Origin of the sequence: Nocardia sp. NPDC049149 (genome assembly GCF_043197455.1) — a bacterium.
Classification (GTDB): domain Bacteria; phylum Actinomycetota; class Actinomycetes; order Mycobacteriales; family Mycobacteriaceae; genus Nocardia.
In genome coordinates this window covers 167,174-278,513 of sequence record NZ_JBICTD010000001.1, presented here as the reverse complement: position 1 = coordinate 278,513, position 111,340 = coordinate 167,174, and the positions used below count along the sequence as shown (strand labels likewise).

General features: G+C 67.7%; 115 protein-coding genes (2 of these 115 cut by a window edge). 75 read left to right on the top strand and 40 right to left on the bottom strand.

The genetic code is table 11. The features are described from left to right. Positions 1-32, bottom strand: partial view of an ROK family protein gene (locus ACGFNJ_RS01410; RefSeq protein WP_393442149.1) — the beginning only. The gene continues 1,000 nt to the left of window position 1, outside the view; the window shows 32 of its 1,032 coding nt (coding positions 1-32); the start codon lies at positions 30-32; its stop codon lies beyond the left edge, outside the window. A gap of 111 nt (positions 33-143) precedes the next feature. Continuing rightward, positions 144-1,088, bottom strand: coding sequence for an SIS domain-containing protein (locus tag ACGFNJ_RS01405; protein ID WP_393442147.1), 945 nt, complete (start codon positions 1,086-1,088; stop codon positions 144-146). Between the two features lie 129 nt (positions 1,089-1,217). On the opposite strand from ACGFNJ_RS01405, the gene ACGFNJ_RS01400 reads away from it, so the two are divergent. From ACGFNJ_RS01400 to ACGFNJ_RS01355, 10 genes are all read left to right on the top strand, one after another. Further along, on the top strand, positions 1,218-2,468 hold the full coding sequence (locus tag ACGFNJ_RS01400; protein WP_393442145.1) for an extracellular solute-binding protein: 1,251 nt from the start codon (positions 1,218-1,220) through the stop codon (positions 2,466-2,468). 1 nt (position 2,469) lies between these two features. Then, positions 2,470-3,351 (top strand): carbohydrate ABC transporter permease, encoded by an 882-nt coding sequence (locus ACGFNJ_RS01395; RefSeq protein WP_393442143.1) that lies wholly within the window; start codon positions 2,470-2,472, stop codon positions 3,349-3,351. Next, the gene (locus tag ACGFNJ_RS01390; RefSeq protein ID WP_393442141.1) at positions 3,348-4,253 is read left to right on the top strand and encodes a carbohydrate ABC transporter permease; all 906 of its coding nucleotides are present in this window, start codon (positions 3,348-3,350) and stop codon (positions 4,251-4,253) included. Before ACGFNJ_RS01395 ends, ACGFNJ_RS01390 begins: the two co-directional genes overlap by 4 nt. A 145-nt stretch (positions 4,254-4,398) precedes the next feature. Then, positions 4,399-5,796 carry a lipase family protein gene (locus ACGFNJ_RS01385; protein ID WP_393442139.1) on the top strand — a complete coding sequence of 466 codons (1,398 nt, stop codon included), beginning with the start codon at positions 4,399-4,401 and terminating at the stop codon, positions 5,794-5,796. 68 nt (positions 5,797-5,864) lie between these two features. Further along, on the top strand, positions 5,865-6,518 hold the full coding sequence (locus ACGFNJ_RS01380) for a TetR/AcrR family transcriptional regulator (protein WP_393442137.1): 654 nt from the start codon (positions 5,865-5,867) through the stop codon (positions 6,516-6,518). A gap of 141 nt (positions 6,519-6,659) precedes the next feature. Beyond that, positions 6,660-8,276: an AMP-binding protein gene (locus tag ACGFNJ_RS01375; protein WP_393442135.1), complete on the top strand. Its 1,617-nt coding sequence runs from the start codon at positions 6,660-6,662 to the stop codon at positions 8,274-8,276. Positions 8,277-8,472: 196 nt separating this feature from the next. Next, on the top strand, positions 8,473-10,545 hold the full coding sequence (locus ACGFNJ_RS01370) for a CocE/NonD family hydrolase (RefSeq protein WP_393442133.1): 2,073 nt from the start codon (positions 8,473-8,475) through the stop codon (positions 10,543-10,545). 237 nt (positions 10,546-10,782) lie between these two features. Continuing rightward, positions 10,783-11,574: a DeoR/GlpR family DNA-binding transcription regulator gene (locus tag ACGFNJ_RS01365; protein ID WP_069160694.1), complete on the top strand. Its 792-nt coding sequence runs from the start codon at positions 10,783-10,785 to the stop codon at positions 11,572-11,574. Positions 11,575-11,748: 174 nt separating this feature from the next. Beyond that, positions 11,749-13,293 carry a cytochrome P450 gene (locus tag ACGFNJ_RS01360; RefSeq protein ID WP_393442130.1) on the top strand — a complete coding sequence of 515 codons (1,545 nt, stop codon included), beginning with the start codon at positions 11,749-11,751 and terminating at the stop codon, positions 13,291-13,293. A 9-nt stretch (positions 13,294-13,302) separates the two neighbouring features. Beyond that, positions 13,303-14,049, top strand: coding sequence for a TetR/AcrR family transcriptional regulator (locus ACGFNJ_RS01355; protein ID WP_393442128.1), 747 nt, complete (start codon positions 13,303-13,305; stop codon positions 14,047-14,049). Positions 14,050-14,108: 59 nt separating this feature from the next. On the opposite strand, the gene ACGFNJ_RS01350 is transcribed toward ACGFNJ_RS01355, so the two are convergent. Both ACGFNJ_RS01350 and pnuC read right to left on the bottom strand, forming a co-directional pair. Further along, the gene (locus tag ACGFNJ_RS01350) at positions 14,109-14,570 is read right to left on the bottom strand and encodes a hypothetical protein (RefSeq protein WP_393442126.1); all 462 of its coding nucleotides are present in this window, start codon (positions 14,568-14,570) and stop codon (positions 14,109-14,111) included. A gap of 92 nt (positions 14,571-14,662) precedes the next feature. After that, positions 14,663-15,364 (bottom strand): nicotinamide riboside transporter PnuC, encoded by a 702-nt coding sequence (gene pnuC, locus ACGFNJ_RS01345; protein WP_393443697.1) that lies wholly within the window; start codon positions 15,362-15,364, stop codon positions 14,663-14,665. 221 nt (positions 15,365-15,585) lie between these two features. On the opposite strand from pnuC, the gene ACGFNJ_RS01340 reads away from it, so the two are divergent. The 4 genes from ACGFNJ_RS01340 to ACGFNJ_RS01325 all read left to right on the top strand — a co-directional run bounded on the left by ACGFNJ_RS01340 (position 15,586) and on the right by ACGFNJ_RS01325 (position 19,323). After that, positions 15,586-16,419, top strand: a complete 834-nt coding sequence (locus tag ACGFNJ_RS01340; RefSeq protein ID WP_393442124.1) for an ABC transporter ATP-binding protein — start codon at positions 15,586-15,588, stop codon at positions 16,417-16,419. A gap of 127 nt (positions 16,420-16,546) precedes the next feature. After that, entirely contained in the window at positions 16,547-17,293 is a 747-nt protein-coding gene (locus ACGFNJ_RS01335; protein WP_393442122.1) for an ABC transporter permease, read from the top strand. Between the two features lie 46 nt (positions 17,294-17,339). Next, positions 17,340-18,137, top strand: coding sequence for an ABC transporter permease (locus ACGFNJ_RS01330; protein ID WP_393442120.1), 798 nt, complete (start codon positions 17,340-17,342; stop codon positions 18,135-18,137). A 91-nt stretch (positions 18,138-18,228) separates the two neighbouring features. Then, complete coding sequence (locus ACGFNJ_RS01325) at positions 18,229-19,323, top strand: ABC transporter substrate-binding protein (RefSeq protein ID WP_393442118.1); 1,095 nt, start codon at positions 18,229-18,231, stop codon at positions 19,321-19,323. Here the strand turns inward: ACGFNJ_RS01325 and ACGFNJ_RS01320 are convergent. Beyond that, on the bottom strand, positions 19,320-20,351 hold the full coding sequence (locus ACGFNJ_RS01320) for an XdhC family protein (RefSeq protein ID WP_393442116.1): 1,032 nt from the start codon (positions 20,349-20,351) through the stop codon (positions 19,320-19,322). The genes ACGFNJ_RS01325 and ACGFNJ_RS01320 overlap by 4 nt on opposite strands. A gap of 13 nt (positions 20,352-20,364) precedes the next feature. Continuing rightward, the gene (locus ACGFNJ_RS01315; RefSeq protein WP_393442114.1) at positions 20,365-20,964 is read right to left on the bottom strand and encodes an NTP transferase domain-containing protein; all 600 of its coding nucleotides are present in this window, start codon (positions 20,962-20,964) and stop codon (positions 20,365-20,367) included. A 150-nt stretch (positions 20,965-21,114) separates the two neighbouring features. Between ACGFNJ_RS01315 and uraD the strand changes: the two genes are divergently transcribed. The 4 genes from uraD to ACGFNJ_RS01295 are packed head-to-tail and all read left to right on the top strand — an operon-like array spanning position 21,115 to position 24,185. Continuing rightward, on the top strand, positions 21,115-21,609 hold the full coding sequence (uraD, locus tag ACGFNJ_RS01310) for a 2-oxo-4-hydroxy-4-carboxy-5-ureidoimidazoline decarboxylase (RefSeq protein WP_393442112.1): 495 nt from the start codon (positions 21,115-21,117) through the stop codon (positions 21,607-21,609). Continuing rightward, entirely contained in the window at positions 21,606-21,923 is a 318-nt protein-coding gene (gene uraH, locus ACGFNJ_RS01305) for a hydroxyisourate hydrolase (RefSeq protein ID WP_393442110.1), read from the top strand. Before uraD ends, uraH begins: the two co-directional genes overlap by 4 nt. Before the next feature lie 7 nt (positions 21,924-21,930). After that, positions 21,931-22,836: a factor-independent urate hydroxylase gene (gene pucL / locus ACGFNJ_RS01300; protein WP_393442108.1), complete on the top strand. Its 906-nt coding sequence runs from the start codon at positions 21,931-21,933 to the stop codon at positions 22,834-22,836. Further along, complete coding sequence (locus ACGFNJ_RS01295; protein ID WP_393442106.1) at positions 22,824-24,185, top strand: 8-oxoguanine deaminase; 1,362 nt, start codon at positions 22,824-22,826, stop codon at positions 24,183-24,185. The genes pucL and ACGFNJ_RS01295 overlap by 13 nt, the downstream gene beginning before the upstream one ends. A 3-nt stretch (positions 24,186-24,188) precedes the next feature. On the opposite strand, the gene ACGFNJ_RS01290 is transcribed toward ACGFNJ_RS01295, so the two are convergent. Next, complete coding sequence (locus tag ACGFNJ_RS01290) at positions 24,189-24,821, bottom strand: M20/M25/M40 family metallo-hydrolase (RefSeq protein ID WP_393442104.1); 633 nt, start codon at positions 24,819-24,821, stop codon at positions 24,189-24,191. Positions 24,822-25,506: 685 nt separating this feature from the next. Here ACGFNJ_RS01290 and ACGFNJ_RS01285 point away from each other — a divergent pair. The 6 genes from ACGFNJ_RS01285 to ACGFNJ_RS01260 all read left to right on the top strand — a co-directional run bounded on the left by ACGFNJ_RS01285 (position 25,507) and on the right by ACGFNJ_RS01260 (position 32,700). Beyond that, the gene (locus ACGFNJ_RS01285; RefSeq protein ID WP_393442102.1) at positions 25,507-26,364 is read left to right on the top strand and encodes an FAD binding domain-containing protein; all 858 of its coding nucleotides are present in this window, start codon (positions 25,507-25,509) and stop codon (positions 26,362-26,364) included. Beyond that, on the top strand, positions 26,361-29,306 hold the full coding sequence (locus tag ACGFNJ_RS01280) for a molybdopterin-dependent oxidoreductase (RefSeq protein WP_393442100.1): 2,946 nt from the start codon (positions 26,361-26,363) through the stop codon (positions 29,304-29,306). Before ACGFNJ_RS01285 ends, ACGFNJ_RS01280 begins: the two co-directional genes overlap by 4 nt. A 38-nt stretch (positions 29,307-29,344) precedes the next feature. Further along, the gene (locus tag ACGFNJ_RS01275; RefSeq protein ID WP_393443695.1) at positions 29,345-30,532 is read left to right on the top strand and encodes a DUF6986 family protein; all 1,188 of its coding nucleotides are present in this window, start codon (positions 29,345-29,347) and stop codon (positions 30,530-30,532) included. Next, positions 30,529-31,497, top strand: a complete 969-nt coding sequence (gene alc / locus ACGFNJ_RS01270) for an allantoicase (protein WP_393442098.1) — start codon at positions 30,529-30,531, stop codon at positions 31,495-31,497. The genes ACGFNJ_RS01275 and alc overlap by 4 nt, the downstream gene beginning before the upstream one ends. Continuing rightward, complete coding sequence (gene puuE, locus ACGFNJ_RS01265; RefSeq protein WP_393442096.1) at positions 31,494-32,399, top strand: allantoinase PuuE; 906 nt, start codon at positions 31,494-31,496, stop codon at positions 32,397-32,399. Before alc ends, puuE begins: the two co-directional genes overlap by 4 nt. A gap of 106 nt (positions 32,400-32,505) precedes the next feature. Next, positions 32,506-32,700, top strand: coding sequence for a hypothetical protein (locus ACGFNJ_RS01260; RefSeq protein WP_393442094.1), 195 nt, complete (start codon positions 32,506-32,508; stop codon positions 32,698-32,700). Positions 32,701-32,772: 72 nt separating this feature from the next. On the opposite strand, the gene ACGFNJ_RS01255 is transcribed toward ACGFNJ_RS01260, so the two are convergent. Next, on the bottom strand, positions 32,773-33,906 hold the full coding sequence (locus tag ACGFNJ_RS01255) for an alpha/beta hydrolase family protein (RefSeq protein WP_393442091.1): 1,134 nt from the start codon (positions 33,904-33,906) through the stop codon (positions 32,773-32,775). 500 nt (positions 33,907-34,406) lie between these two features. Between ACGFNJ_RS01255 and aceA the strand changes: the two genes are divergently transcribed. From aceA to ACGFNJ_RS01235, 4 genes are all read left to right on the top strand, one after another. Next, positions 34,407-35,696: an isocitrate lyase gene (gene aceA / locus ACGFNJ_RS01250; protein WP_393442088.1), complete on the top strand. Its 1,290-nt coding sequence runs from the start codon at positions 34,407-34,409 to the stop codon at positions 35,694-35,696. A gap of 209 nt (positions 35,697-35,905) precedes the next feature. Next, on the top strand, positions 35,906-36,778 hold the full coding sequence (locus tag ACGFNJ_RS01245; RefSeq protein ID WP_069160673.1) for a 3-hydroxybutyryl-CoA dehydrogenase: 873 nt from the start codon (positions 35,906-35,908) through the stop codon (positions 36,776-36,778). A 153-nt stretch (positions 36,779-36,931) separates the two neighbouring features. After that, positions 36,932-39,235, top strand: a complete 2,304-nt coding sequence (metE, locus tag ACGFNJ_RS01240) for a 5-methyltetrahydropteroyltriglutamate--homocysteine S-methyltransferase (protein ID WP_393442086.1) — start codon at positions 36,932-36,934, stop codon at positions 39,233-39,235. Between the two features lie 127 nt (positions 39,236-39,362). Beyond that, entirely contained in the window at positions 39,363-39,788 is a 426-nt protein-coding gene (locus ACGFNJ_RS01235; RefSeq protein ID WP_393442084.1) for a VOC family protein, read from the top strand. An 18-nt stretch (positions 39,789-39,806) separates the two neighbouring features. Here ACGFNJ_RS01235 and ACGFNJ_RS01230 read toward each other — a convergent pair whose 3' ends face one another. After that, the gene (locus tag ACGFNJ_RS01230; protein ID WP_393442082.1) at positions 39,807-40,538 is read right to left on the bottom strand and encodes a ZIP family metal transporter; all 732 of its coding nucleotides are present in this window, start codon (positions 40,536-40,538) and stop codon (positions 39,807-39,809) included. 57 nt (positions 40,539-40,595) lie between these two features. Further along, positions 40,596-41,153 carry a TetR/AcrR family transcriptional regulator gene (locus ACGFNJ_RS01225; RefSeq protein ID WP_393442080.1) on the bottom strand — a complete coding sequence of 186 codons (558 nt, stop codon included), beginning with the start codon at positions 41,151-41,153 and terminating at the stop codon, positions 40,596-40,598. A gap of 96 nt (positions 41,154-41,249) precedes the next feature. On the opposite strand from ACGFNJ_RS01225, the gene ACGFNJ_RS01220 reads away from it, so the two are divergent. Continuing rightward, positions 41,250-42,575 carry a condensation domain-containing protein gene (locus tag ACGFNJ_RS01220; RefSeq protein WP_393442078.1) on the top strand — a complete coding sequence of 442 codons (1,326 nt, stop codon included), beginning with the start codon at positions 41,250-41,252 and terminating at the stop codon, positions 42,573-42,575. Here ACGFNJ_RS01220 and ACGFNJ_RS01215 read toward each other — a convergent pair. Then, positions 42,520-43,761 (bottom strand): AI-2E family transporter, encoded by a 1,242-nt coding sequence (locus ACGFNJ_RS01215; RefSeq protein WP_393442076.1) that lies wholly within the window; start codon positions 43,759-43,761, stop codon positions 42,520-42,522. The genes ACGFNJ_RS01220 and ACGFNJ_RS01215 overlap by 56 nt on opposite strands. Positions 43,762-43,854: 93 nt before the next feature. Continuing rightward, positions 43,855-44,907, bottom strand: coding sequence for an NAD(P)-dependent alcohol dehydrogenase (locus ACGFNJ_RS01210; RefSeq protein WP_393442073.1), 1,053 nt, complete (start codon positions 44,905-44,907; stop codon positions 43,855-43,857). A gap of 165 nt (positions 44,908-45,072) precedes the next feature. Here ACGFNJ_RS01210 and ACGFNJ_RS01205 point away from each other — a divergent pair, with 165 nt between their 5' ends. Then, entirely contained in the window at positions 45,073-46,161 is a 1,089-nt protein-coding gene (locus tag ACGFNJ_RS01205) for a S1C family serine protease (RefSeq protein ID WP_393442071.1), read from the top strand. On the opposite strand, the gene ACGFNJ_RS01200 is transcribed toward ACGFNJ_RS01205, so the two are convergent. Both ACGFNJ_RS01200 and ACGFNJ_RS01195 read right to left on the bottom strand, forming a co-directional pair. Then, entirely contained in the window at positions 46,158-46,724 is a 567-nt protein-coding gene (locus ACGFNJ_RS01200) for a vitamin K epoxide reductase family protein (protein WP_393442069.1), read from the bottom strand. The two genes, ACGFNJ_RS01205 and ACGFNJ_RS01200, sit on opposite strands and share 4 nt — an antisense overlap. Beyond that, a complete protein-coding gene (locus ACGFNJ_RS01195; protein ID WP_393442067.1) occupies positions 46,721-47,494 on the bottom strand; it encodes a thioredoxin domain-containing protein in 774 nt (257 codons plus the stop codon). Before ACGFNJ_RS01195 ends, ACGFNJ_RS01200 begins: the two co-directional genes overlap by 4 nt. Before the next feature lie 180 nt (positions 47,495-47,674). Here ACGFNJ_RS01195 and ACGFNJ_RS01190 point away from each other — a divergent pair, with 180 nt between their 5' ends. Then, positions 47,675-48,538, top strand: a complete 864-nt coding sequence (locus ACGFNJ_RS01190; RefSeq protein ID WP_393442065.1) for an LLM class flavin-dependent oxidoreductase — start codon at positions 47,675-47,677, stop codon at positions 48,536-48,538. Between the two features lie 9 nt (positions 48,539-48,547). On the opposite strand, the gene ACGFNJ_RS01185 is transcribed toward ACGFNJ_RS01190, so the two are convergent. The 4 genes from ACGFNJ_RS01185 to ACGFNJ_RS01170 are packed head-to-tail and all read right to left on the bottom strand — an operon-like array spanning position 48,548 to position 51,253. Continuing rightward, positions 48,548-49,396, bottom strand: coding sequence for a polyphosphate kinase 2 family protein (locus tag ACGFNJ_RS01185; protein ID WP_393442063.1), 849 nt, complete (start codon positions 49,394-49,396; stop codon positions 48,548-48,550). Between the two features lie 54 nt (positions 49,397-49,450). Continuing rightward, the gene (locus tag ACGFNJ_RS01180) at positions 49,451-50,170 is read right to left on the bottom strand and encodes an ESX secretion-associated protein EspG (protein WP_393442061.1); all 720 of its coding nucleotides are present in this window, start codon (positions 50,168-50,170) and stop codon (positions 49,451-49,453) included. Positions 50,171-50,175: 5 nt separating this feature from the next. Continuing rightward, entirely contained in the window at positions 50,176-50,823 is a 648-nt protein-coding gene (locus ACGFNJ_RS01175) for a hypothetical protein (RefSeq protein ID WP_393442058.1), read from the bottom strand. A gap of 10 nt (positions 50,824-50,833) precedes the next feature. Continuing rightward, complete coding sequence (locus ACGFNJ_RS01170; protein WP_069160660.1) at positions 50,834-51,253, bottom strand: hypothetical protein; 420 nt, start codon at positions 51,251-51,253, stop codon at positions 50,834-50,836. Positions 51,254-51,443: 190 nt separating this feature from the next. On the opposite strand from ACGFNJ_RS01170, the gene ACGFNJ_RS01165 reads away from it, so the two are divergent. From ACGFNJ_RS01165 to ACGFNJ_RS01155, 3 genes are all read left to right on the top strand, one after another. Beyond that, a complete protein-coding gene (locus ACGFNJ_RS01165) occupies positions 51,444-51,833 on the top strand; it encodes a hypothetical protein (protein WP_393442055.1) in 390 nt (129 codons plus the stop codon). Positions 51,834-51,879: 46 nt separating this feature from the next. After that, positions 51,880-53,115: a serine hydrolase gene (locus ACGFNJ_RS01160; protein WP_393442053.1), complete on the top strand. Its 1,236-nt coding sequence runs from the start codon at positions 51,880-51,882 to the stop codon at positions 53,113-53,115. 121 nt (positions 53,116-53,236) lie between these two features. Further along, positions 53,237-53,845 (top strand): hypothetical protein, encoded by a 609-nt coding sequence (locus ACGFNJ_RS01155; protein ID WP_393442051.1) that lies wholly within the window; start codon positions 53,237-53,239, stop codon positions 53,843-53,845. On the opposite strand, the gene ACGFNJ_RS01150 is transcribed toward ACGFNJ_RS01155, so the two are convergent. From ACGFNJ_RS01150 to ACGFNJ_RS01130, 5 genes are all read right to left on the bottom strand, one after another. Continuing rightward, a complete protein-coding gene (locus ACGFNJ_RS01150; RefSeq protein WP_393442049.1) occupies positions 53,842-54,966 on the bottom strand; it encodes a serine hydrolase domain-containing protein in 1,125 nt (374 codons plus the stop codon). The genes ACGFNJ_RS01155 and ACGFNJ_RS01150 overlap by 4 nt on opposite strands. A gap of 209 nt (positions 54,967-55,175) precedes the next feature. Continuing rightward, a complete protein-coding gene (locus tag ACGFNJ_RS01145; RefSeq protein WP_393442047.1) occupies positions 55,176-55,808 on the bottom strand; it encodes a class I SAM-dependent methyltransferase in 633 nt (210 codons plus the stop codon). Between the two features lie 2 nt (positions 55,809-55,810). After that, entirely contained in the window at positions 55,811-57,061 is a 1,251-nt protein-coding gene (locus ACGFNJ_RS01140) for a saccharopine dehydrogenase family protein (protein WP_393442045.1), read from the bottom strand. Positions 57,062-57,119: 58 nt separating this feature from the next. Next, positions 57,120-58,559, bottom strand: coding sequence for an ABC1 kinase family protein (locus tag ACGFNJ_RS01135; RefSeq protein ID WP_393442043.1), 1,440 nt, complete (start codon positions 58,557-58,559; stop codon positions 57,120-57,122). A 156-nt stretch (positions 58,560-58,715) separates the two neighbouring features. Next, the gene (locus ACGFNJ_RS01130) at positions 58,716-59,399 is read right to left on the bottom strand and encodes a TetR/AcrR family transcriptional regulator (protein ID WP_069160655.1); all 684 of its coding nucleotides are present in this window, start codon (positions 59,397-59,399) and stop codon (positions 58,716-58,718) included. 205 nt (positions 59,400-59,604) lie between these two features. On the opposite strand from ACGFNJ_RS01130, the gene ACGFNJ_RS01125 reads away from it, so the two are divergent. The 5 genes from ACGFNJ_RS01125 to ACGFNJ_RS01105 all read left to right on the top strand — a co-directional run bounded on the left by ACGFNJ_RS01125 (position 59,605) and on the right by ACGFNJ_RS01105 (position 63,807). After that, the gene (locus ACGFNJ_RS01125; RefSeq protein ID WP_393442041.1) at positions 59,605-60,942 is read left to right on the top strand and encodes a DUF445 domain-containing protein; all 1,338 of its coding nucleotides are present in this window, start codon (positions 59,605-59,607) and stop codon (positions 60,940-60,942) included. A gap of 104 nt (positions 60,943-61,046) precedes the next feature. Further along, positions 61,047-61,550 (top strand): helix-turn-helix domain-containing protein, encoded by a 504-nt coding sequence (locus ACGFNJ_RS01120; RefSeq protein WP_069160654.1) that lies wholly within the window; start codon positions 61,047-61,049, stop codon positions 61,548-61,550. Then, complete coding sequence (locus ACGFNJ_RS01115) at positions 61,547-62,248, top strand: heparin-binding hemagglutinin (RefSeq protein ID WP_393442039.1); 702 nt, start codon at positions 61,547-61,549, stop codon at positions 62,246-62,248. Before ACGFNJ_RS01120 ends, ACGFNJ_RS01115 begins: the two co-directional genes overlap by 4 nt. A 115-nt stretch (positions 62,249-62,363) precedes the next feature. Next, the gene (locus ACGFNJ_RS01110) at positions 62,364-62,654 is read left to right on the top strand and encodes a DUF2516 family protein (RefSeq protein ID WP_393443692.1); all 291 of its coding nucleotides are present in this window, start codon (positions 62,364-62,366) and stop codon (positions 62,652-62,654) included. A gap of 112 nt (positions 62,655-62,766) precedes the next feature. After that, positions 62,767-63,807, top strand: coding sequence for an alpha/beta fold hydrolase (locus ACGFNJ_RS01105; RefSeq protein ID WP_393442037.1), 1,041 nt, complete (start codon positions 62,767-62,769; stop codon positions 63,805-63,807). A gap of 19 nt (positions 63,808-63,826) precedes the next feature. On the opposite strand, the gene purU is transcribed toward ACGFNJ_RS01105, so the two are convergent. Both purU and ACGFNJ_RS01095 read right to left on the bottom strand, forming a co-directional pair. Further along, on the bottom strand, positions 63,827-64,711 hold the full coding sequence (purU, locus tag ACGFNJ_RS01100; RefSeq protein WP_393442035.1) for a formyltetrahydrofolate deformylase: 885 nt from the start codon (positions 64,709-64,711) through the stop codon (positions 63,827-63,829). A gap of 91 nt (positions 64,712-64,802) precedes the next feature. Continuing rightward, on the bottom strand, positions 64,803-65,363 hold the full coding sequence (locus tag ACGFNJ_RS01095; protein ID WP_393442032.1) for a GNAT family N-acetyltransferase: 561 nt from the start codon (positions 65,361-65,363) through the stop codon (positions 64,803-64,805). A gap of 230 nt (positions 65,364-65,593) precedes the next feature. Between ACGFNJ_RS01095 and deoC the strand changes: the two genes are divergently transcribed. Further along, a complete protein-coding gene (gene deoC, locus ACGFNJ_RS01090; protein ID WP_069160650.1) occupies positions 65,594-66,262 on the top strand; it encodes a deoxyribose-phosphate aldolase in 669 nt (222 codons plus the stop codon). A gap of 106 nt (positions 66,263-66,368) precedes the next feature. Here deoC and ACGFNJ_RS01085 read toward each other — a convergent pair whose 3' ends face one another. Continuing rightward, entirely contained in the window at positions 66,369-67,100 is a 732-nt protein-coding gene (locus ACGFNJ_RS01085) for a DUF2993 domain-containing protein (protein WP_393442030.1), read from the bottom strand. Positions 67,101-67,230: 130 nt separating this feature from the next. On the opposite strand from ACGFNJ_RS01085, the gene ACGFNJ_RS01080 reads away from it, so the two are divergent. Beyond that, positions 67,231-67,839, top strand: a complete 609-nt coding sequence (locus ACGFNJ_RS01080; protein ID WP_393442028.1) for a hypothetical protein — start codon at positions 67,231-67,233, stop codon at positions 67,837-67,839. 75 nt (positions 67,840-67,914) lie between these two features. Here ACGFNJ_RS01080 and ACGFNJ_RS01075 read toward each other — a convergent pair whose 3' ends face one another. The 3 genes from ACGFNJ_RS01075 to ACGFNJ_RS01065 form a co-directional block, all read right to left on the bottom strand. After that, positions 67,915-68,712 (bottom strand): class I SAM-dependent methyltransferase, encoded by a 798-nt coding sequence (locus tag ACGFNJ_RS01075; RefSeq protein WP_393442026.1) that lies wholly within the window; start codon positions 68,710-68,712, stop codon positions 67,915-67,917. Continuing rightward, a complete protein-coding gene (locus ACGFNJ_RS01070; protein WP_393442024.1) occupies positions 68,682-69,203 on the bottom strand; it encodes a DUF2505 domain-containing protein in 522 nt (173 codons plus the stop codon). Before ACGFNJ_RS01070 ends, ACGFNJ_RS01075 begins: the two co-directional genes overlap by 31 nt. Before the next feature lie 109 nt (positions 69,204-69,312). After that, entirely contained in the window at positions 69,313-69,798 is a 486-nt protein-coding gene (locus tag ACGFNJ_RS01065; RefSeq protein ID WP_393442022.1) for a DUF2505 domain-containing protein, read from the bottom strand. Positions 69,799-69,837: 39 nt separating this feature from the next. Here ACGFNJ_RS01065 and ACGFNJ_RS01060 point away from each other — a divergent pair, with 39 nt between their 5' ends. Continuing rightward, positions 69,838-70,947 (top strand): UDP-N-acetylmuramate dehydrogenase, encoded by a 1,110-nt coding sequence (locus ACGFNJ_RS01060; protein ID WP_393443690.1) that lies wholly within the window; start codon positions 69,838-69,840, stop codon positions 70,945-70,947. A 52-nt stretch (positions 70,948-70,999) separates the two neighbouring features. Continuing rightward, positions 71,000-72,232 carry an Ig-like domain-containing protein gene (locus ACGFNJ_RS01055; RefSeq protein ID WP_393443688.1) on the top strand — a complete coding sequence of 411 codons (1,233 nt, stop codon included), beginning with the start codon at positions 71,000-71,002 and terminating at the stop codon, positions 72,230-72,232. Between the two features lie 70 nt (positions 72,233-72,302). Here the strand turns inward: ACGFNJ_RS01055 and mscL are convergent, their stop codons facing one another. Then, the gene (gene mscL / locus ACGFNJ_RS01050; protein ID WP_393443686.1) at positions 72,303-72,755 is read right to left on the bottom strand and encodes a large conductance mechanosensitive channel protein MscL; all 453 of its coding nucleotides are present in this window, start codon (positions 72,753-72,755) and stop codon (positions 72,303-72,305) included. 134 nt (positions 72,756-72,889) lie between these two features. Further along, positions 72,890-73,624, bottom strand: coding sequence for an SDR family NAD(P)-dependent oxidoreductase (locus ACGFNJ_RS01045; protein WP_393442020.1), 735 nt, complete (start codon positions 73,622-73,624; stop codon positions 72,890-72,892). A 64-nt stretch (positions 73,625-73,688) separates the two neighbouring features. Between ACGFNJ_RS01045 and ACGFNJ_RS01040 the strand changes: the two genes are divergently transcribed. From ACGFNJ_RS01040 to ACGFNJ_RS01010, 7 genes are all read left to right on the top strand, one after another. Then, complete coding sequence (locus tag ACGFNJ_RS01040; RefSeq protein WP_393442018.1) at positions 73,689-74,510, top strand: alpha/beta fold hydrolase; 822 nt, start codon at positions 73,689-73,691, stop codon at positions 74,508-74,510. A 145-nt stretch (positions 74,511-74,655) separates the two neighbouring features. Further along, on the top strand, positions 74,656-76,086 hold the full coding sequence (gene mshA / locus ACGFNJ_RS01035) for a D-inositol-3-phosphate glycosyltransferase (RefSeq protein ID WP_393442015.1): 1,431 nt from the start codon (positions 74,656-74,658) through the stop codon (positions 76,084-76,086). Next, a complete protein-coding gene (locus ACGFNJ_RS01030; protein WP_393442013.1) occupies positions 76,083-76,586 on the top strand; it encodes a YbjN domain-containing protein in 504 nt (167 codons plus the stop codon). Before mshA ends, ACGFNJ_RS01030 begins: the two co-directional genes overlap by 4 nt. Positions 76,587-76,736: 150 nt before the next feature. Beyond that, on the top strand, positions 76,737-77,642 hold the full coding sequence (locus tag ACGFNJ_RS01025; protein ID WP_069160780.1) for an ROK family protein: 906 nt from the start codon (positions 76,737-76,739) through the stop codon (positions 77,640-77,642). Positions 77,643-77,700: 58 nt separating this feature from the next. After that, positions 77,701-78,438, top strand: coding sequence for a phosphoglyceromutase (locus ACGFNJ_RS01020; protein ID WP_069160779.1), 738 nt, complete (start codon positions 77,701-77,703; stop codon positions 78,436-78,438). Between the two features lie 466 nt (positions 78,439-78,904). After that, positions 78,905-80,965: a CocE/NonD family hydrolase gene (locus tag ACGFNJ_RS01015; RefSeq protein WP_393442010.1), complete on the top strand. Its 2,061-nt coding sequence runs from the start codon at positions 78,905-78,907 to the stop codon at positions 80,963-80,965. Between the two features lie 203 nt (positions 80,966-81,168). Then, the gene (locus ACGFNJ_RS01010) at positions 81,169-83,193 is read left to right on the top strand and encodes a CocE/NonD family hydrolase (RefSeq protein WP_393442007.1); all 2,025 of its coding nucleotides are present in this window, start codon (positions 81,169-81,171) and stop codon (positions 83,191-83,193) included. A gap of 94 nt (positions 83,194-83,287) precedes the next feature. Here the strand turns inward: ACGFNJ_RS01010 and ACGFNJ_RS01005 are convergent, their stop codons facing one another. Continuing rightward, positions 83,288-83,947, bottom strand: coding sequence for an NADPH-dependent F420 reductase (locus ACGFNJ_RS01005; RefSeq protein WP_393442005.1), 660 nt, complete (start codon positions 83,945-83,947; stop codon positions 83,288-83,290). A 223-nt stretch (positions 83,948-84,170) separates the two neighbouring features. On the opposite strand from ACGFNJ_RS01005, the gene ACGFNJ_RS01000 reads away from it, so the two are divergent. The 3 genes from ACGFNJ_RS01000 (at position 84,171) to ACGFNJ_RS00990 (ending at position 86,653) form a co-directional block, all read left to right on the top strand. Next, on the top strand, positions 84,171-84,590 hold the full coding sequence (locus ACGFNJ_RS01000; protein ID WP_393442003.1) for a winged helix-turn-helix transcriptional regulator: 420 nt from the start codon (positions 84,171-84,173) through the stop codon (positions 84,588-84,590). A 141-nt stretch (positions 84,591-84,731) separates the two neighbouring features. Next, the gene (locus ACGFNJ_RS00995; protein WP_069160636.1) at positions 84,732-85,967 is read left to right on the top strand and encodes a cell wall metabolism sensor histidine kinase WalK; all 1,236 of its coding nucleotides are present in this window, start codon (positions 84,732-84,734) and stop codon (positions 85,965-85,967) included. Then, the gene (locus ACGFNJ_RS00990) at positions 85,964-86,653 is read left to right on the top strand and encodes a response regulator transcription factor (RefSeq protein WP_069160635.1); all 690 of its coding nucleotides are present in this window, start codon (positions 85,964-85,966) and stop codon (positions 86,651-86,653) included. Before ACGFNJ_RS00995 ends, ACGFNJ_RS00990 begins: the two co-directional genes overlap by 4 nt. A 74-nt stretch (positions 86,654-86,727) precedes the next feature. Here the strand turns inward: ACGFNJ_RS00990 and ACGFNJ_RS00985 are convergent, their stop codons facing one another. Together ACGFNJ_RS00985 and ACGFNJ_RS00980 are read right to left on the bottom strand one after the other, a co-directional pair. Next, positions 86,728-87,060 (bottom strand): hypothetical protein, encoded by a 333-nt coding sequence (locus ACGFNJ_RS00985; RefSeq protein WP_393441999.1) that lies wholly within the window; start codon positions 87,058-87,060, stop codon positions 86,728-86,730. A 78-nt stretch (positions 87,061-87,138) separates the two neighbouring features. Next, complete coding sequence (locus ACGFNJ_RS00980; RefSeq protein ID WP_393441997.1) at positions 87,139-87,927, bottom strand: hypothetical protein; 789 nt, start codon at positions 87,925-87,927, stop codon at positions 87,139-87,141. 143 nt (positions 87,928-88,070) lie between these two features. On the opposite strand from ACGFNJ_RS00980, the gene ACGFNJ_RS00975 reads away from it, so the two are divergent. The 9 genes from ACGFNJ_RS00975 to ACGFNJ_RS00935 all read left to right on the top strand — a co-directional run bounded on the left by ACGFNJ_RS00975 (position 88,071) and on the right by ACGFNJ_RS00935 (position 96,761). Next, on the top strand, positions 88,071-89,102 hold the full coding sequence (locus ACGFNJ_RS00975) for a hypothetical protein (protein ID WP_393441995.1): 1,032 nt from the start codon (positions 88,071-88,073) through the stop codon (positions 89,100-89,102). Then, positions 89,099-90,646: a hypothetical protein gene (locus ACGFNJ_RS00970; RefSeq protein WP_393441993.1), complete on the top strand. Its 1,548-nt coding sequence runs from the start codon at positions 89,099-89,101 to the stop codon at positions 90,644-90,646. The genes ACGFNJ_RS00975 and ACGFNJ_RS00970 overlap by 4 nt, the downstream gene beginning before the upstream one ends. A 128-nt stretch (positions 90,647-90,774) precedes the next feature. After that, the gene (locus ACGFNJ_RS00965; protein ID WP_393443684.1) at positions 90,775-91,641 is read left to right on the top strand and encodes a sugar phosphate isomerase/epimerase family protein; all 867 of its coding nucleotides are present in this window, start codon (positions 90,775-90,777) and stop codon (positions 91,639-91,641) included. Positions 91,642-91,794: 153 nt separating this feature from the next. Next, positions 91,795-92,676, top strand: coding sequence for a thioesterase family protein (locus ACGFNJ_RS00960; protein ID WP_393441991.1), 882 nt, complete (start codon positions 91,795-91,797; stop codon positions 92,674-92,676). 22 nt (positions 92,677-92,698) lie between these two features. Then, entirely contained in the window at positions 92,699-93,556 is an 858-nt protein-coding gene (gene proC, locus ACGFNJ_RS00955) for a pyrroline-5-carboxylate reductase (protein ID WP_393441989.1), read from the top strand. Between the two features lie 319 nt (positions 93,557-93,875). Continuing rightward, entirely contained in the window at positions 93,876-94,160 is a 285-nt protein-coding gene (locus tag ACGFNJ_RS00950) for a helix-turn-helix domain-containing protein (RefSeq protein WP_245745726.1), read from the top strand. A gap of 195 nt (positions 94,161-94,355) precedes the next feature. After that, the gene (locus ACGFNJ_RS00945; RefSeq protein WP_003402602.1) at positions 94,356-94,457 is read left to right on the top strand and encodes a 30S ribosomal protein bS22; all 102 of its coding nucleotides are present in this window, start codon (positions 94,356-94,358) and stop codon (positions 94,455-94,457) included. 247 nt (positions 94,458-94,704) lie between these two features. Continuing rightward, a complete protein-coding gene (locus ACGFNJ_RS00940; protein ID WP_393443682.1) occupies positions 94,705-95,739 on the top strand; it encodes an NAD-dependent epimerase/dehydratase family protein in 1,035 nt (344 codons plus the stop codon). Further along, positions 95,736-96,761 (top strand): lysophospholipid acyltransferase family protein, encoded by a 1,026-nt coding sequence (locus ACGFNJ_RS00935; RefSeq protein WP_393441986.1) that lies wholly within the window; start codon positions 95,736-95,738, stop codon positions 96,759-96,761. Before ACGFNJ_RS00940 ends, ACGFNJ_RS00935 begins: the two co-directional genes overlap by 4 nt. 145 nt (positions 96,762-96,906) lie before the next feature. On the opposite strand, the gene ACGFNJ_RS00930 is transcribed toward ACGFNJ_RS00935, so the two are convergent. Further along, complete coding sequence (locus ACGFNJ_RS00930) at positions 96,907-97,860, bottom strand: HAD family hydrolase (RefSeq protein ID WP_393443680.1); 954 nt, start codon at positions 97,858-97,860, stop codon at positions 96,907-96,909. Positions 97,861-98,045: 185 nt separating this feature from the next. Between ACGFNJ_RS00930 and ACGFNJ_RS00925 the strand changes: the two genes are divergently transcribed. From ACGFNJ_RS00925 to ACGFNJ_RS00895, 7 genes are all read left to right on the top strand, one after another. Beyond that, positions 98,046-98,306, top strand: coding sequence for a glutaredoxin family protein (locus ACGFNJ_RS00925; protein WP_069160771.1), 261 nt, complete (start codon positions 98,046-98,048; stop codon positions 98,304-98,306). Between the two features lie 248 nt (positions 98,307-98,554). Then, entirely contained in the window at positions 98,555-99,418 is an 864-nt protein-coding gene (locus ACGFNJ_RS00920) for a redox-sensing transcriptional repressor Rex (protein WP_393441984.1), read from the top strand. Further along, positions 99,415-100,875 (top strand): glutamyl-tRNA reductase, encoded by a 1,461-nt coding sequence (locus ACGFNJ_RS00915; RefSeq protein WP_393441982.1) that lies wholly within the window; start codon positions 99,415-99,417, stop codon positions 100,873-100,875. Before ACGFNJ_RS00920 ends, ACGFNJ_RS00915 begins: the two co-directional genes overlap by 4 nt. A gap of 43 nt (positions 100,876-100,918) precedes the next feature. Continuing rightward, positions 100,919-101,977, top strand: a complete 1,059-nt coding sequence (hemC, locus tag ACGFNJ_RS00910) for a hydroxymethylbilane synthase (RefSeq protein WP_393441980.1) — start codon at positions 100,919-100,921, stop codon at positions 101,975-101,977. Beyond that, a complete protein-coding gene (locus ACGFNJ_RS00905) occupies positions 101,974-103,542 on the top strand; it encodes a bifunctional uroporphyrinogen-III C-methyltransferase/uroporphyrinogen-III synthase (RefSeq protein ID WP_069160627.1) in 1,569 nt (522 codons plus the stop codon). The genes hemC and ACGFNJ_RS00905 overlap by 4 nt, the downstream gene beginning before the upstream one ends. Before the next feature lie 108 nt (positions 103,543-103,650). Next, entirely contained in the window at positions 103,651-103,839 is a 189-nt protein-coding gene (locus tag ACGFNJ_RS00900) for a hypothetical protein (protein WP_393441978.1), read from the top strand. A 229-nt stretch (positions 103,840-104,068) separates the two neighbouring features. Continuing rightward, positions 104,069-104,335 (top strand): hypothetical protein, encoded by a 267-nt coding sequence (locus ACGFNJ_RS00895; RefSeq protein ID WP_393441976.1) that lies wholly within the window; start codon positions 104,069-104,071, stop codon positions 104,333-104,335. 226 nt (positions 104,336-104,561) lie between these two features. Here the strand turns inward: ACGFNJ_RS00895 and ACGFNJ_RS00890 are convergent, their stop codons facing one another. The 4 genes from ACGFNJ_RS00890 to ACGFNJ_RS00875 form a co-directional block, all read right to left on the bottom strand. Next, positions 104,562-105,014, bottom strand: coding sequence for a hypothetical protein (locus ACGFNJ_RS00890; protein ID WP_393441973.1), 453 nt, complete (start codon positions 105,012-105,014; stop codon positions 104,562-104,564). A gap of 337 nt (positions 105,015-105,351) precedes the next feature. Continuing rightward, positions 105,352-105,624: a hypothetical protein gene (locus tag ACGFNJ_RS00885; protein WP_141717422.1), complete on the bottom strand. Its 273-nt coding sequence runs from the start codon at positions 105,622-105,624 to the stop codon at positions 105,352-105,354. A gap of 110 nt (positions 105,625-105,734) precedes the next feature. Beyond that, positions 105,735-106,817 carry a tetratricopeptide repeat protein gene (locus ACGFNJ_RS00880; protein WP_393441971.1) on the bottom strand — a complete coding sequence of 361 codons (1,083 nt, stop codon included), beginning with the start codon at positions 106,815-106,817 and terminating at the stop codon, positions 105,735-105,737. Positions 106,818-106,827: 10 nt separating this feature from the next. Further along, on the bottom strand, positions 106,828-107,616 hold the full coding sequence (locus tag ACGFNJ_RS00875) for a hypothetical protein (RefSeq protein ID WP_393441969.1): 789 nt from the start codon (positions 107,614-107,616) through the stop codon (positions 106,828-106,830). 222 nt (positions 107,617-107,838) lie between these two features. Between ACGFNJ_RS00875 and hemB the strand changes: the two genes are divergently transcribed. The 6 genes from hemB to ACGFNJ_RS00845 all read left to right on the top strand — a co-directional run bounded on the left by hemB (position 107,839) and on the right by ACGFNJ_RS00845 (position 111,112). Beyond that, positions 107,839-108,816 carry a porphobilinogen synthase gene (gene hemB, locus ACGFNJ_RS00870; protein WP_393441967.1) on the top strand — a complete coding sequence of 326 codons (978 nt, stop codon included), beginning with the start codon at positions 107,839-107,841 and terminating at the stop codon, positions 108,814-108,816. Then, positions 108,813-109,340, top strand: a complete 528-nt coding sequence (locus ACGFNJ_RS00865) for a hypothetical protein (protein WP_393441965.1) — start codon at positions 108,813-108,815, stop codon at positions 109,338-109,340. The genes hemB and ACGFNJ_RS00865 overlap by 4 nt, the downstream gene beginning before the upstream one ends. 345 nt (positions 109,341-109,685) lie before the next feature. Then, entirely contained in the window at positions 109,686-110,213 is a 528-nt protein-coding gene (locus tag ACGFNJ_RS00860; RefSeq protein ID WP_393441963.1) for a hypothetical protein, read from the top strand. Next, on the top strand, positions 110,210-110,458 hold the full coding sequence (locus ACGFNJ_RS00855; RefSeq protein WP_393441961.1) for a hypothetical protein: 249 nt from the start codon (positions 110,210-110,212) through the stop codon (positions 110,456-110,458). The genes ACGFNJ_RS00860 and ACGFNJ_RS00855 overlap by 4 nt, the downstream gene beginning before the upstream one ends. Positions 110,459-110,542: 84 nt before the next feature. After that, entirely contained in the window at positions 110,543-110,734 is a 192-nt protein-coding gene (locus ACGFNJ_RS00850) for a hypothetical protein (protein ID WP_393441959.1), read from the top strand. A 156-nt stretch (positions 110,735-110,890) separates the two neighbouring features. Next, positions 110,891-111,112, top strand: a complete 222-nt coding sequence (locus tag ACGFNJ_RS00845; RefSeq protein ID WP_393441957.1) for a hypothetical protein — start codon at positions 110,891-110,893, stop codon at positions 111,110-111,112. Between the two features lie 10 nt (positions 111,113-111,122). On the opposite strand, the gene ACGFNJ_RS00840 is transcribed toward ACGFNJ_RS00845, so the two are convergent. Next, positions 111,123-111,340: the final stretch of a hypothetical protein gene (locus ACGFNJ_RS00840; protein ID WP_393441955.1), read on the bottom strand. 247 nt of this gene lie beyond the right edge of the window; the window shows 218 of its 465 coding nt (coding positions 248-465); its start codon lies off the right edge, out of view; the stop codon is at positions 111,123-111,125.

Sequence of the window (111,340 nt, the reverse complement as noted above, 5' to 3'; positions counted from 1 at the left end):
GCGGGCCGGGCGGCACCGGCAGTGGATTTCATACTTGGCACCCTAGTTCCCGGCGCCGGGGGTGGCGTGGTTCCGGAGGGGGCGTGGCCGGTTGTCACTCGGGGATGGCAGCCGGCGGGGCGGGTAGACACGGCTCGTACCGTTCACTGATCGAGGACGACCGAGCGGTTCAGGTTGCGCGGGTGGTCGGGGTCGAGGCCGAGATCGGCCGAGCGCAGCACGCACAGCTGGTGGATGCGGACCAGGTCGGCCATCGGGTCGATGTCCCGGTGTTCGAAGTGCGCGCCGGTGACGGCGACGTCGGCGGTGAAGTTCGGGACGAGCGGTCCGAACGCCCAGACCGCGCGGCCCGGCTTCGCGATGCTGATCGGTCCGTGCCGCCACTCGGTGGCCAGGTAGGACTCGGTCCAGGACTGGCAGGATTCGCGCAGCTTCAGGCCTGCCTCCTCGGCGATGGCCGCCGCGAAGCCCATGCCGACGAAGCTGATCTCCTCGGCGCTGCGCACATTGGCCAGCGACACCGCGGGGTCCTCGGCGAGCACCGCGCGGGCCTGCTCGATCACCGGGGCGAGATCTTCGCCGAGGTGCCAGCGCAGGATGGCGAGGACGGTGGTGGCGAAGCGGGTCTGCACGACCGACTGTTCGTCGACCTCGTCGATCATGATCGGGTCGCCGAGCTCGAGCACCGGGGTGCCCGGGCTGGAGCAGATGACCGTGCGCGGAATGTGTGCTGGGATGTCCCGCATGGCGTTGACCACCTCGGTGGTGGTGCCGGAACGGCAGATCACCAGGTAGCGGTCGTACTCGCGGCCGGACCTCACCTCGCTGGCGGGCCAGGCGTCGGTCACGCCGTGGCCTGCGCTCTCGCGCAGCGCCGCAATCGCTTTGGACATGAAAAGGGAAGTGCCGCAGCCGATCACGGCCACTCGCTCACCGGATTGCGGGAGGATGGCGCGGTGTTCGGCGGCGATTGATGCGGCGCGCGCCCAGTCGTCGGGCTGGGTGGCGATTTCGGTGGCCAGATGGGTGGCAGGCGTGGGTTCGGCGGAGATCGACACCACACCAGAATCCGCCCGGTGATCGTTCATGTCAAATTTACGAGCGAATCGGTCACATATGAGCAGGGTTAGGACTAGGTTAAGTTACGGGTCGATCTGTTCGATCCCATCATCGGCTGTCCAGTGGCGCCGGGTGTGCAAATTTGAAAGGTTCTGCTCGTGAAAAGACCACTCCACGGCGTGCTCGCGGGGGTCGCGATGGTCACCGGCGTTGCGCTGGCGATCTCGTCCTGTGGGTTCGGCTCGAAAGATTCCGCCGACTCCGACACCACGATCAACTTCTTAGCTCCGGCCTACAGCGACGGAGCTTCCGGTACCAAGGCGCTGTGGGACGGCATCATCGCCGACTTCGAGAAGGCCAACCCCGGCCTCAAGGTGAACCTTCAGATGGAGTCGTGGAACTCGATCAACGACGTGGTGCGCACCAAGCTCCAGTCCCAGTCGACCACCCCCGACGTCCTCAACATTGATGCGTACTCCAGCTTCGCCAGCGACGGAATGCTCTATCCCGCCAGCGAAGTCGTGTCGCCGCAGGTGCTCTCCGACATCCAGCCCGGCTTCGCCAAGAATGCCTCGCTGAACGGGACGCAGTACGCGCTGCCGCTGTTCGCCTCCGCGCGCACCCTGTTCTACAACACCGACCTGTTCACCAAGGCCGGCGTCGCCACGCCGCCGAAGACCTGGGCCGAGCTGACCGACGCGGCCAAGAAGATCCAGGCGCTCGGCGGCGGCGTCTCGGGCTACGGCCTGCCGCTCGGCAGCGAGGAAGCCCAGGGCGAGACCTCCATCTGGACCTTCGGTGCGGGCGGCAAGTGGTCCGACGGCGACAAGGTCACCGTCGACACCCCGCAGAACCTCGAGGGCGTGCGCGCGATGCGCGAGATCGCCGATGCCGGTGTCACCCAGCCGAACCCGGGCGCGACCGACCGCAAGGACGTGATCAACGCGTTCATCCAGGGCAAGATCGGCATGATCGAGGGCCTGCCCCCGACGATCAGCCAGATCGCGTCGAAGAACCCCGGCCTGCAGTACGCGACTGCGCCGTCGCCGACCAAGACCGGCACCCCGGTGACCCTCGGCGTCGCCGATCACCTGATGGCGTTCAAGAAGGACGGCAAGAAGGCGGAGTCGATCAAGAAGTTCCTCGACTTCTTCTACGGCGCCGACGTGTACGCCAAGTTCGTGTCCAAAGAGGGCTTCATCCCGATCACCAACACCGCGACCGCCAAGCTGGCCGCGGACCCGGTGACCAAGGCCTTCGGCTCGACCCTCGCGGTGGCGCAGTTCTACCCGAGCAACAACCCGAAATGGGCTGCGGCGCAAGGCGCGATCCGGCAGCAGATCGGCACCATCGCACAGGGCACCGATCCGGCCCAGGTGTTGACGCGGATCCAGGAAGCCGCGAAGTAGCGTGCGACGCAAAGGAACGCTGGCGGCGATACCGTGGATAGGACCCGCGCTGGTCCTGATCGCGGCTATCGTCGCTTTCCCTGCCTGCTACATGGTGTGGACCAGTACTCGGGATCTGAGCGCCTACGGGCAGGATCGTGGCTCGGCCGGACTGGCGAACTACCGCACCCTGTTCCAGATTTCGGAGCTCGGCTCGATCCTGGTGCACACCGTGGTCTGGGTGGTCGCGGTCGTGTTGATCACCCTGGTGATCTCCGCCGGGCTTGCCCAATTCCTCAACAAGGACTTTCCCGGCCGCACCGCGGTCAGGATGGCGATCCTGGTGCCGTGGGCGGCCTCGGTGGTCATGACGACCACGATCTTCTACTACATGCTCGACCCCGACGTCGGCATCGCCAACCGGTTCCTGGTCGATATCGGCCTGCTCGACCGGGGTTTCGGCTTCACCAAGCAGCCGGGGCCCGCGTTCGTCGTGGCGATCGGTGTCGCGGTGTTCGTCTCGATCCCCTTCACCACGTACACGATTCTGGCCGGGCTGCAAGCGATTCCGGCCGAGATCGGCGAGGCGGGCCGGGTCGACGGTGCGAGCGCGTGGCAGCGCTACCGCTTTCTCACGCTGCCGCAGCTGCGTCCGGCGATCGCGGTGGCGACGATCATCAACATCATCAACTCGTTCAACTCGCTGCCGATTCTGCAGGTGATCACCGGCAGCATCGCCGGCTTCCAGGCTGATACGACAACCACGTTGTTGTTCAAGCTGATTCGGCAGAACCAGCAGGTCGACACGGCGGCGGCGATGAGCGTGCTGAACTTCGTGCTGATCATCGTCATCATCGCGATCTATGTGAAGGTGATCCGGCCTACCCAGGAGGTGGACGGATGACCGCCGATCTGACCCAGCTCGAAAAGGTCACCGGCGCAGTCGAAGTCGGTGCGCCGGACGAACGGTCGGCAGGCCGCGCGAAGCGCCGTCGCTGGGACCTGACCGCGGTGGGCGTCGTGCTGGCCGCGCTGTTCCTGCTGCCGTTCGTCGTCATGGTGCTCGGCTCGTTGAAGGAGCGCGCCGAAATCCTGCGCATCCCACCGACGTACCTGCCGGAGACCTGGCATCCGGACAACTACAGCACCATGTGGGACACCCCGGAAACGCCGCTGCCGTTCAACCTGGCCAGCACGATCATCATCTCGGTGTGCGCAACGGTGCTGGTGTTGCTCGTCGCCATCCCTGCGGCGTATTACACGGCGCGGCACAAGTTTCCGGGCCGCGCGGTGTTCCTCGGCCTGGTGCTGGTGACCCAGATGCTGCAGCCGACCGTGCTGGTGACCGGTTTGATCCGGGAGTTCTTCGCGGTCGGGATCAACGACACCTGGCTGGCGATGATCCTGGTGAACGCGGCGTTCAACCTGTCGTTCGCGGTCTGGATCCTGCACAGCTTCTTCGCCTCGATTCCGGTGGAGATCGAGGAGGCCGCGCAGCTGGACGGGCTCAGCCGCTGGCAGACCCTGGTTCGGGTGAGCCTGCCGCTGGTCTGGCCGGGCATCGTCACCGCGACGATCTTCGTCGTGGTGTCCTGCTGGAACGAATTCGCCGCCAGCCTGGTGGTGCTGACGACACCGGAGAACCAGCCGCTGTCGGTGGCGCTGACCAAGTTCGTCGGTCAGTACGACACGTCGTGGCAATACGTGTTCGCTATTTCTACGGTCGGCATCATTCCGGTCGTCATCCTGTTCGCACTCATCGAGAAGCGCCTCGTCGCAGGCCTCACGGCGGGCAGCGTCAAGTAGATCGCCCGGCGGGTGGTGGCGTGCGCCACCCGCCGTTGGCGTGTTGTGCCTCGAACCACTGTCTGGGTCTGGACTTCTTGCCCGCTATCTGAAAATATCTCTTACCAATATCGGTAACGAGCGGTAACGGGAAGTAGGCACTTCGATGAGCGTGCGCAATGGTGGGCGCGTCGTCGTCCTCGGCGTCATCGTGCTGATGGCGTCATGGATGGCACTCGGCTCCGGGCAGGCGGCGCCGGGCGAGCAGGAGGGCGTGCGGGTCGAACCGGCACCCGCGCTCACGTTGCCGCCGGAGCTCGACGACTTCTATCGGCCCTCGGCAGGCGCGGTTGCCGCGGCGCAGCCCGGTGAGATTCTGCGGGCGCGGGCGATCTACCCGGCGTTCATGGGCATTCTGCCGCTGAATGTCGATGCGTGGCAGCTGCTTTACCGCACGACCAACAGCCACGCAGAACCGATCGCGACGGTCACCACGATCCTGAAGCCGCGCGGTCCCGCGCCTGCGGGTGGGCCGAAGTTGCTGTCGTACCAGATCGCCGAGGACAGCGGTGCACAGTACTGCGCACCGTCGTACGTGGCTCAATCCGGTGCCATCCCGGTCGATTACGTCAATGCGGCGGAGACGCTGATCCCGATTGCCGCGGGGCTCGGGCAGGGCTGGACTGTCGCCATGCCCGACTATCAGGGGCAGAATTCGGCCTACGGCGCCTCGCGGATGAATGCACAGGCGACGCTCGACGGCATTCGTGCCGCCGAAAACTTCGCGCCCGCGCAGTTGAACGGGCCGAGCACGCCTGCGGCGCTGTGGGGATACTCCGGCGGCACTATTCCTTCGTCGTTCGTGCCGGAGATCAAGGAAAGCTATGCCCCCGAGCTCAATATCGTCGGCTCGGCGTCCGGCGGTGTCGCACCTTCCGACTTCGCAGCGGTGGTGCGGCACAACAACAATGGCGTGTACGCGGGCCTGATCTCGGCCGCGTTCGTCGGTATCGCCACCGAATATCCGGACATGCAGCGGGTACTGCGTGAGCGGGTTGATCTCCTCGGGCAATTCGTCCTTGCCTCGAAGAAGGTGCTCTGTCATCCGCAGGGCGCCATCGTGTTTCCCGGACTGAACTACCTCGGCACGTTCCAAGGCGCGGACCCACTCGCGATGCCGGAGATCAAGGAGGCGATCGCCGACAACTCGCTCGGTCAGCAGAAACCGTCGGTGCCGATCTACTTCTATCACGCGCAGAACGACGAGCTGATACCGATCGCGGGCACCGATGCGGTCGTCGACAAATACTGTGCCGAAGGCGCTCCCAGCGTGACCTATGTGCGGGAGTTCGCTGCCGAACATCTTTCCGGCGTCGTCACCCATCTGCCCGGCGCGTTCTATTGGCTGAAGGATCGGCTGAACGGTGTGCCCGCGCCGGCAGGCTGCTCGATCTCCAGTCCGGTGAGCACCATTCCGGATCCGCAATTCGGACATGCGCTCGCGGAGATCCTGCCGCCGATGGCGCAGGCGCTTGTCGGATACGCGATCGGCCAGCAGAAATAGCCGTTCGACCCCGGTGCGGACCGATGTCCGTGCCGGGGCCGACGCGGGTCTGCGGGTAGCATCGAACGGTGGCACGGCGGGTAGAGGAACCAAGAGACGGGCGCAGCTACGGTGGGCTGTCCAGGGGGCAGCGGGTGGCCCAGCGGCAGACCCGATTGATCGATGCCGCGCTCGAATTATTCGGAACCCATGGCTATGCGGCCACTTCCATCGAGCGACTGTGTGCGGTAGCCAATGTTTCCACGCGCAGTTTCTATGAAGATATGGGCAGCCGGGAAGCATTGCTGATTGCGCTGGCCGATCGGATTACTTCCCAGGCGTCCGCGCGGGCGGTGGAATCGCTGACCAAGTCCACGGGTAAACCGATGTCGGAGCGGGTAGTCGAGGGTTTCCGCGCCTATCTGGCGGTGACTTGTCAGGATCGCCGGTCGGCCCGGGTCTGCTATGTCGAGGTGGTCGGGGTCAGCCAGGCTGTGGAGGAATGGCGCAGGGAACAGCGGCGCCTGCTGTCCGCATTATTGATCAGCGAGGCCGAGCGTGCGGTCGAGCGCGGGGAGACCAAGCCGCGACGGTTCGACCTTTTCGCACTCGCGGTGATCGGCGCGGTGAACTCACTTGCCCAGGAATTGGTGCACACCACCCTGCCCGATTCGGTGGTCGATCTCGATGAAATATGCGATGAGATCGCCTTCGTCGTGAATTCCGGTCTCGGCCTGACCTGAGCCGAAAATCGGCGAAAGTCGCTGTAGTCGCACCCTTTCGATCATCTGAAAAGATGTCTTGCCGAATTAGGGTGCGTCTCCTACAGTCGTATCGAGTCCCTTGTTCGAGGGAATCGACGACTTTCTCTGGACGGAGTGTTCATGTCCTCCCTCGCAACTGCCGCGCGCGCACTGGTGGTCAACCTGCACTCGGTGGGTGTGCTGCAGCGGGCAGGCCTGCTCGATCTGCGTAGGCCGGTCGACCTGATGCGCGCGGCCAGGGCCATCCGGCAATACGGCGCCATTGCGGGACCGGTGCGGATATCGGCGCGCCGAGAACCCGAGCGGGTGGCGGTGATCGACGAACTCGGCGCGCTCACCTACCGCGAGCTCGAGGCCCGTGGCAACGCGCTGGCCCGCGGTTTCACCGCGCTCGGCCTCGGAACCGGCGACACGGTCGCCGCGCTCGTCCGGGACCGGCGCGAGTTGGTGGACACCATGCTCGCTGCGGCCAGGATCGGTGCTCGGCTGGTGCTGCTCAATACCGGGTTCGCCGGGCCGCAGCTAGCCGACGTCGTTGTCCGAGAAGGCGTGAATGTCGTGGTGTACGACCGGGAATTCGCCGATCTGCTGCGGGTGCTGCCGCCACAGGTGTGCCGGGTGCTCGCGGTGCACGACGGCAGTGTCGACGTGCCGACGATCGATGAACTGATCGCGGGCAACGACACCGCGGACCTGGCTCCGCCGCCGAGGCAGGGTGGTTTCGTGCTGTTGACCGGCGGCACCACCGGAACGCCGAAGGGGGTGCCGCGCGAGGTGAAGTCGCCGCTGGCCGCGGCCGCGCTGCTGGAGCGAATTCCGTTGCGTCGCAACCAGACCATGGTGCTCGCCGCGCCGCTGTTCCACGGCACCGCGTTGAACCAGTTCATCCTGGCGCTCTCGCTTGCCTCGACGGTGGTGCTGCGCAGGCGATTCGACGCCGAGGCGACCATGGCGGCGGTCGCCGATCATCGGGCGCAGGTGCTCGTTCTCGTGCCGACCATGCTGCGCCGGATACTCGACCTCGGCCCAGGCATGCTGGTCAAGTATCACACCGACGGCCTGCGCATCATCTTCAGCGCGGGTTCGGCACTGCCCGCCGCACTCGGCGACGCGGCCGCCGCGGCGTTCGGCGATGTGCTGTACAACTTCTACGGCTCGACCGAGGTCGGCGTCGCCGCCATCGCCACGCCCGAAGACTGGAAGGCGGCGTCCGGGACAGTGGGCAAGCCGCCGACGGTGTGCACCGTCCGGCTCTATGACGAGGACGGCAAGCTCGTCACCGAGCCGGGCGCACGCGGCACCATTTATGTGCGCAGCCTGCTGTCGTTCACCGGGTATTCCGGCGGCGGCATCAAGGACAGCATCGAGGGGTTGCTGTCCTCCGGCGATGTGGGGCACTGGGATTCGAGCGGGCGGCTGTTCATCGACGGCCGCGACGACGACATGATCGTCTCGGGCGGCGAGAACGTGTTTCCCGGCGAGGTCGAGGAGTTGCTGTACGCGCACCCGGACATTGCCGAGGCGGCGATCGTCGCGGTGCCGGACGACGAATTCGGCCAGCGGCTTGCAGCTTTTGTGGTGTGCCAGCCAGGGCGCGAGCTGGACGCCGACGAAGTGCGGGCCTATGTGAAGGCGAATTTGGCCCGGTTCAAGGTGCCGCGCGATGTCCGCTTCGTCGCGGAGCTGCCCCGCACCAGCACCGGCAAGCTGCTGCGCCGGGACCTGACCGCGAACTGACCGAAATCGTCTGGGACAGGTATGGACATCCCGGTCTGTATCTGAAAATATGACTTACCAATATGGCGGGCCCTGTGCCCGCCGTGCACCGAATGATCGCGGGCAGTCCGCGCACGGGAGCGATGGGTGATCAATGAAGATGACCGGTAGTTGGGCCAGGCCGCGCGCTGCGCGCCGGACGTGGCGCGGATTCTCCGTGGCGACCAAACATGGTGGCCGCGCCATGCTCGCCGTCGCGGTGCTCGCCGTCGCCTCGGTGCTGCCGATGGCCGCCCCGCTCGCCCTCGCGGATCCGGCGCCCAGCACGATCTTCCCGAAGGCCAACTCCCGCACCGGATTACCCGACGGCTGGCAGCCGCAGCCGGAGCGCTACGGCGTCGGAGAACACAAGAATGTCGAGATCCCGATGGCCGACGGCGCCGTGCTGCGCGCGGACGTCCGGTATCCCACCGACGCCTCCGGTGCGCAGGCGCCGGGTCCGTTCCCGATCGTGCTGACCCAGACCGCGTACGGCAAAGACAGTGCGGGGCCGCTGCGGTTGCTGTCCTACGAGGGCCTCGGCCCACTGCTCGAGCACGCCTTGCCCACCGTGATCGACGTGGCGAAGCAGGTGACCGATGCCGCGGGTTACGGCGACTACTTCGTCAAACGCGGCTACCTCAGCGTGATCGTCGACATCCGCGGCACCGGATCGTCCGACGGCCAGTGGAGCATTCTGCAGCCGCAAGAGCGCGAGGATGCCAAGCGGGTAATCCGGTGGGCCGCTGGGCTGCCCGGCTCGACCGGGGAGATCGGGCTGTGGGGGTTGTCCTACCTCGGGATGAGCGAGCTGCTCGCCGCCGGGGTGATGGAACCGGATTCGCCGATCAAGGCGCTGTTCCCGCTGATGCCGGGCAACCATGCGTTCCAGGACCTGCTCGGCCACGACGGCTTCTTCAACATCGCCTTCCTGTCCTCGATGCTCGCGGTGCCGATCACGGCGCTGCCGCAACTCGATCCGATCCTCGGCCTCTACCGGGAGCCGGGCAAGCTGCTGAGCGTTTTCGTCGATCACCTGAAGACACATTTCTGGGCCGATGGCACCTGGCCGTCGCTCATCGGCGCGCTTCTCGACGGCGACAAGCTGTACAACGGTCCGTATTGGGAGTCGCGCGCCATCGACAATGTGGTGGAACAGATTGCGGCGAACGACATTCCGACGTATCTGATCGGCGGGCAATACGACCTGCTACAGGACGGGACACCGCGCACCTTCGCCGGTCTGCAGAACGCCTACGCGGGCCGCTCACACAACGGGCCGATGCCCGCCACTGCGCAATCCAGCGGACGCTACCAAATGCTCACCGGCCCTTGGTTTCACATCCAACCGGGCGTGCAACGCAACGCCGACCTCGACCTGCACGCCATCCAGCTGGCCTGGTTCGACCGGTGGTTGAAGAACGATCACAACGGCATCGACGAGACGACGACCCCGCTGCACGCGATCGACATGGACGGCAACGTGATCGAGAGCGCGACCTACCCCGTGCGGGAAGCCCCGGCACGCAACCTGTATCTGGCGGATGGCGGCCGTCTGTCCACGGAACATCCTGTGACGCAGTCGGGTTCGGATCGGGTGACGTTCAGCCCGATGAATGCCGGAACCATCTGCAACGCCACCTTCTCCCGCAACTTCTCCGGCGTGTACGAGCTGCTCACCACGCTGGTCGGGGTGGACGACCCGTGCGGGCAGTTCCCCGCGCATCCGGATGTACCTGGGCTGCTGGACAATCCGCAGTACACCACCGACGTGTTCACCGAACCCACCGTGCTGGCCGGTCCGATCGGCGCCACCCTGTTCGCGACCTCGAGCACGCCGGCGTCGGCGTTCAGCGTGACCGTCCAGGACATCGCGCCGGACGGCGCCGCGACCGCGCTGACCGACGGCCAGCTCGCGGGCAACTATCGTGCGCTCGACGACGCGCGGACCTGGCGCACCGAGGACGGCAGCGTGCTCGGCGCCTTCCATCCCGGCAGCAGGGACTCGCTGCTTGCGATGGTGCCGGGGCAGGTGACCGAATACAACGTGAAGATCCGCCCGGTCTTTCACGTCTTCCAGCCGGGCCACCGGCTGCAGGTGACCATCGGCTCCGGTGACGCGCCGACCCACATCCTCAACCCGAAGGACTACCCGGCGCTGCTCGGTGGCGTCTACGACATTCAACGCATCGACGGCGCGGCGTCGTTGCTCACCGTGCCGCTGGCGAGCGCCACCGCCTTTGCCCGGTGACGGTCACCCCGGTGGGGAGGGCAGCCTGCGCAATCGGTGGGGTGGGTAGACACTGCGCACAGCGGTGGGGCGGGTAGTACTGGCACATCCGCGCCGGAATCCCTACGGTCGGCGGGGTGCCTGTGATCATATTGTCCGCGTGCCTCGAAAAACAGCAGGTCAGATCAGTGCTCGCTGGGCGGGCCGCGCGGATCACCGCGTGGTCGCGCTGTGCTCCCATCGGGGAGGTCGGCTGAGATGACCGGACCGACCGATCGCCCGCAGCGCTGGAACCGGCTGCTCGAACTGCTGGCGGAGTCCGGGCGGCTCTCGGTGGAGGAGGCCGCCGAGCGGCTCGGCGTGTCCTCGGCCACGGTGCGCCGCGACTTCACCGCGCTCGCCGAGCAGCAGCTGGCGACCAGAACGCACGGCGGCGTGGTGGCGACCTCGGTGGCCTACGATCTGCCTGCCCGATATCGGCAGACCGGTGGCGAGGCCAAGCAGCGGATCGCGGAACATGCTGCGTCCCTGGTGGATCCGCGCGCGGTCATCGCGATGAACGGGGGAACGACGACCACCGCGGTGGCGCGGGCGCTGGCCGGTCGCACCGATCTCGGGATCACCGGCGACGAGCAGCTGACCATCGTCACCAACGCGCTCAACATCGCGGGCGAGATGGTGCTGCGCCCGCACATGCGCACCGTCGTGCTCGGCGGCGTCGCCCGCCGGGAGTCCTACGAACTGCACGGGCCGCTGGCCGAGCGGGCGCTGGCCGAGCTGCGGTTGGACGAGCTGATCCTCGGCGTGAACGCGATCTCCGCCGAGGGCGGCGCGCAGTGCAGGCACATCGACGAGGCCGGGGTGACCACCGAGATGGTGCGGCGTTCCCGGCAGGTGATGGTGGTGGCGACCGCGGACAAGCTGGAGCGGACCGCGTTGGCCAGGATCTGCAGCATCGAACAGGTCCAGGTGCTTGTCACCGATTCCGACGCGGATCCGGTGGCGGTGGCGGCAATTCGCGCGGCGGGGGTGCGGGTCGACGTGGTGTAGCTAGCGGGGTGGTCGACAGCCCGGTAGGCGAGGGATGCCTGCCGGGCTGACTTGTTTTCCCAGCCGGTTTCGGGCTACCCGATTGATGCGATCGACCCATTGACCGGGTCATCATGTCTCATTACTGTGAGTGGGACAGTACGTCCCATATAAGTGTTGGACAGGGAGCACGCCATGCCCGATGTCGAAGCCACCGACGCCACCGCGGTCGATACCACGCTGCACCCACCTCGCTGGGCGCCGACCTTCATCCGCTGGCACAACACCCCCATCAGTTGGTGGGAGTCGGTGCGGCTGTCGCTGGGCATCCTCACCAAGGTGCGCGACCATACGGTGGTCGACTATGTGACCGGCTTTCCCGGCCAGGACGACGTGATCGTGGCCAGGGTTCCCCTCGCGAAGTTCGTCATCGTGCGCAGCCCCGAGCTGGCGCGCCATGTGCTGGTGACTAACCAGAACAACTACACCAAGAGCCCCGAGTACGACATGCTCGCGGTCGCCTTCGGGCGCGGCCTGGTGACCGACCTGAACGACGAACTGTGGCAACGCAATCGGCGGCTGGTGCAGCCGATCTTCGCCAAACGCAACGTGGACGGTTTCGCGCCGGTCATGGTCGAGGCCGCGAACGACGCGGTCATCCGGATCCGAAAGCTGGCCGCGGCCAACGACGTCGTGGACGTCAACGCCGAAATGAACCGTCTCACCTTGGATATCACGTCGCGCACCATGTTCGGCACCGACATCACCGGACCCATGTCCGAGGTGGTGCTGCACCGGCTGTTGCGGTTCTTCGGCCGTGGCTTCATGTCCAACCTGAGCCGTCCGATTCATCACCTCGGCACCTGGGTGCACAAGCACAGCCGCCACCGCGACGGCGCGGGCAACTCCCGGCTGCCGATGCGCGTCATGCGGGCCGCGGGCTGGGTGATCGAGCCGCGCAGCATGCGCGATCTGCGCCATGCCGAGCGCGTGGTCGACGGGTTGATCGCCGACCATCGCGCAGGCCGGATCGATCGGAAGGACAACCTGCTCGCCCTGCTGATGGACGCGTCCGATCCCGAAACCGGTTACCAGTACACCGATCAGGAGATTCACGACGAGCTGATGACGTTCATCGGCGCGGGCATGGAGACCACCGCGACCGCGCTGTCCTGGGTGTGGCAGCTGCTCGCGGAGCATCCCGAGGCGCGGGACCGCCTGCGCGACGAGGTCACCTCGGTGCTCGGGTCGCGGCCGGCCACCGCCGCGGATCTCGACCGCCTGCCGTGGACGCAGGCCGTCGTCGCCGAGACCATGCGGCTGCTGCCGCCCGTCGTCGGGCTGGCCAGAACGGCGAAGGCGGAGGACGCGCTCGGCGGCTACCGGATCAAGCCGGGCACCACGGTGATCGCCCTCATCCACGGCTCGCATCACAACCAGCGCGTGTGGGACCGCCCGGAAGAGTTCGACCCGAGCCGGTACCTACCGGACAACATGGAGCGCCAGCACAAGCGGGCCTCGATGCCGTTCGGCGCAGGCAAAAGAATGTGTGTCGCATCGGGATTCGCGAGCATGGAGGCCAGCCTCGTGGTCGCCACCTTCGCGCAGCACCTGCAATTCGACGCCATCTCGGAGCAGCGGCCGCGGCGGCAGATCTCGTTCACCGGCGGTCCGGACGGGCCGCTGACCATGCGTCCCCGGTTCCTGCCGGAACTGGAGCGCGCCGACACCGCCGTATAGTCGACTACTGTGAAACCGCCCGTCACCATGCGTAGCCATCGCAGGCGCGCGGGCGGTCAGCGCTGGCGGGAACACAATTCGACCAGGCAGACGCAGATCCTCGAGGCGGCCGTCGCGCTGATCGAGGAGAACGATCCGAACGTCGAGGTCTCGATCCAGCAGATCGCCGAACGCGCCGGACTGGCCCGCTCGGTGGTCTACCGGCAGTTCGACAACCGGGAAGACCTGGATTCCCGGGTGCGCGAGTTCGTCGTCGAGCGGTATGTGGCCGAGGTGGAGGCCGTGCTCGTGCTCGACCCCGCCAAGACCTTCGAGGAGATCGTCCTCGACGTGATGTGCACCGTGGTGCGCTGGGCGGCGGACCATCCGAAGCTGTATCGGTACGGCCAGAGCGGCACGGTGCACGGGCACGCCGCAGGCGAATCCAGCCTCACCATCGGCAGGCATCGCGTGGCCGAGACACTGTGGCAACAGGTTTCGTCCTTGAGCGGGATCCTCGGCATCGATGTGCTGCCGTACCGTCCGGTCGTGTACGGAATCGTCGGGCTCGTGGAAGGTGTCGTCACCGAATACCTCGGTGCGCCTACTGAATCCGAGCGCCCTGACCAGGAATCCGTTGCCCGCCTGCTGACTTCGTCGGCCTGGCACCTCTTCGCGGGCCACGCCGCAGACCGCGGCCTGCACTTCGAGCGTTCGACCGCCATGGGCGAAGCCATGGCTGAACTCTTGGCCAACGCGGCAAACAAGAAGGACTGACCCGAGGACGGTAACCGCAGGGCGGGCCGACACTGTCGACCCGCACCCGTCAGCGACCCTCAGCCGTCCGCCGGGTCGTTGAAATGCTTGCGCAACAACGACTCGATCGTGCTGAGCGTGTTCGTGTGTTGGTCGAGAACTTCGGTGTGCTGGTTGAGGATCTTGGTGTGCTGGTCGAGCGTCTTGGAGTGTTGCTCGAGTATTCCGGTGTGTTGCCGCTGCGTACTGCGCAGCTCCCCGAGTTGTCGGCCGTGATCGGCTAGTTGTCGGCCGTGATCGGCTAGTTGTCGGCCGTGATCGGCCAGTTGTTTGCTGTGCTCGGCCTGCACAGCGCCCTGCTCGATCTGGGTACTACGTAATGCGTTGAGCAGTTTGATCCCCTGATGGTGCGCCTGGCGGGCCGCAAGTGCTTCGGTCCCAGCCAGTTTGGCGATCGCGAGCGCTTCGCCGTTCATGTCCGCCAGTTCGTCGATGCTCCGCTCCACCACGGTGACGCGATGCTCCAACTCCGGTGCGCCCATTTATTCCCCCTTGCTCTGAATCGATGATGAAGCGGCGAGATTACCCCCGGGCGGTGACGACTCGCCAGGACCAAACGTGCGTGCGGAACGAGTTATCGCGTTGGTGCGGAAAGCGGTATCGCGTCCGTTTGGTCGACCGGTGTGCGAGGCGGTCGGAGTGCCCGTGCCCAGACGGCAAAACCCCAGGCCACAAAGCCTGCATAGACCAGATAGAGGATGGCCGACGGGTAGTACCCCGCCTTCAGAAGCAGGGGGATGCCGACAATATCTACCGCAATCCAGATGAGCCAGAACTCGGCCAACCCGCGGGCCATGCCGTAGGTCGCGAGGACGGAGCCGGTGAAGATCCAGGCTTCGGCCCACGGACCGTAGGACCCGATCACCGCGAACAGTTGCGCGAACGCCATGGTGCCGATCGCCATGCCTGCGATCAGGACGAGCCGTTCCGTGGTGGTTGCCCAGCGCGGGTCGACGCCGCGGTGCTCGAGGCCGGTCTCGGCGTTGGCATGCCGGTACCAACTCCACCAGCCGTAGACGCTGACGGCGATGAACATCAGCTGCCGTCCGGCCTGGCCCGCCATGTTCAGGTGCTGCGGGGTGTGGAAGATGCCACCGACGAACACGGTGAACAGCAAGGCGTTCCCGGCGATGCCGATCGGCCACGCCCACACCCGCCGCCGCATGCCGCCGATCGCGGAGGCGAGCCCGAAACCGTTGCCGATCACCTCGCGCCAGAGGATCTCCGAGCCCGCGATGTGCAGCTTGGCGTCGAGCAGCGAGAAGATCGGGTTCACCTGTGGTGCAACCCGCGCGCGCACTCATCTCATCCACGCTCGGGATTTCGGCTCGCACGGATTCGAAAATCCGGCCGGAACGGCCCAGGTGCGTAACGATTGCGCAATCTGGCAGCGCGATTCGCAATATCTGTGCAACGGACCCCTTCTAGGGTGACCGTCATGAGGGATCGCATCGAGCGAAATATCGTGACCGCGGGGGCCGCAGCCGAGGCGGCGGCATGACGACGGAGAGCAGCACCGGGGGGACCGGTATCCACATCAGCGGGCTGACCAAATCGTTCCGAGTCGGCCGAAAAACGGTGCATGCGCTGGACGCGGTGGATCTGCACACCGAACAGGGGGCGTTTCTTTCGCTGCTCGGCCCGTCCGGCTGCGGCAAGTCGACGGTGCTGCGCATCCTGGCAGGCTTGGAGACGCCGACCGCGGGCAAGGCGTTGATCGATGGCCAGACCCCTGCCGAACTGCGCGGCCGCCACGAGCTCGGCATCGCGTTCCAGGATTCGGCGTTGCTGCCGTGGCGTTCGGTGGAGTCGAACATCAAGTTGCCGCTGCAGGTGGCCGGGCTCCCCGCGGACCCGGCGCTGATCGCGGACCTGATCCAGCTGGTCGGGCTGGATGGCTTCGAGAAGGCCAAGCCTGCACAGTTGTCCGGCGGCATGCGTCAGCGTGTCTCGATCGCACGGGCGCTGGTGGTGAAGCCGACCGTGCTGCTGCTCGACGAGCCGTTCGGCGCGCTGGACGACATGACCAGGCAGCGGCTCAACCTGGAGCTGTTGCGGATCTGGACAGAGAAGCCCGCGACCACCCTGATGGTCACCCACGGCATCGCCGAGGCGGTGTTCCTTTCCGATGTCGTCGCGGTGATGAGCCCGCGGCCCGGCCGGGTGCTGGAGCTGGTGGAGATCGATCTGCCGCGCCCGCGCCTGCCGGAGATGATGCGCACGCCGGAATTCCACAAGCTGCACGACTACCTGTCGGAGCTGCTGTTCGGAAAGTCCGGCACCGGTGGCGCATTGGGCGGCGAGGCCGCGGCAGTCGAGGAGAAGGCGTGAACGTCGAAGGCGGGCGCCGCGCGCGCTGCTGGTGGCAGGCTCGGCCCGGCTGGCATCGGGTGCGCAGGTACGGACAGCCGGTTCCCTCGTTCGCGTGCTGCGCCAGGCGTGGCCGGGGAGGTCGGGCATGAAGCGGATCGGCGGACTTCTCGGTGTCGTCGGGCTGATCGGGGTGTGGTGGCTGCTCGCCGCGCTCGGCGTCGCGGGCGGCACGGTGCCGACCCCGTGGACGGTGCTGCACACCATGTACACCGACGGGTGGGGCCTCTACGGGCCCAACTTCCGGATCACCGCGCTCGGTGCACTGCAAGGCTTCGTCTGGGGCAACGGATTGGCCATCGCGTTGGCGATCCTGATCATGCTTGTCCCGCAGATCGAATCGCTGGCCACCCAGCTGGCGATCCTGAGCTATTGCACGCCGCTGCTCGCGCTCGGCCCGATCATTCTGGTGGTGTTCGGCGGCCGCACCCCGACGGTGTTCCTTGCGGCGATGTATTGCTTCTTCACCACCATGGTCGGCACCGTGACCGGTTTGCGTTCGGCCGACAGGACCAGCCTCGATCTGGTCCGCGCCTACGGCGGCGGGCGCTGGCAGCAGCTGTACCGGGTGCAGTTGATCTCGGCGTTGCCGAATACGTTCGCGGCCTTGAAGATCGCGGCGCCCTCCGCGGTACTCGGCGCCATCATCGGCGAATATCTCGGTGGCGTCGACAGCGGCATCGGGGTCGCGCTGACGGCCGCGCAGACGGCGTACAACGTCCCACGCACCTGGGGCATGGCGTTGGCCGCGGCCGCGCTGGCGGGCCTCGGCTACGCGGTCGTCGCGCTCGGTGCCCGCATCGTCGCACCGTGGACCACTCAGGAGGCGCGATGACATCCGCGAAACCGTCTGACGCACACACATATTCGGAGGTGGGACGATGAAGGTCGTGGTGCGGATCGGGCGGTTCCTGTTTCCGCTGTTCACCTCGCTGCTGCTGATGCTGGCGATCTGGTACGTCTTCCTGAAGGCGTTCCCGCAGGTCGGCCCCCGGGTCGGCAAGGCGCCCGGCGATATCTGGCGGTATCTGGTCACCTCGCCGGGGGCGCCGAAGGCGCGGGACCTGATCTTCGACGATCTGCAGATCACGCTGCGGGACGCGGCCATCGGGTTCGGCCTCGGCATGGGCGCCGCGATCGTGGTCGCCGCGCTGTTCGTCTCGTTCGCGGCGGTGGAGCAGACCTTCCTGCCGGTGGCGATGCTGCTGCGTTCGGTGCCGCTGGTCGTGTTGGCCCCGATCATCGTGCTGGTGTTCGGCCGCGGGCTCGGCGGGGTGACGGTGCTCGCCGCGATCGTGGTGTTCTTCCCGGCGCTGGTGATGATCATGACGGGGTTGCGCAACGCGCCGCGGCAGGCGCTGGACCTGGTGGCCGCCTACGGCGGCTCGCGCTGGACCGGGCTGCGGATGGTCGCGGTGCCCGCCGCATTGCCCTCGGTGTTCGCGGCGGCGAGGATCTCGGTGCCTGGCGCGCTGATCGGCGCGCTGCTCGGCGAGTGGCTCGGCAGCGGAACCGGGTTGGGCGCCAGCCTGATCCGGGCCATCCCGACGTTCCAGTACAACCAGCTGTGGGCGTCGATCGTGCTCGTCACGATCGTGTCGGTGCTGCTCTACGCGGTCGTCGGGGTGATCGAGAACCTGGTGCTCGCCCGCTTCGGCGCCGAGGCCGGTCGGTCGTGAACCGAGCGGCGGCCGACGGGAAAACTACGCAAATCACCGCCCGGAACGTCAAAGTAAAGAAAATGAAACGCAATCGACCTAGATTCACCGCATGACACCCGTGCCACGCTCCTCGTTCGGGCCGACACTCAACCGACGGTCTCTCCTTCGTTACACCGCGCTGACCAGCGCCGCCCTCGGTGGCGCAGGCCTGCTCGCCGCGTGTGGCGGCGCCGCAGACGACTCGTCGGGCGGCTCCACCCCTGACGGTTCCAAATTCGGCAGCGTGGCGGTGCAGCTGTCCTGGCTGAAGAACATCGAGTTCGCCGGTGAGTACTTCGCGGACAGCAAGGGCTATTTCAAAGAAGCGGGCTTCGGCTCGGTCAACCTCATCGCCGGCGGTGCGGCCAGCACCTCGGTGGAGGCAGGCCTGGACACCGGCAAGATCTGGCTCGGCCTGTCCGCCCCGCAGACCACCGCCAAGGCGGTGCTGGAGGGCCTGCCCGCGAAGATCGTCGCCACCACCTATCAGAAGAACCCCTTCGCGATCGTCAGCTCCGCCGCCAAGCCGATCAAGACGCCCGCGGACATGAAGGGCAGGAAGATCGGTGTGCAGGACACCAATCAGCTGATCTTCAACGCCCTGCTCTCGGCCAACGGCATGAAGCCGGGCGATGTCACCATCGTGCCCGCGCAGTTCGACCCGACGCCGCTGGCCAACGGCGAGGTCGACGGCTGGGTCAGCTACGTGACGAACGAGCCGATCACGTTGACGGCCAAGGGTTTCGCCAACACGCACTTCTTGTTCGCGGACTACAACCTGCCGCTGGTCGCCGAGACGCTCACCGTCAAACAAGCCACCATCGACAAGGAACGCGACAAGCTCAAGGCGTTCCTGATCGCCGAGATCAAGGGCTGGAAGGACGCGGTGGCCAATCCGGCCGAATCCGCGCGGCTCGCGGTCGAGGTGTACGGCAAGGATCAGAAGCTCGACCTCGACGAGCAGACGAAAGAGGCTACGGCACAGAACGATCTGGTGGTCTCGCCGGACACGGCCGCCAATGGGCTGCTGAGCATGACCGACAAGCTGATCGAGCAGAACATCGCCGCGCTGCGCTCGGCCGATCTCCAGATCAAGGCCGACGAGCTGTTCGATCTGTCGGTGCTGCGTGAGGTGTATGCGGAGAACCCGGGACTGAAGGCCTAAATCCCCAGTCCCACCGCCTTTTTCAGCGGTGCCGATGGGTTGGTGTGTAGTGCGTGCCGCCCGGACTGCAAGGTCCTGGCGGCAATCATTTCCGCGGCGATCGCGATGGCGAGCTCGGCGGCGGTGCGCGCGCCCAGATCCAAGCCTGCCGGGGAATACAGACGGGCGAGCGTTGCTTCGTTGAAGCCGCCCGCCCGTAGGTCTTCCATGCGCTGGGTGTGCACGGCGCGCGAGCCCATCGCACCGAGGTACCCGAGCTCGGGTAGTCGAAGCGCGACGGTGAGCAGCGGGATCTCGAACTTCGGGTCGTGCGAGGTGACGACTATGGCTGTGCTGCCGTCGATTTCGCCCGCCGACGACAGGGTGTTCAGGTAGCGGTGCGGCCAGTCGACGACCACCTCCGCGCCGGGGAACTTCTCCGGCTGCGCGAAGGTGTGCCGGGAATCGCAGATGGTGACGCGATAGCCGAGCAGGGCCGCCTGCACCGTCAGCGCCGCGGCAAAAGAGTTGGCGCCGAAGATGATCAGGCGCGGCGGCGGCGCGAACGAGGAGACGAAGACATCCGAATCCGGCAGCGCGAGCAGCTCGGTGGCGTGCGGCTTGTCGGTGACCAGATGTTGGCCGATGAGGTCCGCGTCGGAATTCCACACGACGGTGAACAGGGTGATCCGCCGGTGCGCCGAGATCTCGCCTGCGATGATCGGGAACTCGGGAAAGTCTCTGCGCGAGAACGGTTCGGTGAACACGTCCATCATGCCGTCCCGGTCCACCGCGCCCTCCGCGCCGGTAGCCACGCCGTAGCGGTGCATCGCGCGACGGCCCGTGCGTGCGGCCTGCAGCACGGATTCGTAGGCGATTTCCTCCAGCCCGCCGTCGGTGACCGCACCGTAGACGCCGCCGTCGGGGTCGACCAGCATCGCTGATCCGACCGGCAACGGCGCAGCACCCATCGTGCGCACGATGGTGGCGAGCCCGCCGGTTCGGCCCGAATGCCACACTCGCAGTAGGTCATCGATGATGTCCCGCATCAGCTCGCTCCGATCACCGTGCGGACGAGGCCGGGTAGTCACGATCGACGCCCGTCGCCAAATCGTCGCACGTGACGCACACCATATCGTCCCTTCGTGACAAATAGTAACGAGCGCCTGAATCTCCTACGGCCTCCTGACATACCGAGGTCCAGTGCTTGTGTGCGAGCACAACGGGGTGTCCCGGTGTGTTGTGAAACACAGCACGTGCCAAGCCGCTCGGCGCCTCGAACGCCGCGGCCGTGACTCGGGCGACCACATCGGCGCCGACATCGGGGGTGTCGACCGGCATGATCGCGGCGTAGCGGGCCGGGGTCCGTGCGGCGGCGATCAAGCCCGCGCGGACCGACGCGCCCATGCCGGTGGCCCAGTCCGCGGCCCACACATGCATGACGTCTGCGGGCAGGTTCAGCAACCCCGGATCGGGGCCGGTCGCGCCGAGCACGACGATCACCGGATCGCAGCCGCCGTCGCGCAGTGCTGCCACCGCGCCGCGCAGCCAGGCACCACCCTCGGCCAGGGCTTTCGGCCGCCCGTAGCGCTTCCCGGCGCCCGCGGCGAGCACGATGCCCGTGCATGCGGGTGCGGCGGCCGGGCGATCGGGTACAGCCATGGCTACGACGGTAGTCCGGATCCGTTGCCCGTGGGTTACGGAGAATCCGCGCGCGGAAAACCGCCCGAGCGTATTCCTTGCGGCGACACGCCAGGCGTGATCTCACCCGTTCGGGTGGCGGGCGGCCTGGTCGTATTCGATGCTGTTCCGATGACAGACGACGAGGCGGGCGTCGCTCGGTTCGACACATTGCCGGACAACGCGGCGACCACGGCATTGCTCGCGTGTTGCGCTGCACCTGCCTTGGCGCGGGCGCTGATCGAGGGGCGACCGTATGCGAGCGTCGAGGCGCTCCTCGATGCCGCCGATGCCGTGCTTGCGGAACTGCCCGAGTCCGAGATCGATCTGGCGCTGGCCGGGCATCCGCGCATCGGCGAGCGCCCTGCGTCGGCGGTCTCGGCGGGGGAGCAGGCCGGCGTGCAGGATGCCGTGCGTGCGGCGCTGGCCGATGGCAACCGAGCCTACGAGGCGCGCTTCGGCCATATCTATCTGGTCTGCGCGAGCGGCCGATCGGGCGACGAGCTGCTCGCGATCCTCGAAGCCAGGCTGCACAACGATGCGGACACCGAAAGGCGGGTCATGCGAACAGAATTGGCGAAGATCAATCGGATCCGGTTGCGTGGGATGCTGCGGGACCTGCGATGAGCACGCTGAGCACGCACGTGCTCGACGCCGTGCGCGGTGCGCCCGCGGCGGGGATCGTGGTCACGCTGTATCACGAGGCCGCGCAGCTGGATTCGGGAACCACCGACACGGACGGACGGATCGGCGCATTGGGCGGCGTGCTCGCGCCGGGCACCTACCGGCTGGTGTTCGGCACCGGCGCCTACTTCGCCGACCGGCAGGTCGACACCTTCTACCCCGAGGTCTCGGTGGCGTTCACCGTCGCCGAGGAGCGGCACTGTCACGTCCCGCTGCTGCTGTCACCGTTTGCCTTTTCCACCTATCGAGGGAGCTGACGCCAGGATGGAACTGACCGGGCCGATCGTGCTGTCCGACAACAGCTATGGCAAGGCCGAGAACCGGATCGTGCGGATCTGGCGGCAGACCGCGCGCCACGAGATCCGCGACGTGAACGTCTCCACCGTGCTGCGCGGCGATTTCGCCGACGCGTATACCGCAGGTGATCAGCGCAAGGTGCTGCCCACCGACACACAGAAGCAGACCGCGTACGTGTACGCGAAACAGCCCGGGCTACAGACCATTGAGGACTACGGACTCGCGTTGGCCGGGCATTTCGTCGACGAGATCGAGCCGGTGCGCAGCGCGCGGATCGAGATCGACGACTATGCCTGGCAGCGGGTGCCGGTCGACGGGCGCCCGCACGACCACACCTGGGTGCGGCAGGGTCCCGAGGTGCGCACCGCGGCGGTCACCGTGGCAGGCACCGGCGCCGACCGGCAAGCCTGGGTGATCGGTGGGGTGAAGGAGCTGACCATCCTGAAGTCGACCGGTTCGGAGTTCGCCGACTTCCTCCGCGACGAATTCACCGTGCTGGCACCGACACACGACCGGATGCTGGCCACCTCCCTTGCCGTCGAATGGCGGTTCGCGGCAAGCACCGGCATCGCGTGGGACGACGTGTACGCGGGGATCAGGGCCACACTGGTCGAGACGTTCGCGACGCGGCATTCGAAGGCGTTGCAGCAGACACTGTTCGAGATGGGCAAGGCCGCGCTCGAGGCGTACCCGGTGCTCGCGGAGGTGCGGCTGGCCGCGCCGAACAAGCACCACTTCGACTACGACCTGGCCCGGTTCGGCATCGAGAACAACGGCGAGGTGTACCACGCCGCCGACCGCCCGTACGGCCTGATCCACGCCACCGTGCAGCGGGCCGACGCACCGGAGGCGGGTCTGGCATGGACACCGTAATCGTGATCGAGGACTGTGCCGTCGCGACCGTCGACGCGATCGGCACCGAGTACCGCCGCGGCCATGTGGTGCTGCGCGGCAACCGGATCGACGCGGTCGGCGCCGGCGCCGCACCCGCCGTCGATGGGCAGGTACAGCGGATCGACGGCAGCGGCTGCCTGCTGACACCGGGGCTGGTGAACACCCACCACCATCTCTACCAGTGGATCACCCGCGGCCTCGCCGCGGACAACACCCTGTTCGAGTGGCTCACCACGCTCTATCCCATCTGGGCGGGCATCGACGAGGCGGCGGTGCGGGTCGCGGCGACCGGCGGGCTGGCCGCGCTGGCCCGCACCGGCTGCACCACCTCGACCGACCATCACTATGTGTTCCCGCGCGAGGGCGGTGATCTGCTCGGCGCCGAGATCGCGGCGGCCGCCGACGTCGGCCTGCGCTTCCACCCGTGCCGCGGCTCGATGGATCTCGGCGTGAGCGCGGGCGGGCTGCCGCCGGATCAGGTGGTCCAGACACTGGACGCCATCCTGGTCGACAGTGCGGAAGCGATTGCCCGGCACCATGATCCGTCGTTCGATTCGATGCTGCGGATCGCACTGGCTCCGTGCTCGCCGTTCTCGGTGACGCCGGAGCTGCTGCGCGAATCCGCGGTGCTCGCCCGCGAGTCCGGGGTGCGGCTGCACACTCACGTCGCCGAGACGATCGACGAACAGGACTACTGTGCGCAGACTTTCGGCTGTACGCCCGCGCAGTACATGGAGCAGCTCGGCTGGGTCGGGCCCGACGTCTGGTGGGCGCACGCCATCCATCTGGACGACACCGCGATCGATGCGATGGCGAAAACCGGTACCGGAGTGGCGCATTGCCCCACCTCGAACGCGCGCATCGGCGCGGGTGTCGCCCGCACCGCCGACCTGGTGCGCGCCGGGGTGCCGGTCGGTCTCGGCGTGGACGGCGCGGCAAGCAACGAGTCGTCCTCGATGATCGAGGAACCGCGCAACGCCCTGTTCTATGCACGCAACCGGGGCGGTCCTCGGGCGATGACGGTGCGAACGTCCTTGGCGCTTGCCACGATCGGCGGCGCCAGGGTGCTCGGCCGGGATGCCGAGATCGGCTCGATCGAGCCGGGCAAGCTCGCCGACCTCGCGCTGTGGCGGCTGGACACGCCCGCACACGCAGGCATCGACGATCCGGTGACCGCGCTGGTGCTCGGCTCGGCGCCGCCCCTTGCGGCGCTGATCGTGAACGGGCGCACGGTCGTTCGGGACGGCAGGTTGTGCACCGTCGACGAGGACACCGTCGGCGCCGACGTGGCCAAGGCGCAGGCCGCGCTGGTGGCAAAGGCCGGGTAGCGGTCAGCAGCAGTGGCGCTCTGCCAGTAAGGCGAGACTATCCGCGCAGGCCCGCATCTCGCTGATCAGGATGTGCGGTTCGGCGCCCGTTGTGCTGCCACACGGGGTCAGGGACGGGACTACCGTGGTTTTGGCGGTGAGCCCGCTGCGTAGGGCGTGGCGGGCGCCGAGGTCGTCCTGCAAACCGCCGACCACGAACTGCAGCAGCAGCGGACGGAGCATCGGTATTCCGCTGCGGCGCAGCATGATTGTCGCGCCGAGGATGGCGGCCAAGCCGCCCTTCATTTTGGGTAGGCCCGTGCCGTAGAGGCGATCGCCATCGCGCCGGGCAGTGAACGATTCACGCGGTGGCTGCCTGTCGAACGGAGCCGTGTCGAGGTGGCCACCGAGTAGCAGGGCAGGCTTGCCTCGCTCCGGGCCGAGACGGGCGATCGTTTGCAGTCGACCCGGCTCGACTTCCTGGTAATAGGCGCGAATGTCGTTGCGACGGAGCATATTTCGAACGTGACAGGCGAGCGCTGTTTCCTGTCCGGTGCTGGAGGGGATGGCGGTGAGGTCGGCGGCGAGCCGGATGAGCTCATCGTCGGAAAGCAGACGATGCAGCTGGTCGGCGAAGAGGGTGGTCGAGCTGATCACGTCGGCCGGTTCCGATCGGGAGAATCGTGGGCGGGGCGGTGGGCGCTGGCCGGGAACACGGGGCTCAGCGGATCATCAGCGCTCATAGGATATCGGGCGCGTCGCGAGGGGTGGCGGGCGGTGCCTGCCGAGGTGCGTTGATCGGTCGCCCTTCCGCGCGGGACGTGCCGGCCGCAGGTGGTCTCGGTCGCGCACATCGGTGAGGGATGGCCCGCCGTGCGGCGTGGGAAATCTCACACCCGAGCGGGTTGAGGTGGACAGTAATCATCCGGCTGCCCGGTGTCGAGTGTGTGGCGTGGTGCACCCTGCGTGTCGACGACGCGCCGCGAAAACCGTGCTCGGTGTGTCGCGTGGCGTCGGCGCGGGTGACTCGCCGTCGCTCCGCGTCGGAGGCGCCGTTTCGCCACCGCGCGATAATAAAACCATCCGGTCTCTATTGGCGTCCGACCTGTTCACGGCCGGTGCGAGATACTGGAACGGTGCCGCCTCTGACCGAAAAGAGCCGGACGGGTGGATGCCGAAGCGCGACCGGGGGCGCGGCGGGACAGCAGAAGGGCGCGACCGGCCGGTTTACGCGGCGTCGCGAGCCGGCCAGGTAACAGCCGCGCAACCTGGCGTGGTTGCCGTGCGACATCGCGGCAACGCCACGCTCCTACGGTTGCCGGACAAGCGGTGGAGGTGAGACGTGGACTTGGACACGATCCGGGACGTGGTGCAGGCCAGGGGACGGGCCGACCTGGACGTGCTCGGCGGTGGCACCGCGGTGCTGGCCGGCGGGACCTTCCTCTTCTCCGAACCGCAGAACGAGCTCGACCGGCTGGTCGACATCACCACCCTCGGCTGGCCCGCACTGACCGAGGTGCCGACCGGGCTGGAGATCGCGGCGACCTGCACGCTGGCCGAACTCGCCGGTTCGGTGCCGGGACGGGAGCTGGGCGCGGAGGTGCTGCGCGAAGAGTGGCCGGGGACACGGTTGTTCGCGCAGGGGTGCCGGGCATTGCTTGCGTCGCACAAGATCTGGCGCACCGCGACGGTCGGCGGCAACATCTGTTTGTCGTTGCCCGCCGGTGGGGTGCTCGCGGCCTTGACCGCGCTGGACGGAGTCGCGCTGATCTGGACGCCGGACGGACAGGACCGCCGAGTTCCGCTGCGGCAGTTCGTGCTCGGTCCTGGCCGCAATGTGCTGCGGGAAGGTGAGGTGCTGCGCTCGATCACGGTGCCGACGTCCAGCTTGCTGGCGCACACCAGTTTCCGGAAGATCGCGCTCGCGCCACTCGGCCGCTCCGGCTCCGTGGTGCTCGGCCGCCGTGATCCCGATGGCGGCTGCACTGTCACCCTCACCGCCGCCACCACGAAGCCGGTGCTGCTGGATTTCGCCACCGCACCGAGCGATGCCGATATCGACGCGGCGGTCGCCGGGCTCGACCCGCTGCTGTGGTTCGACGACCCGCACGGCGCGCCCGACTGGCGACGGCACGTGACCGGACGGCTCGCTCGCGAGGTTTGCGCGGACCTACGCGCCGAGGATCGGAGACGGTCGTGAAGTTCGATATCGACGGCAGGCCCGTCGAGGTCGACCCGCGACCCGGCCAGTGCTTGCGCACCCTGCTCCGCGAGCAGGGCACCCTCGCGGTCAAGAAGGGCTGTGACACCGGCGATTGCGGCGCCTGCTCGGTTCAGCTCGACGGCATGACGGTGCACTCCTGCCTCATCCCGGCCCACCGCGCCGCCGACCGCTCGATCACCACCGCGGCAGGTCTCGGCACCGCCACCGATCCGCATCCGGTGCAGCGCCGCTTCGTCGAGCACGCCGCCTTCCAATGTGGTTTCTGCACAGCGGGAATGGTGGTCACCGCGGCCGGACTCGAGGACGGAGCGGCCGCCCACCGAGCCGACCCTGCGACACCGAGTTGCCTCTCGGCCGGTGCGGCACCGCCGGATCCGACCAGCGATGCCGCGGCCGGGTGCGGTCGATCCGGCGCGGAACTCGCGGAGCTGATGAAGGGAAACCTCTGCCGCTGCACGGGTTATCGCGCGATTGCCGATGCGCTCACGGGTACCGCAACAGAGGTCGACCAACTGCCCCCGCCGACGACGGCACGCCACGATGGTGGTGCGGTGGTCGAGGGTCGCGCAGGGAGCGGAGTGGGTGCGCCTGCTGGGCCACGAATAGTGCGTGGCGCTGAGCCGTTCACGTTCGACATTTGTCCTGGTGACGCCGCAGGGGTTGCCGGCCGTGCTGCGAACAATGGTCCGAAGGCCGGGCCATACCCGACGGAGCAGAATTCGCCTGGCGCGAGCGAGGTTTCACCACCGACGGCACCGCTGCACATCGCGGTGTTGCCGAGCCCGCACGCGCACGCGCGCATCCTGGCGATCGACACCGCAGCCGCGGAGGCGCTGCCTGGCGTGCACGCGGTGCTCACGTATGCGGATGCACCGGACGTGCCGTTCTCGACGGCACGGCACGAATTGCGGGCCGACGATCCGGATGACACCTACGTGCTGGATCGGACGGTGCGTTTCGTCGGGCAGCGGGTGGCGGCGGTGGTGGCCGAGAGCCAGGTGGCCGCGCGTGCCGGATGCCGGGCGTTGCGGGTCGAGTACGAGGTGTTGCCCGCGGTGTTCGATCCCGCGGCGGCGTTGGCGCCCGAAGCGCCGAAACTTCATGCGGAGAAGCCGGATTCGGCGCGGATCGCGGATGCCGAGCGCAACGTGGTCGCCGAGGTGCACGGCGAGGTCGGCGACGTCGCGGCCGGGCTCGCGGCGGCCGCGAAAGTGGTGCGCGGCGTGTGGCATTCGCCGCGCGGGCAGCATGTGCATCTGGAAACCCACGGCGGCATCGGCTGGTTGGACGCCGACGGCAGGCTGGTCATCCGGTGCAGCACGCAGGTGCCGTTCCTGGTGCGCGACGAGCTGTGCCAGGTGTTCGGGCTGCGGCGCGACCGGGTCCGGGTGTTCGCGACCAGGGTGGGCGGCGGCTTCGGCGCCAAGCAGGAGATGCTTGCCGAGGATCTGATCGCCCTCGCGGTGCTGCGGACCGGGCACCCGGTGCAGTACGAGTTCACCCGCGCCGAGGAATTCACCGCCGCAACCAGCCGTCATCCGATGCGGGTCGCGGTGACCGCGGGCGCCGACGCGAACGGGGTGCTGACCGCGCTGACGGTCGAGGTGCTCGCCGATGCGGGGGCCTACGGCAATCACAGTGTCGGCGTGATGTTCCACGGCGTCGGCGAGTCGGTCGGCGTCTACCGGTGTGCCAACAAGCGGGTCGACGCACAAGCGGTGTACACCAACAACATTCCGTCCGGCGCCTTCCGTGGCTACGGCCTCGGCCAGGTCATCTTCGGGATCGAGTCCGCGCTGGACGAGTTGGCGCGCGAGCTGACTATCGACCCGTTCGAGTTCCGGCGGCGCAATGTCGTGGTGCCCGGTGACGAGTTCGTCGGTGCGGAGGTGGACGAGACCGACCTGACCTTCGGCAGCTACGGCCTCGACCAGTGCATCGATCTGGCCGAGCGGGCGTTGTTGCGGGGCAACGGCGTCGAGCCTCCCTCCGAAGAGTGGCGGGTCGGCACGGGGATGGCGGTGGCGATGATCGCGACCATCCCGCCGCGTGGCCATCACGCGAACGCGACGGCCACCCTGCTCCCCGATGGCCGTTACGAGATCCGGGTCGGCACTGCGGAATTCGGCAACGGCACCTCGACGGTGCATGCCCAGCTCGCGGCGACCGCGCTGGAGACCGACGCGGCCGCCATCGTGATCAGGCAATCCGACACCGACCTGGTCGGTCACGACACGGGCGCGTTCGGCTCCACCGGAATCGTGGTGGCAGGCAAGGCAACCTACGCCGCTGCACTGGAACTGCGCAGGCTGCTGCTCGCCAGGGCGGCGAAGCTGGCCGGGCTGCCCGAGCACGATTGCGTGTTGACCGCGGGCGGAGTCCGTTGCGGGGACGAGGTATTCGGGGCCGCCGAATTGCTGGCCGACGGCGAACTGACCGCACACGGTGAGCACGCGGGCACGCCACGCTCGGTGAGCTTCAACGTGCACGCCTTCCGGGTGGCCGTCCAGCCGGACACCGGCACGGTCCGCATCCTCCAGTCGGTGCAGGCCGTCGACGCGGGCACCGTGCTCAACCCGGTGCAGTGCCGAGGACAGGTGGAGGGCGGCGTCGCGCAGGCCATCGGCACCGCGCTCTACGAGGACATGCGCAGCGAGCACGGCGTCGTCACCACGCAGTCGCTGCGGCACTATCACATTCCGCAGTTCGCCGACGTGCCGCGCACCGAGGTGTACTTCGCCGACACCGCGGACGAGTTCGGTCCGCTCGGCGCCAAGTCGATGAGTGAGTCCCCGTACAACCCGGTCGCTCCCGCGTTGGCGAACGCGATACGCGATGCTGTCGGGGTGCGGCCGGACCGGCTGCCGATGACGGCCGACCGAATTTGGCGGGCCATGCAGGAAGGAGACCGAGGGTGACACGGTTGCCGGAGAATATCCGGGCGCGGATCGACACCATGCTCGACAGCGTCGATGACGAATTGCGCACCAGGTACCCGGGGCCGGATGGGCGGGCGCAGCCCATCCACACGGCGTACGTTCCGGCCGACCGGATCACCGAGGCCACCCCGCGCGAATGGGGCGACAGGGCAATCGAACTCCTCGACCGCCACACCGCCCTGCTGACCGAGCTGGATTCGACAGGTTCGGTGCCCGAGGTGCGCCGAAGGCTGGTGCAGGACCCGATTCAAGACCTGCGCATCGACTTCGAGGACGGCTACGGCTTCCGCGCCGACGACGAAGAGGACAAGGCCGCGAGCGAGGCGGGTGCCCTGCTGGCGGGCTGGGCGCACCGCACAGATCGCCCGCGCAGCTTCGGCATCCGGACGAAGGGGTTGGCCGGCCCGGAGCGCGGCCGCACGCTGCGCACGCTCGAGCTGGTGCTGGCGGCAATGGAAGACGTGCCTAACGGATTCGTCTTCACGGTCCCCAAGATCCGTGCGGCGGAGCAGGTTCCGGCCCTGGTCGCCGTGTGTGAAGGTTTGGAGACCGGCTACGGCCTTGCCGCAGGCGCGCTGCGGTTCGAATTGCAGATAGAAAGCCCGCAGGCGGTGCTCGCCGCCGACGGCACCGTGCCCATCGCGCGCATGCTCGGCCAGGCGGAGGGCCGATGCAGCGCATTGCATTTCGGGACCTACGACTACACCGCCGCCTGCGGCGTCGCCGCCACGGACCAGGCGCTCGATCACCCTGCCGCGGACTACGCGAAGGCCGTCATGCAGGTGGCCGCCGCGCAGACCGGTGTCTGGGTATGCGACGGCTCCACCCAGATCGTGCCCGACGCGGAACCGGAAGCCGCACTGCGCAACCACCATCGCCTGGTCGCCCGCGCCCTGCGCCGCGGCTACTACCAGGGCTGGGACATGCACCCCGGCCACCTGGTCACCCGCTGGTTGGCGACCTACGACTTCTTCCGGCAGGCCATCGACGTGGCCGTGCCGCGCCTGCAGGCCTACCTCGACCGCCGCGAGGGCGGCGTCATGGACGAGCCCGCCACCGCGGAAGCCTTGGCCGCCACTGTCTTACGCGGTCTCGACTGCGGCGCCCGTACCCCCGACGAGCTGCGCACCCGCGCGCCCGAACTGACCGAGACGGTACTGCGCGCCCTGGTCACCCGCGCGCCGATTCCGCAGGAGGCCGGATGACCGAGCACGAGGATTTCACCCTGCTCCCCGACCTGGCGGTTCGCCCGCTCGGCGGCGCGGTGATCTGGGCCGACGACGAATTCTTCGCGGAGAAGGAGAATTTGATCAACCCGGGCCCTTCGGAGTATCGGCCGTCGACCTTCGGCCACAAGGGTCAGGTCTATGACGGCTGGGAGACCCGCAGGCATCGGGGCAAGCCGGGGGACGACGCCGCGATCGTGCGTCTCGGCGTGCCTGGCGTGATCCGCGGCATCGTGGTGGACACCGCCTGGTTCAAGGGCAACTATCCGCCTGCCGTCTCGGTGTCCGCACTCGCGGTGACCGGCTATCCACCGGCCGACGAGATTGCCGCGCGCAAGGATTGGGTGCCACTCATCGACCATGCCGCCGTCACGGGCGACAGTCGCAACCCGTTCCCGATCGAGAACGACAACCGCTGGACCCACCTGAAGCTCACCATGCACCCGGACGGCGGCGTCGCGCGGCTGCGGGTGCACGGCGAGGGCCGCCCCGACCCGGAGCTGCTCGGCCTCGGCCCGCTCGACCTCGCCGCGCTGGAAAACGGTGCGCTGGTGCTGGATTGCTCCAACCGCTTCTACAGCTCGCCCAACCAGCTGCTGTACCCGGGGCTGGCCCGGCGGATGGGCGACGGCTGGGAGACCGCGCGCCGCCGCGACGACGGCAACGACTGGGTACGCATCCGGCTCGCCGGGCCCGGCCTGATCCGGCTCGCCGAGATCGACACCTCGTACTTCCTCGGCAACAGCCCCGGCGCGGCCCGGCTCGTCGGCCGCACCACCGACGGCACCGAGCTCGAATTGCTCCCGCGCACCGCGCTTTTGCCGGACACCAGGCACCGGTTCCCGATCACGCCGATGGCCGCATCGGTGGAGGAGGTCCGGCTCGACATCTACCCCGACGGCGGCCTGGCCCGCCTGCGCCTGTTCGGGGAGCTGGGCGGATGAGTGCGCGCGACTTCCTCGGTTACGGCCCGACACCGCCGGACCCGCAGTGGCCGGGCGGCGCACGGATCGCCGTCCAGTTCGTGCTCAACTACGAGGAGGGCGGCGAGAACACCGTCCTCGACGGCGACGAGCACTCGGAGACCTTCCTCTCGGAAATGACACCGGCGCAAGCGTTTCCGAATCGTCACATGAGCATGGAGTCGCTCTACGAGTACGGGTCGCGCGCCGGACTGTGGCGGGTCCTTCGTGCCTTCGAGCGCCGTGGCCTGCCGTTGACCATCTTCGCCGTCGCCACGGCAATGCAGCGAAACCCCGAGGCGGTGGCCGCCTTTCGGGAGCTCGGCCATGAAATCGCCTGCCACGGCCTGCGCTGGAAGTCCTACCAGCTGACCGACCGCGACACCGAGCGCGCGCACATGGCCGCGGCGGTGCGCATCCTCACCGAGCTCACCGGCGCCGCGCCAATGGGTTGGTACACCGGGCGTGACTCCCCGAACACCCGCGAATTGGTCGTCGAGCACGGCGGTTTCGTCTACGACGCCGACTCCTACGCCGACGATCTGCCGTACTGGGTCACTGTGCACGGCACCGACCACCTGGTGGTGCCCTACACGCTGGACACCAACGACATGCGGTTCGCTTCGCCCGCCGGGTTTCCCACCGGCGAGCAGTTCTTCGCGCACCTGCGCGACGCCTTCGATGTGCTGTATCGCGAAGGGGCCGAAGGTAATCCGAAGATGCTGTCGGTGGGTCTGCACTGCCGCATCGTCGGCCGACCGGCCCGCATGGCGGCGCTGGAACGTTTCCTCGACCACGTGCAGTCGCACGATCAGGTCTGGATCACCCGCCGCATCGATATCGCCGAGCACTGGCGCAAGACACATCCGATGAAGGGCAGCTGAACCTCGGCTGAATTCAGCAGGAGGACAATATAATTCGGGTCATGCAGGACAGATCTTCGTTGGCTAGATTCGCAGCGCTGGTTTCCCAACTCGACAGGAGTTCTGCATGTCTGCACTACGTAAAATCGTCGTCTGCACTTTCATCGGTGCCGCAACATTGATCGGCGGTGGCGTCGCGAGCGCGGCCCCACTGTCGCTCGAGCCCGCAGTCCCGGCCACCGAGCCGGTAGCCAAGGATTGCACCGGCGTTATCCACCCTCTCGGTCAGCTGATGTGCACGCTGACCAGCCTGTCTGGCTAGTACAGGGGGCAGGTCGGAAACGGCGTGCGCGGCCCGTCGGGGGGATCGGCCGCGCACGCACGTCCTGACGTATCAGCCGAACAGACTGCGCACGAACGGCAGCGAATCCGGCAGCGATGCGGTCACCGTGCCGCTGTGGTCCGTCGGATAGGTCCGCAGCGTCACCGGCTGCCCGTTCGCCTGTAGTACAGCGGCGAACCGCAGCGTCTGCGGCGTGATGACGTCAGTGTCGCGCAGGCCTTGAGCGAGCAGGACCGGCTTGTCGTATCCGGATTCGGGCAGACCGAGGTAGCGAGTGAGTACTCCGCGCAGATCGGGGATCTGCGCCAGCGGCCTGCTGAACAGGTCGCCGAGCACCACGCCCGCCGCCCCGACCGCGTCGCTGAGCGGGCCGAGACAGGCCTCCCTCGCCTGGGTGACCCAAGAGTGTCCCGCGTCGGTGAGGAAGGAGTCGATGTTCAGCTCGGGATAGGTGGTGCGCAACCCATTGAGGATGTACAGCACATAGGTCGTGACGTTCGGATTGAGTTTCACCGGTGGCACGTGCGGGCCGATCGGCAGCAGCACTTCCTCGATATAGGCGGGGACGCCGGTGCCGACCGCGCCGCGGTAGTCGAGCCAGGGACCACCGAATTCAGTGGCGTAGCGCGCCGTGTAGACGGCAGCGGCACCGCCCTGGGACTGGCCGATCACCACCCATTTCTTCGCCAGCGACGAATACTGCGCGGTCGCCGCTGTGACCGCGTCGACCACGTTGTGCGCTTCGACGATCCCGTTGAGATACGGATGCTCACCCGGCGTGCCTAACCCCGCGTAGTCGGCCGCCACGATCGCGTAGCCCTGCTGCAGCCAGGTGCCGAGGTAGGTCCAGTCGCGCTCGACAGCGCCGGGCCCGGCCGCGCTGTAGGCGCAGTCGTCGCCGATGCCGACGGTGCCGTGTGCCCAGGCGATGACGGGCCAACCACCAGCGGGTGGTTCGCCAGGGGGAAAGTAGACCGCCGCGCTCGCGGTTGTCGGCGCGTCGTTGGCCGTGGTCGAGCGGTACAGAATGCGGCTCGCCTGCGCGGCGCCCGGCAGCGTTGCCGCCTGCGTGAGCGGGACGACCGATTCGATCGTTCCGGCAGGCACGGCCGCCGCAACGGGCATATTCAGCAGGCCTGCGGTGCAGGCGAGGGCGAATGCCGCGGCGAAGGCCGTTCTTCGCATGGTGGCTCCTGTCCGGGTGTGACTGCGCTGCCACCGAGGAGATCCCACGGAGCAGGTCACTTGTCCAACTTGGCGATCCGCCCCAGTCTGCCCGAACCTCACGCGGGCTGCCCACGCTCAGGTGGTCCAGGCCACACGGGCGGCACCTGCCCCGACTTGTGAACGTCCTCACAACACGGAATGCCGAGCGGGGGCGGTGACCACTGCGGAGCCGATGTCTAACAGTACGGGCGTTACGCTAAAACCGCACGTCAGGCCTACTAGCCGGTAGGTTCCATGTTTGCAATTCGCCCGCAAGTTTTGCAAAGTTAGCAAACGCTTGACGAAACCTAGCTGAGATTCACATTAGCAACAGGTAGACGGCCATTTCTCATTGTGCAATCGTGTGGAAGTACACCCCATGGGCCTAGCAAGCCTGCAAATTGCCGCTCCAGCAGTACGAGTTGTTTATCCGCTCGGCCGTGGGGCACATCGACCTAAACGAGGAAGTGGAGTCAGAGATGTCGAACGCCGGCACCCCGAAGACCGCTGCGGAAATCCAGCAGGATTGGGACACCAACCCCCGCTGGAAGGGCGTCACCCGTAACTACACCGCGGAGCAGGTTTCGAAGCTCCAGGGCACCGTCGTCGAAGAGGCCACTCTCGCCCGTCGCGGTTCGGAGATCCTCTGGGATCTCGTCAACAACGAGGACTACATCAACTCCCTCGGCGCCCTCACCGGCAACCAGGCGGTCCAGCAGGTCCGCGCCGGCCTGAAGGCCATCTACCTGTCCGGTTGGCAGGTCGCCGGTGACGCGAACCTGTCCGGCCACACCTACCCGGACCAGTCGCTGTACCCGGCCAACTCGGTGCCGAACGTGGTGCGCCGCATCAACAACGCGCTGCTGCGCGCCGACGAGATCGCCAAGGTCGAGGGCGACGACTCCGTCAAGAACTGGCTCGCCCCGATCGTCGCCGACGCCGAAGCAGGCTTCGGTGGCGCGCTGAACGCCTACGAGCTGCAGAAGGCCATGATCGCGGCCGGCGCCGCAGGCGTGCACTGGGAAGACCAGCTCGCCTCGGAGAAGAAGTGCGGCCACCTCGGTGGCAAGGTGCTGATCCCGACCCAGCAGCACATCCGCACCCTGACCTCCGCGCGTCTGGCCTCCGACGTCGCCGGTGTGCCTTCGGTGATCATCGCCCGCACCGACGCCGAGGCCGCCACCCTCATCACCTCCGATGTGGACGAGCGCGATCGGGAGTTCCTGGACGGCACCCGCACCGCCGAGGGCTTCTTCGGCACCAAGAACGGCATCGATCCCTGCATCGCGCGTGCCAAGGCCTACGCCCCCTACGCCGACCTCATCTGGATGGAGACCGGCGTCCCGGACCTCGAGGTCGCGCGCAAGTTCTCCGAGGCCGTCCGTGGCGAGTTCCCGGACCAGCTGCTGGCCTACAACTGCTCGCCCTCCTTCAACTGGAAGGCGCACCTGGACGACGCGACCATCGCGAAGTTCCAGCGTGAGCTCGGCGCGATGGGCTTCAAGTTCCAGTTCATCACCTTGGCCGGCTTCCACTCGCTCAACTACGGCATGTTCGACCTGGCCTACGGCTACGCCCGCGAGGGCATGACCGCCTTCGTCGACCTGCAGGAGCGCGAGTTCAAGGCCGCCGCCGAGCGTGGCTTCACCGCGGTCAAGCACCAGCGTGAGGTCGGTGCCGGTTACTTCGACACCATCGCGACCACCGTCGACCCGAACACCTCGACGGCGGCGCTGAAGGGCTCCACCGAAGAGGGCCAGTTCCACTGATCCGCAACACCTTTCGGGCCCGCAAGGGTCCGGCCCTCGAACATCCTTCCGCGGCAGAGCGGTGCCGCGGAAGGATGTTCCACCGCCCTTCCCACTGAACAGCCCCAGTGGGGAGGGCATCCCTATACGTTGGTCCATCGAAGGCTCGCTTCATCAGAGCAGAACCTTCACAAGCCACCGACTAGCCAGACAAACAGCAGGAGCGGGACGTGAGCAGCGAGAAGATTCAGCGCGTCGGCATTATCGGCGCCGGACAGATGGGTGCCGGAATCGCGGAGGTGTGCGCCAGGGCGCACGTCGACGTGCTCGTTTTCGAACAGACCAGGGAACTGGCCGCCGCAGGCCGCGCCCGCATCCTTCGCTCCCTCGACCGCGGCGTCAGCAGCGGCAAGATCACCGAGCGGGAACGCGAGCAGGCGGCATGGCGGCTGCGTTTCACCTCCGACCTCAACGACTTCGCCGACCGCCAGCTGGTGGTCGAGGCGGTGCTCGAGGACGAGAAGGTCAAGACGGCGATCTTCGCCGAGCTCGACAAGGTCGTCACCGATCCGTCCGCGGTGCTCGCCTCCAACACCTCGTCCATCCCGATCATGAAGATCGCCGTCGCCACCACCCAGCCCGAGCGCGTGGTCGGCATGCACTTCTTCAACCCGGTGCCGGTGCTGCCGCTGGTCGAGCTGGTCACCACGCTGAAGACCAGCGAGGCCGTGTCCAAGCGGGCCGAGGCGTTCGCAGGCGACGTGCTGGACAAGCAGGTCGTCCGCTCCGCGGACCGGTCCGGTTTCGTGGTGAACGCGCTGCTGGTGCCGTACCTGCTCTCGGCCATCCGGATGGTCGAGTCCGGCTTCGCCACCAAGGACGACGTCGACAAGGCGATGGTGCTCGGCTGTGCCCACCCGATGGGCCCGCTGGCGCTGACCGACCTGGTCGGCCTCGACACGGTGAAGTCGATCGCCGATTCGATGTATCAGGAATTCAAGGAGCCGCTGTACTCGGCTCCGCCGCTGCTCATGCGTATGGTCGAAGCTGGATTGCTCGGCAAGAAGACCGGCGCCGGTTTCTACCAGTACAACCGGGCCTGAGCCAGGCCGGAGCGGCCGCGACCGCGGCACGGACCGGTTCTACCGGTCGCGACCGCGTCGCGGACCGCACCCTCAGCAACCCAGGCGCAAGAGCGTGCGGCGTCCCTCGTTCGTGATGGGCGCCGCGCAGCCATCGAAGGGAGCAGCGCGCTCATGGTGAACGTGACCGACGGCTACGGGTCGAGCATTCTCGGCTACCCGCGGATCGGACCGCATCGAGAACTCAAGCGAGCGCTCGAGGCCTATTGGCGCGGTGCGATCCCGCGCGAGGCACTGCTCGCGGTGGGCCGTGACATTCAGGAACGGCAGTTCAACGAACTCGCCGCCACCGGGTTGACCCAGGTCCCCGGCAACACTTTTTCGTTCTACGACCACGTACTCGACAACGCGCTGTTGTTCGGCGCGGTGCCGAAGCGGTTCCAGTCGTATCGGGACGAGCTGGATCCGCTCGACCTGTATTTCTTGATGGCGCGCGGCAGGCCGGATCTGCCGCCGCTGGAATTGGTGCGGTTCTTCGGCACGAATTACCACTACCGGCAGCCGGAATTGGCGGCCGACACCGCATTTTCGTTGCACCCCGATGCGCTGCTCGACGAATTCGACCGGGCCAACGCGCGGGGCATCGAGTTGCGGCCGGTGGTGCTCGGCCCGCTGTCGCTGTTGCTGTTGTCCAAGGCGGGGCAGGTCCCCGGCGAGGATCAGTTCGACACGTTGCAGCTGCTGGACAAGCTGCTCCCGGTGTACGAGGAACTGTTCGAGATCCTCGCCAAGCGTGGCTCGACGTGCGTGCAGCTGGACGAGCCCGCGTTCACCAGCGAGCGCACGCCCGCGGAGCTCGCCGCGTTCGAGGCCGCCTATCACCGACTATCGAAGGCGCCGTTGCGTCCGCGCATGCTCGTCACCGGGCAGTACGGCGATTTCGGTGAGGCGCTGCGGATCCTGGCGGGCACCAATGTGGAGGCCATCGGCCTCGACCTGGCCAGCTACCGCATTCGGCCGGAGGAGCTCGCGGAGATCCCCGGCATTCGCCGGAAGCGCTTGTACGCCGGTGTGATCAGCGGTCGCAATGTGTGGCGGGCCGATCGGTACGTGACGCTCGAGTACCTGAACCAGCTGGCGCAGGTGTGCCCGGATCTGGTGGTGTCGACAGGAACGACGCTGCTGCACGTGCCGTACGACACGCTCATCGAATACGACATCCTCGGTAATGTCGCCGACCGGCTCGCCTTCGCGAAACAGAAGGTGGGCGAGGTGGTTTCGCTTGCGAAGGCGCTCACCGACGGGCCGTCGGAGAGCTGGCGCAAGCGGCCGACCGAGGTGCATTTCAAGCAGAAGCACGCAGTGCGGCAACGGGTTTACGCCGTCACGCCGGAGATGCGGTCGCGGGAACCCTACGAGGTGCGTCGGGAAGCGCAGCAGGCCAGGCTGAATCTGCCGCCGGTGCCTGCGACGACGCTCGGTTCGTTCCCGCAGACCACCAAGATTCGGCAGGCGCGCCACGATCTCGGCCAGGGCAGGTTGTCCTACGACGACTACCGCAAGCGGATCGAAGCCGAGATCGAGGCGACGATCCGGCTGCAGGAGGACATCGGGCTCGACGTGCTCGTGCACGGCGAGCACGAGCGCAACGACATGATCCAGTATTTCGCCGAGCTGCTCGACGGCTTCGCGACCACCCGTTTCGGCTGGGTGCAGGTGTACGGATCCCGTTGTGTGCGACCGCCGATCATCTACGGCGACGTGTCGCGGCCCGAGCCGATGTCGGTGGAGTGGCTCAGCTACGCCCAGTCGCTGACCGAGAAGCCGGTGAAGGGCATGGTCACCGGGCCGGTCACCATGATCGCGCGTTCGTTCGTGCGGCAGGACCAGCCGCTGCACGAGACCGCGGACCAGGTGGCGTTGGCGATCCGGGACGAGCTGGCGGATCTGGAGAAGGCGGGCATCGCGATCATTCAGGTCGACGAGCCCGCGATCCGGGAGATGCTGCCGTTGCGGCCGGAGGGCAGGGCGGAGTATCTGCGCTGGGCGGTCGGCGCGTTCCGGCTGGCCACCTCCGGCGTCAAGCCGGACACCCAGATCCACACGCACATCGGCTATTCCGGCCGCGCCGAGGTGGTCGAGGCGATCGAGGAACTCGATGCCGACGTCACCGCGATCGTCGCGACCCGCTCGATCGAGTGGGTGCTCACCGCGCTCAAGGGCGACAGCGCGACCGGGCACGGCCTGAGCCACGGCGTCGGTCCCGGCGTGTACGAGAGCCGGTCGGCCCGGATCCCCGACATCGACGAGCTGGACGAATTGCTCACCGCCGCAGCGGAAGCCATCACGCCGGAACGCCTGTGGGCGAACCCGGACGGTGGGTTGAAGACCAGGCACTACTGGCAGCTGGAGCCGTCGCTGCGCAACCTCGTTGCGGCGGCGCGACGGGTGCGCAGGCGGGCGCTCGAGTCCGAGTAGCGCTGCGCTGAACGATGAATGACGTCGGCCGCCCCTGATCTCCAGGGGCGGCCTTCGTGTTCGGCCGTCGCGGCCCTGGAACGTCCACCGGGGAATTTCGGCGCGGTCGGTGGGCATTGTTCGAACCATGGGAGCAGAGAACGACGCGTGGCCCGACTCGTTGCCGGTCGCGCAGGTCCGCATCGCCAGGCAGACGGACCAGCTCGACGAGGTGGTGCGGTTCTATGTCGAGGGGCTCGGGCTGCGTGAGCTCTTGCGGTTCGGGAAGCACGAGGGATATGACGGCGTGCTGCTCGGGCTGCCGGGAACTGGCTATCACTTGGAGTTCATCACGCATGAGGACGGCAGTCCTGGGGCCGCACCGACCGCGGAAAACCTGCTGGTGCTGTACTTCACGAGTGCGACTCAGGTGGCCGAGGTCGCTGAGCGGCTGACGGCATTCGGTGTCGATCCGGTCGAGGCGGCGAATCCGTACTGGACTCGCAACGGCGCCTTGACCTTTCCTGATCCGGACGGCTGGCGGGTCGTGCTGATGCCGCGGACGATCTTCTGATCATTCAGTGCCGCAACCTCAGTGGTTCAATGCGGCGACGATGAGCATGAGGCCTGCGCCGAGCACCGTGCAGGCCAGGGTGAGCCGGGACGGGTGCACGGCGTGCGCCTCGGGCAGGATGTCGGCGGTCGCGAGGTAGAGCAGGAAGCCCGCGAAGTAACCGAGGTAGAGGCCGACCGCCCCGTCCGGGACCTGGATGAGCGTGCCGATCACCGCGCCGACCACCGGGGCGAGCGCGTCGAGCCCGAGCAGGATCAGCGCCCGCTTGCGGGCGTTGCCGTAGAGCGTCGAGATCGTGAACGTGTTGAAGCCGTCGGCGAAGTCGTGCGAGATCACCGCGATGGCGACGGCGGCGCCGACGGTGGCGCCCGCCTGGAAGCCGAGTCCGATGCCGAGGCCGTCGAGCAGGCTGTGAAAGATCAGCCCGGCCGCGGCGAGCAGCCCGACCGATTCGAAACCATGGGTGTGCGTGCCGAATTCGTGTTCGTGGCCGGTGTGGATGGCGACCGCGCGTTCGATCACGTGGATGGTGAGGAAGCCGACGACCGCGGCGATCAGCGCGGCGGGCACGCCGAGCACCGACTGGCCGGACTGCTCCAGCGCCTCGGGCAGTAGATCGAAGAAGACCACCCCGAGCATCACGCCTGCGGCGAGGCCGAGCACCAGGTGTTTGCGGTCGCCGATGCGCACCGCGACGAGCCCACCCACCAGCGTGGAGCACATCGAAACCAGCGCCAGCAGAATCGCCATCGGTCCAGCATGGGTGATCGGTCCTGGCGTCGACGGTAACTCGGGTCGGCGAGTTGATCACTCGGGGCCGGTACGCTCCGCCAGTGCGCGCAGGCCCGCCACGATGGTGTCGGCCGTCGGTGCGTGGTCCGGGTCGATCAACCACTGGAGCAGCAGCCCGCCGATCATGGTCTGCAGCACGGCGCCGACGGCGGGATCGCCCGGTTCGTCGCCGAACAGGTGGGAAAGTCCCGCGCGCGCACGGCCCTGGGCCGCGCCGAGTTCGGTGCGGATGTCGGGGGCATGCAGCGCTTGCACGAGGCTTTCCGCGTTGGCCGACCAGAGCGCGGTGTCCGTGGTGAACGAGTCGGTGAGCCGCTGCAGGAAGGCGCGCAGCCGCTCGGCCGGATCGTCGGGGTGCTCGACGGGCAGCGAGTCCAGGATCTGTTGCACCGCAGTCGAGCTCGATTCCAGCATGGCCTGGTAGAGCAGCTTGTCGCGGGTGCCGAAGTGGTAGTTGATCGCCGCGAGGTTGGTGCCGGAGGCGGACACGATGTCGCGCACGGTGGTGCGCGCGTAGCCGCGTTCGGCAAGGCACAGCTTGGCCGCGGCGAGGAGGTCGTCTCGGGTTCCCACCTTCGCACCTTATCAGTCGGGCATACGCCCGTTTGTGACGGACGTTTCATACATACGTTTCTGACAGTTGTTTGAAACATCTGTATGTTGAGGGGCATGACCACGCAACGCCCTCTTTCCCCGTTCGAACGCACCTACTTCGGTACCGACACCAAGCTCGGCAGCGTCCCCACCGGCAGCATGCCGCTGTATCTCGGCTCCACCGTGCACGGCACCCTCGACGTCCAGATCCTGCGCCGGGTGCTCGACGAGCTCGCCGCCGCGCATCCGCTGTTGCGCAGCCGGGTGGTCACCGCTGCCGACGGCACGCAGCACTTCCACCGCGACGACGAGTTCCGGCCACGCCTGGACGTCACCGACGGCGACGAGGCCGCCTACCTGAATCTCGTGAACGGGCCGAGGGATTGGACCGACGGGCTCTTTCGCGCGCACCTGCTGCGCGACGGCGAACGCGATCGCCTCGTGCTGGTGATCCATCACGGAATCTCCGACGGCAGATCCGGTTTCGCGCTGCTCGGTCAGCTGTGGCAGCGCTACACCGCGTATGCCACCGGAAGCCAACTACCGCAAGATGATTCGGATCCGAATGCTCCCGAAGCGATGGATACCCGACTCGCGGAGGTTATTTCGAGCACGGACGTCGACGAGTTCCTGGAGTTCGTCCGCGCAGGCGCCGCGATGATGGGGCCGGAGGCAGCGCCACGCACGTTGCCACACGACGGCGACGGTGTCGGCAACGACCCGCTCGGCCGGTTCGCGGTGCAGCGCATCGAGTTGGACACCAGGGAAACCGACGCGCTGGTCACCACCTCGCGTGCGCACGGCATGTCGGTCAACAGCCTGCTCACCGGTGCCGCGCTGGTCGCGTTCCGCACCCAGCTCGCGCCCGAAGCAGGACCGCTGCCGATGCTCTGCGGCCACGCCGTCGACGTGCGCGGCGAGCTGACGCCGCCGTTGCCCGCGAGCACGATGGTGAACTGCGCGTCCGGTGTCGGCACGCCGATGCTGGTCGATCCGGAGCGCAGCCCGCTCGACCTCGGCCGGGTGGTCACCGCGGCCATGCAGGACGCGCGGGATCGGCAGGAAGCGGGCCGATTCCTGCTTGCCGCCCAGCGCGCACACGACCCGGGGACGGCGGCCTTGTTCGCTGCCGCGCCCACCTTTGCCATCTCCAATATCGGTCGCCTGCCCGCGCATTCGATGCCGCAGGGGCTGCGCCACGTCCGCGACGACATCTATGCGATGGGCCCCGGCATGCCGCCGAAGCTCACCATTTTCACCGTCGGCGATCGGCTCACCGTCCAGGTCGAGTACGACACCGCGTACTACAGCCGCACGACCATGGGCACGATCGCGCTTGCCCTGCTCACCCAGCTTCGCCGCTACGCGACGACCCGCCCTTCGCCTGCTCGGTCCCGGTGAACCGAATGGTCAACTGGCGGGCCCACTTTCGATGCGGCTTCGGCGGCGCCGGTGGCAGCGGCGCCGCCGGGTCGTGCACCTCGTAGCGCCGGATGTAGGCCCCGGCGAAGGCCTGCACGGTCGCGGTGACCGGAATGGCGAGCAGGGCGCCGGTCGCACCGAGTAGCGCGGCGCCCGCCAGCACCGCGCCGAAGGCGACGGCCGGGTGCATGTCCAGGGTGGTCGCGGTGATTCTCGGTTGCAGCACATAGTTTTCGAACTGCTGGTACAGCACGATGAAGCCGAGGATCCACAGCGCGTCGGAGGGGCTGTGCACCAGCGCGACGATGATCGGCAGCGCACCGGCCAGGTAGGTGCCGACGGTCGGAATGAACTGCGAGACAACGCCGACCCAGAGCGCGAGTGCGAACGCCGACGGCACATCGAGCACGCGCAGCGCCACATAGTGCGCGATGGTCGATGCGAGGGCGAGCAATCCGCGCGAGTAGATGTAGCCGCCGGTCTTCTCCACCGCGATGTCCCAGGCGCGCAACACATGTCGCTGCTTGCGCGGCGGCAGCAGCGAGCACACGGCGTTGCGGAAGCGCGGGCCGTCGGCGGCGAAGTAGTAGGTGAACAGCAGGACGCCGAGGGACTGGAAGACCACGCCGACCGTTCGGGTACCGATGTCCCAGGCGTTGCCTGCGGCGCCTTCGAGGTACTTGCTCCAGTTGCTGGTGTATTTCTCGAGATCGGTCCCGGACAGGTTCGTCTTGAAGGTGCGATTGATCCAGTCGATACCTTGATCGGCATATTGCGGGGCGTTGTTGACCAGGGTGGTGACCTGATCGACGAGCAACGAGCCGAGCGTCCAGAAGAAGGCGACGACGACCGCGATCACCACGAGAAAGACCACCCCGGTGGCGAGCCCGCGTTTCATCCCGCGCCGCGCGAGCCAGTTCACCGCGGGTTCGATGGCGAACGCGAGGAACAGCGAGACCAGCAGAATGGTGAGCAGGCCCTGCAGCCGGGTCAGCGCCCAGAAGCCCGCGAACAGCCCGGCCACCGTGGCCGCGGCGAGCAGAAAGGCCCGCAACAGCCACGGCGGCGGGGCGGTGGTCATCTCCGCGGTGAGCACGGCGTCGCCGACGGGTGCCGCCTGCACGTCGGTGGGCCGTGTCGCGTTGTCGTCTTCATCCGAGGCCACCTCGTCAACGTACCCACATTGTCGCGTCGCACCGCGTATTCGGGTGTCGTGCTTGCCCGGCGAAATCGGCTGGCCCGCAGCCGAGATCCCGAGTCAGATCGTGGAGACGTCGATGACGAAGCGGTAGCGGACGTCGCTGGCGACCACACGGTCGTAGGCGCCGTCGATCTCGTCAGCGGAGATCACCTCGATCTCCGCGCCGATGCCGTGTTCGGCGCAGAAGTTCAGCATCTCCTGGGTCTGGGCGATGCCGCCGATCATCGAGCCGGCCAGCGAACGCCGGTATCCGGCGATGGTGAACGGTTTGATGCTCATCGGCTGCTCGGGCAGACCGAGGATCACCAGGGTGCCGTCCAGATTCAGCAGCCGCAGGTAGCTGTCGATCGGCAGGTCCGCCGAGACGGTGTTGAGGATCAGGTCGAACGAGCCGCGCAGGTCGCGGAAGGTCTGCTTGTCGCTGGTCGCGTAGTAGTGACTCGCGCCGAACATCTTGCCGTCTTCCTGCTTGCTCAGCGAGTGGCTGAGCACGGTGACCTCGGCGCCGAGCGCCGCGGCGATCTTCACCCCGACATGCCCGAGCCCGCCCATGCCGATGATCGCGACCTTCTTGCCCGGCCCCGCGTTCCAGTGCCGCAGCGGCGAGAACAGCGTGACGCCGGCGCACAGCAGCGGCGCGGCCACGTCGAGCCCGATGCCCTCGGGGATGCCGACGACGAAGTCCTCCGTCACCACGATCTGCGTCGAGTAGCCGCCCATCGTGTACCCATCGGTTTGGACCGACGGGTCGACGGGCGTGTTGTAGGTCATCGTCGCGCCCTTGGTGCAGTACTGCTCCTCGTCGGCCAGGCACGGCCCGCACACGCCGCACGAATTGACCATGCAGCCGACCCCGACCCGATCGCCGACCTGGTACTTGGTCACCGCCGAGCCGACCGCGGCGACCAGGCCCGCGATCTCGTGGCCTGGCACCACCGGATACCTGGTGCCGCCCCACTCGTCGCGGGCGGTGTGGATATCGGAGTGGCAGATCCCCGCGTACTTGATGTCGATGAGCACATCCTGCGGGCCGAGCTCCCTGCGCTCGATGGTCACCTTCTCGAACGTGCCGTCCGGGGCGGCTAGGGCATACGCGGCAGCTGGTGTCATGAATACATGCCTACCTCTGTATGGCACAACTTGGCAAGAATGACTCAAAAGGGCTGCGGTCATCGCGGCGTATCCGCAGCCTACGCCCTGATCCAGTCGGTTTTCGATCTACGGTGAAGATCTCCGGCCACAATCGAATTCGCAGGCTGTACCGAGGCGGAGAGCATGACTGACGAACGGTCCGGGGGGCGCGCGCTGGCGATGATCGTCGCGGCGCTGCTAGCAGTGGCCGGATTCCTCGGCTACCGGGGCGAATTGCCGGGTTGGCCGCTCGGGTCCGGCGACAACGCGGCCCCGATCTTCGCGCCTGCCCCGCCGCCGCTGGATCCGATCGCCGTCGCGGCCGTCATCGACCCGGCCATGGTGGACATCAGCGCCTCGACCAAGCCGTTCGGCCTCGGCGCCGCAGGCTCCGGCATCGTGCTCACCGCGGACGGGCAGGTGCTGACCAGCCACCACGTGGTCAAGGGCGCGGACACGGTGACCGTCACCGATGTCGGCAACGGGCGCGACTACGACGCCGTCGTGCTCGGCTACGACGCCAGCATCGATATCGCGCTGCTCGCGCTGACCGGCGCGGCCGAGTTGGCCACCGCACGGATCGGCAGCTCGGCCGATGTCCGGGTGCGCGACGAGGTGATGGCGATCGGCAACGCGGGCGGGGTCGGCGGCACGCCGACCGGGATCCAGGGCACCATCACCGATCTGGACAGCACCATCGTCGCGCTCAATTCCGCCGACCTGTCCCGTAAACCGCTCACCGGCATGCTCGAGGTGGCCGCGGCGGTCACCTCCGGCCAATCCGGCGGCGCGCTCGCCGATCGGACCGGCGCGGTGATCGGTGTCATCGCCGCGGCATCGGGTGATCCGGCGCGCTCGGCGGGCAGGCCGCCGAACGGCTATGCGGTGCCGATCGACGCCGCGATGCGGGTGGTCGAGCAGATCCGCGCGGGCACGCCGACCGACACCGTGCACATCGGGCCTACCGCGACGCTCGGTGTGCTGACCTCCGACGCGAAAACCGGTGGGGCACGGATTGATCTGGCGATCTACGGGCTGCCCGCCTATGCCGCCGGGCTCACCAGTGGCGAGGTGATCACCTCGGTGGATGGCCGCTCGATCACCTCGGCGCGGGCGTTGCACGCCGCGATCAACGTGCACAAGCCCGCCGACACGATTCAACTCGATGTCGTCGACACCGCCGGTGCCCGCCGCACGGTGACGATCGTGCTCGTGGCGGGCACGCCGAACTAGAACAGCGAGAGCCAGTAATCCTGGAAGCGCAGGAAGATCAGCAGCAGCACCACCGCGTAGAACAGCGCGACCAGCGTCCACCGCCACTCCGCGAGCACCCGGAGCGGGCCGGGTGCGTTGCCCCAGAGCTGATTGGTGATCACCGCGAACAGTGGTGCCATGATCGCCCACACCACCATGCAGTACGGGCACAGCGCGTTGATCCGGTAGAGGCTCTGGAAGATCAGCCAGCCGATGAACCCGAGGCCTGCGACGGTGCCGAGCCACAGCCCGCCCCAGATCCAGCGCGGGAACCCCACCCCGGCCACCGAAAGCACGCCGAGCGTGACCACAACGGAGAAGCCGACGATGCCGATCAGCGGGTTCGGGAACCCGAAGACCGCGGCCTGCTTGGTCACCATCACCGAGCCACAGGACAGGATCGGGTTGATGCTGCACGACGGGGTGTAGCCGGGGTCGGTGAACAGCTTGAACCGTTCGACGGTCAGCGCCACCGCGGCCAACCAGCCGAGCAGGCCGCCGAGGAGCAATACCCAGGCGGTCCGGGGCGGGGCGATGCTCACTGGGCCGCAGCGGCGGCGATCGCGGGAGCGATCGCGCCTTGCCCGAACACCTCCTGGCTCGTCAGCGCCTTACCGTTGACGAACACCGACGGCGTCGACTGGATGCCGCTCTTCAGCACCTCGTCGGTGTGGGACTGGATGTACTTGTCGTACTTCACGTCCGTGATGCAGCCGGCCACCGAGTCCGGGTAGCCCGCTTCCTTCGCGATCTGGACCAGCTTGTCGTTCGGCAGGCCTGCGCCGCCCTCGGCGGGCTGCTGCGCGAACATCCTGGCCACCCAGGCCTGGTACTTGCTCGGATCCGCTTCGGCGACGCAGTAGGACGCGTTCGCCGCGCGCGTCGAGTAGCGCGTGGTCGAGGCCTTGTCCAGGAACGCGATCACGTCGTATTCGACCGCGGCCGTTCCGTTCTTCACCACGTCGTCGAGGACCTGGGCGTTGGCGGCCTCGAAGCCCTTGCACGCGGGGCACTGCAGGTCGGCGACGACCCGGACGGTGACCTTCGCACCCGCCTTGCCGATGCGGATCGCGCCCTTGTCGGTGATGGTGCCGGTGATGCCATCGGGGCTCGTGTTCGCGGCCGCCGGGATCGACGGGGTCGGACCCGGGTCGTCCCGCTTGGCCTTCTTGGCCGCGATGCCGATGCCGATGCCCGCGACGAGTGCGATCAAGACGGCGGCGACGGCCACCTGGATCAGGATCTTGCGGTTGCGTTCGGCCTTGTTCGCCGCCAGCAGCGGGTTCTTCTTCCCACCCGGGTTCTTGCTCACCGTGCGTTCACCACGCCTTTCGCTCGACTAGCCGGTACCTGCCGCCACGATCGTAGAGCCGTAAACCCGACTCCGCGTGGTCGGGCCACGGCCATATCATCACGGGTGAACCTGAGAGATTCCGAAATTTCGGGCGCGACCCCGGTCATGGTTGTCGGACCGTCCGGGTAGGAATGGCCGATGACTGTTCTCGGTGCTGTTTTTCGTCCACAGAATCCCCCGGAGCGGCTGCATGCGGTGGCCCGTGTCGCCGACGCGGCCGGACTCGAACAGCTGTGGTTGTGGGAGGACTGTTTCCTGGAGAGCGGGATCGCCAGCGCCGCAGCGGCATTGGCGTGGACCGAGCGGGTGCAGGTCGGCATCGGGCTGCTCCCGGTGCCGCTGCGCAATGTGGCGCTCACCGCGATGGAGGCGGCAACGCTGCACCGGCTGTTCCCGGATCGGGTGCTGCTCGGTGTCGGTCACGGCGTGCAGGACTGGATGGGGCAGGTCGGTGCGCGGGTCGACTCGCCGGTCACGCTGCTCGGCGAGTATCTGACCGCGCTGCGTGCGCTGCTCGCCGGCGAACGGGTCAGCACCGAGGGACGCTATGTGCGGCTGGACGAGGTGGCGCTGGACTGGCCGCCGCTCGCGCCCGCGAAAATCTACGCCGGTGCGCAGGGGCCGCGCTCGATTCGGCTGTGTGGCTCGCACGCGGACGGGACGCTGCTGGATTCGATCGTGGACGCGGACGGTGTGCGGGCCGCCAAGGTCTTGATCGACGAGGGACGGGCCGCGGCCGGGCGCACCGACGAGCACGTCGTCGTCGCGAATCTGCTTGCCGTCACCGGTCAGAACGCGCAGGCGCGGCTTGCCGCGGCACGGACGCCGAAGCACGCGCCGGGCGCAGGCGTGGCCGGCGACGCGAAAGATGTTGCCGCCGCGGTGATCCGGCTTGCCGAGGCGGGCGCGCACACTGTGGTGGTGCTGCCGACCGCCGACGAGCCGGATCCCGAAGGGTTCGTGCGCTTCATCGCCGAGGAGGTGCGGCCGCTGGTTCCGTAGCGGCGCCGCTCAGGCTTCGAGGAGGCGCTTCTTCTGCTCGTCGACGTCGAATTTCGCTGGGGGCCACTCGAGATCGAGCTTTTCCAGCGCGTCGATGAGCAGCTCGGTGATCGCGAGCCGCGAGTACCACTTGCGATCGGCCGGGATGACATGCCACGGGGCGTACTCGGTGGACGTGCGCTCCAGCATGGCCTGGTAGGCCTCTTGATAGTCGGGCCAGTACCCGCGCTCGTCGATGTCAGCCGGATTGAACTTCCAATATTTGTCCGGCCGCTCCAGCCGCTCGAGCAACCGCTTCTTCTGTTCGTCGAGCGAGACGAACATGGCCACCTTCACCACCGTGGTGCCCTCGTCGACGAGTTCCTTTTCGAAGGCGTTGATCTCGTCGTAGCGTGGCTCCCACTCCTCTTCGGGCACCAGGTTGTGCACCCGGACCACCAGCACGTCCTCGTAGTGGGAGCGGTCGAAGACCCCGAGCTGGCCGCCGCGGGGCAGCGCCTTACGGATTCGCCACAGGTAGTGGTGCCGCTTCTCCTCCTCGGTCGGCACCCCGAAGGCGGCGTGGTCGACGCCCTGCGGGTCGACCGAGCCGATGACGTGCCGGACGATGCCGCCCTTGCCCGCCGTGTCCATGCCCTGCAGCACCAGCAGCACGCTGCGCAGATCGCCGGAGCGGCCGTTCGCGTAGAGCCGCTCCTGCAGCGCGGACAGCACCTCGGTGCGCTCGGCAAGTAGCTCCTGGCCTGCGTTCTTGTCGCCCTTGAACCCCGGAGTTCCGGAGGTGTCCAGGTCAGCGATCCGCAATCCATCGGCTTTGAGCGCCTCGGTAGCAGGGACAGACCAGCCCTTTTTCGCCATGCAATACAGCTAACCACGCGCGCACGGCAGATCCGTTCAACAACATCGAGGCTGTCAGCGGATGTGTGCGAGACCGATCAGTTGCGCGGCGAAGTCGTCGTCGGAGACGGGGGTGAGGATGAGGTCCTGCGAGGTGGTCAGCAGGTAGCGGCCGTCGCCGGTGAAGTCGAGCCAGGTGCGGTGCCTGGTCGGCGGTGACATCGGGTTGTCCGGTTCCACGGTGACGGTGAGGAAGCCGCGGCCGTCCACCGGTTTTCGCAGGGTCTGGCGGAAGCGGGCGGCGCCGCGATGTCCGTTGGTGACGAACGGTTCGGTGCGATCCGGGCTCAGCACCGCGTCCTGTGGTTCGCGCATCGTGCCGAGCCTGCCCGCCTGCGCGGAGCCGATGACCTGCACCAGCCGCTCGCCGACCTGGCGGGCGTGGCACATCAGCACCGTCACCTTGTCCGGGGTGGCGACCAGGATGCCCGCGTGATTGTGCACCACCGCGGCGTAGGCGAGGATGCGTTCGGTGTCGCCGCTGGTTCCGTTGCGCGGCGGCGCGCTGCGCTCGCCGGACAGGGTGATGGTGGTGGCGTCGGAGCGGCCGCACAGCATCAGTGCGGCGGCCAGGTCCGGATCGGCCTGGCGGGCGAAGCGTTGCGGCAAACGCAGTGCGGCGTATTCGGATTCGGTGCGCACGGTGGCCGCTGGCACCATGTTCACCGGGTAGGGCCTGCGATCGAGGCTGGTTTCGTTTTCCCAGACATGCGAGAACTCGTCCGGTGTCAGCACCCACTTCACTGTGTGCCGCCCCCGTTGCCCGCGGGTGGCAGCTGAGTGACTCCATCCGCGGAGGGGACGAAGCTCGGCACCCGGTCGCCGGAGGCGGGCATGGTGGGGGTGTAGACGTAGGTCATGGTGTCTCGCACGTCGGCTTCGACCGCGGCCGCCGCGCTGTCGTGCTCCATCCGGCGCTTGCCACCGTATACCGCCTCTGCGGCAGCGTCTTCGAGTGGACGGTACGGCTCGATAGGTGGGATGGCTCCCCGGATAGTCTGCGCGGCATCGCAATTCAACTCCATCAGGCGCGCGACCGCGCGGCATACATCGTGTGCTTCCGCACCGGACGAGGCGAACTCTCTGGTGGCACGCGTCGCGGCATCGGCGGTGCGGCCCGACCAGCGGGCGAATTCCCGGTTGGCGGCATCGGAAAAGGCTTGGAACGCTTCGGCGACCGCGCTCGCGTTCGCCTGCCATGCGGCGGCGACGTGGCCGAGTGCGGCCGGATCGAGCACCTCGTGGACCAGCTCCCAGATCTCCTGGTGACTGTAGGAGCCGAAGCGTTCCCGATCCGGCGCGTACGCGGGATCGGTTGCGCCGGTGCGCAGTCCGGCCAGCTCCCGGCGGATGCTGTCGGCCGCCGCCCTGGCCGCGGAGTCTGCCATCGCCGGTGCCTCAGCCGTCGCTGTCCGGCGCGACCCTGGCAGGCACGGACAGGTGCTCGGCGACGAGGTCGATGGCCGCCTTGTGCGCGGCCTCGGCGTCGGCAAAGCGTTTGCCCGCAGCCAGATACGCGGCTTTGAACAGCAGCGCGGTTTCCTGGAAGGCCGCGAGGGTGTCGAGGTACTGTCTGCCCTTGTCGCTGAATCCGCGGGTAAGGCCTTGTCCGGTAGGAAGATTCGGGAAGCCGGTCACGTCGGTCACCAGATGTCCGGTGGCCATGGCGTTGTGCAGGTCCTCGACCAGCTTGTCGCAGGCGGCCGCGAGGTTGTCGGCCACATCGGCGGCCAATTCGAAAGGCGTGCCCCCACCCTCGCCGATCGCCGCCGCGTACAGCAGTCGTGCGGTGCCCTGCCCGGTGTCCGGTACCGCCATCTGGGAAACCCCCTCTGTTCGGTCCACTCCCGTGCCGCAGCATTCGGATGCGCACTCTACCGGGCGGTAACGGATACTGTGCGCCGCTTGACGACGCGGGCACCCTGTGATGTGGGGCACGATCGCGCCGCTGGCCACCGCGCTGAAAAGCGCTGGGGGCGCTGGCAACCGACGCGGGCAGAATGGTGGCGTGACATTGCCTGCGCAGACCACAGTGTTGTCGATCGGATTGCATCCGAGCACCATCGACTACAGCAAGATTCCCGATCTCGACCTCGCGACGATGACCGCGCGAATCGAAGCGGGCAATGCCGCGTTGCGTGCCGCTGGGCTCGACGTGGTGACCTGTCTGGTGCCGACCGATCCCGACGCGGCCGACGCGGCGGTGCGCGCACAGTTGGCCGAGCAGACGTTCGGGCTGGCGATGATCGGTGGCGGGGTCCGGATGATGCCGGAGCACACCCTGCTGTTCGAGCGGCTGATCAACACCATCGCGGAGCTGTCGCCGGGGATTCGCTACGCGTTCAACAGCTCGCCGGAAACCACGATCGACGCGATCCGGCGGTGGGTCGCCGCCTGACCGCTCGTCGAGCCTGCCGCGGGCTGCTGCTCGTTATGCTGGCCTGGTGAGCGCACTACCTGCAACATTGGTGACGGTCGCCGAGGATTTGGGCTCGGTGACGACGGTGGGGCGCGAGGACGAGGCGGCCGCCGCCGGATTGACCGCGGGGGACGTCGAGGCGCTGTGGGAGTCGGTGCTCGCCTGGTATCGGCTGGGGACCAGCCCCGCCATTCAAGTGTGTCTGCGGCGCAACGGGAAGATCGTGCTGAACCGGAGCATCGGGCATGGCTGGGGGAATGCGCCGGGGGACGCGCCGGACGCCGAGCGGGTGCTCGCTACGCCGGAAACCCCGTTCTGTGGGTTCTCCACGGCGAAAGGCGTTGCCGCGACGCTGATGTTCATGCTCATCGAGCAGGGCGCGTTCGGTCTCGACGATCCGGTGTGCACCTACATTCCGGAGTTCGCGGCACACGGCAAGGACGCGATCACGATCGGCCACGTGCTGTCGCATTCCGCGGGGGTGCCGTTCATGACGCCGCCGTATCGGGGCTTCGACGTGACGGTCGACGAGGAATTGGCGGTGCGCGCGTTGGCCGAACTACGGCCGAGCTGGCCGCCAGGTCGATTCCGGATCTACCACGCGTTGACCAGCGGGCTGATCCAACGGCTGCTGGTGCAGCGGGCGACCGGAAAACCGATGCGCGACCACCTGTCCGAGCAGGTGCTCGAGCCGCTGGGGTTCCGCTGGACCAACTTCGGTGTGCGCCCCGAGGACGTGGACAAGGTGGTGGCCGGGGTGAAGACCGGGCCTGGTCCGTCTCGGGTGTCGAAGTTTTTGGCGCGCAAGGCACTTGGCGGCGGCATGGGTGGCGCGGTGTCGCCGGACAAGACCCGGGCCTTCCTCGCCGCCGAACTGCCGTCGGGCAACCTCGTGACAACGGCCTACGAACTGTCCCGGTTCTACGAGATCCTCACGCGCGGTGGCGAACTCGACGGGGTGCGGATCATGCGGACGAGCACGCTGCATGACGCAGTGCAACCGGCGAACCGGATCCCCGGCTTGGCGGGGCGGGTGAGCCGGGCCGGCTTCGAACTCGGCGGCCGCAGGTCGAAGTTCGGCAGCAACACGCAGTCGCATTTCGGCCGCAGCGGCTTGACCACCCAGTACGGCTGGTCCGATCAGGCGCGCGGCCTCGCGGGCGCGATCCTGACCAGCGGCAAGGCGACCACTGATACGGAACGCCCTTGGCGCCTGGTCGCTCAGATCTCGGCAACCGTCGACCGCGCGGACGCGCGCTGACCGATTCATTCGCTTGGCGCGAATGTGTCGATTTTCTCACTGTCCGTACCGAATTCCGACATTTTTTCGATACGGGAGGCGGGCGTGTGCTGGATGCGCCTCTTGTTCGAGATGGAGTTCGATGATGCGGCAGTGGAGTAGACAGGGGAGCAAAGCAGGGCGGCTGATCATGGTGTCCGCCGCGGCCGGTGCGTTGGTGCTCGGTCCCGCCGCCCTTGTCACGACGGCGTTCGCCGAGCCGAGCTCGGCCGCACCTGTCACCCCGGCGCCGCCTGCGACCATTGCCCCGCCGACCACAATTCCACCCGTCACCACGCCGCCGGTGACCATCCCACCCGTGACGACCCCACCCGTGACGACCCCGCCGGTGACGACCCCGCCGGTGACGACCCCGCCCACCACCACACCGCCGCCGCCGTGGGATCCCTACGGTCCCGACGGCTACGACTCGTTCGGCTACGACCGTTCCGGTTTCGACCGCGCCGGTTACGACCGTTCCGGTTACGACCGTTCCGGGTACGACCGTTCCGGCTTCGACCACTTCGGGTACGACCGCGCAGGGTACGACCGTGCGGGGTACAACCGATTCGGTTATGACCGCTGGGGTTACGACCGGTGGGGCTACACCGACCAGGGCTGCGCCCGGTCCGGCGAGGACCGTCCCGACGCCGACCGGGCCGCCTGCGAAGCACGCCGCAACGTGCGCCCGTTCACCGGCAGCGCCCGCTAGTTACGGCACAGCGCGGCGTCGATGACGGCGTTCATGTCGGCCTGAGACATGACGGTGGTCACCGGGTCGGGGAGCTGGTTCATGCTCACGGTGACCGCGCGCCCCGCGGCGGCGGCCTCGAGGACTAGGAAGCCGTGCATGGCTCCGCCGTGACTCCAGACCTCCATGCCGCAGGCGTTGGTGCGATGGAACAGGCCGAGGCCGAAGTCGTCGCCGCGCAACGGGTCGCCGGAGGGCACGATGTGCTGCATCTGCGCCAATTGCGCGGGCGGCAGCACCCTTCCGGAGAGCAGCGCCAGGAAGAATCGGTTCAGGTCGGCGCCGGTCGAGACCATCGCGCCGTCGGAAAGGCCCCAGCCCGGATCGATATCGGCGACGTCGATAAGGCCGCCGCCGAAGTTGTGATAGGCCCGGGGATGCGGCGCCCGGAGGGTGTTCTCCAAGGGAAACAGTGGCCAGTAGGTCTCGTGCAGCCCGAGCGGCAGCAGGATGCGGCGGGTGACCTCGAGGCCGACCGGGCGACCCGTCACCTGTTCGATCACCTTGCCCGCCAGCAGATATCCGGTGTTGGAGTAGCCGGTGCTCGTGCCGGGATCGAACTCGGCGGGCTGGTCGAGCGCGAGCCGGATCAACTCGTCCGCCGAGCGAGGACGCTGCAGGTCGGCAAGGGATTCCAGGCTCAGGTACGAGAAATAGTCGGGAATTCCGCTGGAGTGCTGCAACAGATTTCGCACGGTGATCCGGTTTCCGTCGCCACCTGGCCCGCGGACCAGACCCGGAAGATACTGCTCGACTGGGCTGTCCAGATCGACCAGCCCCTCGGCGACCAGCTGGAGCAGCACGGTCGAGACGAAAGTCTTGGTATTGCTGGCGATCCGCACTTGGGCATTGCCGGGGAACGCGCCGCCGGTGCCGAGATCGCCGATCCCGCTGTCGATTTCGGTGTTCCCGCCGTCGCCGCTGACCACCAGCTGTGCGCCGGGAACGCCGAGCGTCCGCACCAGGTAGTCGAGGTTGGTCTGCAACCACCCCGGGTCGGGTGCTGGTTCGGCCGCCGCGCCGGGTAGGGATGAAACCGCGGCTGCCACAACCATGGCCGTCGTCATCATGAAACGCCGCACGGGTGCTCCCTCTTCGTCGCCTGCGCTCCCCGCGGCCGCCGATTCGATTCGGGCAGCACACGACGGTGCCACCACGGCGAATGGTGGTGGCACAAGTACGGTCTGGATCTGTCACAAGAGTTATCCCGGCCAGGGGAAAGAACGTTTCCGACTCGAACCTTTTCGCATCGACGGCGTGGCGGCGGCAGCGCCGGATCGCAGCTCCCCGGCTACGCAGGCCTGGTGGCGCTGACGTACTGCAGCAACCGGTGCACGTCCTGTTCGACGTCGACCAATCCCGATGCCGCGAAGAGCTCGGGAAAGGTCCGATCGTCGAAGACGCGCAACCCGATTCGGCCGCCGAAGACCCGGCTGACCGCGCCGAACGGGGAGTCTGCGCGATAGCTTGTCGTGATGGCGATGCGCCCGCCCGGCGCGAGCACCCTGATCATTTCCCGGGTCGCGGCGATCGGATCGGGGATCAGATACAGCGCGCCGAAGCAGCACACCGCGTCGAAGGTGCCGTCGGCGAACGGGAGCACTCGCGCGTCGCCGCGCAGGTATCCGACGCGTGGCCCCGCATTGTCGGCGACCGCACGGGCCAGCATCGGCTCCGAATAGTCGAGACCGATGGCGTAACCGCCGTCGGTCAATGCGTCGCTGAGGTGACGGGTGAAATTGCCTGGCCCGCAGGCGATATCGAGCACTCGCTGCGCGCCGTCCAACCGCAGTGCGCGCACTGCGTCACGGCGGTCGGACGTTGTCGTGCGCCCACTGGCCAGATAGAACAGCGTCGGTCGCCATGCCCGCTCGTACACCGCGGCCAGCGCAGGGTGATTCATCGTGCGTCGCGCCAGGTTCATGGTCAGGCCCGTGCGACCTCGATCGTCATCCCCGCCGCCCGCAACCGCGCGGTCAGCGCGTCACCCATCGCCGCCGCAGGCGTGAGAATGCCCGCCAGCTCCGGCTGCTTGTCGGTGTCGAAGGCCAGGCACAGCCCGCTCTCGCCCAGCAGCACCGCGGTCGCCTTGTAGCCGGGATCGCCCTTGGCGGCGAAGGTCGCGACGTACTTCGCGCCGGACGAGGTGTGCGCGAACGTCTTGTGGGTGAACCACCCACTGTCGCGGGCCTTTTCGCTCGGCCCGGTGCCCGGCTTCGGCAGCACCCGGTCCAGCAGCTTGCGCCCGAGCGAGACCCGGGACAGCACCGCGCCCGCCGCCATGCCTGCCACGATGCCGCCCGAGATGCCCGCGGCCACCAGCGGCGCCGCCGCGGATTTGCCCGCGTTCATCACCTCGCGGTAGCGGAAGTTCTTGCCGTACACCCAGCCGAGCAGGCCGTTGGTCCTGCGCACGATCTTGGTGTTGTGGCTGGCCATGATGAAGGTGCTGACCCAGCCGTCGAGGCTGGGGTCGATGGCGCTGGCGCGGGAGAGCGCCTGATCGGACTGGCGGCCGACGTCGGGGTCCATCGACTTGTCGGGGCTCAGCGAATAGGGGTGCCCGAGCACCGATCCCTTCTTCGGGTCGGCGGCGATCGCCTCCATCATGGCCCGGCCGGAGTCGATGGTGCCGCCGCTGGCGCCGCCCTTGATCGCGGCGACCATGGTGGTGTCTTCCAGCTCACCGGTGTTGTCCGCCACCGACCGCTGGTACAGCAGGTACACGGCGAGATCCGACGGAATCGAGTCGTACCCACAGGAATTCACGATCTTCGCGCCGGTCTCGACGGCCTGCTCCTGATAGCCGTCGATCGCATCGCGAATGAACAGCGGTTCGCCGGTCAGGTCGGCGTAGTGCGTGCCCGCCTTCGCGCAGGCGGCGACGAGCGGCATCCCGTAGCGCAGGTACGGCCCGACGGTGGTGACGACGACCTTGGTCTGTGCGGCCAGCGCATCGAGCGCGGGCTGATCGCTGGAATCGGCGACCACCAGTCCCCAGCCCGCGGCGGCGGGGCCGAGTTCGTCGCGCACCGCGGTCAGCTTGTCCAGCGAGCGACCGGCCAGTGCGATGCGCGCGGTCGCCGGTGCGGCGCCGATCAGGTACTGCGCGGTGAGTTTGCCGACGAAACCCGTTGCGCCGAAGAGGACTAGGTCGAACTCTCGATTGTCTGGCATTGTCTTCCGTTCTGGGGTCGGCAGCCGGCGAGGCCGGCGGGGTGGTGAAGCGCTGCGATCACGCGTCGGGTTGGGCGGCTTTCGCTGGTTTCTTCGCCTTGGCGCGCGACTTCTTCGGCACCACGGGCGGATGGTCGGCGAGCCAGGCGTGGTGCACCTTGCCGAGTTCGGTGACCGGCGGTTCGCCGTAGATCCATTCCCGCGAGATGCGATGCCAATTCGCGGTGCAGCCGAGCTGGCCGAGCATGCCGAAGGTGAGGAAGTCGGCGCGGCGGGAGAACAGGTGCTCCGGCGGCAGGTTCTGCTGCTTCATGCCCGCGAATTCGCTGGCTCTCGGGTCCACCGCGAGCAGGAACGCGCCGCTGGCCAGCTCAGGGGTGATGGTCAGGTCCTCGTCGATCAGACACCATTCCGACGCGGCAAGCACGTATTCCAGACATTCGTCGGCGCCGATCTCGTCGGGCGAGTCGATCACGCCGCGCTGAATCATCAGGTCGCGCAGGTCTTCTGCGCGGTCCTCGGCGGCCGCACGCAGGCAGGTCAGCTCGAACTGCACGTGATCGGGATCCATCCGGTTGAACAGCCCGAAGTCGAGAAAGGCGACCCGGCCGTCCGCGGCGAGCAGCACATTGCCGGGATGCGGGTCGCCGCAGAACTCGTTGAAGGTGAACAGCGAGCCGACGTAGAAGCGATAGATGATCTCGCCGATCCGGTCGCGGTCCGCGTCCGGCAGCTCACGGATTTCCTCGAATCCCTTGCCTGCCACGTATTCGCTGACGAGCACCCGGGTGGTGCTGAGTTCCGGCATCGAGCGCGGCACCACGATGAACGGATGGCCCGCGTAGAGCTCGGCGATCTGTAGCTGGGTGTTCGCCTCGGCCTGATAGTCGAGTTCGCTCTCCATGTTGAGCCGCAGCTCGTCCAGCACCGCGGGGGTCACCCACGGCATCGCCGACTGCAGCACCCTGCGAAACATGGCCAGGTTCTTCAGGTCCGCGCGCACCGCGGCGTCGATGCCCGGGTACTGCACCTTCACCGCGACCTGCCGCCCGTCGTGCAGCCTGCCCCGATAGACCTGCCCGATCGAGGCGGCCGCGATCGGCTCTGCCTCGAATTCGGCGAAGATGGTGTCGAGCGGCTGGCCGAAATCGTCCTCGATCACCTGGCGCATCGCGGCGAACGAGACCGTCGGCGCCGCGTTGCGCAGCACAGCGAGGCGCTTCTGGAACCGTTCCCGATGCGACTCGGGTACCAGATCCATGTCGAGCACGGACATCATCTGCCCGAGCTTCATGGCGACGCCCTTCATGGTGCCGAGCACCATCACCACCTGCTCGGTGGTGCGAATCATGGACTCCTCGGCCATCTTCGCGCGCACGGCCTCGGATCTGCCGCGCATCGACAGCCTGGCGCGTTGCGTGCGGATCACCGAGCTGGCCGCGACAGCACCCAGCTTGGTGCCACGAGCAAGCCGGGAGGTCGGTACTTGCTTCGCCATCGAGGTACCTCCATTGGTGCCGGCGCGCGGGGCGGTGACGCAGCCCACTCGGCGCACCGCTCGCGTTCAGAGTAGCCAACCCCGCGACAATGTCGAGACCCTCGTCATACTTTTGCTAGCACCCGAGCTAGCGCCAGGGGAGTCCGTGGCGATCGATCAGTTTGCCGAGTTCATGCCCGGAGCGGGCAGCACATGCGGTTGTGCGTTGAACACCTCGCGCGAGCCACCGGCGCCCGCCATCCCTTCGATGGCGCTCCACGTCATCATGGTGAGGTAGTCGATCACCTCGTCGCGAGTCATCGTCTTGTTCGTCGTCCACCAGTGCGTGGCCAGCTGAATGCCGCCGACCAGCACGTAGGAGCACAGCGCGACGCCATCGGTCAGGATGCCCTTCGCCGTCGCGCGGTCGATGATGACGGCGGCGACCACCTCGGCGAACAGCTTCTCGAACTCGGCGAGCGAGGACTGGTCGGCCGAGCCGTTGCCCATGATGAAGCGATAGACCTCGGGGTCCTCGTCGACGGTGCCGACGTATTCGCCGAGCGCCGTGCGAACCAGCTGATACTCGTCGGCGTCGAGGCTGATCGCGCCGTAGACCCTCGGCATCAGCGTGGTCTCGATGAACCGCTGCATGGTCGCGTGGACCAGGTCGTTCTTATCGGAGAAGTACCGGTAGAGCACGGTTTTGGAGACGCCGATCTCGGCGGCGATCTCGTCCATCCCCGCGTTGCTGCCGCGGGCTCGCACAGCGGCAAGAGTGCCGTCGACGAGTTCCTCGCGGCGGTCGATCTTGTGCTGGCGCCATCGGCGTTTGCGGCCATCCTGTCGGCCGGTGCGCACCGCCGCCGGTCGATCGGCAAGTTCGCCGACGTCGACAAGGTCATCGGTGGACAGCGTGAGCTCCCTCGTTAGTTCGGTTCCCCCTTGGTGCCACCAGCTTAGGTCCCGGCCGCCGGTGATATGCGCGTTTGGGTCCCGATGCGACGGGTTGCACAACTTCGGTGCTTGACGTGCATGCGGCAGCGCACACAGCAGAATGGGAGGCATGGAGAAAGCTCCCGGCAACATCGCGGTCCTGGAAACGCCACCGGCGCCGCCCGCGGCCGCGCCACTCGGCTTCGCCTCCGTGCTGGACGAGACGGCTAAACGGCGCGACCTGTGGCGGATGAAGACGCTGGCCACCGGGTTGCTTGCGCTGGCGACGGCGATCTATCTGTTCTGTCGCTGGATGGAATCGCGTGGCACCGGCGGGGCCTGGGTCGACTACCTGCGCGCCGCGTCCGAGGCGGGCATGGTCGGCGCGCTGGCCGACTGGTTCGCGGTCACCGCGCTGTTCCGGCACCCGCTCGGCCTGCCCATTCCGCACACCGCGATCATCCGCAAGAAGAAGGATCAGCTCGGCGAGAGTCTCGGCGCCTTCGTCGGCACGAACTTCCTGTCGCCGGACGTGGTTGCGGCGAAGGTGAACTCCGCGCAGATCTCCTGGCGGGTCGGTCGGTGGATGGCCGACCCGGTGCACGCGGCGCGGGTCGCCGAGGAGAGTTCGACCCTGCTGCGGGCGGTGGTCGGGGTGCTGCGCGACGAGGACGTCGAGCAGATCATCGACCAGACGATCATCAAGCGGATCGCCGAACCGCTCTGGGGTCCGCCGATCGGGCGGGTGCTTGCCGAGCTGCTTGCCGACAACCGGCAGCTGCCGCTGATCGACATGCTTGCCGAGCGAGCGCATCAGTGGGCGTTGGGTTCCCAGGAGACGATCGACCGGATCGTTTTGCGGGATGCACCGCAGTGGGCCCCGAAATTCGTCAACATTTTGCTTTCCGAGCGCATCTATCGGGAGCTGGTCGAGTTCACCTGGAAGGTCAGGTCCAACCCCGAGCACGAGGTGCGGCTCGCGGCGAATCGGTTCCTCCAGGAATTCGCGGAGGACCTGCAGCACGACGACGCCATGATCAAGAAGGCGGAACGGATCAAGTCCCAGATCATGGGCCGCGACGAGATCACCGGCATGGCCGAGGCGACCTGGCGCGCGGCCAAACAAATGATCTTGGATTCGGCCGATGATCCCAACAGCGCGCTGCGGCGTAAGGTCGGCGAGAACGTGCAGCAACTCGGCGAACGGCTGCGCGACGACGCCGACATGCGAGCCAAGGTCGACGGCTGGATCGACCGGGGGGCAAGGTATCTCGTGCAGAACTACGCGGGGGAGATCTCGACGCTGGTCACCGACACGGTTGCCAGGTGGGATGCCGACGAGGCGAGCAAGAAGATCGAATTGCAGGTAGGCCGGGATCTGCAATTCATCAGAATCAATGGAACGGTCGTCGGTTCGCTTGCGGGCCTGGCGATCTACACAATTTCGCAGTTGATGTTCGGCGGCTGAGGCGCAGCGCGCCGAATGTTTGCCGAGGGGCTGCTAACAGACTGCTTGCAATAGTTAGCACCCTGTCCTAGAATTGAACTCGTACAACCGCCAGAAGGTGAGTGATGGCAGACCAACCCGAGGTTTCCGCTGAGTACCCCGACAGTTCGGCCGAGCAATCGACCGGCGTCGGAGAAAAAGCGGCCCGCGTGGTGAACGCGGCGCATGACATCGGAGGCTTCATCAGGGCACAGCGAGAGGCCGCGCAAGTCTCGCTGCGCCAGCTCGCCACCCTTGCGGGAGTGAGCAATCCGTACCTCAGCCAGATCGAGCGCGGATTGCGCAATCCATCCGCCGAGGTACTCGCGCAGATCGCCAAGGCACTGCGGGTGTCTTCGGAGGTGTTGTACGTCCGGGCCGGCTATCTCGAACAGCGGCCACACAGCCCGGTCCGGGACGCCCTGCTTGCCGACACATCGATCAGTGAACGGCAGAAGCAGGTGTTGCTCGAAATCTATGAATCGTTTCGCCGGGAAAACGGAGGGAACGAGCCGGGGGGACACGGGGACAGCGCCGTTCCGAGCACACCAACTGAAACTCCGCCACGCCAGGAGAACGAAGAACCATGACAGAGATCAACCCGACCGAGACCGAAACCAAGACCGCCGTGTCCAAGCCGGTGACCAAGCCGCTGCTCGCCACCGTTGGTGCGGGCGACACGATCTACTCCGCCGTCACCGATGTCGTCACCCAGGTGCGTGAGCGCGCCGCGTCGACCGACGTCTCCGCTCGGGTCGAAGAGGCGCGCGAGCGCTTCGCCAACGTGCCCGCCGACGTGCAGGCCCAGTTCGAGACGCTGCGCGAGCGGCTGGCCGGACTGCCCTCGGAACTGCCGGAGGACCTCGCCGCGCTGCGCGAGAAGTTCACCCCCGAGGAGCTGCGCACGCTCGCCGACAAGTACTACCACCAGGTGCTCGACCTCTACGCCGATCTCGCCGTTCGCGGCGAGGAGACCGTGGAGCGGCTGCGCGCCAACCACCTGGTCGAGGAGCAGATCGAGCGCGTCGAGAGCCTGTACACCGACGCCGTGAGCCGCGCCGAGGATGTGCTCGGCCGGGTCAACGGCCTGCTCGGCCGTCCGGCCAAGGTCGAGGACGAGGTCGAGGAGCCGGTCGTCGACGCCGAGGTCGTCACGGTGACCACCGAGACCGAGCCGTCGGCCGAGGAGAACGGCGCCGCCGCGCCCGCCGCGCCCGCCGCGCCTGCCGCCAAGAAGGCGCCTGCCAAGAAGGCCCCCGCCAAGAAGGCCGCGCCGAAGAAGGCTTGATCCGCCGACTGAATGCTGATTCACAAGGGCCGCAAGGCTATTGGTGAACGATCCGGGAACGCCCTCGCACACTCTGGTGTGCGGGGGCGTTGCTCGTATGATGGGTGAGGTGAACATGGTGCACGGATTGACCGGGATGATCATGCTCGTCCTGTGGCTGGTGGCGTTGGGCGCGACGATCTTCGCGCTGATTCATGCCGTCCGTCAGCGTTCGGACGCCTTCACCGCGGTGGACAAGCTGACCAAGCCGATCTGGCTGGCGATCCTCGGGGTCGCGGTGTTGCTGCTGCTGCTCTCGCCCGCCGGTCTCGGCCTGCTGTCGTTCATCGCGATCATCGCGACGGGGGTCTATCTGGCCGACGTACGGCCGAAGGTGGACGAGATTCAGCGCGGTCCGCGCTGGTAGCCGCCGAATTCTCGATAACTTCTTAGTGCTTGCCCCGAGTGCCTAGCCCAGGCACTAGCAAGCAGCGCGAATCGGAGTTACTGTATCGAGCAGTAACACAAAGGAGTGTCCGATGCGTGCAATGCTGCCGTCTGCGTTGGTGAACCTGCCGGAACAAGTCCGGGGACTGCTCGACGCACACCGCGCGAACCTGCGGGCTCGTACTTATGAGACCGCGGCGTTCAACCCGCCGACCGTCCCGCACGAGGTGATCCAGGTGATCACGAGGGACGGGACCCGGCTGCGGACGCACGCCTACGGACCCACCGACCGCCCGGTGCTCGTGCTGGTGCACGGCTGGACCTGCAGCATCGAATACTGGAACCCCCAGATCAACGCGTTCGCGGGGGACTACCGGGTGATCGCCTACGACCAGCGCGGTCACGGCGAGAGCGAACGCGGATTCTCCCCGCTGACCATGGACCTGCTCGCCGACGATCTGGCCGCCGTGCTCGAGGCGACGCTGCGTCCAGGCCAGCGGGCCGTGCTGGTCGGCCACAGCCTCGGCGGCATGACGCTGCAAGCCTGGGCAGGCCGCTACCCGGACCAGGTCGCCAAGCAGGCGAGCGCGGTGCTGCTGACCAACACCGCGGCAGACCGGCTGATCTTCGAGACCACCGTGGTGCCGTTGTTCAACCGGCCGCTGCGGCTGCTGCAGCTGAAGGTGCCGTTGCCGTTCCTGCTCGGGCGCTTCGGCCTCGGCGCGCCGATGGTCTTCCCGCCCATCGCGCCGGTGCGCTGGGTGGTCGCGCGGCAGATCCTGACCAGCTCGGCCACGGGCGATCTGCTCGACTTCAACTTGAACATCATCCGGTCGTGTCCGGCCGTGGTGCGGGCCGCCTTCGGGCGCCTGCTCGCTGCGATGGACGTCGGCCAGTCCGCGCGAAACCTGGTGGTGCCCACCACCGTGCTTGCCGGCGCGTTCGATGACATGACGCCCGTTGCGCATTCGGAGCGGATCGTCGAGATGCTCAGGGAGACCGGAAGTCTCGCGCGGTATGCGATCCTGCCGACCGGGCACATGGGCAACACCGAAGCGTACGAGCGGTTCAACGAGGAACTGCGGCACGTGCTCGACTCGGTGGTGCGTCCGCGCGCCGACATCGCGGGTTGAGTGGGGACCTGACCGCGGGTCAGGTGAACACGACTGTGCGGCGGCCATGTACGAGCACCCGGCCCTCTAGATGCCAGCGCAGGCCGCGGGCCAGCACCACCCGTTCGATGTCGCGGCCCTGACGGACCATGTCGCGCACGTCGTCGGCGTGATCGATGCGGCTCACGTCCTGCTCGATGATCGGGCCTGCGTCCAGCTCTGCCGTGACGTAGTGGCAGGTGGCGCCGATCAGCTTCACGCCGCGCGCGAACGCCTGGTGATACGGGCGGGCGCCGACGAACGACGGCAGGAAACTGTGATGGATGTTGAGCGCCTTGCCCGCCCAGTGCGCGCACAGTTCCGGCGGCAGCACCTGCATGAATCGGGCGAGCACCACCGCATGCGGATCGTGCGCGTCGACCAGCGCGCGCACCTCGTCGAAGGCGGCGCCGCGCTCGGCCGGGTCCTTCGGGAACGGCACGTGATGGAACTTCACGCCGTGTGCCTCGGTCATCTCGGCCAGATCGGGGTGGTTGCCGATCACCGCCTCGATGGTGGCGGGTAGTTCGCCGCTGGTCGCGCGCCCGAGCAGGTCGTGCAGGCAATGCCCGTCCTTGCTGACCAGCAGCACGGCCCGGCGGCGCGCTCCCGAATCGAGCAGCTGCCATTCGGTTTCCGGCCCCAATTCGGCGGCGACCGCGGCAAATCGGTCGCGCAGCTCCGCGATCCCGAACGGGACCGTCGCGGCTTTGATCGCCTGCCTGGTGAAGAACCACCCTGTTTCGGTGTCCGAGTGGTATCCCGCCTCCACGATCGACCCGCCGAACCCCGCGATGAACGAGGTGATCCCGGCAATGATGCCCGGTCGGTCCGGGCACCCGAGGGTTAGCACGAATCGGCGGTCATCGGAGGAGGCAGAACTCATCCGCCCATCCTCCCAGGCGGTGCTGAACGAAGGACCAGGAGGTTTGCTGCTCGTGCGCCGCGCGGCGTGGCAGACGCCCGGCGCGCGAGGTTCAGAGGTCGTAAAACGGTTCTGCGTAGCGGAATTCGCCGGTGATCTGGGATTCGTAGGCGCTGAGCTGGCGGACCTGGAAGTGCGAGATCCAGGACGGGTCGTTCGGGGTGATGCCGAGGCGGGCGGCGGGCACGAAGCCGAACTTGGGGTAGTAATCGAGATGGCCGAGCAGGCCGACGAGGGGTTCGTCGAGCGCGTCGGCGGCGCCGAGGGCCGCGTGCATCAAGGCCGAACCGACGCCGGTGCGCTGATGTTCGGCCAGCACGCCGACCGGGCCGAGCGCGAGCACCGGGAACGGACCGACGGCGGCCCTGGTCAGGCAGATGTGGCCGATCACCGTGTCGTATTCGATCGCGACCATCGAGAGGGTCGGTATCCAGCCATCGTCGCTGCGCAGCCGGGCGACCAGATCGACCTCGGGTGGCTCGGCGCCGCCGTCGTCCGGCGGTTCACCGGTGAGCTCGACGAGATCACTGTCCGCGTGGTGCGCGCCGAACGCACTGCGATGGACGGCCGCGATGGCGGCGATGTCGTCGGCGCGCTCGCGACGGATCAACACGGTGACGTCTCCTCCCGAACGAAGTAGGGCTCATCCGCACACGTTAATCAGTCGACTGCTTCGTCATACCGCCGATCTGTCACCACTACGAGTGTGCGGGACGGCTACCAGGCACGCAACGGAATTCGACAGAGCTTTATCGAGGGCTTCGCTGCGCCTACGTGGTGACGCTGCGCTACCTCCTCCGGCGCTGACGCTCAGCCCTCGGTGGTATGCCAGACTTTCCGATCATGGCACGTTCTGTCTCGCTGACCAGGGCCGAAGTGGCCGCCATGATCGATCACACGCTGCTGGCGCCGGAGGCGACGCCAGCCGACGTCGCCGCGCTGATCGACGAAGCTCGCGCACTGGGGGTGCTGGCGATCTGCGTTTCCCCGTCGATGCTTCCGGTGCGCGCGCCGGGCCTCGTGGTGGCGACGGTCGCCGGATTCCCGTCGGGCAAACATCATTCGCTGGTGAAGGGCGCCGAGGCGCGGCTCGCGGTCGAGCAGGGCGCCGCCGAGGTGGACATGGTGATCGATGTCGGTGCGGCGGTGGCAGGCGATTACAACGCGGTGCTCACCGACATCATCACGGTGCGCGAAGCGACCGGGGACAGGGCGCTGCTCAAGGTGATCATCGAATCGGCGGCGCTGTCGGATGCGGCGATCGTCGAGGTCTGCCGGGCGGCCGAACGCGCAGGCGCCGATTTCGTGAAGACCTCCACCGGATTTCATCCCGCAGGTGGGGCGAGCGTGCACGCGATCGAGCTGATGGCGGCGACGGTCGGCGGCAAGCTCGGCATCAAGGCCAGCGGTGGTATCCGGACGGCGGAGGCCGCGGCGGAGTTGATCGCGGCGGGCGCGACACGGCTCGGCCTGTCCAAGTCGCGGACGGTGCTCGACGGGTTTCCCGCCTGAGCGACAACGCGATTCACCTGGTTGCGCGGCGCATTCCGGTGAATGCGCAGCGCCACCAGGTGATCTGCGGGTGCGATAGGCGAATGCCGCTGGATTCCCAGCTGTTTCAGGAGCAGGTCGCGTCGGTGCCGTCAGTGGCCGCCGGGAGCTCGGCGCGGCCGCCTTTCAGCTTGACGGCGATGCCCGCGTCGGTGACCTTCACCTCGGTCGGCTGCATCCCGTACGGGTAGTTCTGCAGGCTCTTGCTGAACACCTCGACGATGCCCTGCACCAGGTCGGTGGGCAGACCCAAGCCGAGCAGCTGCGCGGACATCGTCTCCACCTCGATGACACCGTTCTTGATGACCGGCTGCACCTGCAGCTGGGCCAGCCCGCCGAGCACGTCCAAGGTCAGCATGTTCGACGCGGCCGACGATTTCACGTCGCGCACCAGGCCGCCGAGTGTCTGCCGGATGCCGTCGTTGCTCCAGGTGACGTCGGCGGAGGAGCTGCCGATCACCCCGCCGCCACGCCCGTTGTCGATGACCTCGACATCGTTGAACTTCGAGTGCACCACCATGCCGACGGCCGGGCCGAACTTGGTGTCGTCGCTGTCCACCCTGATGCTCGACAGCTTGCCGTCGAGCCAGGTGATCAGCATCGGCTTCGCGCCGAAGCTCACGTCGATCTTCGAGCCCATCTCCTTCTCGAATTGCGTACTGACACAGCGGGACACGATGTGTCTGGCGTACGCCTCACCGCCGACCAGAACCGTGGCGAGCAGGATCGACACCACGGTCAGGGCGATCAGCAGGGCCCGCCGGTTGATCGTCAGGGTGGACGGAGGCTTCGTAGACATGGGGCGATTCTTCCGTACGTTTCTGTGCCAGCTCTGTGGGGTCGCTGAGGGGATGGCTGCCTGCCGAGCGGTTGAGGCCGCACGATTGATTGTGACGTCTGACACAAGAATCGGGCGTAGCCTGGTGCGCATGGCTGGCGATGCGGCGGGCCGAGCGCTCGAATCCGCGGAACACGGGTGGCGCGTGCTGCGCCGATTGGCCGGTCGTCATGCGGGGTTCTTCACCACCAGGCAGGTCTTGCGCACCCGATGCGAGGCACGCGTGCGCGTCGCGCTCGGCGACGGCTCGGTGACCAGGGCGGGTGTCGGCATGCTTCGCCTGGCCGAATGGCAGCCGGGTCCGCTCGACGAATACGCCATGTGGGCGGCCTGGTTCGACGGCGCCGCGGCGGTCTCGCATCACAGCGCCGCCGAGTTGCACGGCATCGGGCGGTTGCAGCCGCGCTTCCTGCACCTGTCGGTGGGCTCGGGGCGCCCGCCGGTGACGCCGCGACTGGTGGTGCTGCGGCGTTCGCTGATCGGCGCCGAGATCGAGTCGGCCGGTCCGTTCCTGGTGACGACCCCGCTGCGCACGGTGCTCGACCTCGCCGAGGCCGACATCGGCCAGCCCGCGCTGGACGAGGTGATCGCCGACGCGATCGCCATCAACCGCTGCACCAGCGCCGAAATCCGTTACGCCGGTAAGCGACTACCCGCGCGCGCGGCCTCGCGCCTCTATCGCGCGCTCGCAGGCGCATAAGTCCTCTGGTCATAGCGGATGCGCACGTCGCACAGCATCGGGACGTGCTGTGCGGCGTGCGGAATCGCTGTGACGTCAGCGTGGGGCGACGGTGGCCCATGGCACCGAGAGCACGCAGTCGCGCATGCGGCGGCGGTACGGGCGGAGTGGAAAGCCTTCGCGGCGTAGGGATTCCGCGGCGGCGCGCCAGCGGACCCGTGGGCCGAACGGCGCGAGCGGGGCGGCGTGCGACCAGGCCCGGTCTGCCGCGGTGAGCAGGGTGTGGATCGGTTCGCCCGGAATGTTGTGGTGGATCAGGGCTTTCGGTAGTCGCTCGGCGATGTCGGAGGGCTGCGCGACGGTGAACGGGTCCCAGGCCATGGTGAGCGAGCGCGGCCCTGCTCGATCGAGCAGAATCCAGGCGCAGCGGCGGCCGAGCTCGTCACAGGTGCCGTCGACCAGCAAGCCGTCCGGCGCAAGGCCGGACAGGATGGTCGACCATGCTTCGGGCACCGCCGCTTCCGGATATTGGCGCAACACGTTGAACGCGCGCACCAGCACCGGTCGCAGCCCGGCCAATTCGAAACCGCCGCGCGCGAAGCTGACGCCGTCGCGGCCGGGCACCACCCGGTCCGGATCGATCTCCAGCCCGACGACCCGGACATCCGGTCGCACGGTGCGCAGCCGCGCCGCCAATTCCAGTGTGGTCCACGGGCTTGCGCCGTACCCGAGGTCGACGATGAGTGGATCGGCTGCCGCGCACAGGCGGGCGGTGACCAGCTGGTCGTGCACCAACCAGCGGTCGCTGCGGCGCAACCGATTGACACCGGTGGTGCCGCGGGTGATGGCACCGACCGGCTTGGTCAGCTGGTGGGGTGGTGGTCGTCGAGCCACTGTGCGGTGAATTCGGCCTCGGCGCGGAACAGATCGATCAGGTTCACCAGCATCAGCTGCTCCAAGCGCGGGCCGACCATCGGGATGAAAACCTTCGCCTCCGAGGAGAAACGCATCGTGCAGCCGGTTTCGGTGGGGAACAGGCGGATGGTGCCGCCGAGGCTGCCCGGCCCGGCCGGGATGGACGCCGAGTACTTTCCGGTGATCTCCTCGGCGTCGAACGGCCCCCACGTTTCCTTGCGGGTGATCACCATGTCCTTGCGCATCACGGCCTGCGCGATCTCGGGCAACATCTCGCGCGGCAGGATGTGGTGCAGCTCGATGTCGACGCCGCCGTCACCGGCTTCCAGGTGCGCGACCTCGTTCCCGGGTGAATACTTCAACATCTCGGCCATCCGCGCGTCCCAGTAGTCGCGGTTGGACAGCGCCGCATACAGCTCCTTGGTGGTATGCAGCGGGTAGCGAGCGGAGTAATCCAGTCGACGGGCCATGCACCAAGAGGTTACTGGGAGGGGTGTGCCGCAACGGCAGCGCCTTCGGCGTTGTGCCGCCAACAGTTGCGGCGCTGCGTGTTCGACGACACGCAGCGCCACTATCGGATCAGTGTGCGGCCAGCCAGGTGTTGGTGAACTCTTCCTCGTTCTTCAGCACCTCGGTCAGGTGCTCGGCGATCGCGGCTTCGATCTTGCCGCCGAAGAGCGGAATCTTGACCTCGATGGAGCCGTTGGCGGCCGCGGTCGAGCTCGCGCCGTCGTCGGTCAGCGTGATGGTGCCGCGCACCTCGGCGGGCGCGCCGTCGACGCGGGCGTCGAAGGTGGCCGAGTCGCCGTTCCAGATTTCGACGCGCGGGATGATCAGGTCGCCGGGGCGCACCGCGGTGATCGCGGCGGGCAGCAGCTCGGCGGCGATGGCCTGCACCAGTTCGACCCGGATCTGATCGCCGTCGACCGTCACTGAATCGAGCCGGGCATTCGGCCCGCCGACCTCCGCGACGCGGTCTTTCCAGTACTGGTCGTTCGCGAAGGCCGCGCGCACGGCGGCAGCAGGATGCGAGTAGCGGGCCGTGTACGCCAGCGGTGTAGCCATGGTCGGACACGCTACCGTCTGCCTGTGCGAACTTCACGTGTGGTGCCGTCGGAAGTGCTGGCCGCCACCGGCGCCCGGATCCACGCATCGGTGCCGCTGGCGGAGCTGACCACGCTGCGGGTCGGCGGCCCCGCGCTGGTCGCCGAATGTGCGACGACCGAAGTGCTGGTGGACACGGTCGGTGCGCTGGACGCGGCCGAAATTCCCGTGCTGTTGATCGCGGGTGGTTCCAACCTGTTGATCGGGGACGACGGCTTCGACGGTGTGGTGGTGCGAGTTGCCACGACCGGTGTCGAGCTCGGTGCGGACGGGGTGCGCGCCGAAGCGGGCGCGAACTGGGACGAGGTGGTCGCGGCGACGGTGGCGGCCGGGCTCGGCGGTCTCGAATGTCTGTCCGGCATCCCGGGTTCGGCGGGCGCGACGCCGGTGCAGAACGTCGGCGCGTACGGCGCGGAAGTGGCGAACCTGTTGCGTCAGGTGCAACTGCTCGATCGGGCGACCGGCGAGATCCGCTGGGTCGAGCCAGCTGAACTCGGGTTCGGTTACCGCACCAGCGTTCTCAAGCATCGCGACGACGCGCTGGTGCTCGCGGTCGAGTTCGCGCTCGACCCGAGCGGTGCGAGCGCCCCGCTGCGCTACGGCGAGCTGGCGGCCACGCTCGGCGCGGCAAGCGGCGAATCCCGCCCGGCAGCCGAGGTACGCGAGGCCGTGCTGCGGCTGCGCGCGGGCAAGGGCATGGTCCTCGACCCCGCCGATCACGACACCTGGAGCGCGGGTTCCTTCTTCACCAACCCGATCGTCCCCGAGGAGCGCGTCCCCGCGGTGCATGCCGCGATCGCCGCATATGTGGGTGATGTCACGGTTCCGACCTACCCCGACCCGAACGGGGTCAAGTTCTCCGCGGGCTGGCTGATCGAGCGGGCCGGTTTCGCGAAAGGCTTTCCCGGCCAGGACGCCCCGGCCCGGCTGTCCACGAAACACACTCTCGCGCTGACGAATCGCGGCACCGCGACCGCCGCCGACGTGGTTGCGCTCGCGCGGACGGTGCGCGACGGAGTGGCCGAGCGCTTCGGCATCCACCTCGAGCCGGAACCTGTCACGATTGGTGTCACGCTCTGCCAGGTGAAACCGACACCACACACTTCGTGAGCCGACCGAACGAGTTTGCCCGCGTAAATTCGAAGACGTGAGCAACCGTCTAGTGATTCGCAGACCGGTCGCCGCCGTCTCTGCCGTGCTGTTGGTCGTGGTCGCCCTTGTCGCCCTCGTGGCAGGCTGTGGCAGCGACAACGGTGGCGCCAAGACCTCCTCGACGCAAGCACCCGTCGCCAAGGTCGAGCTGGCGCCGGACAACGCGGCCGCCGACGTCAACCCGACCGCACCGGTCTCGGTGACCGTCGGCAACGGCACCATCGACCAGGTCGCGCTGACCAACACCAACGGCAAGCAGGTAGCAGGCGAGCTGTCGCCGGACAAGCGCCGGTACACGATCACCGAGCCGCTCGGCTACAACGCGAAGTACAGCTGGTCGGGCACCGCGATCGGCACCGACGGCAAGCCCGTCCCGATCGACGGCACGTTCACGACGCTCGCGCCGAAGAACGCCGTCCCGGCGACCGTCAACATCGCCGACAACCAGGAGGTCGGCATCGCCGCGCCGATCATCCTGCAGTTCAAGACTTCCGTGCAGAACAAGTCGGCAGTGGAGAAGGCGCTGAGCATCACCACCGACCCGCCCACCGAGGGCGCGTGGGCCTGGTTCCCGGACGACAACGGCTCCCGATTGCATTGGCGGCCCAAGAATTACTGGGTGCCCGGCACCACCGTGCACGTGTCGGCCAAGCTCTACGGGCTCGATCTGGGCAACGGCAACTACGGATACTCCGATCTGACAACGGATTTCCGCATCGGCCGCAGCCAGATCGTCAAGGCGAACGCGCCGAGCCACCGGATGCAGGTGGTCCGTGACGGCCGGACCGTCTTCGATTTCGCGGTCAGCTACGGCGAGGGCAACGAGCCGCGCAACGTGACCCGCTCCGGCGTGCACGTGGTGACCGAGAAGTACGAAGACTTCATGATGACCAATCCGCCGTTCTACGAGAATGTTCGGGAACGCTGGGCCGTCCGCATCTCCAACAACGGCGAATTCATCCACGCCAACCCGGAATCCGTGGCCGCCCAGGGCTCCGCGAACGTCACCAACGGCTGCATCAACCTCTCGCCCGGCGATGCGCAGGCCTACTTCCCGACCGCCCTCTACGGCGATCCGGTCGAGGTGGTCGGCACCTCGATCCCGTTGTCGGCGGCCGACGGCGACCTCTACGACTGGACCATCGACTGGAACACCTGGACGACCATGTCCGCGCTGAAGGGCGCACCCTCGCAGGTGGTGACGGCCACCCCGGTGCCGCCGCAGCCTGCGGGCGGGCGCTGACCGATCGGGCGCGGCGACCGAGGAACTCGGGCATTCGGGGCGAATTGCCCACCACTGCCGGTCAATTCGCCTAGCGGCCGACCGAATCCGCTTCGGCCTCGCGTTCGACGGCGCGGTCGGCGGCCTGCTGGGCGCGCACGGCCTCGTGCCGTTCGGCGAGCAGGTCGCGGATCTCGATGAGCAGTTCGGTCTCGGTCGGCTCGGCCGCCTTGGTGGTGCCGAAGCGGTTCTTGAGCGTCTTCATCGGCACCATCAGCACGAAATAGAGCACGGCCGCGACCATGATGAAGTCGATGAGCGCGGTGATGATCGGGCCGACCGCGATGAAGGTGGCCGGTTTGCCCGCGACCAGTTGCACGCCGAGGCCGAGCTCATTCGTGCTGCCGAACACCGCGAGCAGGGGATTGATGATCCCCTTGGTCACCGCGGTGACTACGGCGGTAAAGGCCGTGCCCATGACGACAGCAACCGCCAAATCGATAACGTTCCCGCGCATCAGGAAGTCTTTGAACCCCTTGAGCATGAGTAGAAACTCCGATCTCAACTAGACAAAGGTCAAAGTTCAGATGGTAAAGGGCTCGGTGGACCGGCGCGGAACGGGCTACCGTTCAGCTAATCTCCGGTCGGGCTCGGGAAATGTCTTGCGGCCATGGCTGATCAGCCGCGGCGCGCGAACCGGCCGGCGTCGGCCTGATCACGCGGCTTGATGATGATCTGATCGAGATTCACGTGCGAGGGCCGCGACGCGACGAACCCGATGACCTCCGCGATGTCCTGCGCGACCAACGGGTCGATGCCCTCGTACACCTTGGCCGCGCGCTCTTCGTCCCCGTTGAACCGGACCAGCGAGAACTCGGTTTCCACTGCGCCAGGCGCGATTTCGGTCAACCGCACCGGCTGGCCGAGCAGCTCCCCGCGCAGCGTGCGGTGCAGCACCGCCTGGGCGTGCTTGGCCGAGGTGTAGCCCGCACCGTTGTCGTAGGCGACGAACGCGGCCACCGAGGTGATGGTGACGATCAGCCCGTCACCCGACGCGATCAACTTCGGCAGCAGCGCCTTCGTGATGCGCAGCGTGCCAAGGACATTGGTCTCCCACATCCAGCGCCAGTCGTCCAGGTCGGCCTCGGCGACCGGCGCGAGTCCCTTGGCGCCGCCCGCGTTGTTGACGAGCACGTCGGCGCGCTCGATCGCCTCGGCGAAGGCGCGCACCGAATCGTCCGAGGTCACATCGAGTTCCAGTGCGGTGCCGCCGATCTCGTCGGCGACGCGCTGCAGGCGATCGAGCCTGCGGGCGCCGACATAGACGTGGTAGCCCTGTTTGGCCAGTTCCCGGGCGGTGGCTTCACCGATACCGGAGCTGGCCCCGGTGACGACAGCGGTGCGATTGCTCATGGCCCCGATCCTAGGTGCCGCAACACCAGCGGGCTGTTGCCCGGATCACCGCTAGCCTGATCCCATGGCTGTACGGGACGTGGTGAGCGCTGATGGCACGAACATCGTCTATCGGGTCACCGGCCCGGCCGAGGCTCGCCCGCTGGTGTTGCTGCACGGCTGGGCGGCGAACCTGCGCTGCTGGGGGCGGGCGGCCGACGACCTCGCCGCCCGGTTCCGGGTGCTCGCCGTCGACCTGCGCGGCCACGGCTACTCCGATGCGCCCGCGGCAGGCTACGACGATCCGAAGAACTGGGCCGCCGACGTCGCCGCGGTGCTGGCGGCCGAGGGCATCGAGTCCGACGCGATCCTGCTCGGCTGGTCCTACGGCGGCATCGTGCTCAGCGACTACCTGACCGCCTACGGCACCGGCGCGATCGCCGGCGTCGTCTTCACCGGCGCGACGGCGAATATCGGGCGCGGCGTGCCCGGCGGGTCGACCGGCCCGGCGATGCAGGCGGCGATTCCCGGCGTCTTCGAGGAGAGCGCGGGTCGCGCGGTGCGTGCGTTCGGTGCCTTCGGCAACGCGAACACCGGCCCAGGCGCGGACAAGGGCGCCGACGCCCAGCGGCTGTTCGGCACCAGCCTCGCCACCGCGCCCTCGGTGCGCAAGGCGCTGTTCTATCGCACCGTCGACAACACCGAAACCCTTCGCGCACTGGATATTCCGGTGCTGGTCCTGCACGGCACCGACGACCAGGTTGTCCCGATCGAGAACGCCAGGTTCATCTACGAGGCCGTCCCGGACGCGCGCGCGTCGTTCTGGGAGGGCGCCAAGCACGGCCTGTTCCTCGAGGACCGCGCCCGCTTCGTCACCGAGATCGGGATGTTCGCGGACAGTCTGTGATTTCAGACCATCGCGCGTTCCGGCAGCTGGTCTCGGGTCGTCCCAGGTACGGGCGGCGCGGCCGGGTGAGCATGGTCACCGAACGCCTGTGATAGCTCTCACTTGCCGGGGTGAGCGCATCGGCGGCGGGAATCCACCGTGCACTATGGATACTGTGAGTCAACGCCTGGACCTACGACCGAACCGTGTCGCCGTCCTCTCGGTGCATACCTCACCACTGGCTCAACCGGGCACCGGCGACGCGGGCGGCATGAACGTCTACGTGCTGCAGACCGCGCTCCAGCTGGCTCGCCGCGGCACCGAGGTGGAGATCTTCACCAGGGCCACCTCCTCCAACCTGCCGCCCGTGCAAGAGGCGGGCCCAGGCGTGCTGGTCCGCAATGTGGTGGCAGGCCCGTTCGAGGGCTTGGACAAGCACGACCTGCCCACTCAACTCTGCCCGTTCACCGCCGAAGTGTTGCGTCAGGAGGCCAGGCATCTGCCCGGCCACTACGACCTGGTGCACTCGCACTACTGGCTGTCCGGTCAGGTCGGCTGGCTGGCCAGGGATCGCTGGCGGGTGCCGCTGGTGCACACCGCGCACACGCTGGCCGCCGTGAAGAACGCCGCGCTCGCCGATGGCGATTCGCCGGAGCCGCTGACTCGCGAGATCGGCGAGAAACAGGTGATCGCCGAGGCCGATCGGCTGGTCGCCAACACCATGGACGAGGCGCGTCAGCTCGTCGACCTGTACGGCGCGCAGCCCGAGCGCATCGATGTGGTGCCGCCCGGCGCTGACCTGATCCGCTACCAGCCCGGCGACAAGGCGGCGGCAAGGGCAGCGCTCGGATTGTCCGCGGACGAGCAGGTCGTCGCGTTCGTCGGCCGGATCCAGCCGCTCAAGGCCCCCGACGTGCTTGTCCGCGCCGCAGCCGAACTGTTGCGCACCGCGCCGGGGCACCGGCTGCGGGTCCTCATCGTCGGCGGTCCGTCCGGCACCGGCCTGGCCAGGCCGGACGCGTTGATCGAACTCGCGGCCGCGCTCGGCATCGCCGACCGCGTCACCTTCCTGCCGCCACAGCCGCCGGACCGGCTGGTCCTCGTCTACCGAGCCGCCGACGTGGTCGCGGTGCCGAGCTACAACGAATCCTTCGGGCTGGTCGCGATCGAGGCGCAGGCCAGCGGCACCCCGGTGCTCGCCGCCGATGTCGGCGGGCTCGGCACCGCCGTCCGGCACGGCGAATCCGGCTTGCTGGTGCCAGGTCACCGGACGCCGGACTGGGCAGGCGCCCTCGGCTATCTGCTCGACAACCCCGAGCGGCTGCATCGGATGAGCACCCGCGCGGTCGAACACGCGGCGAACTTCTCCTGGGAGCACACCGCCGACGGCCTGCTCGCCAGCTACTCCGCCGCGCTGACCGATTTCCGGGACGAGCGGGCAGGTCGGCGTTCCGGCCGGGTGATCGGGGATCCGGTCGCCCACGGCATGGTGCGTGACGACGCGCGCGAAGGGGCACCCGGTGATCGCATTAACCTGGAACCGAACCAGGCCAGATCACGCGCGCTGTGGCGGCGCAGGACGGGAGTACGTCGATGAGCGAGGCGCAGGCAACCGCGCAGCTGATCGATGCCACGCTGCGCGACAGGGAGATCGAGTACACCCGCTCGGGTGAAGAGACGTTCGTCGTCATCCTCCCCGGTGAGCGCAAGCTCGAGACCACGGTGATGCTGACCGTCGGCAAGCACGGGTTGCGCATCGAGTCGTTCGTCTGCCGCAAGCCCGACGAGAACTTCGAGGGCGTCTACAAATTCCTGCTGCGGCGCAACCGCAGGCTCTACGGCGTGGCCTACACCCTCGATCGGGTCGGCGACATCTACCTGGTCGGCCGGATCGCCACGCACGCCGTCACCGCCGACGAGCTCGATCGGGTGTTCGGCCAGATCCTCGAGGCCGTCGACGCCGACTTCAATGTGCTGCTCGAACTCGGTTTCGCCGAATCCATTCGCAAGGAATGGAAGTGGCGTGTCTCGCGCGGGGAATCGCTGAAGAACCTGCGTGCCTTCGAACATCTGGTGGATTCGGCGGACAAGCCGTAATTCCCGGAAATCTGTTGACTGTCAGTCGAATACCCATAGTTCGTGGCTGCCTGCCGAGCACGTGCCCGGCGAATCGAGAGGGATAGCGCGCGGTGGAAAGGAGCACGGGTGACAATCGCTTGTGATTCGGATCGTGAAGAAGGCACCGCGATGACTGTTTTGGCTTTGGATATCGGCGCGACGAAGTTCGCGGCAGGCATCGTGCACACCGGCCGGAAAGTGCGTGACGTGCGGCAGGCCATGGTGCCACCGGAGTCGGTCTGGGAGGTGTGCCGCGAACTGCTGCTCGAGGTGGCAGGGGACGCACCGATCACCGCGGTCGGCATCGGCTCGGCCGGACCGGTCGACGTGCGCACCGGCATCACCATGCCGCTGAACATCCCCGAATGGAAGTCGGGATTCCCGATCGTCGCCGAGGTGCAGAAGCTGTTCCCCAGCGCGGCAATCCGATTCGCGATCGACGGCGCCTGCCTCGCGCTGGCCGAGCATCATGTCGGCGCGTTGCGCGGGCTGTCGAACGGGCTGGCGATGACGGTGTCGTCGGGGATCGGCGGCGGGCTCATCGCGGACGGGAAGGTCGTCCTCGGCCGCACCGGCAATGCCGGACATATCGGACACATCGTCGTTCCCGGGTGGGATGTGCCCTGCGAATGCGGCGGTGTCGGCTGCGTCGAGGCGATCGCGAGCGGCATGTCCTCGGTGCGCTGGGCCGTTTCGCAGGGGTGGACCGGCAAGACCGGTGCCCAGCTGGCCAAGGCGGCGCACACCGGCGACGAGATCGCGCTGGCCGCACTGCATCGCGCGGGCACCGCCCTCGGCCAGGCGATCGCCTCGGCCGCCGCGCTGCTCGACGTCGACCGGGTCGTCATCGGCGGCGGTTTCGCGCAATCCGGTGAGCCGCTGTGGGATCCGCTGCGCGCGGCGGTCGCCAAGCACGCCCGCCTCAATTTCCTGGACGACCTGCACGTCGTGCTGTCGCGGATCACCGACGGCGCCACCCTCGTCGGCGCGGGTGTGCTCGCCGCAGGCCACGCGACCGCCGACACCATCGACTGACGCCAGCCCTGGTCATGGTCAGTGAGCGCTGCGGGGGCCGCATGGAAAGATGGCGGCCATGACGTACACCCTCGTGCTACTGCGCCACGGCGAGAGCGAATGGAATGCCCTGAATCTGTTCACCGGCTGGGTGGACGTGCACCTCACCGACAAGGGCATCGCCGAGGGCAAGCGCGCGGGGGAGCTGCTGGCCGAGCACGGCATCCTGCCCGACGTCGTCTACACCTCGCTGCTGCGCCGCGCGATCAGCACCGCGAACATCGCGCTGGACGCGGCCGACCGGCACTGGATCCCGGTGATCCGGGACTGGCGGCTCAACGAGCGGCACTATGGCGCGCTGCAGGGCAAGAACAAGCCGCAGACCCGCGCCGAGTACGGCGACGAGCAGTTCATGCTGTGGCGCCGCAGCTATGACACCCCGCCGCCGCCGATCGACCCGACCGACGAGTACAGCCAGGAAGGCGATCCGCGCTACGCGGGCATCGAGGTGCCGAAGACCGAGTGCCTGCTCGATGTGGTCAAGCGGATGGTCCCGTACTGGGAGTCGACCATCTCCAAGGAACTGCTGACGGGGAAGACTGTGCTGGTTGCCGCGCACGGTAACTCGCTGCGTGCCCTGGTGAAGCACCTCGACCAGATTTCCGACGAGGACATCGCCGAATTGAACATCCCGACCGGCATTCCGTTGCGGTACGAGCTGGACGAGAACCTGCGTCCGGTCCGCCCGCGCGAGTACCTCGATCCCGAAGCGGCGGCCGCAGGCGCTGCCGCCGTCGCGAATCAGGGCGCCAAGTAGCTTCACGCTGAATTCGAGCAATGCGCCGCGGCAGGCAATCGGCCGCGGCGCATTGCTGTGTGCGCGGCGTCCTGGTCCGTGGCAGTCATGCGACCGGTTGATCGGTGCGCGGTGCCGATTCGGCGAATGCGGGGGCGATCGCCGCAGGTTGCAGCCTTGCTGAGGGATTGCTGGACCGCTTCAGGCGCGGCCGTTCGTGGTGGACGTCTGTGTTTTGCGTCACGCCCGTTTTGTGTATTTGCCAGTGCTCACTGGCTAGTTCATCTGCGCGTTGCGTAATTGAACATTCTCATTCGGAGGCGTCCGTCTAGCGGCTGCTACCTGGCCTTTGGCTGCGGTGGTGTCGTCGCGCACGCGGTATGTAAATCTCCATTCGGATTTGCCCAGAAGTTACCCCTTGTCATTACCGACAGGTAGGTATGTAGACTTTGGGCGTTCGACCAGTCCGAGAGGTAGATCACGTCCGATGAAGTATGCGTTGCGCACCACAGTGGCGGCGGTTGCCGCCGCAATGCTGGGCCCCTTCCTCGTCAGCGGCGCTGCCGCCGCGCAAGCACCCACCGGCCCCGATGGCGGTGCCGCGGGAGCGGCCTGGGCCGCAACCCAGGACGGCCCGCAGCAGTATCCGAACATCAACATCCAGTGGGACGTCCCCATCACGATGAGCGACGGAACTGTCTTGAAGGGCAACGTCTATCGCCCCGCGGACGCCTTCAACAGGCCCATCGATACGCCGACGCCGACGATCGTGAACCTGACTCCGTACACCAAACTGGTGTCGAACCTGGCCGACCACGCGCAGTCCGTTCCCGGCCTGTCCGACGCGCTGTTCGGGCTGCTCCGTCAGATCGATCTGAGCGGCACCCCGCTGTCCGGCGTCACCGACCTGACCAAGGGCATCGGCGGCGGTGAGTTGCGCAGCTTCACTGTCGACCGCCAGCTCATCAAGAGCGGCTACTCGCAGGTCGTCGTCGACGTGCGCGGCACCGGCTTCTCCCAGGGCACCTGGGACATGCTGCGCGACCGGGAGCAGCAGGACACCATCGAGGTGATCGACTGGGCGGCCGCGCAGCCGTGGTCCAACGGCCGCATCGGCATGAACGGCATCTCCTACTCCGGCATCAACCAGGTGCAGGCCGCGGAGAAGCGGCCCGCCGCGCTGAAGACGATCTTCCCCGTCGTGCCGGGCAGTGACCTTGTCAACGATGTGCTCGCGCCGGGCGGCGGCTTCGGCACCGCCTTCATCCCGCTGTGGCTGACCGCGATCAACGGCACCAAGCTGGTTCCCGATCTGGCGTCGATGGTCAACGGGCAGTTCGACACTCGATGGCTGGCCGACCGCGTGCGAGATCCGTTCACGTTCATGGACGTCCTGCTCAACGCGTACACCACCACGCGCATCGACGATCTCGACCCGCGCGCCAAAGAGCTGCTGACCGACGGCTCCCGTCCTCGGCAGGCCTGGCTCGGCGACCCGAGCCGGATCCAGATACCGACGTTCGTCACCGGCGGCTGGCACGACCTGTTCACCTACTCGGAATCGAAGATCTACCAAGAGATTCCGCTGCCCGCCGGCCAGAAGCAGCTGCTGATGGGCAACACCTACCACCTCAACTCCGGCAACGAGTACGCGAAGCCGGGGCTGCCGCCTCGGTTGGATGTGTTGCAGCGCGCGTGGTTCGACAAGTGGCTCAAGGGCATCGACAACGGCGTTGATGGATACGGCCCGATCACCCTGCGCCAGCAGGGCGGTGGCTGGATCACCTCCGACTCGTTCGCCGAGCCGACCGAGCAGAAGGGCGGTGCGCAGAATCCGGTGTATCGCCGGATGTACCTGTCCGCCAACGGCAGTGGCACCGCGAACAGCGTTTACGACGGTTCGCTCACCGCGGCGGCCAACGACGACACCGCGCGGCTCACTGTCGCGCCCGGCTTGACCACCCTGTGCTCCAACGACGCGGCACAGGCCACTGCGGGCGTGCTGTCGATCATCAATGGCTGCGGCGAAGATTCGCGGGTCGCGGAATTGAACGCGCTGAGCTTCACCAGCGATCCGGTCGCTGAGCCGACCAGTATCTCTGGACGGATCGCGGTGCGGCTCAACACCGTTCAAGACGCGTCGGATGGCTACTGGGTGGCCACGGTCAACGACGTTGCGCCCGACGGCCGGTCATCGGTGTTGTCCTCCGGCCAGCTGATGGCGTCGCTGCGGGAGGTCGACGAGGCCAACAGCAGCAAGTCCGCCAACGGCGACTACACCGATCCGCGGGCGTTCACGTCGCTGGACAACAGGCAGCCGACGGTTCCCGGCGAGGCAACCACGCTGAACATCGCGTTGTCCGCCACCGAGGCGATTCTGCAGCCGGGGCACCGCCTGCGGGTGGATGTCTTCGCGGGTAACTTTCCGAAGGGCCTGCCGATCCTGCCGATGTTGCTCGACACTGGGCTGAAACCGCAGCACGTGCAGCTGGATCCGAATCGGCCGAGCTTCGTCAACGTGCCGGTGCGGGGCAATCCCGGCTGGTGACATCGAGCTGAAGACCCGAAAAGGGCGCTGTCGTTTCGAATCCTTCGAGCGGCGGCGCCCTTTCGCTTTGGTCGAGAGGTGGGTGCGCGCGGTAAGTACTTGTGAGCCTGCACGATTTTTCGCGGTTCTCCCACGAACCGGGTACATCCCCTGCTTCCCTCCCTACGGTTAGAGAACATTTGTTACCGAAGAGAGTGGATCCAATGAGGTATGCGCTCCGCACCGCGGCGTTAGTCGTCGCGGCGGTGGCCTTGGCCCCCTTCCTTTCACCCTCGGCCGCCGCGACTCCGGACGGCGGCGCGGCAGGCGCCGCATGGGCCGCGGCCGAAGACGGCCCGCAGCAGTACCCGAACGTCTTCATCGAATGGGACGTGCCGATCACCATGAGCGACGGCACCGTGCTCAAAGGCAACGTCTATCACCCGGCAGATGCCATGGGACAACCGATTTCGACGCCGACGCCGACCATCGTCAACATGACGCCCTACACCAAGCTCGGTTCGATGATTGCGGACAGCATGATCTCGATTCCGTGGCTGTCCGACGCGGTGATGCAGGTGGCGCGCGATGTCGACCTGTCAGGCACGCCGTTCTCCGGCATCACCGATCTGACCAAGGCGCTCGGCGGTGGCCTGATTCGCAACTTCACCGTCGACCGGCAGCTGATCAAGAGCGGATACACCCAGGTCGTCGTCGACGTCCGGGGAACCGGCTTCTCCCAAGGGATCTGGGATCTGCTGCGCGAGCGCGAGCAGCAAGACACCGTCGAGGTGATCGACTGGGCCGCGCGGCAAGCGTGGTCGACCGGGGACATCGGCATGAACGGCGTGTCCTATTCGGGTCTGAACCAGCTGCAGGCCGGCGCCAAGAATCCGCCTGCGCTGAAGGCGCTCTTCCCCGTGGTGCCGAGCCGAAATCCGTTCCGCGACTTGGTCGCACCCGGCGGCGGCATCGGCGTCACCTTCATGCCCGCCTGGTTGCTCGCGGTGAACGGCGCCAAGCTGGTGCCCGACCTGGCGTCGGTGCTGCGCGGGCAGTTCGACATGAAATGGTTGATGGATCGGCTGGCCGACCCGTTCACCTTCCTCGACGCGCTGGTGAACATCCTGGTCACCCCGGAGATCGACCAGCTCGACCCCAAGGTGCAGACACTGCTGCATTCCGGCAGCGCGTTCCGGCAGGCGTGGGAGAACGACCCGAGTCGAATCACCGTGCCCACCTTCGTCACCGGCGGCTGGCACGACGTGTTCGTGAACTCGCAGGCCGACGTCTACCGGAGGCTGACCTTGCCGCCCGGTCAGAAACAGCTCTTCATGGGCGCCGGCTACCACATCAGCAACGGCAACGAATCCGGAAGGCCTGGTCTGCCGCCGCGCATGGACGTGCTGCAGCGGGCCTGGTTCGACAAGTGGCTCAAGGGCATCGACAACGGGATCGACGACTACGGTCCGGTGACGCTGCGCCAGCAGGGTGGCGGCTGGATCACCGCACCGTCCTTCCCGCAGCCGGGTACCGAGCACCGGCGGATGTACCTGTCCGCCGCGCCGAGCGGGACCGGCGCGGCCAGCGTGCACGACGGTTCGTTGTTCGCGGAGCCGAGTCCGACCGTGGACAGGCTCACTGTCGCACCGGGATTGACGGGTGTCTGCTCGCGCGACATGGCCCAGGAGACCGCGGGCGTGACATCGATCATCGACGGCTGCAGCAAGGACGCGCGGATCCAGGAACTCAACGGGCTGACCTTCACCAGCGCGCCGGTCGCGGAGCCGACCAGCATCTCCGGCCCGATCGCGGTCCGGCTCAACACGGTTCACGACGCCACCGACGGCTACTGGAATGTCACGGTGAACGATGTCGGCCCCGACGGGTATTCCTCGGTCCTGTCGTCGGGACAGCTGGTCTCCTCGCTCCGCGCCATCGACGAAGGGCTGAGCACCCGGTCGCCGAACGGCGACTACACCGATCCGGTGCCGGACCTGTCGCTGGACAGCATGCGGCCGCCCGTGCCGGGAGAGCCGACGACACTGGACATTTCGGTGCCGGGCATCGAAGCGGTGCTGCAGCCGGGGCATCGGTTGCGCGTCGATGTCTACGCGGGCAACTTCCCGCGCGGTCTGGCGCCGATGCCGCTGGTCGTGGACAGCGGCCTGCGCCCGCAACACCTGTTGCTGGATCCGATCCGGCCAAGTTTCGTGAATATCCCGGTGCGCGGAAACCCGGGCTGGTAAACCGTAACCCGGTCTGAGCGTGCACTTATCGCACATCAAAGCTCGAAATCGCGGGGTATGAGCGAATAGTGCATGCTCAGGCCAGGTTTCACCGCTAGTCCACCGTCGCGAACGCCGCCTCGAGCGGCGGGAACACCGCCCTGGCGTCGTGCCCGGCGAACCACAGTCCGACGGTGAACACCGACACCGCCTCCAGATACTTGGCGCGGTTCAGCCCGCCCGCTGAAACCGGTTGCAGCTTCAGATCTTCCGTGAGCGTAGCCACCTGGCGCAGCGCCGCTTCGTCGTCACCGCACAGTGGCACCGCGAGTCTGCGCTCGTCGAACACCCGCGCCTCGGATGCCCATATCTCGGCGGCGCAGACGTTGAAGGCCTTCACCACCCGAGCCCCTGGCGCGCCCGCGGCAACACGTTCGGCGACAGCGTCTTCCGTCAACACGAAGGCCGTTGTCCCCTGCGGCGCGGCTGTGTCCGGGGCGAAGGCATTGGTGCAGTCGATGACGGTGCGCCCGGCGAGCTGTTCGCCGACCGACCGCAGCACCTCGTCCAGCGCCGCCACCGGCAGCGCGAGCAGCACCACCTCGCCGAAACCCGCTGCCTCGTGGAGGGTGCCCGCCGCGGCCCCGATCGCGGTCGCCGCGTCCGCCGCCTTGTCCGCCGATCTGGCGCCGACAAGGACCTCGTGCCCGGCCGCGACCCAGCCGCCGCCGAGCGCCCGTGCCATCGCTCCGGCGCCGATGATTCCGATTCGCATCGCAACTCCTAGAAGGTTCACCCCGCGCGGTGGGCGCCGGGCGAGTGCGAGGCAGCCGCCTCGCCTGAATGTGTGCGAAACCGACGGTAGGAATGTCGATAGGCACCTTCGGGTGCGCTTCGTTCGACGGGCCATGATGTTCGAACGGGTGTGCACTCGAAACGTTCGTCATAGCCGAACGATGTGGGATGCCGACTCGCCGTCGCGATGGCAAGCTGGTCATATGACCATCGCGCCAGCCGAGCCGATCTCCGCCGAACGGGTGGACTTCGCGCCCTACGGCGATTTCGAAGCGGACTGCCCGGCCCGGCTCGGCGTCGACGTCTTCGGAAACTCCTGGCTACCGGTGATCGTGTACATGTTGCGCGAGGGTCCGATGCGCCCGAGCGACCTGCGGGCCGCCATCGGCGGCATCAGCCAGAAGATGCTGACCCAGACCCTGCGGCGGATGGAGAAGATGACGCTCATCGAACGCCACCGCTACGCCGAAGCGCCGCCGCGCGTCGAATACGAACTGACCACCGCCGGACGCGACCTGCTCGTCCCGATCTACGCCCTCGGCGAGTGGGTGGACAAGCACGGCCGAGCGGTCGGCGCGGGCTTGGCGGGCCCGGATCCGGACAACGACGAAAATTTCGCCTAGACCAGCGCTGATCACAATCCGGCATTTCCGTACCCAACGGCACGTAAACGGTGAGCGAACAACGGCATAAGTGGCTATGACCTGCGCGAAACATAGCGTACCCGGAGTTGGTTACCGGGGTAGCGACCGTACGATTCAACTGTGAGTGTTCCGCAGGCCGTGCTCTTGGCAGTCCTGGCGGCTGTCGTTGGCCTGGCAGTCGGCGGGCTACTTATCCCCTATATGAATGCCCGACAGGCGGCCCGCAGACAAGCGGATTCCGGCCTGACGATGTCGCAGGTCCTCGATCTGATCGTGCTCGCCTCCGAGAGCGGCATCGCGGTGGTCGACGAGTACCGCGATGTGGTGCTCGTGAATCCGCGTGCCGAGGAGCTCGGCCTCGTCCGCAATCGCCTGCTCGACGAGCGTGCCTGGGCCGCGGTGGAAAAGGTGCTGGCCACCGGCGAATCCGCCGAGTTCGACCTCACCGCCAAGAACCCGGTGCCCGGCCGCGGCCGCATCGCGGTGCGCGGAGTCGCGCGCCAGTTGTCGCGCGAGGACACCAATTTCACGGTGCTCTTCGCCGACGACGATTCCGAGCAGGCGCGCATGGAGGCGACCCGCCGCGACTTCGTGGCAAACGTCAGCCACGAGCTCAAAACCCCGGTCGGCGCGATGAGCCTGCTCGCCGAGGCCATGCTCGAATCCGCGGACGACCCGGAGGCGGTGCGCCACTTCGGACAACGGGTGCTCGGCGAGTCCCGCAGGCTCGGCAAGATGGTGACCGAACTCATCGCGCTGTCCCGCCTGCAGGGCGCGGAGAAGCTGCCCGAGCTCGAGGTGGTCGACGTGGACACCGTGGTGATGCAGGCGGTGGACCGCTCGCGCACCGCCGCCGAGGCCGCGGGGATCACCGTCAGCACCGACCGGCCGAGCGGGCTCGAGGTGCTCGGCGACGAGACCCTGTTGGTGACCGCGCTGTCCAACCTGGTGGAGAACGCGATCGCGTACTCGCCTGCCGGCTCGCACGTCTCGGTCAGCCGCTCGCTGCGCGGCGATCACGTCGCGATGGCCGTGACCGACCGCGGCATCGGCATCGCCAAAGAAGACCAGGAACGGGTCTTCGAACGATTCTTCCGGTCCGACAAGGCGCGCTCGCGCGCCACCGGCGGCACCGGACTCGGGCTGGCTATCGTCAAGCACGTAGCCGCCAACCACAACGGTGAAATCACCCTGTGGAGCAAGCTGGGTACCGGTTCGACGTTCACCCTGCGAATACCTGCGCACCACGAGGCCGACGGAGAAGAGGATTCCGCCGGTCCGACGGTGAGCATGAGAGAAACAAGCCCGCGCCCTCCGGGGCCGGGTCGACCCAATGGTGTGGAGGCACGCAGATGACGAGTGTGTTGATCGTCGAGGATGAGGAGTCGCTGGCCGATCCGCTCGCGTTCCTGCTGCGCAAGGAAGGGTTCGAGGTCACCGTTGTCGGTGACGGACCGTCCGCGCTTGCCGAGTTCGATCGGTCCGGTGCAGACATTGTGCTGCTCGACCTCATGCTCCCAGGCATGAGCGGTACCGATGTGTGCAAGCAGTTGCGTACCAGGAGCGGCGTGCCGGTAATCATGGTTACCGCACGGGACAGCGAGATCGACAAGGTGGTCGGGCTGGAGCTCGGCGCCGACGACTATGTCACCAAGCCGTATTCGGCGCGCGAGCTGATCGCGCGCATCCGGGCCGTGCTGCGGCGCGGCGCCGGTGACGAGCTGGATGGCACGAACGAAAGCGGCGTGCTGGAAGCGGGCCCCGTCCGGATGGACGTGGACCGCCACACCGTGCTGGTCAACGGGAAGCCGGTCACGTTGCCGCTCAAGGAATTCGACCTGCTCGAATACCTGCTGCGCAACTCCGGCCGGGTGCTCACCCGTGGCCAGCTGATCGATCGCGTCTGGGGCGCCGACTACGTCGGTGACACCAAAACCCTTGACGTGCACGTGAAGCGGCTGCGCTCCAAGATCGAGGCCGACCCGGCGAAGCCGGAACACTTGGTCACGGTCCGCGGGCTCGGCTACAAGCTAGAGGCTTAGCAAGACAGAAAAACGGCCGAGGACACTGCGGAAGTCCTCGGCCGTTTCGTCGTGCTTCGCCGCAGCGGCGGAGGTCAGGGGAGGTAGGTCCACGTGGGGCCGATACCGGGGACGTCCATCTTGCGTAGCGTGATCCAGCCGAGGTCGTCTTCCTGCATGCAGTCGTAGACGTCGGCCGCGCTGGTGCCGCGGCACGCGATGGTGTGCGAGGTGCCGTACGGGCTCATGATCAGGTTCTTGCCCTGCGCGGCGGCGTTCGGCGCGTCGGGGGTGTTGGCGGGCATGAAGTCGGCGGTGAAGTCGGCGTACTTGGCGGGATCACCATTGGGTTCGGCGTGCGCGACGCCAGGAAGACACAGCACGGCGCCGAGCGAGACGGCGGCCATGGTCAAAACTTTCTTGGACATGACCGCACATCAAACCGCAAACAGGTGAAGTCCGCATGCCTTGCAGGTAAACGAGGTACAAGCCCGCATACCGAGGCCTCAGGCGCTGGCGGGATCCTGCATGCGGTCCGCGTGCACCGTCGCCGGATGAATGGCGATGAGGCCCAGGCCTTCTCGGCGTTTGCAGTGCCGTGCCAGTTCCTCGTACGCCGGGGCGCCGAGCAATTCTTTCAATTCCGGTCCGTAGGACTGCCAGACCGGCCTGGTGCCGACGTGCGCGTCCGGCGAGCCCGAGCAGTACCACGCCAGGTCGGCGCCGCCGGGGCCCCAGCCGCGGCGGTCGTACTCGGTGATGGTGGTGCGCAGGATCTGCACGCCGTCCGGGCGGTCGACCCAGTCCTGGGTGCGCCGGATCGGCAACTGCCAGCACACATCCGGCTTCACCTCGAGCGGCTCGATACCGCGGCGCAGCGCCATCGTGTGCAGCGAACAGCCGACGCCGCCCTCGAAGCCGGGACGGTTCAGGAAAATGCAGGCACCGTCGAATCTGCGGGTGCGCAAGGCGGGTTCGTCCTCGAGCTCGTCGAGCTCCAGGTAACCCTTCTTGGTGACCTTGCCGTTGGCATCCTGCGCCTCGCTCATCAGCTGCCAATCCGCAGGTGTGAGCATTTTCACAGCGTGTTGCAGCCGCTTGCGATCGTCCTTGTCGGACAGGAACGCGCCGTGCGAGCAGCAGCCGTCGTCGGGGCGGTCGGGGAGGATGCCCTGGCATGCCGGCGTGCCGAAGACGCACGTCCAGCGCGACAGTAGCCAGGTCAGATCCGCGACGATGAGATGCTCATCGTTTGCTGGATCGACGAACTCGATCCACTCGCGGGGGAAATCCATGTCGACCTCAGGACTCGGATCGATCTTCCCCGCTGGTCGGGGCCGGGTCGGGCCGCTCGTCGATGCGCCTACCGTCACACCCCGGAACGCTAACAGTTCAGTCGCCTGGCCTAAAGGGCCGGTTCACCCAGTACCGTGTTCATGTGCGGCTAGGGGTACTCGACGTCGGAAGTAATACCGTTCACCTGCTGGTGGTGGACGCGCACCGGGGTGGCCACCCCATGCCGATGAGCTCGACAAAGGCCACTTTACGGCTGTCGGAAAACATCGACGGCGAGGGCAGAATCACCGAAGAGGGCGCCCAGCGCCTCATCGCGACCGTGGCCGAATTCGCCAGCATCGCCGAGACTTCCAAGTGTGTCGAGCTGATGCCGTTCGCCACCTCGGCGTTGCGTGAGGCCGCGAATTCCGAAGAAGTGCTCGGGCGTGTCCGCGCACAGACCGGGGTCGATCTGCAGGTGCTCTCCGGCGTCGACGAGGCGCGGCTGACCTTTCTCGCGGTGCGCCGCTGGTTCGGCTGGAGCGCGGGCCGCATCCTCAACCTCGACATCGGCGGCGGCTCGCTGGAAATGACGAACGGCGGCGACGAGGAACCCGATGTCGCGCTGTCGCTGCAACTCGGTGCCGGACGGTTGACCAGGGAATGGCTGCGCGAGGATCCGCCGGGCAAGCGCCGCGTCAACGTGCTGCGCGACTGGCTCGACGCGGAACTGGCGCTGCCGGCGAAACAGCTGATCGCAGCGGGTAAACCGGATCTCGCGGTCGGCACGTCGAAGACCTTCCGCTCGCTGGCCAGACTGACCGGGGCGGCACCCTCGGCGGCAGGCCCTCGGGTGCGTCGTACACTCACCAGCTCAGGTCTGCGGCAGCTGATTGCGTTCATCTCGCGGATGACTGCCGCGGACCGTGCAGAATTGGAAGGCGTAAGTTCCGATCGGTCACAGCAATTGGTGGCTGGCGCATTGGTCGCGGAGGCGAGTATGCGGGCACTATCGCTGGAGTCCCTCGAGATTTGTCCGTGGGCGCTGCGGGAAGGGCTGATCCTGCGCAAACTGGATACCGACATGAATGGCGGACCCCGGGCGACGACCTTGCCGGGCCCGGCGACCAACAGCGGTCGCAAGGCCTCCGGTGATGCTGCGCTACCCGGGCCCATAGGGACGGTCTCATCATGAGTGACGATAAACAGCTATCGGTCGCCGAGCTGCTGGCCCGTAACGGCCAGCAGGGCGCGTCGTCCGCCGGTGGGGGCAGGCGCCGCCGCGGTGGTCGCGGCATCTCGGTGGCCGAACTGACCGGTGACATGCCTGCCATCGGCAGTGGACAGTCGTCGCACGCCGCACCGGACACCGACGAGCCTGCCTACGAGCCGCCGCCCGCGTACGAGCCGCCGCCTGCCTACGAACCGCCCGCGCCGGAGCCGGTGTCGTATGCGCCGCCCGCGCCGGAACCGTCGTATTCGCCGATCTCCGGCCCGATCTCGATGTACGACCCGCTCGCCGCGTACGCGCCGCCTGAGCCGCAGGCCGATCCGTTGCCCGGCTGGTCGAGCCGGGTGATGCCGGGACGCGAGATGCCGGGATCACGGCACAGCACGCCGGTCGATCCGCTGTCGCCGCGCACGCCGGTCGCCGATCTGTACGCCCCCTCACCCAATCCGTATGCGCCATCGCCCAATCCCTACGCGGCCGATCCGGCGCCCGTCGAGCCGCCGCCGGAGCCCCGTTCCGGCCGCAGGCGCAGGCATGCCGAAGCGGACGAGGAGACCACCGAGGTCCGGCCGATCCGCGATGCGGGCAGGCTCGACCCCGGCGGCCGTGGGGCAGCCGGTGGCGCACTGCCGGACCGTGCCGGATCCAATGGTCGTAACGGCGCCGCAGGCGGTCGCGCCGCGCGCCGCAGGGCGGCCGAGGCGGACGAAGAGGTCGGACCATCGACCGCGGCGTGGTCGCCGACCGCCGGGTACGAGCCGGAGTCCGCGCCGCCGCCTGCGGTCGCGCCGCCGGAACCGCAGCGAAGATCATCACCGCGCAACGGTGCTGCCGAGGGCGGCCTGCCCGCCTGGTCGGCGCGAAGACGAAAATCCGATGCGCAACCACGCGTCGAGGCCGAGCCGGAGCCCGAGGGCATCTCGACCGCGGCGTGGTCGCTGGCGAGCCAGGACCAGCAGCTGCTCTCCGGCCAGACGGTCGCGGGTGATCTGCTCAGGGACGGTGTCGAGCGCGCGGAACGCGCAGGCGCCGAGCGGGACGCCAAACGTGGCCGCGGCAAGCGTGATTCGGGTCGCGCCCCGGTCGACGAGCTCGAAATGTACGACGGCAAAACGGACTATTTCGCGCCGGTCCACCTCGACGAGGACGAGCACGACGACCTCGACGAACACGAGGACACCGAGCACGGCGCCGCGCCGCGCCGCTCCAGAGTCGGGCGCAAGGCCGCGAAGGCCGAGTACGACGCCAACCGCCGCCAGTGGCTGATCCTGGGCGGGCAGAGCACCGGCGCCGCCGTCGCAGGCATGTTGTTGTTCAAGGGTTTCGAGCGGATGTGGGAGATGCTCCCCTGGGTGGCGCTGGCCCTGGCGATGATCGTGATTCTCGGCTTGGTCGCGCTGGTGCGCATCCTTCGCCGCACCGATGACGTGCTGAGCACGGTGATCGCGGTCGTCGTAGGCGTCTTCGTCACGCTCGGGCCGCTAGCCTTTCTCCTCAGTACGAACTGAGGCTGGGAGCGGCTGTGGGGCAGATCGGGCAGGCGGAGGAGACCAAGGCGCGGCACGCGCCCGGCGTTGGCGGGCGTCCCGCCGCGACGTCGCCCGGCGAGCTCGCGGGTGCGCCGGACCGCAGGCAGATCCTCGTCGGGCTCTCGACGGCCTCGGTGTATCCGCAGAACACCGAGGCGGCGTTCCGGTACGCGGCCGAACTCGGTTACGACGGCGTCGAATTGATGGTCTGGGCCGAACCGGCCAGCCAGAGCATCGCCACGGTGCAGTCCTACGTCCGCAAGTACGCCGTTCCGGTGATCGCGATCCACGCGCCGTGCCTGCTGATCTCGCAGCGGGTGTGGGGCCCGGACCCGATCGCCAAGCTCGAGCGCAGCGTGCGCACCGCGGAAGCGCTCGGCGCGGCCACCGTCGTCGTGCATCCGCCGTTCCGCTGGCAGCGCCGCTACGCGGAGAATTTCGCCACCCAGGTCGCCGAGCTCGAGGAGCAGAGCCCGGTCATCGTCGCGGTGGAGAACATGTTCCCGATGCGCGCCGACACCTTGTTCGGGCGCGGCGAACGCTCGGTGAAGCGGCTGGAGCGACGAGGTGGTCCCGGACTCGGCCTGACCGCCTTCAGCCCGTCCTACGACCCGACCGACACCGGTTTCGCGCACTACACCCTCGACCTGTCGCACACCGCGACCGCAGGCGCCGACCCGCTGGCGCTGGCCGCCCGCATGGGTCACGGCCTGGCCCATCTGCATCTGGCCGACGGTCGCGGCGCCGCGCACGACGAGCATCTCGTGCCAGGCGAAGGCACGCAGCCCTGCGTCGAGGTGTGTGCCACCTTGGTGCGCAACGGTTTCGCCGGTCAGGCGGTCGCCGAGATCAACACCCAGACCGCGCGCACCACCGCGGATCGTGCGGCGATGCTGCACCGCACGCTCGCCTTCGCGCGCCTGCATCTCAACGGTCAGACCGCGCCGACGCCGACCTCGGCCCATCACGCCTGACGCGAAAAAGCCCCGGCCTGCGCCGACGTGATAAATCTCGCGTTCGTGCGCAGAGCCGACGGGGAATGCCAGTTGCCGCGCTGTTCGTTCTACGCTGTAAGACGCCGCGTGCCCGCAACCCGACGCCGACGCGGCGGTGAGCGAGGAGTGGAAATGACGACGGAGCTCGGCCTCGAACAGGCCAGCGCAACCGATGCGCCGTTCAGCAGGGTGCTCGCGCTGACCGAATTGCTGTCGACGAGCCAGGACACCGGTCGCTACCTCGGCATCATCGACCGGGTCTGGACGATCGGCAAGAAGGTGCACGGCGGCACCATGGTCGCGGCCACCGCCGCGGCGGGCCTGAAGTGGTTGCGCACCACCGATCCGGCGCTGGCAGGCATGGCGCCGATCGCCGCGAGCTCCGACTTCCTCGGCGCGCCCGATCCGGGCGAGGTCGAATACCAGGTGCACATCCGCAAGGTCGGCCGCCAGATCTGCCTGGCCGACGTCAACCTGGTCCAGAACGACCGCACGCTGGTGCGCACCGCGCTGACCTTCGGCCATCTCGACGACACCGCGCCGCGCTATGCGCGCGAGTACGACGACATGCCCATCGCGCCGCCCGCCGACGCCGTCGGCTACGAGCCGGGCTCCGCAATGGGCAAGATCGTGCACGTCGGCGAGGCAGCCGACCTCTACATCGATCGGAAATGGGCGCGATTCCTCGACCGCGAGCAGGGCGAGCCGCGTCTGCGCCTCTGGATCCGTCCGCGCGCCGCCGACGCACAGGACCCGGAAGTCGCGATGCACTTCGCGATGATGAGCGCGGATATGAGCCCGCCGGTCCCGGCCAACCTCGGCCTCTTCGGCTGGGCGCCCACCGTGCAGATGACCACCTATCTGCGCCGCAAGCCCGCCCCCGGCTGGCTGCGCGTCATCGCAACCACGCACGAGATCGGCAACCGGATGTTCGACGAGGATCACCTCGTCCTCGATGCCACCGGTGCGGTCGTCGCGCAGAGTCGGCAACTGGCCCTGATTCCGCAGGGATGAGCGCCGTCTAGCCTTAACCCTCATGACAAGGATTGCGGTTATCGGTGGCGGGCGCATCGGCGAGGCGTTGCTCGCCGGTCTGCTCGAGTCGGGGCGGCTGGCCAAAGACCTGGTTGTCGTCGAGCCGGTAGCCGAGCGGGCCGCACAGATCGCCGAGCGGTTCGGTGTTCGGGTCACCGATTCGGTCGCCGACGCGGCGGTGGGCGCCGACCTGCTGGTGGTCGCGGTCAAGCCCGCCGATGTCGACGCCGTGATGACCGCGCTCGGCAAGGCCGCGCTCAGCGACAACGCGAGCGTCGGCAACGACCGTGATCAGATCCTGGTGTCGCTGGCCGCCGGCGTGCCGACGTCACGGCTGGAGGCCAAGCTGCCCGCCGGGTTCCCGGTGGTGCGGGTGATGCCGAATACGCCGATGCTGGTCGGCCAAGGCATGAGCGTGCTCGCGCCGGGCCGCTATGCCCGGCCGCAGCAGCTGGAATTGGTGACCGAGGTGCTCGGCGCGGTCGGCAAGGTGGTGACCGTCGCGGAGTCGCAGATGGATGCGGTCACCGCGGTGTCCGGGTCGGGCCCCGCCTACTTTTTCCTGGTCGTCGAGGCCATGGTGGACGCGGGCGTCGGCCTCGGCCTGACCCGCGAGGTCGCCACCCAGCTGGTGGTGCAGACCATGGTCGGCTCGGCGGCCCTGCTCGACGACTCCGACCAGACGCCTGCCGAGCTGCGCGCGGCGGTCACGTCGCCGGCGGGCACCACGGCGGCGGCCGTGCGCGAGCTCGAGCGCGGCGGCCTTCGCTCCGCGTTCATCGAAGCGCTGTACGCCGCCAAACATCGCTCGGCGGAACAAGGCGGCGTCGCAGACGGGCCGACGGGCGCAGGCGCGTAACCGCACCCGCTCGGGCACCCCACCGGTGCGCCGGGCGGGATGGCAGTCGCCCCTGGCGGAACTCATACGCCGCGACGTGCCCGGGCCTGTGGGATGTGGGCAGGCTCACCTACGGCACCCAGAAAGCGACAAATCGAACACGGCACATCCATAAGGTGACCGGTCGGTTCCCGATGGGAAAAGCTGATTTCTCACTCCCGTCGCAGTAACACCACTGGTCCCGCTAAGCTTCAAGGAGCACGTGCGTGTCTGTTCCGCCGGTGGGGAAGCCGGCGGCGCGGACGTGCCGGAGGTCAATGGTGCAATGATGTCTAACAAGATGTCTGCTAGTAGCTCAGGGAGCTCGAGCGGCTCCGGCCCCTCAGGCCCCCGAGCTGGTTCCCGGGCGCAAGGCGCCGCGGGGTCGCAGGGTCAACCGATACTCGGTGGCACTCAGTTCCTCACGGTCGCCGAGGTGGCGAGCCTGATGCGAGTGTCCAAGATGACGGTGTACCGGCTCGTGCATTCCGGTGAGTTGCCCGCGGTGCGGGTGGGTCGTTCGTTCCGGGTGCACGCCAAGGCGGTGCACGACTATCTCGAAACGTCCTACTTCGACGCCGGATGAGGCGGTTTCGAAGGTAGCCGGACGTGCCGGTACGATAGATCCTCGGTTCGTGTTCGCCCGCCGGTGGCGCCCCTGTGTGGTGCCCCGTGGTATCCGGCGGCGCGGACACTGGGCGTGAGGCTTGCCGAGCGACCGGTCAGTTGGCGTACGTGTGTAGCGTGCGCGCCGAGTAGAGAGAACGCGAGGAACAACCCTATGGGTTCTGTGATCAAGAAGCGCCGCAAGCGCATGTCGAAGAAGAAGCACCGCAAGCTGCTTCGCCGCACCCGCGTGCAGCGGCGCAAACTCGGCAAGTAAGCGCTACGCGATAGCTGGAGGGCCCGTCACCAATAAGGTGGCGGGCCTTTTCGTTTGAAATACCAAATTTTGAAATCCCCTGTTGTGCCTGGTGATAGAAGTCATCGTTAGATCCTGGTAAATAACATCGGAACCCACGAACACAGCGGCTACCCTAGGACACGGGGATAATTGAAATGGGGGCTTGTCAAGGTGGGATGCGGTGCCGGTGGGTTCTGACGCTCGGGACGGAGACACGCCGAAGGTCGTGTTGGTGACCGGTGCCAGTCGCTTCTTCGGTGGCGCCCTGGTCGCACGTCTCGCCCAGGATCCGAGCGTCGAACGCATTCTCGCCGTCGACACCATGACGCCGAGTCGTGAGCTGCTTCGCCGCATGGGCCGGGCCGAATTTGTCCGCGCCGACATCCGAAATCCATTGATTCGTAAAGTGATCGACGGCTCCGCGGTGGACACCGTTGTGCACACCGCCGTGCTGGCCAGGCCGCCCGCGGGCGCCGCCCGCTCGGTCATGAAGGACCTCAACGTGCTCAGCGCCATGCAACTGCTCGCGGTCTGTCAGAAGGCGCCGACCGTGCGCAGGGTGGTGGTGCGATCCTCGTCCGCGGTCTATGGATGCAGCGCAAAGGACCCGGCGAAATTCACCGAGGAAATGAGCGCGCGCACCCCACCGCGCGGCGGGTTCGCACACGACATGATCGAAATCGAGGGTTTCGTTCGTGGTCTTGCCCGCCGACGCCCCGATATCGCCGCGGCTATTTTGCGTTTCGCACCGATCGTCGGGCCGCGGCTGGCCGGTCGCGGTGTGCAGTATCTCCGTTCACCGATCACGCCGACGGTGTTCGGCCGCGACGCCAGGCTGCAGTTGCTGCACGAGGAGGACGCGGTCGCGTCCCTCGCCCATGCCGCGCTGGCCGGTCGCGGTGGCACGTACAACATCGCCGGTGACGGCGCCCTCACCCTGTCGCAAGCGGTGCGCAGGGCGGGCCGTGTCGAAATCCCGGTGCCGTTCGGGCTGTTCCGCACGGCGGGCCGGGTGCTGATGGGCCCGGTGATGCGCGAATTCAGCGGCGAACAACTCGACTATTTCCATTTCGGTTGTGGCCTCGACACCACCAGGATGCGTGCCGAACTCGGGTTCGTGCCGCGCTGGACGACGGTGCAGGCCTTCGACGACTTCATCGGGGGCGCAGCGTCGCGGCCCGTCATCAATCCCGCGTGGATCGATGCCGCAGAAACCAAACTGCTCGGCCTGCTCGGGGCCGGTACGGGAGCACAGCAATGAACGACGTAGCGAAAGTCATCCACCTCCACGACACGCAAATCGACGCACGCCCGCGCCCGACCACTCGGCGCTGGCCGGAGCATGCACTCGGCGAAGTGCCCAGCTCGGTGACTTCGCTGACCGATCGGCTCGCGGCCACCGAACCGCCTGCGCCGCAATCGTTGTCGGACCTGCTGCGCGACGTGGTCGGCAAGCAGATCGGCAAGACCGCCGACTTCGCCAGGCGCCGGATCACCGGCGACTACCAGGTGGACGAGTTCGGCTTCGACGAACATCTGCTCGAATCCGTGATCCTGCCCGCGCTGCGGCCGATGTCGGACCTGTGGTTCCGGGTGCAGGTGAGCGGGATGGAGAACATTCCGGAGGTGGGCGGTGCGTTGATCGTCGCCAACCACGCGGGCACGGTGCCGCTGGACGGACTGATGCTGCAGCTGGCGATCCACGACCGGCATCCCAAGCAGCGGGCGCTGCGCCTGCTTGCCGCCGACCTGATCTTCGAAACCCCGGTGCTCGGCGTGCTTGCCCGCAAGGCCGGGCACACGCTGGCCTGCCGCGAGGACGCCGAACGGTTGCTTCGCTCCGGCGAGCTGACCGGTGTCTTCCCCGAGGGATTCAAGGGTGTCGGCAAGCAGTTCGCCGATCGCTACAAACTGCAGCGGTTCGGCCGCGGCGGTTTCGTGGCCGCGGCGGTGCGCACCGGCGTGCCGATCATCCCGTGCTCGATCGTCGGCTCGGAGGAGATCTACCCGAAGCTGGCCGACATCAAGCCGCTGGCGCGGTTGCTCGGCCTGCCGTATTTCCCGGTGACGCCGCTGTTCCCGCTGCTCGGCCCGCTCGGCGCGCTGCCGCTGCCGTCGAAGTGGTCCATCGAATTCGGCGCGCCGATCCCGACCACCGGCTACGAGCCGGAGGCCGCCGACGATCCGATGACCATGTTCGAGGTCACCGATCAGGTGCGGGAGACCATCCAGTCGACGCTCTACAAGCTGCTCACCAAGCGGCGCAACCCGTTCACCGGCTGAACGGCCGCGTCGTCCCTGATCGCCCACCGAACGGAGCACACCGACCGCTGCACCGCCCGTCGTCCCGGCGAACGCCGGACACCAGTCGGTAAACCCCTCGGCCGCACTGGTTTCCGGCGTTCGCCGGACCGACGGGGCCTATGCGTCAGTGATCACGGCGACGGGTGACGGCCGCCGCGACGGCGCCACCTGCCGCCCCGAGCGCCAAAGCCGTTGGCACGCCGATCTTCGCGGCCTTGCGCCCGGTGCGGAAGTCACGGATTTCCCAGCCCCGGTTCTTCGCGACCTCGCGCAGATCGGAGTCCGGGTTGATCGCGACCGCGGTGCCGACCAGCGACAGCATCGGCACGTCGTTGTGGCTGTCCGAGTACGCGGTACACCGCTTGAGGTTCAACCCCTCCCGGACCGCCAGCGTGCGCACCGCGTGCGCCTTGCCGAGCCCATGCAGGATGTCGCCGACCAGCCGTCCGGTGAACTTGCCGTCCACGCTTTCGGCCACCGTGCCGAGCGCGCCGGTCAAGCCGAGCCGCTTGGCGATCACCTGCGCCAGCTCGACCGGCGTCGCGGTGACCAACCACACCTGCTGTCCCGCATCGAGATGCATCTGCGCGAGCGCCCTTGTCCCGGGCCAGATCTTGTCGGCGATGATCTCGTCGTAGATCTCCTCGCCGAGCTCGGCCAGCTCCGCGGTGGGGCGGCCCGCGATGAACGCCAGCGCCTTCTCTTTGCCGCTGGCCATGTCGGAGCTGTTCTCCCGCCCGGTGACTCGGAACTTCACCTGCTTCCAGGCGACGTCGACCAGGTCGGAGGTCTTGAAGTACTTGCGCGCGGCCAACCCTCGGGCGAAGTGCACGATCGACGCGCCCTGCACCATCGTGTTGTCCACGTCGAAGAACGCCGCCGCGGTCAGGTCGCGCGGCACCTCGGGTCCGGTCGTATCCGCTTCCGCTGCGGCCAATTCCGCGTCGTGCAGGGACAGCGCCGCGTCGGCACTGGCCTCACCCGCCAGATTGGCGCGCAATTCTTCCTCGCTGGGGCCGAAGGGGCTCCGAGGGATGCGGGCAAGTTGATCCTGCAGGCCCTGGCCGAGTGGGCCCAGATTCCACCGTGCCGGAAACTCGCCGAATCGTCCCGCGATGAATCCGGCCCTTGCCACCTTCGATCGTTCCGGCACCGTACCTCCGCCCGTCGCGCGAACCACGTCCACAGTAACTGGGTCCGGTGACAGTCACGGCAGGACCTGGCACACCGATTCGGGCGTGGCGAGGCGATTTAATGTTCGCCATGACCAATCCCACACATTCGGTGACGTTGTTGACGAGATCCGGCTGTGGCCTGTGCACCGTGGCGCTGGACCAGCTGCGAGTGATCTGCGCCGACTTCGGCATCGAGCCTGCCACGGTGGACGTCGATGTGGCCGCAGGCACCGACCCGAGCCTGCGCGCGGAGTTCGGTGACCGGTTGCCAGTGGTGCTGCTCGACGGTCGTGAGCACAGCTATTTCGACGTCGACGAGGGCCGATTGCGCGCCGACCTGATGCGCTGAGCGCTAGCGGTGGACGCTCGTTTCCGCCGCAGCGCTGGTCGCGGCGGAAAATGAGGCCAATTTCACCGACTTTGTGAAGGGCTGCACAAGCAGTTACGGTGGTGGCACGCGGACCCGCTTGCCCAGGCTGCGGACCCACCGCGTACAGACACCCAGCATCCGACACTTCGACCATGGCACCGGACCGTCCCGGGCCAGAGGTCCAGCGACGAACCGGACCCGATCGGGCCGGACGAGGAGCCGAAGACGTGACAGAGCAGCATGAGGCGCCGGGCGGCGTCTCCGGCAGGGCTCTGCAGAAGGACATTCCGCAGGCCACCGTCGCCAGGTTGGCCACGTACCTCCGGGTCCTTGCCACGTTGGCCGACGACGGTGTTGCCATCGTATCGAGTGAGGAACTGGCTGTCGCGGCGGGTGTCAATTCGGCCAAGTTGCGCAAGGATCTGTCGTTCCTCGGACCCAATGGCGTACGGGGTGTCGGCTATGACGTAGCCAAGTTGCGGGCCAGGATCGAGGATGTGCTCGGCCTGTCGCAAGGACACCGTGTGGTGCTCGTCGGCGCCGGGAATCTCGGCCGGGCCCTGGTCGGCTACGGCGGGTTCCAGCGGCGTGGCTTCACCGTGGTCGGCATCTTCGACAACGACCCCGAGATGATCGGTCTTTCGGTGGCCGGGCTGGTGGTTTGCGACGTGGCCGGGCTCGCCGCTGCGGTCACCACGCTGGAGCCGACCATCGCGGTGATCACCGTTCCCGACGACGCGGCCCAGGACGCCTGCGACCGGCTGGTCGCGGCCGGGCTGCAGTCCATCCTGAGCTTCGCGCCCTGCGAGCTGGTCGCGCCCGCCGATGTCGAGGTGCGCCGCGTCGATCTCGCGGTCGAGCTGCAGATGCTGTCGTTCGAGCGAGTACGTAACGCGGACAACGCCTCCGAGGCACCCGTGCCGCAGGCGCCCGCGCAGGCCGAGGTGGCGCGACCGGTTTCGACTCGGATCAGCCGGACGGCGCACTCTTCGGCCGCACACCCGGCCCTCAAGCACTCGGCGGCCGCGCATTCGGCGACCTCGCATACGGCAACGGAGCCAAGCAGCAAGGGATCGGTGGTTACCCCATGAGTGTTCTTCTGGTCGGAATTTCACACCGGAGTGCTCCGGTTTCCGTGCTGGAGAAGGTGGCCATCACCGACGCCGACCGGCCCAAGCTGATCGATCGCATGCTGGCCTCCAGCCACGTTTCCGAGGCGATGATCGTGTCGACCTGCAATCGCGTCGAGGTCTACGCCGTAGTCGACGCCTTCCACGGCGGTCTCGCCGAGATCGGCGACCTGCTCACCAAGCATTCCGGGCTGCCGCTGCCCGACCTGACCAAGCATGCCTATGTGCGCTACAGCGAGGCCGCCGCCGAGCACCTGTTCGCGGTGGCCAGCGGGCTGGATTCGATGGTGATCGGCGAGCAGCAGGTGCTCAGCCAGATCCGCGGCGCCTATGCCTCCGCCGACGCGCAGCAGGCGGTCGGCCGGACCATGCACGAGCTGGCTCAGCATGCGCTGCGGGTCGGCAAGCGCGTGCACTCGGAGACCGGGATCGACCGGGCGGGCGCCTCGGTGGTGTCGGTGGCCCTGGATCGGGCCCAGCATGTGGTCGGTCCGCTGGCGGGCCGCACCGCGGTGGTCGTCGGGGCCGGCGCGATGGGCGGCCTTGCGGTGGCTCATCTTTCGCGTGCTGGCATCGGCCGGATCATCGTGGTGAACCGCACCATGGCGCGGGCGCAGCGGCTCGCCGAGACCGCGGGCACGCACGGCGTCGCCGCGTCGGCGCTGGAGCTGTCCCGGCTCACCGAGGCGATGTCCGAGGCGGACGTGGTGATCACCTGCACCGGCGCGGTCGGCAACGTGGTGACGCTGGCCGACACCCACCGGGCGCTGACCGAACGGGAGCGCACCGCCGAATTCGGCGGCGCGGAACGGCCTTTGGTGTTCTGCGACCTCGGCCTGCCGCGTGACGTCGAGCACGCCGTCGCCGGTCTGCCCGGCGTCACGGTCATCGATATCGAGACGCTGCAACGGGATCCGGCCGCAGGCGCGGCCGCCGACGACACCGCGGCGGCCCGCGCGATCGTGGCCGACGAGCTCGCCAAGTACCTGACCGGTCAGCGGATGGCCGAGGTCACCCCGACCGTCGCCGCGCTGCGCCAGCGCGCCGCCGAAGTGGTCGAAGCCGAACTGCTGCGGTTGGATTCGCGGCTGCCGAGCCTGGCCGATCCGGAACGCGACGAGGTGGCGCGCACGGTGCGCCGGGTGGTCGACAAGCTGCTGCACGCGCCGACGGTGCGGGTCAAGCAGCTGGCCTCCACTCCGGGCGGCGACAGCTATGCCGAGGCACTTCGCGAACTGTTCGAGCTGAAACCCGGTGCGGCGCAGGCGGTTGCCGCGCCGATGGAGATCAGCACGATCGGCGAGCACGCGGGCATGCTGCTGACCGACGCCGACATCGCGCTCGCCGACGACTTCACCGCGGGACACCGCAGCGACGCCGCGGGACACCGCAGCGACGATCAAGGACAGGCGACATGACGCGGGGACGGTCCGACACCACGCGCCCGAGCGAGGTGCCGGCATGACACTCGTGCAGGAAGAGGGCAACGTGACCGCAGGCAGCGTCGGCGCGCCGTGGCGGATCGGCACGCGCGGCAGCCTGCTCGCGCTCACCCAGGCGGGCACCGTGCGCGACGACCTCATCGCCGCCGGGCATGACGCCGAGCTCGTCGTCGTCAAGACTGCGGGCGATCTGTCCTCGGAGCCGGTGCAGGACATCGGCATCGGCGTCTTCACCTCCGCGATCCGCGACGAGCTTGCCGCAGGCACCATCGACATCGCGGTGCATTCCTTCAAAGACCTGCCCACCGAGCAGGATCCGCGCTTCACCCTCGCCGCGGTGCCGCCGCGTCATGATCCGCGCGACGCGCTCGTGGCCCGCGACGGTCTCGTGCTCGGCGAGCTGCCCCCTGGCGCCACGGTCGGCACGTCGGCGCCGCGCCGCGCGTCCCAACTGCGCGCGCTCGGCCTCGGTCTCGACATCGTGCCGCTGCGCGGCAACCTGGACACCCGCCTGCGCAAGGTGAGCGAGGGCGATCTCGACGCCGTCGTGGTCGCCAGAGCAGGCCTGGCCAGAATCGGCAGACTCGACGCGGTGACCGAGGCGCTGGAGCCCGTGCAGATGCTCCCCGCCCCGGCGCAGGGCGCACTGGCCATCGAATGCCGCAGCGGCGACAGCGAACTCGTCGAGGTGCTCAGCGCGCTCGACGATGCCGCGACCCGCGCCGCGGTGCTCGCCGAGCGTGCGCTGCTCGCCGAGATGGAAGCAGGCTGTTCCGCACCGATCGGCGCGCTCGCCGAGGTGGTCGAGTCGATCGACGACGACGGGCGGATCTTCGACGAGCTTTCGCTGCGCGGGTGCGCGGCCGCCATCGACGGATCCGATGTGATCCGGGCGTCGGTGGTCGGATCGCCCGAGCACGCGGACGAGCTGGGCCGGGCACTTGCCCGCGAATTGCTCGACCTCGGCGCGCGCGAGTTGCTCAGCACCCCCGAACCGGTTGCCGGTTCGTCCACACAGGCGGTGAATGCGCCCGCCACAGACTTCACCCACCCCAGCCCAATGGAGAACAACCAATGAGCGGTCGAGCAGCTACTAAGAAGCATCCCGGTCGGATCCTTTTCGTCGGGTCAGGCCCCGGTGACCCTGCGTTGCTCACGGTGCGCGCCCGCGAGGTGATCGGGCGCGCGACGCTCGCGTTCACCGACCCGGACGTCGACAAGGGTGTGCTCGCCCTGATCGGGACGGCGGTCGAGCCCGGCCCCGACGGCACCCGCCCGGTCGACGTGCGCCCCGCGCTCGGCGAGCCCGCCGAGGTGGCCAAGACGCTCATCGCCGAGGCCCGCAACGGCCACGACGTGGTCCGTGTCGTCGCGAACGACCCGCTGACCACCGACTCGGTGATCGCCGAGGTCAACGCGGTGACGCGCTCGCACATGGTGTTCGAGGTGCTGCCCGGCCTGCCCAACGGTTCCGCGGTGCCGAGTTACGCGGGTATCGCGCTCGGCTCCGGGCACACCGAGGCCGACGTGCGCGGCGAGGTCGACTGGGCCGCGCTGGCCGCGGCGCCGGGCCCGCTCGTGCTGCACGCGACCTCCGGCCACCTGGCCGAAACCGCAAGCGCCCTGGTGGAACACGGCATGGCGCCGCAGACTCCGGTCGCGGTGACCGTGCGCGGCACCACTCGTCAGCAGCGCACCATCGAGGCGACCCTGGCCACGCTGAACAGCGCCGCCTCCGAGCTGGTCGGTCCGCTGGTGGTGACCATCGGCAAGGTGGTCGCCTCGCGCTCGAAGATGTCCTGGTGGGAGTCGCGCGCGCTGTACGGCTGGACCGTGCTGGTGCCGCGCACCAAGGATCAGGCGGGGGAGATGAGCGAGCGGCTCGTCACCCACGGCGCCATCCCGATGGAGGTGCCGACCATCGCGGTCGAGCCGCCGCGCAGCCCGGCCCAGATGGAGCGTGCGGTCAAGGGTCTGGTCGACGGCCGCTACCAGTGGGTGGTGTTCACCTCCACCAACGCGGTGCGCGCGGTGTGGGAGAAGTTCGCCGAATTCGGTTTGGACGCACGGGCTTTCTCCGGTGTGAAGATCGCCTGCGTCGGCGAGGCCACCGCGGACCGGGTGCGCTCGTTCGGCATCAATCCGGAGCTGGTGCCGAGTGGTGAGCAGTCCTCCGAGGGCCTGCTCGCCGACTTCCCGCCCTACGACGACGTTTTCGATCCGGTCAACCGAGTCCTGTTGCCGCGCGCCGACATTGCCACCGAGACGCTGGCCGAGGGCCTGCGTGACCGCGGCTGGGAAATCGACGACGTCACGGCCTACCGCACGGTGCGCGCCTCGCCGCCGCCCGCGGAGACCCGCGAGATGATCAAGACCGGCGGGTTCGACGCGGTCCTGTTCACCTCGTCCTCCACGGTGCGCAACCTGGTCGGCATCGCGGGCAAGCCGCACGCCCGCACCATCGTCGCGTGCATCGGCCCCAAGACCGCCGAAACCGCCATCGAATTCGGTCTGCGCGTCGACGTGCAGCCCGAGGTGGCCCAGGTCGGCCCGCTCGTCGAGGCGCTTGCCGAGCATGCGGCTCGCCTGCGCGCCGAGGGCCTGCTGCCCCCGCCGCGCAAGAAGAGCCGCCGCAGCCGCTGACGTGCCCATGATGTTGGTGGCACCGGAATTGTCGGCAGCTGCCTGGTCGCGGTCGCGCCTACCCTGACCTCACGTACGCGGTGTGCGTGCGCGAAAGGATGAGCGGTCATGTTTCGTATCATCGCGACTGCGGTTGCCGCCGTGGGGATTTCGACAGGGATCGGGATGGGCATCGGTGCCATCGCGGCATCGGTGGAGGCCGGTGGTCTGCGCAGTTTCTCGATTCCGTTGCAGACCAGCATCTTCGGTTCGCGGGATTTCTCGGTTCCGATGGAGATCGGCGTCGTTCGATCGTAAAAGGCAAGGGTTGGTGGCGCTTTCGCGTTGATGTCGGCCGCGACTGATCGCCCGCCGCGCGCGTTCCTCCGCTATGGCGTGCTTTTGTGTATCGATATCGGTTGTCCAGCAAAGAATTCCGGGTTCTCGATGACATCGATGCCCCCAGAAATGGTGGCATCTCATCTCTTCTTGTCGGGCTAACTTGTCCTGGCGCGTAGCGCACAATCCACAAGAGGAGTTGGTTTCGATGAAACGATCGATAGCGCAGGTTGTTACCGCAACGGCAGCTGCCTCGGTCATTGTCTTGTCCGGCAGCGCAGCGGCATCGGCGGCGCCCGGGCTGTCGCTGGAGCCCGCCGGACCGGCCGCCGTCAGCACGTCCCCCATCGACGCGTCCAGCGGCAGCGCAACCGGTTCGGCGGGCGCGTTGTCCGCGGTGACCCGTGGTCTTGCCTGCCTGCTCAAGACCATGTCCGGCGGCACCGCCCAGCCCTGCACCATCCAGGGCGCATAGCGTTCCGGACCGACGGCGTCCGTAGGGGTTCCGTCGGTCCGACCTGCTCGCGGTGGTCAGAGTGCGCTGTCCGGTCCTGGCGGCCGCGGGGTGTCAGCTCCCGCCGCCGCATCCTCCTCCGCCGCCGCCACCGCATCCGCTGCCACCCGCGCAGCTGCTGCCGCCGACGCAACCGGCGGACGTGCTGTCACTCCTGCCGGATTCGCTTGCACTGCGGAAGGTTTCGCTATGAAACCCGGTGGTCCGCGAGCTGCCGCGGCGGGCTCGGACACCGTCGGCCACTGCCAGGTCGGGTAGCAGATCGGTGATCGGTGGCGGTAGTTTCTCGGCGGGGTTTCGCGCTGCCGCTTTCCGCATCTCCAGTCGTCGCCATCCCGGTTTCGCGCACTGCCGCAGGGGAGATAGGGGTGAACCGAAACGTACTCGGCGGCAAGGTCGCGGTCACGGGCACCTCGTCGACCAGGCTCGGTCCGCCGGGCTGGTGGGCAAGCAGCTCGCTGAGCACGGCGTGTTCAGCAGGCAGCAGCGCCATGGTGCGTCGCCGCGCGATCGCCACCACCGCATAGGCGATTTCCAGCCGATCGCCGAGCGCCAGGCTGTAGCGGAGATCGGTCAGCAGCGAGTCGGGGATCCGCCCGGCCAACCCGAGGAGCAAGGCGTGCAGGGGATCTGTGGTCATGGTCCGTCCGAATCCGCTCGAGGGCACCGAATGGCGCCTACCCCCCGATGCGTTGCACCATAAGAGGATCACCCAGCACGCGAATCACCTTTCCCCGCCACATGTTCCAGGGTCTTGCCACGTGCGCACACCGCTGCGCCTCTCGTGGAAATCCGCACCCCGCCTGATTTCCCGCACACGATCTGGCATGCGAAATCGTGTGCGGGAAATCAAAAGGTGTGCGAGTCACCGTCTTTGATCTGGAGGACGCGCGCCGCTACCAGCGGCCGTTCCTGGGCGGTAAACGAAACGAGTCGCGACGCCGGGTTCGGCGTCGCGACTCGTTTCCTTCTCGATGTCAGTACCGCTTGCGCATCAGCGTCCGCACCATGTTGCAGGTGGTGTCGGACGGCGGGCGGATGCCCACCACTTCGGCGGTGTGCCGGATGCGCTTGTTGTTGGCCGAACTCGGCGTGTACACCCCGGAGTCGAGCAACGCGATGGTCAAGCGCATCGCCTTGAGCTTGCGGTTGTGGCGGACGTACCACGACCGCGGGCGTCCCGCGGGCAGCCGCTGCTTCTCCAGCGGGGCATAGGGACGATCAATGAGGACGGTCTTCGTCGCGGGCACAGGCTTCCTCCCGTTGCGATCGGGGACTCGGCGAATCCCCTCGAACACTTCTTCGATTATACCGCCGCCCACCGACAAAAACCCCAGGCCGCAGCTGCTTTGGTGACAGCTCAGATGTCGTGCAGGAGTTGCAGGGACTGGGGGTGGCCGAGTGCGGCGGCACGCTCGAGCCAGTGCCTGGCCTCCTGCTGGGCGGGGGTGCGGCCGGTGGCGATCGCGGCGGCGGCGCGGAGCACGCCGGGTTCGGTCAGATCGCCGGTGATCGCGAAGGTTTCGTGTTCGCGCAGGAACAACGCCAGGTGGAACATCGAGTCGGGGTCGTCCGCGGCGGCGCCGCGCCGCAGCCAGGACTCGCCCGCGGCAGTGTCGCCGTGGTCGAGGTGCAGCGAGCCGAGAATCGCCATGGCGTCGGGGCGGCCACGGCGCACGGCCTCGGTGAGCAGCTCGACCGCACGGCCGAACTCGCCGCGTCGCGCCACGTAGAGGCCCAAAGTGCGCATGGCCGTTGGGTTTCCGGCGGCGGCCGCACGCTCGTACCACTCCTCGGCTTCCTCGTTGCTGCCCCGGCGATTGGCGACAACGCCCATGTTGCACAGCGCGTCCGGCGAGCCTGCCTCGGCCGCGGGCCGCAGCCAGCGTTCGGCGTCGTCGATCTTGCCGCGCTCCAGATGCAGCAGCCCGAGCTGCAGATCCGCGCCAGCACAGCCCGCGGCGACGGCCGCCTCCAGCCAGTGCACCGCCTCGGCGATCCGGCCGTGCGTGCCGAGCAGCAGCCCGAGGTCCGCCATCGCGGTCGCACTGCCGCGCTCGGCAGCCCGCCGGAACCACTGTTCGGCCTCGATCAGGTCGTTCGTGTCGCGCAGCAGATGCCCGAGCTGTTCCATCGCGCCGACATCGCCACGCTCGGCGATGGCACGCAGCGCGTCGAGCCGTCGTTCGTGCGCGGTCGGCACCGGATCGGGTCGTGGGTCGCGGAACGATTGCAGGCCGATGGGATCCACCGGATGCGCATCGTCGGGGAGTTCGCCGCGCTCGCGCCTGGCGATGGATTCGCTCCATTCGGCGAACCGCTCGTCCTCGGGTCCGATTTCGACCATCCCGTGGGCGATGGTCCCGTCGGGCTGCTTGCCGTGCCACGGGATCAGCAGTCGCCCATCGGACAGCCGACGGGCGCCCAGCGGACGATCTGTCATCGCGGACCTTTCAGGCCGGGTCGGGCGTGCCGTGCCGGTAACCGTACTGGTCGGCGTAGCCGGCGAGTTGGGAGTCGTAGCTACTGAGGCTATCGAGCAGCCAGGTGTCTCCAGTGTCCTTCACGACCACGATCGGGCCTTTGGTGCCCGGTGCGAGCGCGGGCGGTGTGCCGTCGGTGTACCAGGACGTGGTCGACCAGGGAAAGACGAACGCCCAGCCCACATCCGAGACATGTCCCTGCGGCCCGAGCTGGAACGGGTCGATGGGCACGGCGAACCGCTCGCTGTGCTGCGCGAGCAGATGCCTGGCGGCATTGCGGGCCACCCGGATATCGATCGGTCCCGTCGTGGTGTTCGGGAACGGCAGGTTCGCGTCCGGCATGGCGCTCAATTGCCGCCCTGCGGCCGCCGAGACCTGGCACGGCCTGCTTTGCAGCCGCACGAAAACGGTGTGCGCGGTGTCGGAGAACCGCATCTGCACGGTGGCGTCGTCGGTCTGCCCGACCAGGTGCCTGCCGAGGCTCTGCGTCATTTCGCGCTCGTCCGGCATCATGCCGAGGTCGTCGAAGGCCCGCCGGGCCACCGTCATCAGCTCAGGTTCGGCCAGTTGCCGTGCGATGAACTCGACCCGGAAGATCGTGCCGTGGCCGTCGGCGGCCGCGCGCCAGGCGCGCAATGTCGTGTCCGGCGGCGTGAGCCCACCGGTGAGGACCGGCCACCAGTCCGCGAGCAGCACCGCCACCCACGATTCGAAGTCGGCGGCTCTGGCCAGCGAGATTTCAGTGTGCGGTTCGGTCATGGTGTCCCCCAGGGGGTCTCGCCCTCTGTCGGAGTATGCGCCATCGGCCTGCGCGGCAGGTGTGATTTGACACACCGTTCCTGTCGATGCGGGGTTTCGCCGCAGGCGCTCGTGGCGTTTCGCCAGCGTCGACGCGGGCACCGCGGCGGGGGCTTGCGCACCGCCGCCGCAGAGCCGATAGGCGCTCGCGACAGCTCATATCGCCGGGCGTATGGTGCGGTTATGACCGGATTGGACCGCCCGCGGCGGTTGCGCCGCACCCCCGCGCTACGTCGTCTCGTGGCCGAAACCACACTGGAGCCACGGCAATTGGTGTTGCCGATGTTCGTCGCCGACGGCCTGGAAGAGCCGCAGGAAATCGGTTCCATGCCCGGTGTCGTCCAGCACTCGATGGATTCGCTCCGCAAGGCGGCCGTCGAGGCGGTCACCGCGGGCGTCGGCGGTCTGATGCTCTTCGGCGTGCCGCGGCCGGAGGACAAGGACGCCACCGGTAGCCAGGCCAGCGACCCGAACGGCATCCTCAACCGTGGCTTGCGCGCACTGGCCGACGAGGTCGGCGGCTCGACCGTGATCATGGCCGACACCTGCCTCGACGAGTTCACCGATCACGGCCACTGCGGCGTGCTCGGCGCCGACGGTTCGGTCGACAACGACGCCACCCTGCACCACTACGTGGAGATGGCGCTCGCCCAGGCGGCGTCCGGCGCCGACCTGCTCGGCACCAGCGGCATGATGGACGGCCAGGTCGGCGCGATCCGGCGCGGCCTCGACGCGGTCGGCCGCACCGACACCGGCATCCTGGCCTACGCGGTCAAGTACGCCTCGGCGTTCTACGGCCCGTTCCGCGAGGCCGTCGGCTCGTCGTTGGACGGCGACCGGCGCACCTATCAGCAGGACCCGGCGAACCGCCGCGACGCCATCCGCGAGCTCGAGCTGGACCTGGCCGAGGGCGCGGACATCGTCATGGTCAAGCCGGCGATGTCCTACCTGGACGTCCTGCGCGACGTCGCCGACCGCTCCACCGTCCCGGTTGCGGCGTATCAGATCTCCGGCGAGTACGCGATGATCACCGCGGCCGCCGAACGCGGCTGGATCGACCGCCGCGGCGCCGTCCTCGAATCGCTGCTCGGTATCCGGCGTGCGGGTGCGGATTTCGTGCTCACCTACTGGGCTACCGAGGCCGCACACTGGTTGTCGTGACGAACCTACCGAGACCGATCGGCGCCGCGCCCCCACCGCAGGCGCCGATGCCGGTGGATGTCGGCACCGCTCGGCAATTGTGGTGGGGCGTGGTCGGATTCGGGGTCGTGCAGCTGGTCGCGTCGGTGGTTGCCGCGCTGTCGCAGCGGCACACCTTCGCCAAGCAGGTCTTCGATCAGGCCAGGGAGAAGGACCCGCAGGTCACCTTGGCCAGCGCCGAGCTGATGGTCGCGCTGGTCTACGTCGTCGTTGTGCTGATCGGGCTGGTTGTCGCCGTGGTCGCGCTGGTGATCGTGCACCAGTTCGCCCGCGGCAAGCTGTGGGCGCGCACGCTGCTGACCATCGCGGGCGTCTGGCTGGTGGTGATCGGGGTCGGCGCGCTGTTCGCATTCAACGCGGTCACCGGCACCGCCTCGCTGGTGGCCGGTGGCGCCGCGATCGTGCAGGCGGTGCTTTCGGGTGGTGCTATTTACCTATCCCACCGGCCGGAAGCGACAGCGTATTTCCAGATGAGCCGACGGTGAACGCTTGGCGTCCGAGTTTGTTCCGGAATCCTCGGCATGTATCGTGAGGGTTGTCACAGTGGACATGGGAACCGGTAGTTGTTTGTCAGGCGTTGTCTTGCGTTACGTAAGCGAAATCGGCAGATGGCTCCGGGGAATCGGAGACATCAATGCGAGTGGTGATCCAACAGCCGCAGAGCATCCGGCGGGAATTGGCCGTGCTGAGCCTGCTGGTTTTGTTCGGGGTGGTCACCGTCGCCGTGTTGTTGTTGCCCGGCCTCACTCGCTGATCTTCCACGCCGCCTTGGCGATTCGCGCTGTGTCGTACCGTCGTCTCGCGGGCACTCGGGTGCCGCTCGGCGTCGCATGACGGAGGTGTCGGACGCGGACGTCGTGTTCGCCGAACCGGGCGCCCGATGGCGCACGGTCACCTATGGGCCGATCCTCTGCATTCTTATTCTCGTTCTCGAATTCGCGACCGGTAGCTCCGTGCACTGGTTCGCCCTCCTGTTCTGTGCCGCGTTGATCGCGGGATTCGTTGCGCTGCAGGTAGTCGCGGGTAAGCGACACGTCAGCGTCGAGTTGACCGGAAGCACACTGCGCGAAGGCACCGAAATCCTGCCGCTCACCTCCATCGATGCGGTCCTGCCCGAACGGGACGAGGACTCCTGGGACGACGAGGACTGGGAATCCGCGCGCGCACTCGGCGAATTGAGCGGCGTGCCGCGCCGACGCACCGGCATCGGCCTGCGGTTGACCGACGGCACCCTGGTGCAAGCTTGGGCCAGAGATCATCGCGCGCTCCGCAGCGCGCTGGCCACGGCCACCGGTGCGGCGGCGAAGCCGGTGACCGATATCGAGGACGAACACAGCGAGAACGGAGCGGACCGATGAGGGGATGGGGCGCGGCGGCCGCCGTCGAACTGGGCTTGGTCGTGCTCGGACTGGTCGGAGCGGTGCTGAGCTGGCGCCACGGCATCCAGACCACCACGTTCGCGGCGGCGGGTCCGACACCGGAATTCGTGGCGACGCGCTACGTGGCGCCGTGGTTGGTGCTCGCCGCGGTATTGGTCGCGCTGGCAGGTGTGTTCGCGATCAACGCGGTCAGCCGCGTGGTGCGGCACAGCCGCGACAACTGATCATCGAGGGTGTTTCGGCAGGGGAATCCCGGGAATCCGGACCTCATGAAACCGACAGACCCACTGAAGCGAACGCTCCTAGGCGTGGCGGCGGCCGGACTGATCGGCGCGGCGACGGCGGTTCCGGCCGCCGCGGCACCCGCCGAGGTTTCCGCGGTGCCGGTCGCGCCGGTGTACGTCGACAGCGGCTCCGGACTGCTCGCCCACGTCATGCCGACCCCGCTGGCCTGCCTGATGACCACCGGATTCGCGCTGTGGTGCGTGGGGATCACCTAGCAAGCATTGTCGCCTTGCCGGGTGGGCACTGCCGTATTGCTCTCCGGCATTGCCAGTAATACCCCTGCCGCCGTTAGTATTTCGGCCGTAAACGTACGTGTGCGCCTCGCACGTTCGCGCCTCGCAAGCGCTCTATGTCGACAAGGATTGGGTTTGATGAACCGGTTTGCCGTGAAAGTCTGTGCCGCACTGGCGATCGCCGCCGCGATCGGGATCGGCGCCGCACCCGCCGGTGCGAACCCCGGACTGGCACTGGAGCCCGCGGGCCCCATCGACGCACCGGTCTTGGTGCCGGACTCGGGTTCCGCGGGACCGTACAACACCTTCATGTGCTACCTGCACACCATTTCGGCCTCGGTACCGTGCATGTACAGCTAGTGCTGCTGGGCTAGTTCCAGTTCTGGTAGATATCGAGCACGCGTCCGTTGCGGGTACCAGGGGCATTCAGATAAAAGGTGACGGTTCCATCGGAATGATTGGCCGCCTCCATGATCGCCTGCCGCAGCGACGCGTGCACGCCACCGTGCTCGTCCTTGTAGATCCCGGTGTCGGCTTCCAGCCCGACGCCGATCCGGTTGAGCGGCACCATCATGGAGATCACCGCTG

Bases quoted from the DNA above. Each gene is read 5' to 3' on its own strand.
- ACGFNJ_RS01405 (WP_393442147.1), bottom strand. From the start codon at position 1,088: ATGAACGATCACCGGGCGGATTCTGGTGTGGTGTCGATCTCCGCCGAA.
- ACGFNJ_RS01390 (WP_393442141.1), top strand. From the start codon at position 3,348: ATGACCGCCGATCTGACCCAGCTCGAAAAGGTCACCGGCGCAGTCGAA.
- ACGFNJ_RS01385 (WP_393442139.1), top strand. From the start codon at position 4,399: ATGAGCGTGCGCAATGGTGGGCGCGTCGTCGTCCTCGGCGTCATCGTG.
- ACGFNJ_RS01375 (WP_393442135.1), top strand. From the start codon at position 6,660: ATGTCCTCCCTCGCAACTGCCGCGCGCGCACTGGTGGTCAACCTGCAC.
- ACGFNJ_RS01365 (WP_069160694.1), top strand. From the start codon at position 10,783: ATGACCGGACCGACCGATCGCCCGCAGCGCTGGAACCGGCTGCTCGAA.
- ACGFNJ_RS01360 (WP_393442130.1), top strand. From the start codon at position 11,749: ATGCCCGATGTCGAAGCCACCGACGCCACCGCGGTCGATACCACGCTG.
- ACGFNJ_RS01350 (WP_393442126.1), bottom strand. From the start codon at position 14,570: ATGGGCGCACCGGAGTTGGAGCATCGCGTCACCGTGGTGGAGCGGAGC.
- ACGFNJ_RS01340 (WP_393442124.1), top strand. From the start codon at position 15,586: ATGACGACGGAGAGCAGCACCGGGGGGACCGGTATCCACATCAGCGGG.
- ACGFNJ_RS01335 (WP_393442122.1), top strand. From the start codon at position 16,547: ATGAAGCGGATCGGCGGACTTCTCGGTGTCGTCGGGCTGATCGGGGTG.
- ACGFNJ_RS01330 (WP_393442120.1), top strand. From the start codon at position 17,340: ATGAAGGTCGTGGTGCGGATCGGGCGGTTCCTGTTTCCGCTGTTCACC.
- ACGFNJ_RS01325 (WP_393442118.1), top strand. From the start codon at position 18,229: ATGACACCCGTGCCACGCTCCTCGTTCGGGCCGACACTCAACCGACGG.
- ACGFNJ_RS01320 (WP_393442116.1), bottom strand. From the start codon at position 20,351: ATGCGGGACATCATCGATGACCTACTGCGAGTGTGGCATTCGGGCCGA.
- ACGFNJ_RS01315 (WP_393442114.1), bottom strand. From the start codon at position 20,964: ATGGCTGTACCCGATCGCCCGGCCGCCGCACCCGCATGCACGGGCATC.
- uraD (WP_393442112.1), top strand. From the start codon at position 21,115: ATGACAGACGACGAGGCGGGCGTCGCTCGGTTCGACACATTGCCGGAC.
- uraH (WP_393442110.1), top strand. From the start codon at position 21,606: ATGAGCACGCTGAGCACGCACGTGCTCGACGCCGTGCGCGGTGCGCCC.
- pucL (WP_393442108.1), top strand. From the start codon at position 21,931: ATGGAACTGACCGGGCCGATCGTGCTGTCCGACAACAGCTATGGCAAG.
- ACGFNJ_RS01295 (WP_393442106.1), top strand. From the start codon at position 22,824: ATGGACACCGTAATCGTGATCGAGGACTGTGCCGTCGCGACCGTCGAC.
- ACGFNJ_RS01275 (WP_393443695.1), top strand. From the start codon at position 29,345: ATGCTCGACAGCGTCGATGACGAATTGCGCACCAGGTACCCGGGGCCG.
- alc (WP_393442098.1), top strand. From the start codon at position 30,529: ATGACCGAGCACGAGGATTTCACCCTGCTCCCCGACCTGGCGGTTCGC.
- puuE (WP_393442096.1), top strand. From the start codon at position 31,494: ATGAGTGCGCGCGACTTCCTCGGTTACGGCCCGACACCGCCGGACCCG.
- ACGFNJ_RS01260 (WP_393442094.1), top strand. From the start codon at position 32,506: ATGTCTGCACTACGTAAAATCGTCGTCTGCACTTTCATCGGTGCCGCA.
- ACGFNJ_RS01255 (WP_393442091.1), bottom strand. From the start codon at position 33,906: ATGCGAAGAACGGCCTTCGCCGCGGCATTCGCCCTCGCCTGCACCGCA.
- aceA (WP_393442088.1), top strand. From the start codon at position 34,407: ATGTCGAACGCCGGCACCCCGAAGACCGCTGCGGAAATCCAGCAGGAT.
- metE (WP_393442086.1), top strand. From the start codon at position 36,932: ATGGTGAACGTGACCGACGGCTACGGGTCGAGCATTCTCGGCTACCCG.
- ACGFNJ_RS01235 (WP_393442084.1), top strand. From the start codon at position 39,363: ATGGGAGCAGAGAACGACGCGTGGCCCGACTCGTTGCCGGTCGCGCAG.
- ACGFNJ_RS01230 (WP_393442082.1), bottom strand. From the start codon at position 40,538: ATGGCGATTCTGCTGGCGCTGGTTTCGATGTGCTCCACGCTGGTGGGT.
- ACGFNJ_RS01220 (WP_393442078.1), top strand. From the start codon at position 41,250: ATGACCACGCAACGCCCTCTTTCCCCGTTCGAACGCACCTACTTCGGT.
- ACGFNJ_RS01210 (WP_393442073.1), bottom strand. From the start codon at position 44,907: ATGACACCAGCTGCCGCGTATGCCCTAGCCGCCCCGGACGGCACGTTC.
- ACGFNJ_RS01205 (WP_393442071.1), top strand. From the start codon at position 45,073: ATGACTGACGAACGGTCCGGGGGGCGCGCGCTGGCGATGATCGTCGCG.
- ACGFNJ_RS01190 (WP_393442065.1), top strand. From the start codon at position 47,675: ATGACTGTTCTCGGTGCTGTTTTTCGTCCACAGAATCCCCCGGAGCGG.
- ACGFNJ_RS01185 (WP_393442063.1), bottom strand. From the start codon at position 49,396: ATGGCGAAAAAGGGCTGGTCTGTCCCTGCTACCGAGGCGCTCAAAGCC.
- ACGFNJ_RS01175 (WP_393442058.1), bottom strand. From the start codon at position 50,823: ATGGCAGACTCCGCGGCCAGGGCGGCGGCCGACAGCATCCGCCGGGAG.
- ACGFNJ_RS01170 (WP_069160660.1), bottom strand. From the start codon at position 51,253: ATGGCGGTACCGGACACCGGGCAGGGCACCGCACGACTGCTGTACGCG.
- ACGFNJ_RS01155 (WP_393442051.1), top strand. From the start codon at position 53,237: ATGATGCGGCAGTGGAGTAGACAGGGGAGCAAAGCAGGGCGGCTGATC.
- ACGFNJ_RS01145 (WP_393442047.1), bottom strand. From the start codon at position 55,808: ATGAACCTGGCGCGACGCACGATGAATCACCCTGCGCTGGCCGCGGTG.
- ACGFNJ_RS01140 (WP_393442045.1), bottom strand. From the start codon at position 57,061: ATGCCAGACAATCGAGAGTTCGACCTAGTCCTCTTCGGCGCAACGGGT.
- ACGFNJ_RS01135 (WP_393442043.1), bottom strand. From the start codon at position 58,559: ATGGCGAAGCAAGTACCGACCTCCCGGCTTGCTCGTGGCACCAAGCTG.
- ACGFNJ_RS01125 (WP_393442041.1), top strand. From the start codon at position 59,605: ATGGAGAAAGCTCCCGGCAACATCGCGGTCCTGGAAACGCCACCGGCG.
- ACGFNJ_RS01120 (WP_069160654.1), top strand. From the start codon at position 61,047: ATGGCAGACCAACCCGAGGTTTCCGCTGAGTACCCCGACAGTTCGGCC.
- ACGFNJ_RS01115 (WP_393442039.1), top strand. From the start codon at position 61,547: ATGACAGAGATCAACCCGACCGAGACCGAAACCAAGACCGCCGTGTCC.
- ACGFNJ_RS01110 (WP_393443692.1), top strand. From the start codon at position 62,364: ATGGTGCACGGATTGACCGGGATGATCATGCTCGTCCTGTGGCTGGTG.
- ACGFNJ_RS01105 (WP_393442037.1), top strand. From the start codon at position 62,767: ATGCGTGCAATGCTGCCGTCTGCGTTGGTGAACCTGCCGGAACAAGTC.
- purU (WP_393442035.1), bottom strand. From the start codon at position 64,711: ATGAGTTCTGCCTCCTCCGATGACCGCCGATTCGTGCTAACCCTCGGG.
- deoC (WP_069160650.1), top strand. From the start codon at position 65,594: ATGGCACGTTCTGTCTCGCTGACCAGGGCCGAAGTGGCCGCCATGATC.
- ACGFNJ_RS01085 (WP_393442030.1), bottom strand. From the start codon at position 67,100: ATGTCTACGAAGCCTCCGTCCACCCTGACGATCAACCGGCGGGCCCTG.
- ACGFNJ_RS01080 (WP_393442028.1), top strand. From the start codon at position 67,231: ATGGCTGGCGATGCGGCGGGCCGAGCGCTCGAATCCGCGGAACACGGG.
- ACGFNJ_RS01070 (WP_393442024.1), bottom strand. From the start codon at position 69,203: ATGGCCCGTCGACTGGATTACTCCGCTCGCTACCCGCTGCATACCACC.
- ACGFNJ_RS01065 (WP_393442022.1), bottom strand. From the start codon at position 69,798: ATGGCTACACCGCTGGCGTACACGGCCCGCTACTCGCATCCTGCTGCC.
- mscL (WP_393443686.1), bottom strand. From the start codon at position 72,755: ATGCTCAAGGGGTTCAAAGACTTCCTGATGCGCGGGAACGTTATCGAT.
- ACGFNJ_RS01045 (WP_393442020.1), bottom strand. From the start codon at position 73,624: ATGAGCAATCGCACCGCTGTCGTCACCGGGGCCAGCTCCGGTATCGGT.
- ACGFNJ_RS01040 (WP_393442018.1), top strand. From the start codon at position 73,689: ATGGCTGTACGGGACGTGGTGAGCGCTGATGGCACGAACATCGTCTAT.
- mshA (WP_393442015.1), top strand. From the start codon at position 74,656: ATGGATACTGTGAGTCAACGCCTGGACCTACGACCGAACCGTGTCGCC.
- ACGFNJ_RS01030 (WP_393442013.1), top strand. From the start codon at position 76,083: ATGAGCGAGGCGCAGGCAACCGCGCAGCTGATCGATGCCACGCTGCGC.
- ACGFNJ_RS01025 (WP_069160780.1), top strand. From the start codon at position 76,737: ATGACTGTTTTGGCTTTGGATATCGGCGCGACGAAGTTCGCGGCAGGC.
- ACGFNJ_RS01020 (WP_069160779.1), top strand. From the start codon at position 77,701: ATGACGTACACCCTCGTGCTACTGCGCCACGGCGAGAGCGAATGGAAT.
- ACGFNJ_RS01015 (WP_393442010.1), top strand. From the start codon at position 78,905: ATGAAGTATGCGTTGCGCACCACAGTGGCGGCGGTTGCCGCCGCAATG.
- ACGFNJ_RS01010 (WP_393442007.1), top strand. From the start codon at position 81,169: ATGAGGTATGCGCTCCGCACCGCGGCGTTAGTCGTCGCGGCGGTGGCC.
- ACGFNJ_RS01005 (WP_393442005.1), bottom strand. From the start codon at position 83,947: ATGCGAATCGGAATCATCGGCGCCGGAGCGATGGCACGGGCGCTCGGC.
- ACGFNJ_RS01000 (WP_393442003.1), top strand. From the start codon at position 84,171: ATGACCATCGCGCCAGCCGAGCCGATCTCCGCCGAACGGGTGGACTTC.
- ACGFNJ_RS00990 (WP_069160635.1), top strand. From the start codon at position 85,964: ATGACGAGTGTGTTGATCGTCGAGGATGAGGAGTCGCTGGCCGATCCG.
- ACGFNJ_RS00985 (WP_393441999.1), bottom strand. From the start codon at position 87,060: ATGTCCAAGAAAGTTTTGACCATGGCCGCCGTCTCGCTCGGCGCCGTG.
- ACGFNJ_RS00980 (WP_393441997.1), bottom strand. From the start codon at position 87,927: ATGGATTTCCCCCGCGAGTGGATCGAGTTCGTCGATCCAGCAAACGAT.
- ACGFNJ_RS00970 (WP_393441993.1), top strand. From the start codon at position 89,099: ATGAGTGACGATAAACAGCTATCGGTCGCCGAGCTGCTGGCCCGTAAC.
- ACGFNJ_RS00960 (WP_393441991.1), top strand. From the start codon at position 91,795: ATGACGACGGAGCTCGGCCTCGAACAGGCCAGCGCAACCGATGCGCCG.
- proC (WP_393441989.1), top strand. From the start codon at position 92,699: ATGACAAGGATTGCGGTTATCGGTGGCGGGCGCATCGGCGAGGCGTTG.
- ACGFNJ_RS00950 (WP_245745726.1), top strand. From the start codon at position 93,876: ATGTCTGCTAGTAGCTCAGGGAGCTCGAGCGGCTCCGGCCCCTCAGGC.
- ACGFNJ_RS00945 (WP_003402602.1), top strand. From the start codon at position 94,356: ATGGGTTCTGTGATCAAGAAGCGCCGCAAGCGCATGTCGAAGAAGAAG.
- ACGFNJ_RS00935 (WP_393441986.1), top strand. From the start codon at position 95,736: ATGAACGACGTAGCGAAAGTCATCCACCTCCACGACACGCAAATCGAC.
- ACGFNJ_RS00925 (WP_069160771.1), top strand. From the start codon at position 98,046: ATGACCAATCCCACACATTCGGTGACGTTGTTGACGAGATCCGGCTGT.
- ACGFNJ_RS00915 (WP_393441982.1), top strand. From the start codon at position 99,415: ATGAGTGTTCTTCTGGTCGGAATTTCACACCGGAGTGCTCCGGTTTCC.
- hemC (WP_393441980.1), top strand. From the start codon at position 100,919: ATGACACTCGTGCAGGAAGAGGGCAACGTGACCGCAGGCAGCGTCGGC.
- ACGFNJ_RS00905 (WP_069160627.1), top strand. From the start codon at position 101,974: ATGAGCGGTCGAGCAGCTACTAAGAAGCATCCCGGTCGGATCCTTTTC.
- ACGFNJ_RS00900 (WP_393441978.1), top strand. From the start codon at position 103,651: ATGTTTCGTATCATCGCGACTGCGGTTGCCGCCGTGGGGATTTCGACA.
- ACGFNJ_RS00895 (WP_393441976.1), top strand. From the start codon at position 104,069: ATGAAACGATCGATAGCGCAGGTTGTTACCGCAACGGCAGCTGCCTCG.
- ACGFNJ_RS00890 (WP_393441973.1), bottom strand. From the start codon at position 105,014: ATGACCACAGATCCCCTGCACGCCTTGCTCCTCGGGTTGGCCGGGCGG.
- ACGFNJ_RS00880 (WP_393441971.1), bottom strand. From the start codon at position 106,817: ATGACAGATCGTCCGCTGGGCGCCCGTCGGCTGTCCGATGGGCGACTG.
- ACGFNJ_RS00875 (WP_393441969.1), bottom strand. From the start codon at position 107,616: ATGACCGAACCGCACACTGAAATCTCGCTGGCCAGAGCCGCCGACTTC.
- hemB (WP_393441967.1), top strand. From the start codon at position 107,839: ATGACCGGATTGGACCGCCCGCGGCGGTTGCGCCGCACCCCCGCGCTA.
- ACGFNJ_RS00860 (WP_393441963.1), top strand. From the start codon at position 109,686: ATGACGGAGGTGTCGGACGCGGACGTCGTGTTCGCCGAACCGGGCGCC.
- ACGFNJ_RS00855 (WP_393441961.1), top strand. From the start codon at position 110,210: ATGAGGGGATGGGGCGCGGCGGCCGCCGTCGAACTGGGCTTGGTCGTG.
- ACGFNJ_RS00845 (WP_393441957.1), top strand. From the start codon at position 110,891: ATGAACCGGTTTGCCGTGAAAGTCTGTGCCGCACTGGCGATCGCCGCC.